Source organism: Flavobacterium sp. GL_143 (assembly GCF_057834355.1).
The window spans coordinates 4786735-4902077 of record NZ_CM174401.1 but is presented as its reverse complement, the minus strand read 5'-3'; the positions used below and the strand labels follow the sequence as shown (position 1 = coordinate 4902077).

Below are 115343 nucleotides of genomic sequence, written 5' to 3'. Positions count from 1 at the left end.
TATATCACACTCGAAGATGAAGAAAACAAAGTAGAAGAATTGATTAATATTACCAAAGGAGATACTAATCCTGCTATTCTTGAAGAAATAGAAAAACACCGCGATAATTTCAATTTCTTAAAACGTTCTATTATACCACTTAGAGATTCTTTATATGATATAAAAAGTATAAAAGACGACAATACATTTAATGGAATCGAAAAGGAAAATTTTAGTTTTTTTGCACGTTTACATCAAAAAAGCTTAGAACTTTTAGAGCAAATAGAGTCGGATATGAGTTCGTTAGAAAGTGCTTCTAATTTCTATTTTTCGGCGCAAAGCCGTAAAATGAATGAAATTATGAAGACATTGACCATAATTTCGGCAATATTTATACCACTTACTTTTATAGTTGGAGTGTATGGAATGAACTTTGAAAATATACCAGAACTTAAATATCAATACGGGTATTATTCTGTTATGATTGGAATGTTTTTATTGGTAATTGCGTTAATAATTTATTTTAAAAAAAGAAGGTGGTTTTAGAGTTAATAGCTGATAGTGAATTAACTGTCGTTCCTTAATTGGCCTGTAATTACGGATAAAATTAATAGTGGACAATATTGTCCTTGATATGACAAATGTCAGTTGTAGTAAGGGGCAATTTCTCTAATTTTGCTTCTTTTTAATTGAAAGGATTTATAACATGAATACCGATTTAATTAAAACTATTTTTAATAAATAAAATATAGGATCTAGACTATTTTTAGATGTTTTTTAAACAATGAAATTATGAGTAAAGCAGTATATATAGCAACAAGCGAGCAGAATAGTGGTAAGTCGATTATTACTTTAGGGTTAATGAGTATGTTGATGGGGAAAACTGCCAAAGTGGGCTATTTTAGACCCATTGTTGAGGATTTTATCGACGGAGAATTGGATAATCATATTGAAACTGTGATTACACATTTTAATCTAGACATTAAATTTGAAGATGCATTTGCTATCACAAAAAGTAAATTAATCAAGAAGAAGAATAAAGGCAAAATAGGAGAAGTATTAGACTTAATAATTGAAAAATACAAACGTCTCGAAGAGCGTTTTGATTTTGTATTAGTCGAAGGAACTAGCTTTACAGGAGAAGGAACAGTAATAGAACTGGATACAAATGTATTAATTGCTAAAAATTTAGGAATTCCAACTATTATCCTTGGTTCAGGAATTGGTAAAACATTAGATGAATTGGTAGATAACCTTTCTCTCGTATATAATTCTTTTAAAATAAAAGAGGTAGAAGTTCTAGCGGTTATTGCAAATAAAGTTCAAATTGAGAATGTTGAATTGGTAACTTCGGGATTGAAAAAAAGCCTTCCAGAAAGTGTTTTGGTTAATGCTATCCCGGTTATTTCGAGTTTGAATAATCCAACAGTTCAGGAAATTGTAAATGAACTAGATGCTAAGGTTTTATTTGGAGCAGCACATTTAAATAATCAAACGGGACATTTTAGTGTAGGAGCGATGCAATTGCATAATTATTTAATGCATTTAAAAGAAAATAGTTTAGTTATTACTCCTGGTGATCGTGCCGATATTATTTTAGGTGCTTTACAGGCTAATGAATCGGCCAATTATCCTACGATATCGGGGATTGTACTTACAGGAAATATTATTCCCGAAGAGAGTATTTTGAAGTTAATAGAAGGACTTTCGCCTATTGTTCCTATTATTTCAGTAGAAGGTGGAACGTATAATATTACGAACCAAATTGGTGCTGTTAAATCGAAAATTTATGCAAATAATGAGCATAAAATAGAAACTTCAATTAATACATTTGAAAAATATGTTGATTTAGATAGTTTATCTGAGAAACTAATCACTTTTGTGGCAGAAGGAATGACACCAAAAATGTTCCAGTATAACTTGGTAACCAGAGCCAAAAAGCATCGTAAACATATTATTTTGCCAGAAGGAAGCGATGAGCGTATTATTATTGCTGCATCGAGATTATTAGCGATGGATGTTGTTGATATTTCGATAATTGGAGATAAAAAACAAATAGAAAGTAAGGTGGCTGAATTAGGAATTACTTTTGACTTTTCGAAAATTAAAATTATAAATCCAATAGAATCTCCATTTTATGAAGACTACGCGAATACTTATTATGAGCTTAGAAAAAATAAGAATGTGACCATTACTATGGCAAGAGATTTAATGGAGGATGTTTCTTATTTTGGAACCATGATGGTTTATAAAGGGCATGCTGACGGAATGGTTTCTGGTGCTGCACATACAACCCAACATACAATATTACCCGCTTTACAGTTTATTAAAACCAAACCAAACTCATCTGTAGTTTCATCGGTATTTTTTATGTGTTTAGAAGACCGTGTTTCGGTGTTTGGAGATTGTGCTATAAATCCTAATCCTACTGCCGAACAATTGGCGGAAATCGCTATTTCATCAGCAGATTCCAGCGCGGCTTTTGGGATAGAACCAAAAATTGCAATGTTATCTTATTCTTCCGGAACTTCTGGTAAAGGAGATGAGGTTGAGAAAGTAAGAGCTGCTACTGAAATTGTTAAACAAAAACGTCCCGATTTAAAAATTGAAGGACCAATTCAATATGATGCAGCCGTAGATAGAAGTGTTGGAAAAAGTAAAATGCCAGATTCTGAAGTTGCAGGACAAGCAAGTGTACTTATTTTTCCTGATTTAAATACAGGAAACAATACCTATAAAGCAGTACAGCGAGAAACAGGAGCACTGGCAATTGGGCCAATGTTGCAAGGATTAAATAAGCCTGTAAATGATTTAAGTCGTGGTTGTACCGTAGATGATATTATAAATACAGTTGTTATTACTGCAATTCAGGCGCAAGGATTGTAATTAATTAAAAATCTGTAAAAAAACTAAGCTTATAAAAAAAAGGAACTGAGTAACTTTGAAACTTAGTGCCTTAGCACCTAAAAAAATAACAATGAAAATATTAATTTTAAATTCAGGAAGCTCTTCTATAAAATATCAATTAATGAAAATGCCAGCAAATGAAGTGATTTGTTCTGGTATGATTGACAGAATTGGTTTAGAAAGTTCGAATGTAACATATAAAACAAAAGATGTTTCTTTTGAAGAAATTTTGCCAATTGCAACACATAAAATAGGATTACAAAAGGTAGCCAGCTTACTTTTAAATGGAGAAACAGGCGTTATAAAAAGTACTTCAGAGATTAATGCTGTAGGACATCGTGTGGTTCATGGCGGAAGTGAATTTACCAAAACAGTTAAGATTGATGAAAAAATAAAAGCCAAAATCAAGCAACTTTTCGAATTAGCACCATTACACAATCCTGCAAATCTTGAAGGAATAAATGTTGCCGAAGAAATTTTTGATACAGCGGAACAAATTGCAGTTTTTGATACTGCTTTTCATCAAACAATACCAGTTGTAGCTCACAAATATGCTATTCCTGACAAGCTTTTAACAGAGAATAAAATACGTATGTATGGTTTTCATGGAACAAGTCATAAATATGTTTCGGAGAATGCTATTAAATACTTGAAGAAACATACTGATACAAAAGGTAAAAATATCATTACAATACATTTAGGTAACGGTTGTAGTATGACAGCGGTTAAAGATGGTAAGAGTATTGACCACACAATGGGATTTGCACCTGCAAATGGTTTAATAATGGGAACACGTGCTGGTGATATTGATCATTCGATAATTTTCTATATGAAAAATACCTTAAATTATTCATTAGAAGAGATTAATACAATACTCCAAAAACAAAGCGGAATGCTTGGTCTTACAGGTTTTAGCGACTTAAGAGATATTGAGGCTCAAGCAGAAAAAGGTAATAAAGAATGCCAATTGGCATTGGCAATGAATGCTTATCGAATAAAAAAATATATAGGTTCTTATACAGCTGTTTTAAATGGTTTAGATGCTATTGTTTTTACTGCAGGAATAGGGGAGAATTCATCTTATATGCGAAAATTAGTTTGTACCGATATGGAGTTTTTTGGAATTGAATTAGATAATGAGAAAAATGAAATTCGTTCTAAATCTAATCGCGAAATCAATACAGAAGCGTCTAGAACCAAAATTTTGGTAATCCCTACAGACGAAGAATTTGAAATTGCAAATCAAGTTCATCATTTGCTTAAAAACTAGATATAACACATTATTTTATAAAAAAAGCTTCTCATCGAGAGGCTTTTTTTATATGAAAATTTGAATAAATGTGATTATATTTGATGATAAATACCAATATTTTGAAATCAAATCTTCTTAAATCACTTTTCCTTATTTTTATAGCGTTACAGGTTCATGCTCAAGAGTTACTCCCTTTTGTAGAAAACTATAATAAATCTAATTACGAAGGTGATAATCAGATATGGAGTGTTGCGCAAGGAAATGATAATGCGATGTATTTTGCAAACAATCATTATTTGGTGCGTTATAATGGAGTAGTTTGGGAAAAATATACTTTGCCAAACAAGACTATCATTCGCTCGATAATGGTCGAAGGAGATAAGATTTATTCAGGTTCCTATAAAGAGTTTGGTTATTGGTATAGAGAAGATGGAAAAATGAAGTATGTTTCTATCTCTAAAAATAGGGGAGTATTTGATGAAAATGAAAATGAAGAAGTATGGAAGATTTTTAAATTTAATGATGTAATATACTTTCAATCATTTAATCAAGTTTTTGCTTATGATGGAAAAAGAATCAAGAAAACTAAACTACCGTTTTTAATATCCTATTGCTTTATTATCAATAATCAGTTGCTTGTAGCTTCTGTAGAGCATGGTGTTTATGTTCTAAAAGGGGATAAGTTAAGTCCGGTAAAAGGATGGAATGCCTTAAAAAATAATGTTATTCATGCAATAGAAAAGTATAAGAATAAGACATACATTTTTACACATAAAAACGGAATTTTTGTTGAAGATAAAGGAACTTTAATTGCCTGGAATAATCCATTAAATGGAATCCTAAAAAGTGCCAATATAAATGTTGCCCGATTTTTAAAAAATAACAAACTTATAATTGGTACCGCTGGAGACGGGATTTATATGTTTGACTTTAATGATAATTCTTTTAAAAACATCAATAGAAAAAATGTATTGATGAACAATTCTATCTTAAGTATAGGACTGGATAAAGAAAATGATTTATGGTTAGGTCTCGATAACGGAATAGCACATATTGAAGTTACTTCGCCAGTATCTATTTTTTATGATAATTCGGGAGTTTTAGGATCAGTATATTCAGTTGTAAACATCGAGAAGGGATATTTAATGGCATCTAACCACGGTGTTTTTAAATATGTAGATAAAAAGCTCTCATTGATTCCTAATAGTCAAGGTCAGGCTTGGAATATAAGTAAAATAGGTTCTAAATACTTTATTGGTCATAACGAAGGAACATTCTTGTATGAAAACGGACAATTTTCTAAATTAAATACAACAAATGGAGGTTGGAATTTGACTAAGAGTAGTATTGGTAATTCTTATTTTCAAGCAACATACAGCGGAGTTGTTGTGTATAAAGACATTAATAACTTAGATGAAAAAGTTATCTTAAACGGATTAAAGAAACCTATAAAATATGTAGCTCAAAACAAAAAAAATGAAGTTTGGGCAGCTGATAATTATAGAGGTTTATATAGAATTTTATATAACGACGATTACGAGACAAAAAAAGTAGAAAACGTTACGCAACACAGTAAAATTAAAAATGATTTTGGTGTAAAAATATTTGAGTTTAGAAAGGAAATACTCTTTTTAATAAATAAAACGTGGTACACTTATAATTCGATAGCGAATCAATTAGAGAAAAATGAACTTTTTAATTCGAATTTTAGTAATATTTCTGATGTAGCTGCTATTGACGAAAGTCATTTTATATTGCTACAAGACGGGTTTTTGTATCACATTTATGCAAATGGCAATAAATTTATCTGGAACAGTATTCAAGAGAAATATTATAAGGGTAAAATAATTAATGACAATCTGAATATTTTTAAAAATAACAATAACTATTTATTAAATCTGGATGATGGTTTTATTTCTTTTCAATTAAAAGACATCAATAAAGAAAAACTAAATTTAGAGGTTGAGGCGTTTAATAACGAAAACTTGATAGAGAATAATTCGAGTATAAATTATAATACCGAGTTAAAGATAAATGTAATCTCAGGAATATTTGGGGCATCAAAACCAAATTTGTCTTATAAAATTAATGGAGAAAATAAATTTATTCCCATAAAAGACGGTTTAATTGTTTTGAACAATTTAAATAGCGGTTCTCACGATGTCGAAATATTTAATCATGATGGTTTAAGTTATAGTAAGATTGCAAATTTTGAATTTGTAGTTGCAAAACCATGGTATCTTTCTGCTTGGATGCTTTTGTTGTATTTGTCTATTATAGGTGTTGTTTTGTATATCTATTATAAATGGAATAACATACGCTACTTACAAAAACTTGAATTAAGAGAAGAAGAGCTAAGACATCAAAAGAAAATTCTGGAAATGGAATTGAAAGCCGAGAATGATTTAAATAGTCAAGAGTACCAAAAACATATTCTTGAACTAGAGTTACAAACTAAATCATCAGAGGTAGCAGGTAAATCACTTTCTATTGCCAAGCAAAGCGAAATGATTGAAAAGATACAAGGCATTCTAGATTCTGAAGCAGATTTTAATAAACTCAAAAGTGAAATAAAGAAAGCGATTAAAATAAATGCTGTTAATAAACACGAGTGGGAAACTTTTGAAAATAACCTGAATCAGATACACAACGAGTTTATCACAACACTTTCTCAAAAATATCCTAACCTGACTTCAAAGGATATTAAGCTTTGCATTTACCTAAAAATGAATCTTTCTTCAAAAGAGATTGCACCTCTAATGAACATCTCATTTAGAGGGGTAGAACTACATCGTTATCGATTAAGGAAGAAATTGAACCTTGTACAGGACGAAAACCTTTCTAATTTTCTATTAAATATATAAAAACACCCTGTTTTTTTAGGGATAATATATTATTTAACTTTAAATTTTATCATATAACAATACATCATTACTACATCAACATGATGTGTGATGGTGTTTTTGTGTTTTTGTAATTTATTAAAAATCATTAACTTAATATGTTTTTTTGCTGTTTTGATGTAGTCATGTAGTATTTCTATTTAACGCACTATAACGTTGTAATTATCTAAGTTTGACAAACTAACTTTAACAATTTATTAATATATGAGAAATCTTATTTTTAGCTTATTAGCGCTCATTCTACTTCCAGCATATATGTCTGGTCAAGTAATTAAAGGTAAGGTTTTGGATTCACAGGGTATGGCAATTCCAGGAACAATGGTCGTTGCCACAGAATCTAGAACTTCAACAGACACAGATTTTGATGGTAATTTTGAAATTAAAGCCAAAGTAGGCGAGACATTAAAAATTAGCATGGTTGGTTTTGAAGCTTCGACTATTAAAGCAACTTCAACTCCTATGAGTATTGTTTTAAAAGAATCAGAAGATACAGCTTTAAAAGAAGTTGTTGTTATAGGATACGGAACAAGAAAGAAAATAGATAATACTTCGGCAGTAAACTCAATTAAGCCAGAAGAAATCACTAGAATGAAAGTAATGAACGCTTCTCAGGCAATACAAGGTAAAGCTGCAGGGGTTCAGGTATCATCTTCTGATGCTCCAGGAAGCACACCTTCTATAGTAATTAGAGGAGCTGGTACTGCATTAGGAGGAAGAAACCCATTATATGTGGTAGATGGTATGCCTACAGAGAATATCAATAACATTAATGCTAATGATATTACTTCGTATGAAATCTTGAAAGACGCTTCTGCACTTGCAATTTACGGAACAAGAGGTGCTAATGGTGTAATTATGATTACAACCAAATCAGGAAAAGGAAAACTTACTGTTGAATTGGAGAGTTTTACAGGTTTTAGAACTCCTTTGAAAAAAGTAAAAATGGCTAATAGTGATCAATACATTAGTTATAATAACTTAGCAGCTTTTGATGATTTCCCAAAAGGTAGATTTGCAGCTAATCAGCCATATAGTACAAATTGGATGGATGAAATAACAAGAACGGGAACTTATTCTCAAAACAATCTTGCTATTTCTGGGTCTACAGAAACTGTTAAATACTTTTTTAGTGTAGGTAATTATGAAGAAAAAGGAATTTTAAATGGATCGGATTACGGACGTACAACTATTAGAAATAATAATGAGTTTAAAATTTCGGATAGGCTTAAATTGTCTCAAAATTTAAGTGTAACTAGTATAAAAAATAGACCAATGCCTTTAGGTGCATTTTCTGCAGCTTATAGACAGTCTCCATTAGTTCCTGTACGTTTTGCTAATGGAAAATATGGAGTTCCATTTGTAGATGAAGCAACAGGAATCGTTTCAGAAAACGGAACAAAATCGTTTAACAATGTAGGAAATCCAGTAGCTCAGTTAGATTATACAGATGAACAACAACAAAGTGTGATTTTACAAGGAGGGTTAAAATTAGATTACGAGATTAGTAAATCATTAAAGTTTACCTCACAATTTAATGCAGAGTATTATACTTACAAACAGTATAACTATGTTGATAACGTTGCTCTTTGGTTAGCAGCAGATCCTACTCGTATACAGGGAGATTATCCTAAGGATTTAAATATAAATACATTAACAAGAGGTAGAGACGAATATTTTAACTGGAATTTATCTAACTACTTAACTTATAATAAAGTTTTTGGAGATATTCATGATATTGAAGTTACTGTAGGTATGGAGTCTAACGTAAATGGTACTAGACAAAAATTAACTATTGATAGAAAGAACGTATATCCAGATTCTAATTACTGGTCTTTAGAAAATGTTAATGTTGCTGGTTCAGTAACAGGTTATAAAGATGAAGCTCTTAATCAAAGAAGATTAGCATCTTATTTTGGTCGTTTCCAATATAAATTAATGGATAGATACTTACTTACAGGTACTGTAAGACGAGACGGTTCATCTCAATTTGCTAAAGATCAGCGTTGGGGAACATTTCCATCAGTTGGTTTAGGATGGATTGTAACAAAAGAAAGCTTCTTAGCGGATATTAAAGAGTTAGACTTATTAAAATTAAGAGGTTCTTGGGGTAGATTAGGAAATCAAAATGTACCACTTAACACTCAGATATTAACTTCAGGAGTAGATTACCCTGGTTTTGGTTCAGGTACAACAATCAATTCTCAAATTGACCCTAGTTTAGGTTGGGAGATTGTTGAGGAGCTTTCAGGAGGTTTTGATTTTGAATTATTGAACAATAGATTAAAAGGATCTTTTGATGCGTATAGCAAAAACACAACAAATACAATTTTGAATGTTAAGCCATATTCAGCTTCAGGAATTACAGTACCTACGCCTGCACACGTTGGGGAGGTATCTAATAAAGGATATGAAGTTGCATTACGTTGGGATGATAGAATAAACGACAATTTTAGCTACTGGGTAGGAGGGAATTATTCTTATAATAAAAATGAACTTACTAGCCTTAAAAATGTTCAATTATCTCCAGTAATTGGTGGTAGTTTATCAAATGGACAAAATGTTAAATTACTTGACAATAGAGCGATTGGACAACCTTTAGGTAGTTTTTATATGTACAAATATGCTGGTGTAGATCAAGATAGTGGAGAAATGTTGTACTACAAAGCAAATGGTACTAAAGTTGTTCAGGAAGGTTTAGATGAACTTAATGATAAAAAGTATGTAGGTTCACTTTTACCAACTTCTACTTATGGAATTACTTTAGGAGCAAACTACAAAAACTTCGATTTTTCTGTTGATGGTTACGGAACAGGAGGAGCAAAAGTGTACAATGGTAAAAAGGCACAACGTTTTGGAGGAGAAAATGTAGAAGCTTCTTTAGTTGGTAATTACGGAACAGCTTCAACTCCTTTACCTTTTAATAAAACTCCTGTTGCTTCCACTTTTTATTTAGAATCTGCAGATTTTTTCAGAATCAATAATATTACTGTAGGATACAAACTTCCTCTTAAAGAAGATCAGTTTATTAGCTTTTGTAGAATATATGTAAATGCAATTAATCCATTCATCACACAAAAATTCTCAGGATTTTCACCTGATATCACAGGTGATGGTAAGTTAGTTGAAGGTACTCAGGGAGTTGAGCTAGATGCTTACCCATCATTGAGATCATTTGTTATAGGTGCTAATTTAAAATTTTAATATTATGAAAAGATTATATATATCAATGTTTGTACTTTCTGGATTATTCTTTTCTGGATGTTCAAATGAGTTTTTAGATGTAGACCCAACTCAAGCTCTTCCAGCAGATCCAGCGTTGGTAAATAGTGATGCGGGAGCTTCAGGATTTGTAACTGCAATTTACAATCAGTTCTTAAACTGGGACATGTCTTCTTTTGGATGGAACGCAGTAACAAGTATTATTTCAGATGATGCCGATAAAGGTTCAGATCCTAGTGATGCTGGTACAGATAAAGACGTTATTGATGCTTTAACTTATAATGCATCAACTCCATCATTTCAATCTACTTGGGATGCTAATTATGCAGGAATAAACAGATGTAATCAGGCATTGGCAATGTTCCCTAGATTAGATAAAGTAACACCTAGTTTGAAAGTGAGATTAGAGGGAGAAGCTAAATTTATGAGAGCTTTTATGTACTTTACTTTAGTAAAAGGATACGGAGGAGTTCCTATTGTAGATCGTTTAGCTAATGTTCCAATTACAGAAGAGGACAGAAAAATGCAATTAACACGTAAATCTACTGCAGAAGTTTATGCTTTTATAGAACAAGATTTAAATGATGCAATAGCTAATTTACCTGAAAAATCTGCTTACTCAGGTGCTGATAGAATGAGAGTTTCTAAAGGATCTGCATATGCGTTGTTAGCAAAAGTTAATTTATATCAAAAAAATTGGCAAAAAGTAATTGACAATTGTGATAAAGTAACAGGATATGTTCTAGTTTCAGATTATGCTTCTATGTATAAATTAGACGGAGAATTTGGCCCAGAATCTATTTTTGAAATTAATGGAGTAGGTTCTACTTCTAGCCCTGGATTTGGAATTCCAAATTACACAGCTTCTCAAGCACCACGTGGAGCTGGAGGTTGGGGTTGGGGATTCAATACACCAACTGAAGGTTTAGCTAATGCTTATGAAGCTGGAGATGTTAGAAGAAGTGCTACTATTATTTTTAGAGGATCTACTTTATATGATGGAAGAGAAGTACCTTCTTCAGTAGCTAACGCAATGTATAATTATAAAGCATACTCATCTGCTTATTATAACCAAGAATTTACAGATACAAATCTTAGATATTTGAGGTATGCTGAAGTATTGTTAATGAAAGCAGAAGCTTTAAATGAATTAGGACAAACATCAGCAGCTATTCCTTTCTTAAATCAAGTTCGTAAAAGAGCTAAATTAGGAGATACACCCGCAGTAGGTCAAGATGATGTTAGAATAGCAATCTGGAAAGAAAGAAGAGTAGAGTTAGCTTTTGAGCATGACAGATGGTTTGACATCATCAGAACTGGTCAAGCTGAAGCAGCGATGAAAGCAGACGTAAGCCCTGCTTTCCCTAATGGAAAAACTTTTATTGTTGGTAGACACGAATTGTTTCCACTTCCAACAACTTTCATAAGAGAATCTGTAGGATACTCAGATCAAAACCCTGGTTACTAAAATACCAAATAATCACTTCCTCCAGAGTATGGAGGAAGTGATATTTATTAATTGCATAAATTTTTATAATGATTAGAATTTCAGTTTTATTGATGGCTTTTGTTTTTTTAGGTTGTGGATCAAAAATGGACAAATCTAAAGAGAGTACTGTAGCTCCCACAGTTGTAAAACTATCGGATGAAGAGCTTATGGATGTAGTGCAAAAACAAACTTTTAAGTATTTCTGGGACTATGCTGAACCAAACTCGGGATTGGCGAGAGAGCGCTATCATCCTGATGGGGTTTATCCCGAAAATGATGCTAATGTTGTTACGACCGGAGGTTCTGGTTTTGGGTTAATGGCAATTGTGTCTGGAATGTCAAGAGGTTACATTACAAAAAAAGAAGGTACAGAGAGACTTAATAAAATAGCTGATTTCTTGGCTAAAGCCGACCGTTTTCACGGAGCTTGGTCACATTGGATTGATGGAAATACAGGAAAAGTAAAACCATTTGGAACTAAAGATAATGGAGGAGATTTAGTAGAAACTTCATTTTTAGTTAGCGGAATGATTACTGTTCGTGAATACCTAAAAAATGGTTCGAGCGCTGAAAAAGCAGTCGCAGAAAAATACGATGCACTTTGGAAAGGGGTAGACTGGAAATGGTACACAAATAACAAGAATTTCTTGTATTGGCATTGGTCGCCTACTTACGATTGGCAAATGAATTTTCCTTTAGAGGGATATAACGAATGTTTAATTACTTACATATTGGCGGCAGCTTCGCCAACACACCCAATTACGCCGAAAGAATACCACGAAGGTTGGGCAAGAAATGGGGGAATAGTTACGGATAAAACCAAATATAATATTCCCCTAATTCTAAAACACAATGGAGCTGAAGAATTTGGAGGTCCTTTATTTTGGGCACATTATTCGTATGTTGGACTTGATCCAAACCAATTAACTGACAAATATGCAAACTATTGGGATCTTAATGTAAATCACGTAAAAATCGATTATGAGTATTGTGTAAAAAATCCTAAGAAATTTAAAGGATACGGTTCTGATTATTGGGGATTAACAGCATCTTATTCTAGAAACCCAGACGGAACTACAGGTTACAACGCACATATGCCTAGTAATGATGTAGGAGTTATTGCACCAACAGCAGCAATTAGCTCAATTGTTTATACACCAAAAGAATCTATTGCAGTGATGCGTAATTTATACGAAAATCATAAAAAAGATACTTGGGGAGTAGCAGGATTTTATGATGCTAGTAGTTTACAATACGGTTGGACTGCTCAACGCTATTTGGCGATAGACCAAGGTCCAGAAGTGGTTATGTTAGAGAACTATCGTTCTGGTTTATTATGGGAATTATTTATGAATGCTCCAGAAGTTAAACAAGGATTGATAGGATTAGGTTTTCACTCAGGTAAATACGGATTCTAGAAAACAGTTTTAATATGAAGTATAAATTAGCAGTAGTAGCTCTATTATTTTCGTTCATTTCTTTTGCTCAAACAACTGTAAATGGGAAGATTAAAACCGAAATCATTCAAAAACATGAACTAGGGTACGCATTGCATATTCCAGCGGATATAAAAGAGAAGAAACCATTGCTAATTTTTCTTCATGGTTCTGGCGAAAAAGGAACCGATATTGAGAAAGTAAAAATTCACGGTCCATTTAAGTATTTAAAAGATCACAAACTCGATGCTTATGTTCTTGCTCCACAATGTCCAGAAGGCGAAGAATGGGATGCAGAAGTTTTATACCGATTGATCTTAAAAATCCAGAAAGAAAACAATATAGATTCAGATAGAATTTATGTTACAGGATTAAGCCTGGGAGGTTGGGGAACATGGAATTTAGCTTTTGCGCATCCAGATATGTTTGCAGCAATAGTTCCTATTTCGGGATTTGTAGATTTAATTCAATTAGAGCAGACATGTAAAATAGCAAAGATTCCAACACGTATTTTCCATGGATTAATGGATGATGTCGTGAATATAGATTATGCGATTACAATTTATAAGGAATTAAAAAAATGTAATAGCAATGTAGAGTTGACCATTTTTGATGATGCAGGTCATGATAGTTGGTCAAGAGTATATGACAACCAGGAAATTTATGACTGGATGTTTAAACAAGTAAGAAATAAATAAAACCCATAGAATGAAAAACAAATTAGTAATACTCTTTTTAGGATGTGCTTTTTTGAGTTATGCTCAAAAAAAAGAAGCCAAAAAAACTGTAAAAATTAAGCCAAGATCAGAGTTCGTTTCAGAGTTGATGTCAAAAATGACAGTAGATGAAAAAATCGGACAGTTAAATTTACCAACTTCTGGAGATATAACAACTGGTCAGGCTAATAGTTCTAATGTTGCTAAAAATATTGAAGAAGGAAAAGTAGGTGGACTATTCAATATTAAATCAGTTCAAAAGATAAAAGAAGTACAAAAGATTGCAGTCGAAAAAAGCCGATTGAAAATTCCTTTGCTTTTTGGTATGGACGTTATTCATGGTTATGAAACTACATTCCCAATTCCGCTTGGATTATCTTGTATTTGGGATATGAAAGCAATTGAAAGAAGTGCTCAAATTGCAGCACAAGAAGCTAGTGCAGATGGTATTAACTGGACATTCTCACCAATGGTAGATATATCTCGTGATCCACGTTGGGGTAGAGTTTCTGAAGGTTCAGGAGAAGATCCGTATTTAGGTAGTGAAATTGCAAAAGCAATGGTTAACGGATACCAACAACATGATCTTTCTAAAAACAATACTATTTTATCATGTGTAAAACATTTTGCTTTATATGGTGCGCCAGAAGCAGGACGTGATTACAACACGGTAGATATGAGTAAAATAAGAATGTATAATGAATATTTTCCACCATATAAAGCTGCTATTGATGCAGGTGTAGGTTCGGTTATGGCATCTTTCAATGAAATTGACGGAATTCCAGCAACTGGAAATAAATGGTTAATGACCGATGTTTTAAGAAAAGAATGGGGTTTTAAAGGATTTGTAGTTACAGATTACACAGGAATTCCAGAAATGATTGATCACGGAATGGGAGATTTACAAACCGTATCAGCATTGGCATTAAACGCAGGTGTAGAGATGGATATGGTAGGAGAAGGATTCCTTACGACATTAAAAAAATCATTGGCAGAGAATAAAGTAAGTATAGAACAATTAGACAATGCAGTACGTCTTATTCTTGAGGCTAAATACGATTTAGGATTGTTTGAAGATCCTTATAAATACTGTGATCCAAAAAGAGCTAAAACAGAGATTTTTACAGCAAGCCATAGAGCCGAAGCTAGAAAAATATCTTCACAATCATTGGTTTTATTAAAAAACGAAAATCAATTATTGCCATTAAAAAAATCAGGAACAATTGCAGTAATTGGACCATTGGCTGATGCCAAAGAAAATATGCCAGGTACTTGGAGTGTTGCTACAAATATGAAAACTGCTATATCATTATTAGCAGGAATTAAAGATGTTGCAGGAAAATCAACAAACGTGCTTTATGCAAAAGGAAGTAACCTAGATTACGATGCTACATTTGAAGAGAAAGCAACAATGTTTGGTAAAACATTACACCGTGACAACAGAACTAAAGAAGAATTGCTTGCAGAAGCTTTAAAAGTAGCTTCACAATCAGATGTAATTGTTGCTGCAATCGGTGAGTCTGCTGAGATGAGCGGAGAAAGTAGTAGTAGAACTAACTTAGAAATTCCACAAGCACAAAAAGATTTATTACAAGCATTATTAAAAACAGGAAAACCAGTTGTTGTAGTTTTATTTGATGGTCGTCCGTTAGTAATAAAAGAAGAAAGCGAAACTGTTCCAGCAATTCTTAATGTTTGGTTTGCAGGAAGTGAAGCAGGGCATGCAATTGCAGATGTATTGTTTGGAGATGAAAATCCTTCAGGAAAATTAACATCTACATTCCCAAGAAACGTAGGACAAGTGCCTATTTATTATAACCAAAAAAATACAGGAAGACCACTTTTAAACAAAGAAGGAAAATTTGAAAAATTCAGATCTAACTTTATTGACGAAAGAAACGAGCCTTTATATGCTTTTGGTTACGGATTAAGTTATACAACTTTTGATTACTCAAACTTAAAAATTTCATCTGATAAAATGAACTTCACAGGAAAACTAAATGTTACTGTTGATGTTACAAATACAGGAAATTATGATGGTAAAGAAGTAGTTCAATTATACATAAGAGATTTAGTAGGATCTGTTACAAGACCAGTAAGAGAACTTAAAGGTTTCCAAAAGATAGACCTTAAAAAAGGAGAAAAAAGAACTGTGAATTTTGAAATTACTGTTGAAGACTTGAAATTTTACAATTCAGACTTAAAATTTATTGCAGAGCCAGGACAATTCGACATATTTGTTGGAACTGACTCAAATGCAGAGAAGAAAGTTAGTTTTGAGTTAATCAAGTAATTGGTTGGTTTGATTGATTCGTGTTTGGCCCTTCGTTATTGGTTTCGAAGGGCCTTTTTTTTAACTTAAAATGGCGTAGTTTTTAAGTAAACTCGCTACCTATTAACTATTTTAAACCTTAAAAAATTATACAATGAATGCTAGTAAAATATTAAGCGCATCTTTTATGCTAACAATATTTGTTTTCACTTCTTGTAATGTTACAAAAAACGGAATTGTTGCACATCGAGGAGCTTGGAAAAAAAATAATTTACCAGAAAACTCTATAGCCGCACTTAGGCATGCTATCGATTTAAAAGCGGTAGGGTCAGAATTTGATGTAGTCATGACAGTCGATGATTCTCTTGTTATAAATCACGATCCTCATTATAACAAACTAATTGTTGAAGAAACAAAATATGCCGACTTAATAAAGTTTAAACTCTCTAATGGAGAAAAGCTACCAACCTTACGAGAGTATATTCTGGAAGGACAAAAAAATAATAAACACACAACTTTAGTTTGCGAAATAAAACCTTCGGGAGTAAGCAAGGAAAGAGGGAAGAAAATTGCCTTAAAAGTGATGGAAACAGTAAAGAAGCTTAAAGCTGAAAAAATAACTACATATATCAGTTTTGATTACGAAATCCTGAAACAAATTAGAGAAGTAGATTCAAAAACTACATTGCAATATCTAGAAGGAAATAAATCTCCTAAAGAAGTAAAACTAGATAATATTACAGGTGTAGATTATCATTATTCAGTTTTTAAAAAACATCCAGATTGGATAAAAGAAGCAAAAGATAATAAGATAAGCCTAAATGTTTGGACTGTTAATGAAGTAGATGATATGGATTGGATTATTGAAAACAAATTTGACTACATCACAACCAACGAACCAGAATTATTAGCCGAAAGAGTAAAGACTAAAAAATAGATTTTTTGAGAGAATAAGATTCAGCCAGATTATGTGTAAAATATAAAAGATATGATGAAAATTAACTATAAACTATATTCATTAGCAGCACTTTTGTTGCTTTTGGTAGGATGTAAAATTCATACATCAGAACCTAAAACAAACCTTATTGGAAAAACGGAATGGTTTGATCCAAATAAACCAGCATCAACATATTGTAATCCAGTAAATATTGGATACAATTACACGACCGAAAACCATAACGGAATCCCCGAATCACGCCGTTCGAGCGCAGATCCTGTGATTATTACCTATAAAAACGAATACTATCTTTTTGGTACGAATCAGGCAGGATTCTTTTGGAGTAAAGATATGTCCAATTGGGAATTTGTTTACGGTAGTTTTCAGAGACGTCCCGCCGATGATGATCAATGTGCGCCAGCAGCTTGGGTTGTAAATGACACCTTATTTTATGTAGGTTCAACCTGGAAAAAAGACCATCCTATTTGGAAAACAGCTAATCCAAAATCGGGTAGATGGACAAGACATGTTGATACAGCTATGTTACCAACTTGGGATCCGGCAATTTTTCAGGACGATGATAAAAAAGTGTATATGTACTATGGTTCAAGCGGAAAATTGCCATTAGTTGGTACCGAAGTAGATTATAAAACATGGTTACCAGTAGGGAATCAGGCAGATTATGCCAAACTATACGCAGCAACCGAAGTAGAGGATATTCAGCATCCATACGGAGAGATAAAAGAAGTTGTAGGTTTAGATCCTGCAAACCATGGTTGGGAACGTTTTGGACCTAATAATGATATGGAACCTGCACCGTGGGGAAATTTTATAGAGGGAGCATGGATGACTAAGCACAACGGAAAATATTATATGCAATACGGAGCGCCGGCTACCGAGTTTAAAGGTTATGCCAATGGAGTACATGTAGGAGATAATCCGTTAGGGCCATTTGTTTACCAAAAACACAACCCAATGTCATATAAACCAGGAGGTTTTGTAATAGGAGCAGGACACGGAAATACCTTTGCTGATAATTATGGGAATTACTGGAATACAGGAACGTGTAAAATTTCAATAAAAGACCGTTTTGAGCGTCGTATCGATATGTTTCCGGCAGGATTTGATAAAGATGATGTAATGTACTCTATTACATCTTATGGTGATTTCCCGATTGTATTACCAACAAAACAACGTGATCAGACAAAAGGAGCTTCTGCAGGTTGGATGTTACTGTCGTATAAAAAACCAGTAACTGTTTCTTCTTCAGAAGAATGTATGGAAGTTCAAACACATAGAGTTGATAACGGAGGGAAAAAAGTATTTGAGAAATTTTGTTACGGAGCTAGTAATTTAACCGATGAAGATATTCAGACCTATTGGTCGGCAAAAACAAGTAATCCAGGCGAGTGGTTACAGCTTGATTTAGGTAGAAAGATGCAAATAAATGCACTGCAAATAAATTATGCCGATCATAAAGCGACTCAGTATAATAAGGCAATGGATATTTATTATCAGTATAAAATATTTATGTCTGATGATGCTGTAAATTGGACTTTGGTTGTAGATAAGTCCCGAAATGACAAAGATGTACCACATGATTATGTAGAGTTAACAAAACCAATCAAGGCGCGTTATATAAAAATGGTGAATATTCATAACGCTTCAGGATTATTTGCAGTTTCAGATTTTAGAGTTTTTGGAAACGGATTGTTAGAAAAACCAAAACCAGTTTCTGAATTTAAAGTAGACAGAAGCGCTACAGATTCTCGTAATGCAATGATTTCTTGGAAAAAGCAATCAGATGCAATAGGATATAATATTTATTACGGAATTGCTTCTGATAAATTATACAACAGTATAATGGTTTATGATGAAGGTTCATACGACTTTAGAGGCTTAGATAAAGGAACAAAGTATTACTTTACTATCGAAGCTTTTAATGAAAATGGTATTGCAGAAAAAAATCAGATTATAGAAGTAAAATAATTTAGATTTAATCTTCAGAAAAGGTTCTGGAAAATTTCACGGAGTTGTAAAGAATTTTGTTCCTTTGTGAAACTGATTTGAATAAAGTTAAAATCAGAATAATTAACCATACAAAATGCTATATAACCAATGAAAAAAACATCTTTATTAACTGTTTTTCTTTTAACAGGATTGGTGTCGTTTGCACAAACACCAGATGAACAAAATTTAAAATCAATTTACAAAGCAGCGCTAACCCAATCTAAATGTTATACTTGGTTAGAATATCTATCCAATGATATCGGAGGGCGACTATCTGGCACAAAAAATGCTGCGGATGCAGTACAATACACTAAAAATCAATTAGAGAGTATTGGACTAGACAGAGTATATCTTCAAGAAGTAATGGTGCCACATTGGGTTCGTGGAGAAAAAGAAACAGCTTATATTTTAGACAATAAAACAAAAACTGTAGTACCAATTACAGCTTTGGGAGGTTCTATAGCTACACCAAAAACTGGAATTACCGCAGAGGTAATCGAAGTAAAGGGAATTAAAGAGCTAAACGAACTAGGAGATAAAGTAAAAGGAAAAATCGTATTCTTTAACAGACCAATGGATCCTGAAAATGTGGAAACATTTAAATCATACGGAGGTTGTGTAGATCAAAGATATGCAGGAGCAAAAGAAGCTGCTAAATTTGGAGCAGTAGGAACAATTGTTCGATCTATGAATTTAAGATTAGATGATTTTCCTCATACAGGAGCACAAAGTTATGGCGATTTACCAAAATCAGAATACATACCAACGGCTGCAATTAGTACAAATGGAGCAGAATTATTGAGTAAATCTTTAAAGAAAAACCCAACTTTAAAATTTTACTTTAAGCAATCTTGTGAGCAACTACCAGATGTATTATCTCATAACGTAATTGGAGAAATAAAAGGAACAGAGCATCCGGAAAACATTATGATTGTAGGCGGACATCTTGATTCTTGGGATTTAGCTGATGGTTCTCATGACGATGGAGCAGGAGTAGTACAAAGTATGGAAGTAGTTCGTATCCTTAAAAACTTAGGATATAAACCTAAAAACACAATTCGTGTAGTATTGTTTATGAACGAGGAAAACGGAGGTAAAGGTGGCGCTATGTACGAAGAGATGGCACAAAAAAATAAAGAGAACCATATTTTTGCTTTAGAGAGTGATTCAGGAGGATTTAGTCCAAGAGGTTTCTCTTTTGAGACAGATGATGAGAATTTTGCGAAAATACAAAACTACAAAGGCTTATTTGAACCTTATTTAATACATAGTTTTGTAAAAGGACATAGTGGTTCAGATATCGGACATTTAACATCGGCTAAACCACTTGTAAAAGCAGGTTTAAAACCAGATTCACAACGTTACTTTGATTATCACCATGCAGCCAATGATAAATTTGATGCAATAAACAAAAGAGAACTAGAACTTGGAGCTGCGACAATGGCTTCATTAGTGTATCTAATTGATCAAAACGGAATCTTGACTAAATAGTCTCACTATTTATAAATAAAAGTAAGAGGCTGTCCGAAAAGTAATTTTTAGACAGCCTTTTTGTTGTTTTTTTAATTCTTAGATGATATGATAGATAATTGCTCCAGCGGAGCATCATATTTATAGTAAATTTAAAGAGGTTTGGGGAAAAGCTACAGCGTAGCGGTATTTTGGTTTTTCTTTATATTGCTATGCGTATTTCAATTAATTGTATACCAAATGGATATGTTGTGTAATTAATAAAATATCACCCCGATGGGGTTTCTTTTGGATACAATTAAAATTGCTATAAATATAACGTCCCGCTGGGACTTTCTTTATCAATAATTTTAAAAAAATTAGACATTATTTCAAAAAACAAATAGGTTGTCTGAAAATTACTTTTCGGACAACCTATTTGTTTTTTATATAGATTATATTATTTACCCCAATCTATTTTTCTTGAAAAGTACATTACGGCTGCAAGAATTAAAAATAAACCAACACTTCCCACCAATAATGCGTAATTTTCTAATTGGATAATAACATAAATAAAAGTGTATAATCCGGTGAGTGAAAACCCGATGAATATGGGGAATTTTTTATTCTTTAAAATCGAAAATGAATAAGCGGTAATAAGCGATATAACGGCTATTCCAGATAATATATACGCTTTGGTAAAATTACTATGTTCAGTTATCGAAATTAATAAAGTATAAAACATAATAAGAGCCAAACCAATCATTGAATATTGGAAAATATGAATACTAATTTTACTCATATTTTGAATTAAAAAGAAAATCAAGAATGTAAGTCCGATAACAAGAAAACCATATTTAGAGGCACGCTCATTTTGTTGGTATTGATCTACAGGAATCACAAAGTCAACCCCAAAACTATACATACTTAAATCAGGCAGAATATCAAAAGCTTGTTGAGAGAATGCTCTGTTAATATGTAAAATTTTCCAATTTGCTGTAAAGCCAGTTTCACTTATCTTTTTGGTTTTATCATCAGGGAGGAAATTACCAGTAAAACTAGGAGAAGCCCAATTAGATTTCATTCCAACATTGGTAGTTTTCCCAATCGGGACAATCTTAATTTGTTTACTACCATTGTAAGTAATACCAAAGCTATAATCGGTTTTAGGAGACGATAGTATTTTTGTTAAATCGATGTAACCTGTTTCAAGAGCTTCAGTAGTATCTGATTTAGACGAATTATATACAGGTTCAAAAACATAGTTAGTAGTTCCTATTTTAATTTTAACTTCCTCTTTTATACTTTTTAAATTTGTAGTTTTAATTAATATAGTTGCTTTGTCCCATTGAATGGTTTCTGGAGCAATATTTTTGCTACTAAAATCGGGTTGAACATAATTGCCATTAAATTGCATATTCGTTGTAAATACAGCCGATTCGTAATTGTTTCTATTTAGTATTTTCGTGTCAATACTCGAATTGATATTTAGTTCTTGAGGGAAAAAATAGGCATATCTTGTAGATGCCACTTTTTGCTTTACCGTTTCTTTCGTTTTTTCGTTTATAGTTACTGTTTCCTGATAAGAAGTATACGGAATCTTTAATATCGGTCCATAGATATAGACACTTTCTCCCCATTTATCATTGATTTCACTAATAACATCGTTTTGTCTGTAAGAGCGTTCCGAGATTAAATTTTTTACATATTCCAGAGGAATTAGTAAAAATAGAGTAAGCAAGCCTACCATAATCATTTTGGCAGTATTAGACTGAAAAATAGAGGCCGGTTTTGGAGTTTCGTTTGTTTCCATTGTAAAGTTGTTTTAAGGTTTTTATAATAAATTAAGTTTGATAATGATTGTATAGTACAAAAGCGCAATTGGGATGTTTGATAATAGAATTAAAATCTTACGACCTATATATTCCCTTTGATTTGGCAGAGAAATGAAACTCGCTACTAAATGAAATAACATTATGGCATTAAGAAATAAAGCGGCAACGGTAAAAAGAAAGCCAACAATCAAGATATAAGAGTTGTCTTCTACAAGTACAAACAGTGCAAAAAAGAGCGAACAAATTATAAGACTACCAATGGTGAGTTCAGTTGATGCTCTACATTCAAATTTTTCATGGTTAATTAAATCATCTTTCATCGTTTTAAATTTTAAAAGTTTTTTGAATGGATTGAATAGGAGTGAGTAACATTTTGGAGAAATCCAAATAATAAAAAGGCATTGCTTTTTTTCCTCTTTTATATTGGTCTAAGAAATAACCAAGTTGGGTAGGATAGAAGATAGTCCCTGATAGAATTACCATAAACAAATACAAGCTCTTTTTGCTATTACCCAAAAGATAATATTGCATCCCGATTTCGTCTATAACAGTAATTCCAGTATTGGTCAATACATGAATGATGTCATGATCTTCTAATTTGGCTTGAATATCAAAATTGTTTCTACGAAGAAAATCTCCCAAACCATATCCTAAACTTCCTTCGGGAAAGGCAAGTAATTCATCCTTATTAATTTCCCAAGGCGCATTTTTCTTCATGTATTTCTGATATGGTTTTCGGGACCATTCGTACATTTTTTCTATTAATATATCCTTCATATTTTTTTTTGGTTAGTTTTTTAAAAGTACTTTGTATTTCAAAGTTAATAGGTAAAAAAAAGGCTCACTTCTTCTGTATCAATTTTTCAAGGGCATCGATGTGTGCAACAAATGCAAGTTTTCCGTCTTTGGTTGCCCTATAACTAGTGTTGGGCTTTTTACCAATAAATTGTTTTTGTATCTCGATATAGTTTTCTAGTTCTAATGCTTTAGCATGACTCGCAAGATTACCATCCGTAACGCCCAAAAGCTCTTTCAGAGTACTAAAATCAGCCGATTCATTGACCATCAATACAGACATGATTCCAAGTCTAATTCGATGATCAAAGGCTTTATTTATATTTTGAATGATGCTTTTCAATTTTTAATAGGTATCAATTACGGTTTTTAATAATTTCGAATCCACAATGTTCGAAGGAGCAACAACATCTTCCTCAAGCGGGATATTATTACCATATCGTTCTTTTAATATTGCTTTAACTCTAGGATCTTCTAGGTTAAAGTCTTTTAATTTCTGTAGCGGACATAACTCAATACCAGCTCCATTTTTATAAATTTTCCAAATTAATTCAGAACAATAAATTTTAGCATCCGACCAACTAAAATGAGCATCATAATCTCTATTAAGGAAATTACGACTATATATCTCCATTTTTTCAATAGTAGTAGGAGTTAACGCAGTTGTATCTTTTAATCTCTTTACAAGATAACTTTGATTTTTACCATGCTCAATCCATTCGTCCAGAGGAGTTAGTTTTACGGGCTGTACAGCTTCAAAAACAAAACGTTTCCCGTCTAAAATATAAACGATTCCGCAATGTGAGAATTTAGATTTTGTAGCAATTCTTACCGCCTCACACTGACTAGATTCTGAAGTTTGAAAGATTAAATCACCTGCCTGGATTTTGTCTAACAAATTGACCTTTAACTTTGAATTTTCAGCTGTTGGTTTTGAAAAAGGATTGTTCGGGAAAAACTGCTTTGTAATGTATAAAGCAAAGCAAAAGCTGATTATCAAGGTAACCCCTGCGAAAATATATTTAAAATTTTTCATGTTTTACTTTTTAGAGTTATGACAAATAAAGATTATTTCCTGTCGTATTTAAAGTACATAACACTTCCGTATATAATATGGCAAACTCCAAAGCCTAATGCCCAAAATTCCAAAGCGTAACCAGAGAATTCAGTTGAAATTAATCCAAGGATAATTATGGTAATTCCTAGATAACGCACATCCCTCAAAGTATATTTACTTGCATTTACACAAGCTAATCCGTAAAATAGGAGAGTGACTGGACCGATTAAACCATAATAACCATTTCGAAGCAAAAGTAAGCCGAAAATACCACCAGTAACAAGCGGAATTAAAAAATTGATTAATACTCTTTTAGAAGTAGAATTCCATATTTTTTCACCCTGCTTTTTGGCTTTGCTAACAGTTAATATCGCAGCAGTTATAACAGAAAATAATAATACCAAAAAAGCAGTTAGTACAATTAACTTAAAAGTTTTACTTTCCAGAGTTACATAATAGCTCGAATGGCTCTCAATAAGACCATTGGCGATGTGAGCGCCAATAAGAGCATATATTCCTGCCATAATTCCTGATAAGCCACTTAATGAAATAAACTGGGAAGATTTATTCATCATGTTTTTTATTTCAGTAATATCCTGTAAATATTTATCTTCCATATAAAGTACTTTGAATTACAAAGTAAATAATAAAAAAAATAGTCACCAAATAAAATGATGACTATTTTTTATGAATTTGTAAATTATATTCTGAAGATACCTCCGAAAGCAATAATTCTCTGGAAAAAGAAAAAGTCTTGAGAAGCACTATCATCGCTACTTTGAGTAGTTCTGATGTCTTGCATATTAATATAGCCACCTTTTAACTCCCCTTGAATATAAAAGTGTTTAAAGAAAGTGATATTTAAACCAGCTTTAGCCGATAATCCATAACCTGAAACATGAAAATCATCGTGACGTTCTTTTCCTAGAAGGGTTGTATTTGTTTTAGGAAATAAAAGACCGACACCTAAACCTTCGGTTAAGTTAATTTGAACTTTATCTGTATTAGGAAGATTGAACAAAGACGAAATATCATCATGTCTTGAAACCTCTGTATTAACATAGTTCAAACCATCTGTGTGTTCGTACATTAAAAAAGGAGGAGGATTTTGAATAGTACCTTTATCTACACCACCTTCTTGAGCACCATACAAAGACATATCTACAGGAGTATTATTGTAAATACCGTTGTAAAAAGATCCAGCTTGATCTGCAGGTAAATCAATATATCCATTTACATTAGCTGTCTGATTTTGATTCATTACATATTTCATGTGGTCTACCCCAATCGTTACGCTATAATGGTCGCTAAAAAAATAACCCAAGCGTAAATTAGTTTGAGGAATGGTCATTCTTGCAGGATTAACATAATCCATGTGCCATCCTTTTGGTTTGTCATGAGCAGACATATCTTCTACTGTAAAGTTGTAACCTTTTCCTCTAAAGTTAACATCTGATTTGCTGTAACTTTCTCTGTTACCACCCCAGGAAACAAAGAACTTACCTTTATTATGTGCAGTGTATTTTTCTTGTAACGGCATTTCTTCTTGTGCAAATGTGTTTATTGAAAAACACAACAAGAAAAATAATATAAAATTAGTTTTCAAAGTATTAAGTATAAAAAATTAAAATTGATTAATAGTTTTTCTGATGGCAACTAGTTTGGTCATTAAATCTTCAAAATAGTCTAAATGTAACATGTTTGCACCATCACTTTTGGCGTTAGCCGGATCAAAATGAGTTTCGATAAAAATTCCATCAACACCTACAGCAATACCCGCTTTTGCAACAGTTTCGATCATATCAGGTCTTCCGCCAGTTACACCTACAGTTTGGTTAGGTTGCTGAAGCGAGTGTGTTACGTCAAGAACCGTAGTAGCATATTGTTGCATTGTTGGGATTCCTCTATAATCTACAATCATGTCTTGGTAACCAAACATAGTACCACGATCAGTAACCATTACGTTTTGGTTGTTACAATCTAATACCTTCTGTACGGCATGTTTCATGCTTTCAGGGCTCATAAATTGTCCTTTTTTCAAGTTTACCACTTTTCCAGTATTGGCTGCAGCCACAACAAGATCAGTTTGACGTACTAAGAATGCAGGAATTTGTAAAACATCTACATATTGAGCGGCCATATCTGCATCCTCATTAGTATGAATGTCAGTTACAGTAGGAACATGAAATGTTTCAGAAACTTTTCTTAAGATTTTTAATGCTTTTTCGTCACCTATTCCAGAGAAACTATCGATTCTAGAACGGTTAGCTTTTTTAAATGACCCCTTAAAAACATAAGGAATCTGAAGTTTGTCGGTAATACCGATTAATTTTTCAGCAATACGCATTGCCATTTCTTCACCTTCTATGGCGCAAGGCCCTGCAAGTAAAAAGAAGTTACCGCTATCTGTATGCTTAATTTGTGGAATATGTTGTATGTTCATAGTTTGTAATTTTTGAAAGTGCAAAGGTAGTTAGGATTTGCGATTTACAGATTAAGAATTAAGTTTTTTTTAAGAAGCCTCTTTGCACTATTCATGTACTATTTTTTGTTTAAAATGCTTTTTCATGGATTTTCAGGAGCTTCCATTGGTCGCTCTTTAAATTCATGAAAACCAGCTTTCTTAAAAAATGATTTCCACTTTTATCGGGGCAATATTAAGGCATTGAAATAAACTAATCAATGACATTTATCATATATAGCCTATCTGGTTCTTTATGTTTTTCTTTGGTGTATTTGTATGTCTAAAAGTTTTTGGTATTACTTGTTGCCAACAAGTAGTTTCTTCCTAAGTTTTATATAGAAAATCCCAAACAGAATTTGTGTAAGTAAAAAAAGAATATTTATAAGTGTTTAAATGCCAATTAGTATTTGAATTCTAGATGTAAAAAAATCAAAATAAAGATAATGGAAACCGAGTAGGTGGTATATTTTAACTTTAGTAAGCAAAACCCCTGGAATGGTTAGCAAAAGATGAAGTACGAATTTTTTGAAGTTTATTTCATCAGTAATTCTCGAAAGCTTCCAATAATAAAACGTTACTACAGATAAAACAATAAATTTAATCAATGCAGAAACAACTCTTGCAGAATCGATAGCAATTAAACCCGAAAGCAACGAAGACAAAAATCAGAATTTGGATAGAAAATATAATGCGGAAATACCAATTACTGATGAAGCTAAGAAAACTATGAAGGCAGTTTTTGTTTTAAACATAGTATCTTATTTAGCTTTTCTTTCTTTTAAAATTTTAATAAAAAACTGAAGAAGTATTATAATACATAGGACTATAATAAAAAAGATAATAGACATTAAAACTCCAAAAAAGGGCATTCCACATCTTGTTGAATTCGGATGCTCATCAAAATATTTTGAAAGATTATAATTGGCGACGTAAATAGCAGCAATAGAAAATATTATTTGCGAGATAAAGCTTATTAGGCTTATTTTTCCAAATTTAAGTTTAGTAGAATTTTTGAAGAATATAGTTTTCGAACCAACTATTAATTGAAATAGTATTGGTAAAATAACCAAAATTAAACATGCTATCCCGAACATTACTATTAGTTTAAATTATGTTTGTTTGCTTTCAGATTGTTCTATAAAATCTTTCCTCTTTTAGTCTTGCTTCTACAAACAAGTCTTTCTTCTATTTCTTTAAAGTCAATCCAAGCGGAACCATCAAAACTCCTTTTTCGTAGATATTAAGATATAAATTGATTGGTTTTTTTTGTCCTTCCCATTTTAATTCATAAACATCAAGAAAACCAGCTCCCATATCGCTTCTTTTGCTAGGAAAAGGGCAACAACTTTCAAGTTTGGTATAAGTTATCTTTTCTCCATTTGGTCCAGCCAGAGCATTTAAAAAGCGTTGTTGGTTAATTACTTCATCTTTAGATGTTCTGTAAAATATATTTATAGGGTAATCTTTGTCATAACCATATTTCTTGTCTTTGCTATATTCAGTGATTATAAAAGTATTGTCTTTGTTTAAAGTTAAGTTTGGCGCATTATCATCTACATTTTTTAAAGTAGATTTTGTACTCATACAAGATGTGGCTGTAATAAGTAAAATGATAAAAAGAGCTATTTTTTTCATGTTTTGACAGTTTTATGATGCAAATGTAAAAGGTTTTGATAAAATAAGCCACAGATTAAAAGTGATTAAAAGAAAATCTGCCAAATCTGCTAAATGTGCGTGCAAAAAAAGCTTAAATCTGTTTAATCTGCGTAATCAGTACTTTATTTTGTTTTTACTGAATTCAGTTTTAAAATACCAATTACAATCAGATATTGTGCCATAAGATAAGTTAGCATTATAAAAAAGGAATTTTTATAAATAGGTTCATAAAATTTATCCATTGCAAGGATACTATCCGAAAGCACAAAAATAATAGCACCAACAAAAATGTATGTGTTTGCAGGTTTTTTCCAAATTAAATATCCGCTAAAAGCGTACAAAAGCATGGTAGAAATAGTTAATGCATAAACAATAACAGGAAGTTGCAAGTCGCCAAGTTTTGGTAATAAAACGGTAAGCATTGTTGCTAAATAAACTAAAATAAATCCCAAGCCAATAAAGAAAACACCTTTGTTTTTAGGAACATCTGGCTTGTTTTGTTTATTAAATAGTATAATATAAATGACATGAGATATCAGGAAAGCGACCAAACCTAATATAAAATAGATTTCGGCCTTATCGGCAAATAATAAAATTACATCGCCAATCCATGAGAATAATAAAGCGCCAAGAAGTATTTTTTTTGAAGGAAAGTCTTCAGAAAGATAAACAGCAAGCCATAAAATAGGGATGAGTAATCCCTTTAAGTACCAAGCAATATTTTCAAGATTATAAAGAAGAATTAAGAGATAAAAAAAACTAAAACCAATATAGAATTTTAAAAGAAAGGGGCTTTTCATAATTTGTTTTTAAGAGTTTACCAGAACTGGTTTTATGTTTTTAAAATCGACTTTTACAAAATAAATCGTGACTAGTAAAGAGATAATATGATACCCGATAACAACGATGTTACCAAAGGGGAAAACAGAATTAAGCCCAAACCAATCTCCAAAATAAAGAATAATTGCAAGAACAGTTAGTAAACGTAGGCTTTCCCATAAAATAGCAAAACGGTTTTTATCCATTAGTTCAGTATAACTATAAATAGTTATGAAAATAAAAAAGCCATAATAAAAGATATTTGGGAAACCAATCTTGGCAATATTACTAAACAAGTAACTTACAAACAGCAATGTTATCATAACTTGGGTAATCGACCAAAAAATGAGTTTGTTAGAGTTATCGGTTCCGTACTTGGCGTAGTTATATACATCGGTGATTTTGTTGACAGGATATTTTTCTTCAAAATTTTCAGGACGCCAACCTGTTGGTTTAAACCAAATTGTGAATTTATCTTTCCAGTTTTCGGCACGCCAGGCATCACTAATCATTAGTGCCAAATGCTGAAAATTTATTCGGATAGGATTCCAGGTGTTTGCGGGTCTTGTAATACCAAAAACAGGCGGAACAGTATCTAGTTCTTCTTGAAAAGTGCCAAAAAGTTTATCCCAGAATATAAAAATCTGCGAATGGTTTTTGTCCAGATATTCAGGGTTTATAGCATGGTGAACTCTGTGATGAGAAGGTGTTACCAATATATGCTCCAAAACTCCCATTTTCTTGATATATTTAGTGTGATACCAAAACTGTAAAAACAAATGAAGAGGCAATGTTATAGCAATAACATTAGCGGGAATCCCAAGTAATGCTGCGGGAATAAGCAAGAATGTAAATAGATTTACAAAACTAGCAATAGGTTGTCTTAATGCACAAGCCAGATTAAATTCTTCACTACTATGATGAATGGCATGTTTGTTCCAGAGAAAATTAATTTGATGTGATAAACGATGACTCCAGTAGCCATAAAAATCTATTACAAAAAATCCGATAAGATAGGTGAGGACAGTAGTTTCGATATGATAAATGGCGATTTTAGAAACCAGCCATTCATAAGAAATAAAGGTAATTGTAAGCCCGAGAACGTCCTTAACCGAATTTGTAATTCCTGAACTTATGCTAGAGACACTATCGATTAAAGGAACGTGGTCTTGTTTTATATATAAACCATAAGATTTCTCGATTATAATTAATAATAAAAAAATCGGCATTGCAATAATTAGTATTTTCCCGTACTCTTCCATAAAAAAAATAGTGTAATTTATTCAAATATAGAATAAATTACACTATTTTTTAAATTTTTGGTAATTAAATTAAATAATCTCAGCGCTCAGTCCAGCTTCTAAAAGTTGGGTGCATTGTGGTTTTAATTTATCCATCGATCCCGTTTTTACAGTACATTTTCCGTTATAATGTACAATAAGGGAACATTGTTCTGCTTGTTCAGGTGTATGATTACATACGCGAATTAAAGTTTCGATTACATGATCAAAAGTATTTACATCATCGTTATACACAATAATTTCGTTGTTAAACGATATTGCTTCTTTTTCCCGAACTTTTTCTCTTACTTTTTCTTTAGTACTCATTTTTTCAGCTTTTTGTACTGTTGTAATTCATTAATTACAAATTTACATATTTTAAAGAAACCCAATTATTTCTTTGAAATTTTTTAACATATTCTAACCCTCTTTCAGTGCATGATGCATCGATGTAAGGGATGTCTTCTTCATAAAAACCACTTAATAATAAAGTCCCTTTTGGATTCAGACAGTCAACATAACTTTGCATATCATTTAGCAATATGTTACGGTTGATATTAGCAATAATCAAATCATATTTTTTACCTGCTAATAAAGCTGCATCACCTTCGTAAACGGTGATATGCTTGCAATTATTGCGTTCAGCGTTTTCTATAGAGTTTAAATAACACCAGTTATCGATATCAATAGCATCGATTGGTTGAGCGCCTTTCATTTCGGCAAGAATAGCAAGAATAGCAGTTCCACAACCCATATCAAGCGTTTTCATTCCGTTAACATCCATTTCTAATAAATGCTGAATCATCATGTGAGTTGTTTCGTGATGACCAGTTCCAAAACTCATTTTTGGTTCAATTAAAATATCAAACTCGGCATCAGTTTTTGGATGAAAAGGAGCACGCACATGGCAATTTCCATCAACATCGATAGGTTCAAAGTTTTTTTCCCACTCTTCGTTCCAGTTTACTTGCTCGATTTCTTCGAATGTATATTCAATTTTAAATTCATCCGATTGTAAAATATGAATATCTTCCAGGATAGCTTCGTCCCATAAATCCTTTTGAACAAATGCAGAAATCCCAGTTTCGGTTTCAGTAAAACTCTCAAATGCTTTCTCGCCTAATTCGGCAATTAGTATTTCTGATCCTAACTCTTTAGGTTCAATTGTAAAGTGATACCCGATATAAATGTTTGACATGTTTATTTTTTTTGCAAAGGTAGCAATCGAAACTTAAAATTGTTTAAAAAAAATAAAGAACCTTATTCTTTTATGCATTACTTTAGCTTTAAAATTGTAAGTATTATTAAAAAATGAAAAGCTTAATTATTATACTGTTGTTTGTGGTAATAAATAGCTCTGGATGCGATGAAAAGAAAGAAGTCGTTCGTTCTTTTTGTTATTGGAAAACAAGTGCTTATTTTGATAAAGAAGAAGATTCTATTTGTAAGAATTTAAATGTAAAACACATGTATGTTCGGTTTTTTGATGTGGATTGGAATCCATATACCAATGAACCTCTTCCTGTTGCAACGATAAGCCGAATAGATCTGAATGAAAGTAATCCAGAAATTACGCCAAGTGTTTTTATTACTAATGAAGTTGTTTTGAAGGCAAATAAAGTACAATTAGATAGTTTAGCCAGAAGAATCCAGAAAAGGATAACAGAAATTGGACTCAATTATAATAAAGAAAAGGCATATAAGAGAGCCAGTACTATTGTATATTCAGATTATGGGAAGCAAAATGGGCAGATTAAAAAAGCATTAGATTTAGATTCCATAAAAGCAATTGAATTAGCTAAGTTAAAACCCAATTTTGAAGAGATTTTAATTGATTGTGATTGGACAGAAAAATCCAAGGACAATTATTTTTATTTATTACAACAAGTTAAAAAAGAATTTAAAAGTTCCCAATTATCTGCAACCATAAGATTATGGCAATATAAATATTGTGAAAAAGCTGGAACTCCCCCTGTAGATCGTGGGTTATTAATGTGTTACAATTTATCAAGTCCTAATGATTATAAAACGAAGAACTCAATTGGTACAAGTGATGAATTAGAAAAATACATAACACATAGTGATTATGATCTGGATTTAGATATTGCATTACCTTTATATAGTTGGTCGGTTGTTTTTAGAGGAAATGAATTTAAAGGTATCGTTTCTGATTATGAAGAGTTTGTTAAAGATTCTACACGGTTTAAAAAAGTAGCAGACAATAAATATCAACTTCAAGATGATGTTTTGATAGGGCAGACGTATTTGCGAAATGGGGATGAGATAAGAATTGAAAAAATCTCAGATGAGGAGATAAATAAAATGATTTCGATTATAAAAAACAGAATACCATTTGATAATCATACAAAGGTTACTTTCTTTTCTTTTGATAAAAAATACATCCACGATTATGGCATCAAAAACATATCCGGGTATTATGCGCGTTTTCAGTAGTTTAGTTTTACTGTTTGTTTTTCAGGCTTCGTTTGCTTGCGGATGGTATGAATCGGCAGAAACGAGTCGTTTAGCCTTGTTTAAATCAGAAAGAGATGGGTTCTTAAAACTGCATTATTTTTGTTATTCAGCTAATAGTTATCATGAGGTTAGCCAGGTTTCTAATAAAGATCAGGAATTAAATTGTATTGAATGGCAGAAAAAAATAGGAGCAAACGTTTCTACATCAGATATTTATACAATTTTATACGAAACAGATTCTGATAAATTCCAAGCAGCTTATCAAACCAATACATTAAAGCGAGTTTTTGCAAAGAATACTTTTATCGCAACTTTATTGCGTTTAAAAAACAAACCCTTCTTAGACTATTTAGTATTAGCTAAAAAATTAGAATATAATAACGTTCCAAGTTCTAAATGGGAATCTTGGAGCGGAATAAACAGTTATCCGGAAAACGTAAACACTGTTGCAATAGGTGATTATAATAAAAAGATTTTGTCTGCCAAAGATCCTTTTTTAAAACAGCGCTACGCATTTCTTATTCTTAGAGATCGTTTTTATAGCTCAGACAAAGCCGAAGTAATCCGTTTATACGATACTTATTTTGCTAACAATAATAATACAATTTTAGCATCTTGGGCATTGTATTATAAAGCTTTATGTATTGATGATTTTCCTCTTCAAAATTATTTACTGAGTAAAGTTTTTGCTTCTTGCGATGATAAATCATTTGCGGTAATGCAGCATTACAATTTTAAGCAAACTGCCGCTACACTAAGATTGGCAAAGAATGATGATGAACGAAACATGATTTTGATTATCGAAAGTTTGCGTAATCCTGCTCCAGACTTAAATACTATAAAACAAATCTATAAATTCGATCCTAATAGCATTTATTTTAGTTTTTTAGTTCAAAGAGAGATAAACAAACTCGAAGATTGGATTTTTACTCCCAAATATTCCGTTAATAAAATTCCGGCAGTAAGTTTTGATAAAATGAGTTGGTATGATAATTATGAAAAAGCCAAAGCAGATAATTTTAATAAAGACATTTTTTATCTAAGAGAGTTAAAACAGTTTTTAATTGATGTTCATGACGAAGTTTCAGGAGAACAGAAAGATTTTATTGCGTCGGCAATTGCTCAATTGTGTTTTATAGATGATGAAATAGACTTGGGAAAAAAATATGTCAACATGATTTCTGTTAATGCTAATGTTTCAATCCAATTGCAAAAAAATATTCAGTTGGCTCTTGTGGCATTAAAACAAGATAATTTACAAGATAAAAACACCCAAAATAATCTCTTTAAATATTTTAATGTAATAGAGGATTTAGTTGAAGAGGATGTTAGTTTACTTAAAAACTTGTATAGTTTATATCGAATTGCAAGTGATGAGTTTTCTAAACAAGGAGATAAAGCGATAGCAGGTTTATTATTTTTAAAATCTAATCTTAAAAAAGAAGCATCTGATTCCTGGTATTATTATGCACCATCTTTTTATGAATATACTGGCTACTTTGAGCGATATGCAACTCTAGAGGATATGGATAACCTGATTGAATTGTATCAAAAAGAGGATAAAACACCGTTTGAGAAATACATTTGTGCAGGAACTACGGCACCAGATGTAAATTTTTATAGAGATGTAAAAGGAACGATTGCTTTCAGGAAAAATAATTTAGCAATAGCCTATCAGGTTTTTGCTAGTATGCCCGCTAATTTCTGGCAGAAAAACTACGAGTATAAAAATAATCTTAATGAAGATCCATTTGTTCCGAAGGTGTTGCAAAAAGCTAAGGAAAGAAAGTTTAGTTATCGTTTTAATAAAGCTGAATTTGTAGCTAGATTAATTGAGTTAAAAAAAGAGAATACTGCCACAAGCAATTTACTATTAGCGCATGCTTATTTTAATGTTTCCTATTGGGGTAATTCTTGGATGATGCTTGCTTATGACTGGTCTTCTAGAATTGGAGAAACGGATTCTGATTATATATATGGAGGAAATAATTATGATTCTGAGATGATGTATCAAAATTCAAATTATTATCGATGTACGCTGGCTAAAATGTATTATGAAAAGGCATTGAAATTGTCTAAAAATAAAGAAGAAAAGGCAGTGGCTAGTTTAATGATTTTCGAATGTAATTATTATGATTATTATCGAAATTCTGATATTTCATCCGCTAATCTTACAGCTTTTAAATCAGGAAAAGAAATTATCGATTTTTATTCTGTGTATAGTACAACAAAAACATTCAAGCAATATAATTGCCCACTTTTAAAAGCATTTATAAATTAGGATTTGGATATAAATTTAACCGCAAAGCACGCTAAGATTTACGCAAAGTTCGCAAAGAATACAAGGCTTTGCGAACTTTGCGGTTTTTCGACATTATGTAGAGAAACCTTAGCGCCCTTTGCGGTTAAACATTAAAATATAAAACAAAAAAAGAGCGATAAAATTAATTATCGCTCTTTTTATTTATAAACTTTTAATAGATTTAGTGGTTGTCTAAATTTCTTAATTGGTGTAACTTTTCTTTCCAAACATCAAGACTTTCTTTGTGAAGCGCAATGTTTTTGCGAACTTCCAGAACTATTGAGTTTTCTTTCTTGGCATTTTTAGTATTGGTAAAGAACTGAATGTTGTTTTCTAATTGGAAAATTTCATTTTGAACTTCTTCAATTTTGCGCATTAAGAAAATTTTCTCATTGTCTAATTTTCTAGTATCATTACTTTCTGATAAATTATCGATTCTATTAGCAAATCGAATCATTTCTGTTTCTTTTTTGCTTAAGCTTAATTTTTCAAAAAGCGCATCTAGTATCTTATTGAATTTACCTTCGATATGACGTCTAGGAAATGGTACTTTTCCGAAGTTTTTCCATGTCTCGATGTGTAATTTTATAGCATCAAGATCTGTTTTGTGATCACCAGTAAGTTGGAATTCACGAATAGTTTCTAAGTAGGCTTTTTTATTATCAAATGCAGCTACTTCATCACCATTTTCTTCGTTTTTGTGCTCTTTTAATTTATCAAAATAACTATTACAAGCATCTTTAAATTCTTTCCAGATTTTATCAGAGTATTTTCTAGGAACATGACCAATTTGTTTCCACTCTTCCTGAATCTTTTTCATTACAGGAGTAGTCGATTCATAATCGGTGCTTTCTTGTAATTCTTTGGCTTTGGCAACAAGAGCCATTTTTTTATTTAAATTGTCGTTTTGATCCTTCTTAATGTCTTTATAAAATGAATTTTTAAAAGTATTAAAGTTTCTAACAGCAGTTTTAAATGCAGTCCAGGTAGCTTCGTTTACATCCGAAGGAACTTTTCCTGCTGCGAAGAAAGCAGAGCGTAAAGCTTCTACTTTTTCTATTTGTAACAACCAAAGCGCGTGTGTATTTACCTTTTCGGTAGCAAGAACTTCGATTTGTGCAATAATATTTTTCTTAACTTCTAGATTTTCAAGTTCTGAACCTCTAATGTTCTCAAACAAAACTTCGCGTTTATCATGGATTTTTTTAGTTAATTCACTAAACTTATTCCATATCTCATCACGGTGTTCTTTAGAAACTGGACCGATATCTTCTTTCCAGATTCTATGTAAATCTTGTAATTCTCTAAACGCTTTGCTTACATCAGCTTCATTAACTAATTCTTCTACGCGAGCTACAATTTTTTGTTTTTGTTCAAGATTGTGTTTAAAATCTAAATCTCTGGCTTCACGATCTAAATGCAAATAATCATAAAAATTTTCTACATGAAAATGGTAGTTATTCCATACGTGATTGTACTTGTCTTTTGGGATAGAACCAGCGTTTTTCCATCTTTCTCTTAATTCATTAAAATGTTTAAGAGTATCTTTTATGTTTTCTTGCGGATTAATAAGCTCTTTTAATTCTTCAACAATAGCCAGTCTATTTTCTAAATTTGATTTTAGATTGGTTTGTAGATTTTTAAAATGTGCATTTCGATGATTTCTGAATATATTGTAATATTCATCGAACTTCGTTTTTAATGGAGAATGATATTGAAATTCCTCATTTGGGTCTTGATTCTCAGCATTAAATTCTTCTCTTTTTTCTTCGATAAGATGATTATACTGTAGTAAAAACGATTTCTTTATTTCTTCAATATGCTCTTTTACAGACATAACTTTGTCTGAAGAAACTAATTTTTTTAGTTCAGCAACAAGTTCGTCAAGCGAAAAAGTATTATAATCTTGCATCGGAAGGTCGTGACGCTCTTTTAGAGTTTCGTCTTCACTTTCTTCAGCATTAGAATTGGTTATTGCATCTAGTGCTGTCTGATTTTGAGTTTCAGCAACAGCTTCTGTATTCGATAATTCTTCCTCAGAAAGAGTTATTGTATTCTCAGATTCAGGTACAATGTTCTCTGCTTCATTTTCAATAATTTCAACCGAAGTTGTCTCACTGTTTTCAGCAGAATTTGCAGATCCATTTTCTAATTTTCCATCTGCATCTTGCAGGTTATCATTCTTTTCTTCTAACATCTTGTCAATGTATAAGGTTTTTACTTTAAATCTAGAGCGAAAGATAGTAAAGGTGTTCGGAACTACAAAATAAAACCTTTATTTATAGTGCATTTATGTTTAAAATTCTTACTAATGGGTTGTTTTTGAGGAGATAAAAGAGATTGAGATTAGTGTAGAATATTTAAAATATTTTGAATTTTTTTGTCTAAAGTTGGTTTTAGAGCTATTTTATGTTCGAAAAACGTTTTACAATTGTCTGATAAGTTTTGCCTCCATTTTTTAATTTTCTTTCTTGTGTTTCAAGATTTACCGTGTATAATCCAAATTTTTTGTCATATCCTAAACTCCATTCAAAATTATCGATTAGTGACCAGTAATAATATCCTCTTATATCATAGCCATCTTTTATAGCTTCGGATATGGCATATAATTCTCTTTCTATAAATAAACTTCTTCTGTTATCTTTGGCATCGGCAATACCTGTTTCGGTAATAATAATTGGCTTCCTAATGCGTGACATTCGTTTTATGGCTCTGTAAATTCCTTCGGGATAAACGGTATAATCCATGTCGGTCATTTCTTCGCCAGCTACTGGTGAAAACATTTTTTCATGTTCTATAAATTTGAAGGTTGTAGCATAATGTGAATAGTAATTAAGCCCCATAAAGTCGATTGTATTGGGAGCATCTTTATCAATGTAATTTACATTGGCTTCAAACGGAACGCCAAAATGATATTTCCCAGTTTCAAAAAAGTTCAATGATGAATTGTTAAAATTATCATTGGCAACTAAAGCTCCAATCCAATCGAGCAGATTCCACCTATTTTTAGGTTCAAAAAAGAAAATGTCTTTTACAATACCTATTTGTGATTCCTTGCCATTTGGTAAAGCTTTCAGCATTTTGTAAGCTTGCGTATGCGCAATTAGGATGTTTTTTAAAACTTGCCCGGCAATTTTAGAGTTCTTTTTGCCCGGAGGAAATATATCTGACATAAAAGCCAAATTGGTGTACACATTAATTTCATTAAATGTTGTCCAAAAAGTAACCCGATTACTGTATCTATTAAAAACAGTTTTTACAAATAATAAAAAATAACTGTTATTTTCTTCTTTTTCAAATCCTCCTTTATTCATAAACCAAAGCGGTTCTTCAAAATGGTGTAATGTGATGTTTGGGATGATTTTCTTGGCTAATAAGCTATCAATTACATCTGAATAATGCTGAATTGCTTTTTCGTCAAACTTGTCTTCTTCGGGGTTTATTTTGCTCCATGATAAGGAGAAACGATAGGAGTTAACGTCTAGTTCCTGCATGAGTTCGATATCTTTGGGGTATAAGTTCCAATGATCTGTGGCAAGTCCAGCTTTGTCACCATTATCTATGCGGGGTTTACCATCTTTATTTTTTTGATTTTCCCACCAAGACCAATTACTATTCGTGTGTCCACCTTCGACCTGATGAGCGGCTGTTGCCGTTCCCCAATGAAAATCTTTAGGGAAGTTTAAATCATTTGTATTTTTCTTAGTCCAATCCCAACTTATAACGGGGTATTTTATAGAAAGATAAATAATTATAAGAAGATATAGTATTGCTATTACAACGAGTACTTTTAAAAATATATTCATACTTTATTTATCTGTTTAACAGAAACAAAGCTAGAGTATTAAGGTTAAGTGATTATTTTATGGTGTTATGTTAGTATTAAAAAACGGCAATTAATGGTTGTGTTGTTATGTTTCGCTATAGTATAGAAAAAAGGAACGCGGATGACACGGATTTACAAAAGTAAAAACGCGGATAAAAACGGATTCTATTTGTTATTCTTTAGATCCGTTTTTATCGGCGTCTTCGCCTAAGCGAATCCGTGTCATCCGCTTTCAAAATCAGCGTTCAATTAAGCGAGAGGCTTCGGAATAGTCGTAAATAAAAAAGACTACAATCATGCAATTGTAGTCTTGATATTATTTTTTGAAGTATTTTATTTATTCCATATTTTCCAGGCTTTTTCGGCTTGAAAAATAAGCATATCGTATCCGTTTTTTATTACGGCTCCGTTTTCTTTTGCTTTTTTAAGAAATGTAGTTTCTTCAGGATTATAGATTAAATCGTAAGCGATGTGTTTTTTTGTAAAAAACTCGTACGGAATTGCTGGATAAGCTTCAATATTTGGGCTTGTACCAACGGGTGTACTATTGATTATAATTTGGTAATTATCAAAAGTTGTAGCGTTGATTAAATTATAATCTATAATGTTTTCTTTGGCTTCGCGAGAAACAAATGTGTATAAAATTCCTAATTCGTCTAATGCAAAAGCAACCCCTTTAGAAGCGCCACCTGTACCTAAAATTAATGCTTTTTTATGGTGTGGTTGTAATAAAGGTTTTAATGATTTTTTAAAACCATAATAATCGGTGTTGTATCCTTTTAATTTTCCATTTTTGGTAAATTTCACTGTATTTACAGCACCGATTAATGTGGCTTTTTTTGATAGTTTATCTAAAAAAGGTAGTATTTGTTCTTTGTAAGGAATCGTTACATTCAATCCTTTTAAATCGGGATTGTTTTTTATTAATGCTGTAAAAAAGTTAATTTCCGGAATATCAAAATTCTCATAACTACATCCTTTAAAATGTTCGTCGTTGAATTTTTCGGTAAAATAACCTTTTGAAAAAGAGTAACTAATATTTTTTCCTAATAAGCCAAAACGCCTTTTTAAAATATGAATCATTATTGTTTTTTATGTTTTGTAATATAATTTTGCACCGTTTTTTTAGTCCAAACCACTGGAAATAAGTCTTCGATTAAAATATAATTGTCAAAATTTAATCGTAATCCATTACTTAAGTGAAATTTGGCTTTAGTATTGTCTTGTATCATAAAATACAATCCTGCTAAACGGTATTCGACTTCGTTTTCTTCTGGGAAATATTCAGTTGCTTGCAATAATGTTTGAATTGCGCTTTCGAATTCGCCCAAAAACTGAAGGATATCTGTCCAGAACAACCAAGTATCTAGTGCATGATCACCAAATTCGACTGCTTTTCGGTAGCCAAATTCTGCTTCTTCAAAAAAGTTCATTTGTTTGTTTATCATCGCATAGCGTTTCCAATATAAACGGTTTTGATTGTCGATTGCTAATGCTTTATTAACAAAGAACAATGCTTTCTGGAAGTTTTTTTGGCGTACATAAAAGTCGGTTATGGCAATCCATCCTTTGTCTAAAAGTGGATCTTCATGTACAGTTTTATTGTAATATTTTAGCGCTAAAGCTTTATTGCCTAGTTTCTCGTAACATTTTCCTATTCTTAATAATGCATACGATGTTGCATCATCTAGCTCGATGGTACGGTTGTAGCTTTCTATAGCTTCGGCATATTGTTTTAAACGTTCGTAAGCTTTGGCTCTTTCCATGAATGCACCAAGAAACTCATCGTCGATTAAAGTTGCATAATCAAACGCACGGATGGCGCTTTCATATTCTTTTACGCCATAATGTAGGCGTCCTAGCTGATGCCAAGCGATTTCGCTATAAGGATTTTTGTTTATGTACTGGTTTAAATAGGTAATTGCTTCTTGATTTTGGTCTAAAAACTCAAAACAATACACTACGTTGTATAAGGCCGATTGGTCTTCTAAATCTTCTTCCAGACATTTGATAAAGCTATCTTTTGCCATTTCAAGATTGTCCATAAAAAGATATTCCATACCGATTAAATTGTACACGTCGGCAAAATCATCTGTGTATTCTAAAGCAATTTTAAGTAATTCGACTGCTTTTTCGTGTTGATCTCTTTTAGAATAGATGTTTGCTTTCTGGATGTAAATTTCTTCGTTGTTAGGTTCGATTGCGTACAACTCGTTCAAAAGCTTTTCGGCTATTTCGAGTTTGTCGTCATACACCAGCATCTCTACTTGTACTAATTTTAAGCCTGTAGATTTAGGATGTTGATCTAGTGCTAGTTTTAAGGCCTTTTTTGCTAAATTAGCCTTGCCTATGTCCAGATAATGAAGGATAATCTCTTCAAATTCTTCTGAATCAAAAAAGAGTACTTTGTTAGTTTTTAACATAGACTCAAATTTGGATAGGGATAGGTTATAATCTTCTTCTTCGTTGCTTAATTGCATACTTTATTTTTTTGATATTAGCCTATTATAAATTTAGGCAACATGTTTTTGTTATGTGGGGAAGGAGGGAATTGTTGTGAACAATTTAATTAACAATATTTGCAGTACCTGCAATCAGTTTCAAGGTGAGTTTTTTATAAAACTGAAAGTATTTTAATTTTTAACTGCTTTGTAATCAACGATATGTTTTAGCCCAGATAAAAGCGGTATCCTTTTGTTTTTTTCTTTAAAAAACAAAAGATATAAGCGGATAGCTGGAAATAGCTCCTAATTATTCTTTTTGCTTCATTATTTCATCCATTACATTTAGGATGATGGCGCAACCTTCTCTTATTTCTTCTTCAGAAATTGTTAACGGAGGTGTAATACGTATGGCACATCCTTCAAACAGCAACCAGAATAAAATAAGCCCTTTGTCCTGACAGGTTAAAATAACTTCGTTTGTTATTTCGGCACTTTCTGTCATGGCGGCAAGCATTAATCCTCTTCCTCTAACTTCCTTAATCAAAGGATGTACCAAAAGTGTTCTGATGAGTTTTTCTTTTTCTAATGTTTCGGGCATTAGGTTTGTCTCAGTAATTTCTTTCAAAGTTGCCAAACAGGCTGACGCAATGACAGGGTGGCCTCCAAAAGTGGTTATGTGTCCGAGTTTTGGATTTTCGGTAAGTAGATCCATTTTTTCTGCCGATGCTGTAAATGCGCCTACTGGCATTCCGCCTCCCATACCTTTTCCCATAACTACAATATCGGGAACGACATCGTAATTCTGAAAGCCAAATAGTTTTCCTGTTCGACCAAATCCTGGTTGAATCTCGTCGACTATCATCATGGCTCCAACTTCGTCGCAGCGTTTGCGTACTTTTTGAAGAAAGTTATTATGTGGCTCTATAAATCCTGCTCCTCCTTGTATTGTTTCGAGTATTATTCCGGCAGTTTTTGTGGTAATTTTTTGCAAATCTTCTTCGTTGTTAAACGTAATGAAGTCTACATCTGGAATTAAGGGTCTAAAAGCTTGTTTGCGCTCTTCGAATCCCATAACACTCATTGATCCCATTGTATTGCCATGATAGGCGTTATGACATGATATTAACTGGCTGCGTCCTGTTGTTCTTCGGGCTAGTTTTAGTGCGCCTTCAATTGCTTCGGTTCCTGAATTTACTAAATAGGTTTTATTTAGTGATTCTGGAAGGAGGGAAGCCATTAGTTTGCAATACTCTACTGCTGGACTTTGCGAATATTCTCCGTAGACCATTACATGCGAATATTTGTCTAACTGATCTTTTATTGCTTGATTTACTCTTGGATGCTGGTGACCTAATGTACAGGCTGAAACACCTGCTACGAAGTCTAAATATTTTTTATTATTGGTGTCGTATATGTAGGATCCTATGGCGTGCGAAACTTCCATTCCTAACGGATATGGTGATGTTTGTGCTTGGTATTTTATAAAATCTGGGTTCACGTTTATTTGTTTATTTGAGAATTTGTTGATTCGATTAAAATGGTTTTAAAACCTTGCTCTAATGGAATTAATATTTTATTTTTTAAGTCTATTTTATATCTGTATGTAAATAAACTATCTGTCTCTTGGATTAAATTATCTTTTTTAAGAGTTAGAATATTATCTTTAATTTCATAATTTCCTTTTTTATAGCATGACCATTCTGGTTGCTCAAGTTTTATTGTAAAACTTTTATTCTTATTAAGTGTAATTTGTTTCTCTCTAGAATTATTACTAATTGAGCCAATCATAAATGGCTTATTGCTGAAAGAAAAATTAATTATAGGTTTGAGTGTAAGATTTAGAATTATTGTTGTTAGAACGATTAAATATATCCTTGAGTCGTATTTGTTCTTAGCAATTAAAATAATAGTTGCAATTATAAAAATTAAACAAAATACAATCCATTGAATACCATCTGGCATTCCGCTACAATAATCACCAAAATGGATGTTTCTTTTTAATGTTAGAAATCCTAAAAAAATGAGTATTCCATATTTGATAGATTTATTCTTCATTATATTAGTAAGTTCATCATAAATTGAAGACTACAATTGAATGCTACTTCTTAGCTTTAGCTTTGGTTTGCTTTGCTGCTGGTTTCTTTTTGTCGTAATCGAGTGTTTCTTTCCTTACTTTCATAGGGACATTTTCCTTGGCATTTTCATCTTTTCCTTCTTGGACTAATTTGTCGTTTTCGTCATTTTCTTCTTTTGTGAAAATATCATCTTTAGACTTTATCTTTTCGTCTCCTCGCCAAACCATACCTCGAAGTTTTCGAGCATTTTCGGGTAATTCGGCTTCGGGGAATATATCTCCATCGACTTGATTGAAGAATGTAATGGTTTCGATAGCATTGTTTTCTAAAATAAGATTGATTTTGCTACTTACATTTTTATTGATTCCGATAAGTTCATTGGCATCATTCCGCATATAATAAATTACTTCGGTATTTTTTATGACATCAACATCGTGTAGTTTTCCGTCCCTAAATTTTCCGAATAAATTTAATCCCTTGACTTGATTATAGCCAGTTCCCAAGGTATCCTTAGAGATTATAAAGGTGTTATTGAGGACTTTGAGCGAGTCGAGTTTCTTGGTATTATTATCGCCAATAAGATGCATAATATCGCCTGTAATCTGACTTTCGCCGTTCCAAAGTATTGGGTTTCCTATTAGTTTTGTTAAGGCTGTTCTGCTATTAGAGTGTATCGAATCGCATTTTCCACTCATATCGGTTTTAAAAAAACGAACATTGTTAAAAGCACGAATGATTCGATCACCTTCTTTTCCAGTAATCATTAGCCTTTTTCCGTGTATGTAAACGGAATCGTTATCGACAAAGTTTATTGCAACGGCTCTCTTAGTAACAAACATGGAATCTTTTTGTTTGTATATTTCGGCATAATGTCCTTTTACTATTCCGCGATTTATGGAGTCGGTGATTTTTACATTTCTAGTAGCCGATGCAAAATCTTTATTTCGGTCGTAGTATAGACTATCACCTTCTATTAGGCGGGTATCATAGCGAATGTATGATTTCCGGAGAAAATGTGCCAGATTTTTTTTAGTATCATAAAAACCTTTTTCGGTATATATATAATCGGTTTTACTGGTAATTGTAGATGGTCCAAACAGATAGGAATGTCCAGAATTACTGTAATAATCTAAGTGGTTTGATTTTATAACACATTTAGGATTGGTAACCGTAACTGCGGTTAGGAATACAAACTTTTTTTGTTCGGCATAATATCTTCCTGATTTACTTTCTAAAGTATTGTCTTTGTTGATAATAGTTCCTTTAGAATTATAGAATACTTCCTGAACGTTTCTGTCAAAGTTTATCGTGTCTGTTTGTAATGTTGCATCTGGCGAACTCATAACTGCATTTCCAGTTGCAAATGCTTTTTTAGAGTTTCCGCTATATTCTGCGTATTTACTATTTAAGAATAAGGTATCACCTTGTACTATCTGTACATTTCCAAAGGCTTTTAGGTAATTTTCTCCTTGAAATAAATAAGCCTTATTACAGGTTAAAACCACACCATCGTGATTTACTTTTACGTTTCCGGTAAGTAAAATGGCGCCTGGCATTTCGATTTCATTCCTGTCGACAAAGTCAGAATGCTCGATGTTAATAATTTTTGGAGCTTGTGCCATTCCTAAATTAACACTTAAAATTAGCAAGCAGCTATATATGAAAAAGAGTGATTTCTTCAATTGATTAAATTTTTGTCAAATTTATGAAAAAGGAAACAACCTTAACAGATATTAGGATTTATTTATAACTGATATTATTTGATAAGGCTAAACTTTTTTTGCCAAGAATTGCACGAATTTACTCGAATTGGGTTGATTTTGTTTAATTCTTTAGTTTGTGGGGGAAAAGAACGCGGATAAAACAGATTCGCCTAAGCGAAAACGCGGATAAAAACGGATTTTTTAATCTGTGGCAGAAAAAGTTTAACCGCAAAGGGCGAAAAGATTTACGCAAGGTTCGCAAAGATTTGAATCTATTTAATCATTTAATCTGTGGGGGAAAGGAACGCGGATAAAACAGATTAGCTTAAGCGAAAACGCGGATAAAAACAGATTTTTTAATCTGTGGTATAAAAAGTTTAACCATTAAGGTATTAAGTTTTATAAAGGATTAAACTTAACTTTTCTTAATTTCTTAATGGTAAAAAAAGCTTTTAATCTGTTTAATCATTTTAATCTGTGGCAAAAATTAATAGCAAAATAATTGTTTACGCAATCCCGAAGCGTCGGGAGTAAAGTTTTAATCCTTTGAACTTTTGCAGCTATGAACTTTTGCGCCTTTAATAAAAAGTTTAAGTTATCAACAAATAAATATACTAACACGTTGTAGTGTTAGTAGTGAAACCCTTTTTTTAGTTAAAATTTATTCTGCCATTTTATGTCTTAAAAAATAGATTAAATTTAAAAATTGGTTAATACATTTTGGTATTAAAAATTAATAAAAGCACACTATATAAACATGATAAAAGCACGTATTCTTATAGCAGGTATTACCGCAATGGTATTATTTACTGCATGTAAAACAAAAGACATAAAATTAAATACGGACAAGAAGGAAGCAGTTTCAGGAAATAAAGTTGTTGTATATCAGGTTTTCACCCGTTTGTTCGGAAATACTAATACTACAAATAAACCTTGGGGAACTATTGAAGAGAATGGAGTAGGGAAGTTCAACGATTTTAGCGATAAAGCACTTCACGAAATTAAAGATTTAGGTGTTACTTATATTTGGTATACTGGTGTTCCTCATCACGCTTTGGTTCGCGATTATACTGCATTTGGAATTTCTAACGATGATCCCGAAGTGATAAAAGGTAGAGCAGGATCACCATATGCCGTAAAGGATTATTATGATGTAAATCCTGATTTGGCAGTTAATCCAGCCAATCGCTTACAAGAATTTGAAGCTTTGATTGCACGTACACATAAAGCGGGTTTAAAAGTAATTATAGATATTGTTCCGAATCATATTGCGAGAAAGTATGAAGGTAAAAACAATCCTGTAGGCGAAAAAGATTTTGGCGCCCATGATGATGTAACGGTTGAATACAAACGTGATAACAATTTTTATTATATACCAAATATTCCGTTTCAAATTCCTGATAATGATGTTCCGTTAAACGGAGAGAAAAATGCGCTTGTAGATGGGAAATTTGATGAAAATCCTGCAAAATGGACAGGAAATGGTTCGCGTAAAGCCAAACCTGATCAAAATGACTGGTATGAAACAGTTAAAGTAAATTACGGAATTCGCCCTGATGGTTCTAAAGATTTTCCTGAACTTCCTGCTGATTTTGATAAAAAATCATACCAAGAACATTATAATTTTTGGAATGATAAAGATGTTCCTGATTCTTGGAAAAAATTTAAATCAATCGCTTTGTATTGGACAGATAAAGGTGTTGATGGTTTCCGTTTTGATATGGCGGAAATGGTTCCGTACGAATTTTGGAGTTATATGAACTCAGCGATTAAGGTTAAGAACCCAAATGCTTTCTTATTAGCAGAGGTGTATAATCCTAAGGAATATCGTAATTATATTCACTTTGGTAAAATGGATTATTTATATGATAAAGTAGAAACGTATGATAAACTAAAAGATATTGTAAAAGGAAAATCTTCGCCTGATGAGCTTTCGGGTATTCAGCATAATATGGCAGATATTGAGCACAATATGCTTCATTTTCTAGATAATCATGATGAACAGCGTTTGGCAAGTTCTAAGTTTGCTGGAACTCCAGAAAAAGGAAAACCTTTGATGGTAGTTTCTACAACAATAAGCACTTCGCCAACGATGGTTTATTTTGGTCAGGAAGTAGGAGAAGCAGGAAATGAAAATGCTGGATTCGGAAAACCTACAAGAACTTCGATTTTTGATTATATCGGCGTGCCAAATCATCAGCGATGGATGAACAATGGCAAATTTGATGGGGGGCAACTTACGCAATCTGAAAAGGATTTGAGAGATTTTTATAAGCGATTACTAAATTTCTCGATAAAGAGTTCTGCATTAATGGGCAGTTTTCAAGAAATTCAAACTGTAAATAGAAAGAATACTTCAGGATATGATGCTGGTATTTATTCTTATTTGCGTTGGTCAAATAATCAAAAACTAATTATTGTAGTTAATTTTTCTGCGGATAAAACCAGTGAATTTGAATTGAAAGTTCCTGTGGATGTTATTGCTAAATGGAATTTGAAAGATGGAGAATATACGCTTACGGATCAATTGTATTTAAAAGGTAAAACTAGTTTGGTTGTGAAAAATGGCGAAGGAAAAGCTAAAGTTAAATTAGCGCCATCGGAGTCGTTCATTTATGAAGTAGATTAATATTTTTGTTAAAACCAAAAAAAGCTGATACATTTTGTATCAGCTTTTTTTTTTAGACTTTTCTAACCTTTGTTAGAGCTGTTTTATAATTTTCGTTTATCCTTTCCCAATTAATAATATTGAAAAAAGCATCGACATAACTATTTTTTCTGTTTTGGTAATCCAGATAATAAGCATGTTCCCATAAATCCAGAGCTAGAATTGGAGTTCCAGAGATTAATGCGTTTTTCATTAAAGGATTATCTTGATTTTGGGTTGTTGTAATTTGTAATTTCCCAGCTTTATCTACAACTAGCCAAACCCATCCTGATCCGAATTGTTTTGTTGCTTCAGCTTTAAATAAATTTTTAAAGTTATTATATGAGCCAAATTCTTTATTCATTGCACCAGCCAGTGTATCTGTAGCTTGTTCAGCTTCTGGTTTTGGAGTCATACATTTCCAATAAAGGGAATGGTTATAATATCCACCAGCATTATTACGAAGATTTGCATCATTTAAATCTAACTTGCCTAGAATTTGCTCAATCGTCATATTTACATAATCAGTATTGGCAATTGCTTTATTTAGGTTATTAGTATAAGTTAAATAATGTTTTGAGTAATGTGTCTCCAGAGTTAATGATCTAATATTTGGAGCTAATGCGTTATATGCATACGGAAGTTTTTCTAGTAGAAAAGCTCCTGGATTTGCTTTAACTTCATCTGGGCTCCCAATTATTATTTTTTCATCCTTTGATGGTAGAGGAACTTCAACGACTTCAGTTAGTTTATTGTTATCATTACAAGAGAGAATCGTAAGTGAAATCAAGATAAAAAACGAAAATTGAATACTATATTTTTTCATAAAATATCTATTTTGTTATTAGTGAATTAATGATTTCTATATAATTTTCTTTGGCTTCGTCTACACTTAAATGACTAATTTGAATCCACGCATTTGTTTTAAAAGCGTTTCTCAAGTCAAAATTTTCAGATTGGCTATATTTTGCAGTACCAAAAGTTGCTTGTTTATAAAAAGCATACAGCCTCAATTGCACATCTTGTGGCAGTGAGGCTTGTGTCATTTTGGAAGCAATTTCAACAGCCTCTAAAAATCGTGTATCTAAATCTTTTTCAGTCATTACCCTTTTGTAGCAATAATGGTTTTACCCCCAATTGCTTTTTGGTCTAATACAACATTAATAGGTGTGCCCAAAGGTAAGAAAATATCTACTCTTGAACCAAATTTAATAAAACCTGCATCTGTTCCTTGTACAACTTGCATTCCTTCTTGTGCATAATTCACAATTCGGCGTGCTAATGCACCTGCAATTTGTCTGTATAAAACTTCTCCGAAAGTTTTATTTTCGATTACAACAGTTGTTCTTTCATTTTCTTCACTTGCTTTTGGATGCCATGCAACCAAAAATTTACCTGGATGGTATTTACTAAATTTTACAATTCCGTCTAATGCATAACGAGTTACGTGTACATTAATAGGCGACATGAAAATTGAAATTTGTAGGCGTTTGTCTTTAAAATATTCACCTTCGTAAACTTCTTCAATTACAACAACTTTACCATCAACAGGAGCAAGAATCTGATTGATATCTTTGATAACTGTTCTTTTTGGATTTCTAAAAAATTGCAATATTATGATTAACAATAATAAAGCGCTAATCTGAATCAACATTTTAAGCCAATTGACATCAATAAAATGATCAGTTAATAAAAGTACAACACTAACGAATATAGTGCCTAATAAAATGGATTGGGTTCCTTCTTTATGAAACATAATTTAAAATTTGGTAAAATAAAAATACAATTGGTGCTACAAATATAACACTATCTAATCGATCTAGAACGCCTCCGTGTCCAGGCATTATTGTTCCGCTATCTTTAACTCCGGCTATTCTTTTAAATTTTGATTCAATTAAATCGCCGATAGTACCAAAAACACCAACGATTAAAGCGATGATTGTCCATATTAAAATAGACATATCACTAAAGTTAGCGTTAGGCTTGATATATAATTTTGAAATTAAATAACCTGCAAAACAGGCAAAAACAACTCCGCCAAGAAACCCTTCGATGGTTTTTTTTGGTGAAATACGTTCAAATAATTTATTTTTCCCAATAGATTTCCCTACCAAGTAGGCAAAGGTATCGTTTGTCCAGATAAGAATAAATAATCCAATAATGATTTTTGGATTATAATCTTTTATTCCAAACGAAATTTTGGTAATAAAAATAAAAGGCAATGTAATGTATCCTAATAAGTAAAGATATTTAGATGCTCGACTTATTGTTTGAGTATCATCAAATAAAAATACAATGCATTTTACCGATATCAATAAAGTGATTACTAATAATGCGGTGTTTAATTGATCTACATTAATGGTGAATTTAATATCTTCTTTTAAAAATTTATTGATGTAATTTTCAGTTTCGCTTTTATAAAAACTTAGGAGTGATATGGTTGAGTAAAACACAGAAACAAATAAAATTGAAAATATTTTATTAATGTGAGCCAGATTACAAAATTCGTAAGTTGCAATAATTAGAAAAACACCGAAAAGTAAAATAAAACTTTCCGTTGAATATAGGATAGACGTTAGTAGTAATACTATATAAACGGCACCAGATAGAGCTCTCTTGAGGGTTTCATTCATCTTACAGGTCTTCTAAGAGCAATAAATACAAGTTCTTCGCTACACTTCCGTATTGCGTAAAGTCTTCTTCTTTTGCTTTTTCGAAATATTTTATAGTGGTAATATTGGTAGGGTAATCTCTTTCGTACTTACGTTTTATGGCACTAAGACCATCACTTTTAGCAGTAAGAATTTGACTTGTAGTTGCAAGAATAACAATATTTATAGGCAACTCGTTAGGTTTGTTCTGTTTAATTTGTTTTGATGAAAACAATATAGAACCTTCTTCTGCAATTAGGTTTTCACAACTAGCTAGTAAGAATTTAGGATTAGTTGGACTTTGGTAAATTAATTTATTCTCTTCTAGTAAATGAAATAAGGCGGGCTCATAACATGCGGCTTCGCTTTCAAACCAATCATTTTCTTCTAGGATATTTTCAAACTGTTCAGTTACTTCCTGAATATTTTCGCAGTATAAAAATTTACCTCCATTTTTTTTAAAATTGAAAATGAATTGTTCATCTATAGAAAGAGGATTCTCAGAAAGTGAATTGCTATATTCACTTTGATTCTCTTCATCAGATGCGTCATGGCTTGAACCAAATAATTTTTTAAAAAAGCTCATTATTGTTGAAATGCTTTACGTGTTAATTGAAAACGTTCAAAGATAAAAAAATCTTAATTCAAAAGTGGCTTTTGAATTAAGATTTTAAAAATAATTAAATTATTTGAATAGTATTACGAAACTACTTCTTCTAGGTTTTTATCAAAAGTACGTTTTCCGAAAATTGCTTCTAGGTCATCTTTAAAAATAACCTCTTTTTCAATTAAGATTTCAGCAAGTTGATTTAACTTATCTTTGTTGTCTTCTAATATTTTTATTGCTCTTTGGTATTGACCTTCAATTAATTCTGAAATTTCACGGTCGATAACTTTTGCAGTTTCATCAGAATACGGTTTTGAAAAGTTGTATTCGCTTTGTCCTGTTGAATCGTAATATGTAACATTTCCGATTTTGTCATTCAGTCCGTAAATCGTTACCATAGCACGAGCTTGACGTGTAACTTTTTCTAAATCGCTTAATGCACCAGTCGAAATTCTGTCAAAAGTTACTTTTTCAGCGGCTCTTCCACCCATAGTAGCACACATTTCGTCTAACATTTGATCTGTTCTTACGATTTGTCTCTCTTCTGGTAAGTACCATGCAGCTCCTAAACTTTGTCCGCGAGGTACAATAGTTACCTTAATAAGTGGTGCAGCATGTTCCAGCATCCAGCTTACAGTTGCGTGTCCAGCTTCGTGAATTGCAATTGCTTTCTTCTCGTCTGGAGTAATAATTTTGTTTTTCTTTTCTAGACCACCTACAATTCTGTCTACAGCGTCAAGGAAATCTTGTCTATCTACAGCAGTTTTGTTGTTTCTTGCAGCAATTAATGCAGCTTCGTTACATACGTTAGCAATATCTGCTCCAGAGAATCCTGGAGTTTGTTTTGCAAGGAAATCTAAATCAAGACCTTCTACTTTTTTCAAAGGAGCTAAGTGTACTTGAAAAATTTCTGCTCTTTCACGAATGTCTGGTAAGTCTACAAAAATTTGTCTGTCAAAACGACCAGCACGCATTAAAGCTTTGTCAAGAACATCGGCTCTATTTGTTGCAGCTAATACAATTACGTTAGAGTTTGTTCCAAAACCGTCCATTTCTGTAAGTAATTGGTTCAATGTGTTTTCTCTTTCGTCATTACCGCCAGACATATTACTTTTTCCACGAGCTCTACCTACAGCATCAATTTCATCAATAAAAATGATAGCTGGAGATTTTTCTTTTGCTTGTTTAAACAAATCACGTACACGGGAAGCTCCAACACCTACAAACATTTCAACAAAATCAGAACCTGATAATGAGAAGAATGGTACTTGTGCTTCGCCAGCTACAGCTTTTGCTAATAATGTTTTACCAGTTCCAGGAGGTCCTACAAGTAAGGCACCTTTTGGTATCTTACCTCCTAAGTTGGTATATTTTTCAGGGTTTTTCAAGAATTCTACAATTTCTTGTATTTCTTCTTTAGCACCTTCTAAACCAGCTACATCTTTAAATGTAGTTTTGATATCAGTTTTCTCGTCAAAAAGTTTAGCTTTTGATTTTCCAATGTTGAAAATTTGTCCGCCACCGCCACCAGCGCCGCCTGACATTTTTCTCATAATGAAAATCCAAACGCCAATAATTATGATAATAGGAAGTAAACTAATTAATATGTCACTCCAGTTATTTTTTTGAAGGAAATTAAAATCTTTCAGTTTGCCTTCGCTAACTGCTTTTTCTAATTTAGTTTGAAAAATTTGATCGTTCCCAATTTCTAAAGTATAGTGAGGACCTTTGTTAGGTCTGTCAAAAATGTCTTTAGATACTTTTTTTTGCGCTGGATCCTTAAGTGCAGCAGCATTAAGATACACTTCAGCTTCAGCTTTATTGTATACAATTACTTTATCAATTTGTCCTTTTTCTAAAAAATCATTGAATTTAGAAGAGGTTAATTGGGCAGGCTCTTGTAAACTTGATCCTCCGGTTGCAAAACTGATAAATAAAAATATTAAAAGTATTGCGGTATAAATTAACCAAGGACTTATTTTAAATTTACTCGGGGTTGGATTATTATCTTTAGCCATTTGAAGAATGTTTCTTTAGTATTTGTTTTCGATTGTAGTTATTTTGGCATCTCCCCAAAGACTCTCGATATTATAATATTCTCGAATGTGTTTTTGAAATACGTGAACAACAATGTGCACATAATCCATAAGAACCCACTCTGCGTTATCGGTTCCTTCTATATGCCATGGTTTGTCTTTTAATTCTTTTGATACAGTTTTTTGTATTGAGCCTACGATGGCGTTAACTTGGGTATTCGAATTTCCGTTGCAAACGATAAAATAATCGCAAACTGCTGCGTCTATTTCCCTTAGGTCTAGGATACTAATATCATTTCCTTTTACTTCTTCGATTCCTTTGATTATGTTCGCTAACAGAACATCATTATTAACAGTCTTTTTCGCCATGAATTATTTTATATGAGTTTGTAAAGTTACCAATTTTTGTGATTATTTTTGAACCTTAACAAAATATTAAATTAAGTTATATAAATTATTTAGATGAAACTAATCAAACTCGATGCCATAGATTCAACAAATGAGTTCTTAAAATTATTAAGTAGCCAACAGGAGTCGGAGAATTTTACTGTTGTTACTGCCGAAAACCAAACAAAAGGGAAAGGACAAATGGGGGAGGTTTGGCGTTCTGACATAGGTAAGAATTTAATAATGAGTGTGTTGGTTAAGGATTTCTTGCTTGATAGTGAGCAGTTTTTTAATTTAAATATTATCTTTTCATTATCAGTAATAAAAGCTTTAGAAGAATTAAATATTCCTGATTTAAGTATAAAATGGCCAAACGACATTATGTCATATAATAAAAAGATTGGTGGTATTTTGATAGAAAATACGCTCAAAAGTGATGGCACTATCGTGTCAGTAGTTGGCTTAGGCTTAAATGTAAATCAGACAAATTTCGAAAATCTGCCAAAAGCATCTTCATTAGCAGTGATTTGTAACGCCCAATTTAACAAAGAAAATCTAGTTGTTTCGATTGTAGAGATAATGAAAGAGAATATTCTCCTTTGGAACAAACAATCTAGCTTCTTTTGGGGGGAATATTTTAATAAGTTATTTAGAAAAGGAGTTCCAATGCCCTTTAAAAATGTAAATAATAAAAATTTCATGGGAATTATTCAGGGAGTTTCTCCAATAGGAAAATTACAAGTTTTACTAGAAGATGATTCAGTTTCGGAATTTGAAATTAAAGAGATTAAGATGCTTTATTGAGGTTCTAAGGTTCTAAGTTGCAAAGGTTCAAAGGTTTTTCTGTAGAGGCGCACCGCAGTGCGTCTTTTTTGAGGTTCTAATCCCGAAGCTTCGGGACTAAGTTACAAAGGTTCTGAGGTTTTAAGGATTGTGTGAAACTTTGTAAAGACTTAAAATTTGATCTTTTCTTGGTGTTTTGGTCGCTTTTGGAGTAAATATAATCGGCTTAATCTGCCGAATCTGCGAGAAACTATTTAAAATATCACTTTAACTCTTTTAATCTGTGGATAAAAGAGATGCAAAGGCTTTAAATAGTAAGGATTAACAAGGTTCGTAGTTGTAAAGGGGGAGTGAAACATAAAGAATAAAGAAGTAAAGAAATGAAAGTTCTTATTACAGTTTCAAAACAAAAAGTCCGATTTAGCTTTGCTAAATCGGACTTTTGAATTTTATAATTATGAACTAACAATTATCCATTGTTAATTATAGTTTAGTCATATTATTGGCTAGAGTTTCAATAAATTTACCAATAGGTCCTTTTATCATCATTGCCATCATAGGGTTGAATTCTCCTTCAAAATCAAGCTTTACAGCACTAGAAGTGTCAGAAACAGTTTCGATGTTAGATACCAATGTAAATGGTAATTTGTCGCTTGCAGCACCCAAAACAATTTTGCTTGGAGCTGTTTTTTCTTTCATTTTTAATTTTATTTCCGGCATACCTTTTAATCCAAAAATAAAAGCATCTTCGCCAATTACTTCAAATTTAGCAATGTTATCTGGCATTAATTTTTCAAAATTTTTCACATCACTCAATAAATCAAATAATTCTTGAGCCGATTTCTGAACGGTAACTTTTGGACTTTCTAAGTTCATGTTTTATATTTTATTTAAATAATATCGTAAATTTTTGCAGCAAAGTACATAAGTTCTTTATGTTATTAAACTTTATAAAGTCCAGGTTTCAAAGCTGTGTCGGAACTAAATTTCTAAAATCTAGAATTTAAAATTATTCTTCTTGTCTCCAAACCGAAGGATTTACGCTCCATTCCTGCAAGGTAACCAAATCTTCTTCAGGAATATATTTTTTAGCGACAGCAAGGTTTAATAAATTCGAATAGTTACTTAGTGTGTATAAGTCGATTTTTGCATCCTGAAAGTTTTTCTCAGCAACATCAAAACCATAAGTAAATATAGCAGCCATACCCTTAATATTGGCTCCAGCATTACGTAAAGCCTCAACAGCAAGCAAACTACTATTTCCTGTGCTTATTAAATCTTCGACAACAACAACATTTTGTCCCTTTTGTAAAAAACCTTCAACTTGATTTTGTCTTCCGTGTTTTTTAGGTTCTGGTCTAACATATACAAATGGCAATCCTAAGCTTTCGGCAACAAGAATACCAATACCTATGGCTCCTGTAGCAACTCCAGCGATTACATCTGGCTTACCAAATTGTTTTTCAATGTTCTTAGCAAACTCATCTCTAACATAATTTCTGATGCTTGGAAATGAGAGAATTAGCCTGTTATCACAATAAATAGGTGATTTCCATCCCGAAGCCCATGTAAAAGGATTTCCTGGATTCAATTTAATTGCATTTATTTGCAAAAGCAATTCGGCTGTTTTTTCGGCAGTATCTTTATTAAAAATCATAGTACAAATGTATAAAGTTTTTGTGAACGACAAACCACTTTTTTTGACAAATGAAATCTCCAAAGAGACTAATTTTCAATTGTTCTTGTTAGAAAGTATTGACATAGAGCAAATTATAGTCAAAATGTTCCAAAATAAAATTCAAGCGGCGTATTTATATCATCCTGACGAAAAGGAAATTATGAAAACGTTAAAGTCAAAAATTCCTGTAAATAAAGCTGGAGGAGGACTAGTTTACAATAAAAAAGGAGAAGTGTTATTCATCTTCAGAAATGGAAAATGGGACTTACCAAAAGGGGGAATAGAAAAAGGAGAGGAGATCGAAGACACCGCCATGCGTGAGGTAGAAGAGGAAACAGGAGTTGGTAAATTAAGAATTACCAATAAATTACAAAAGACATATCACGTTTTTAAACGCAACGGAAAATACAAATTAAAAATAACGCATTGGTTCGAAATGCAATCCGATTTTAAAGGAACGCCACAAGGACAACAGGAAGAAGGAATCGAAAAAGTAGCCTGGTTAAGTCCCGTACAAATAAAAGAAGCACTTAAAAACTCCTACGAAAACATCAAATTACTATTCGAAGAAGAAAGTAAAATCGCTTAGAATAAACATTTGGGCGTGCCACCATATAAAAAAAGACCCAATGAGCCATAACGTTCATTGGGTCTTTTTTTATATGCTGTCGGGCTATACGCGCTACTTTGGTAGCTTGCTGCTATCACTCACGCGGGATTCTGTTTGTGGTTATTAGTTTTTAGTCTTAGTTACGTTTTCGATTTCTTCGCGAGCGCGAGCGTCCCGCTCGTGACTATCTTTTTAAGTTTAGTTATCTAATTGATTTTGATTACGTTCACGAGTGGGACACTCGCGCTAGCGGGGAGAATTAATTATAAAAGCCCACTATCTTCAATACAAATACCATTTTTCCAAACAGTTTCTCTTAATAGCTTACCATTAATATCCCATCTTTTAAAGATTCCATCTAATCTATTGAATTTGATATAAAATTCCTCTTCTTTTTGATTATTCTGAAAATATGTTCTTTGTACACCTCCTCGATGACCATCAGTAAATTCTTCTTCTCCAGCGATATTTCCATTTGGGAAATACTCTATTAATATGCCTGTAAAAGGTTTGTTTTGGTATTTATACATTTCGCCTCCTCCAGCATCAAAACCATCGGATTCTAATAAGTCTTCTGTTACAATTAAGCTCATAATAATGTTTTATTTTATAAAAGTAATTAAATAAAAACAATCTGCACATGTATGCATAATGAATCTATGTTCACTACCAAGGAAATTTCTATTGTATCCTTTGACTGTTTTAAGTCATTCATCAAAGATTCTAGGTTCAATAAAAACATTACCAAACTTTTATCGATAAGTCATTTAAAGTTCGACATTCGGCATGCATAGCCATATGGTCTCCAGTATAAACAATATCAGTAGGGTCTTTTGGATTATACAAATCTCCTGCTCTCCGAAGTGTTCCCATAATCATTGTCGCTTTGCAAAGTCTCCCGACTTCGTACCCACTCCAATGATCCGCAAAGAGAATGAAAAAAAATGGAACAGAATGTAGCAACGGGTACGAAGTCGGGAGACTTCACACAGCAATTGCGAACACTTCGTGGAGCGGGAATAAAATTTAAACAATTGTCACCTTATATGTTGTATTTTGACTTATGACATCATTAAAAAAATCTTTTAATTGAGTATATACATCTATAAAATATTTAACAGTATAACCATCTTGCTCTACATCATCAATATTAAAATAATTAAAAAAGCTACCTTGATTCATTAAAAAAGCTTCGAAGCTATTTCCTATGTTCCATGTGGTTGCTAAATCGAGATTTAGAGGTAACAATTGTAAAGAAGGGATAACTTTATTATTTAAAAATGCAGTTAGTTGAGGTAAATCATTTATTGAGATATAGACATTACTATCTGTTTCAGTTAGTCCTTCCAAAGGCATACCGGTTTCTAATTTGTAATAATATTCACTTACCATAGCTTTGTATAACTGTAATGCTAAATTTTGATTTAAAGTATATGTATAATACAGTATCGCACCATAATCATCAAAATTCAATAAGATTTTCAAGCTATTATCAATGCGAAATTCTATTCTTCTAGACATAGGTTTTATATTTTTATTAATAAATTTGTTAGCCCCGCTTCAATAATCTGCAAAGAGAATCAAAAAAATAAATTTGGAACGTCATTTTGGGATGGGTACGAAGTCGGGAGACTTCGCACAGCAATTGTGAACACTTCGTGGAGCGGAGTTGATATTTTAATATGGTGGTTTTAATTTTTGTTCCATTTCTAAACTCGTCAAATATATCTTGTCAATATTTGGCCAAGCTATATAATAAGTCCAGTTTTTTCCATCTCTTGTACAAGCAATCAAATATTCACCGTTTTCTATTTCTTTTACGTGATATTCGCCACAACCTTTAATGTTGTTCTTTATCATTAACTTACTAATTGTGAGGAGTTCTTTATTTGTTGGTTGTCTCCAGTTCGTTTCATAGGTTCTTCTATCGTTTATAGCAGTATTGCTTTCTTCACTGTATTTGCCTAATATCCAAAAGAAACCAATTACTATTAATATTATCCATAAAAGTTTTTTCATAATTTAATTAGCTTAAAGTTTGTAAGATTATTTCTGTTTTGTATATTTTTAAGAAAATATCAGTCCAAATATAAAAGCTTATAATATTGTAATATTATGGTTAACCATAAAAGCTGTTGATTTTTAAATCTCAGTTTTACCTTTGTCAAAGTTGAAAAACTTTGACAAAGGATTAGCGAAACAGCTTTGCGACCTTAGCATTTTACAAGAGAATCAATATAAAAAGCTTTGCTCCCGATCCCGAAGCTTCGGGACGGGATTGCGGTTAAATTCACAAAACACGATATATTGGATATTGCATATGCGCCTTTTCATAATATGCAGAATGTTTGTAAACCCAATCCAGTTGTGCTTCGGGATCTTTGGCAAGTTTCGGATCGTTGAGTTTTGCTTGTTCCAATTCAGCTTTTAATTTTGGGTTGTCTTTTAGCAGTTTAGCCGCTGTATCTTCAAAAACATACTCAGAATATCCTTCTTTTTGTTGTAACATAGTATCGAAGAAATTCCAGTTAAAGAAAGAATCAACGCCTTCGGGTTCTAATGTTTCTAATAAGTATTTAATTGCTTTTTGTTGAGTGGAGAATACATAATCGCCTTTGTAAAAAGGTACTTTTGTTAACTGAGAAGTTACCTTGGTATTTCGATGTAAATAATGCCCTTCGTAAGCAGAATTCGTCGTTTTAAAATCGGCAATTCGGTAGCTCTCAACTTCTATAATTGTATCTTTTTTTAGTTGTGTATAAGTTACGCCATTGCTTTTTAGTAAATCGACAACATTCCAAAATCCTTTTGGAATAATATACGCCGTAGGAACAGTAATATCCTTAACCGATTTGAATTCTTTTATATAAGGAATGTCTTTTTTGTATGGTTTTGTTCTGTCATAAAATAATCTATTACCAGTTGTAACTTCACTCTTCTTATGAGTTGCTTCATATCCTAAAAATGAAAAGGTTGTCGTTTTTGTGCTATCAATTTCCCACTTAATGGTATAAGGTTTTTTAGGTGCATATTGCGCTTCGTTTTTTAAACGCATTTCCTTTATTTTCTTATAATTCGCATCTGTAAAATCAATTGTAGAAGTCATGTATTCGTAAGTCGCTTTTACACGGTCGGCATACTTTTTAAGCATATGTGTTTCGACCACAAAACCGATGGTATTAAAAAGAGAAGTATAGCCAGTTGTGTAACGCGGACTGTCTGAAAATTGTATAAAACCATTATCAGGAGTTTCTTCAAATGCATTGACATAAGGTGTTGTTTCCAGATTTTTTTTCTGCAAATCTTTTACTAATGCCGGCATCATCTCCTGATTTAGATAATCTCCTAAAACAGTTCCTAGCTTATTATGTTGTGTCATAATATAAGTCAGCTTATATTGATAATCAGATCCATTGCTTACGTGATTATCGATAAAAACATCAGGGTTTGTTTTATGGAATATCTCCACAAAGCTTTTCGTATTGCGAGTGTCCGATTTAATTAAATCACGGTTTAGGTCATAGTTTCTTGCATTTCCGCGAAAGCCATATTCTTCCGGTCCATCCTGATTGGCTCTTGTTGTGGAGTTTCGGTTTAAAGCACCGCCAATATTATAAACAGGGATTGTTACTATAACCGTATTTTTTGGAGCTTTTATCTTTCCTAAAGCCAAATCTCTAAACAATTGCATAGTTGCGTCAATTCCGTCAGGTTCACCAGCATGGATACCATTATTAAGAAGTATTACTGCTTTATTCTTTTTGATTGTTTCAAAATCAAATTGTTTGTCAGGATTAAAAGTAATCATGTGTAGAGGATATCCACTATCTGTCAGTCCCATTTCTTCCATTTTGATAGTCGAAAAATCATGTGCAAGAAGCGTGTAGTATTTTATGGTTTCTTGATAATTAGCGGATTGGTTTCCGTTTCCTTTTTCGAAATAAGTCTCGTATTTATTGTTTTTCTGAGCAAATATTGAACACGTTAGGAATAAAAAGCATAAAGTAAAAATTCTCATGGTTTGGTTTTTTAATAGAAATCAAATATAATTATTTTCTTTTAAGGCACTATCCCGAAGCTTCGGGACTAAGTTGCAAAGGTTGCTTGATTGTCTAATATTATGCGACGATTAACTATAAAGAATATAAAGTTTTGTTTTGACTATAGTAAAGATTAACCGCAAAAGAGGCACGGTTTTACGCAAAGAGTGCAAGGTAGATAAAAGTGCCAAGAAGCTTTGCGAACTTTATGGTAAAATAACTTGGCGTTAAAATAAAGCCATCATTTTGAAACTTATAATCATATAACTTTTCTCATAAATTATATAACTTTTTTTATTTTATAATTATGACTTTCGTTATGTTTTAATTATAAAACCCCAAAACTATGAGAAATATTAACCAAATTGCTATTGTTTCGAGTATGCTAATAAGTTTATTAAGCTGCTCTAGTGATAAAGATGTCGATGTAAATCCAGGTACAATAACAAATCCTGTAGAAGGAAATGCTGCCAATACAACTTACAAACCAGCATTTGAAGGACAGACCCGAATTAGTGGTGTGCAAACCAATACACCTTATGAGGGAGTTGTTATTGCTACAACATTAACAAGCCCATGGGGAATTACAAGTCTTCCTGATGGTAGATTATTAATCACCGAAAAAACAGGAACGATGCGTATCGCTACGACTACAGGAGTTGTAAATAGTACAATTACAGGTATTCCTGCCGTTAATTCTGCCGGACAGGGTGGTTTATTAGGACTATGTATTGACCCTGAATTTGCAACTAATCGTATGATTTACTGGGTTTTTGCAGAAGCTACAACTGGTGGAAACAATACAGCAGTAGCCAAAGGGAAATTATCAGTTGATGAAAAAACAATCGAAGGCGCAACCGTTATTTACAGAGCTAAACCAGCCAATGCAAGTACACTTCATTATGGCGGACGTATTCTTTTCGATAAAACAGGTTTTCTTGTTGTAACTACCGGAGAAAGATCTGTGCTTGAAACCAGACCATTAGCACAATCAGTTGCAACAGGTTTGGGTAAAGTAGTTAGAATAACAAAAGAAGGGCAACCCGCAACTGGAAATCCTACTTTTGCGCAAACTGGAGCTTTGCCTGAATTATATAGTATTGGTCATAGAAATCCACAGGGTTTAGCACTTAATCCTGTTACTAATGAAATTTGGGTTGCTGAGCACGGACCACGCGGAGGAGATGAAATCAATCGTATAAAGGCAGGTGCAAATTACGGATGGCCAACCATTACATACGGAATAGAATACAGCGGAGAAAAAATTGGAGCGGGAATTCAGCAACAAGATGGTTTGGAGCAACCGGTTTACTATTGGGATCCAGTGGTTTCACCAAGCGGAATGACTTTCTATACAGGAAATCGTGTTCCAGAATGGCAAAATAATCTTTTCATAGGGGCTTTAAGCGGAATGCATATCGTACGTCTTGCTATAAAAGACAATAAAGTTGTTGGGGAAGAAAGACTTTTGGCTTCAGAAAACCAACGTTTTAGAGATGTCACTCAAGGAAAAGACGGAGCGTTATACGCTATTACTGATGGAGGAAGACTTTATAAGATTGACAAAAAATAACAATTAATTTCTTTGTATATCCTATTTTTAGAATTCTAATATCCTGTGGGTATTAACCGTAAAGAGAGTAAAGATTTTCACAAAGTTCGCAAAGCTATATTCAAATAGCTTTGCGAAGTTTGCGTTTGTCAATACATTCAATATAAAAAAAATTGCGCTCTTTGTGGTTAAATAAACACACACACACACAGTATTAACTTGAAACCTGAAACAAATTACTCATTACAAATGTTTCGCCAATTCTATAATTCCTTCTTCGATTTGTTGTTCGGTTAAGGAGGCATAACCAAGTCTGAATCCTGATATGGGTTTATCGAAACTAAACTTTTCGGGAGTCATAATTTTTATCCCTTTTAAAAGGAGTTTATCTGCAATTTCAGAGATGTTTACGGGTGAATTTGGTACAATCCAAAATGCTAAGCCTCCTTCAGGTTTTACGAATGTTGTTTTGTCTTTTAGGTATTTGTTGCAAATGGTTTCAAAGTAATCTCTTTTGGCTTTGTAAATGATAGTTGTTCGTTTGATATGTCTTTTTATTTCTCCTTCATTTATCAGTTGTAAAACTGCTTCTTCCATAATATTATCGCCTTGCACATCGATTATTTTCCTGTGTTTGGCTACTTTTTCTATGGTTTCTATATTGGTTACCAAGTAGCCAATTCTTAATGCTGGCGCGACTATTTTACTTAATGTGCCTATGTAAATCGTGTTTTTGGCATTGCTATAGCTTGAAATTGGCAGGATTGGTCTTTGTCCAAAATGGAATTCATTGTCATAATCATCTTCAATAATTGTAAAACCGTAAGTATTGGATAATTCTACGAGCTTTAATCTTCTTTTTAAACTCAGTGTTACTGTAGTTGGGAATTGATGGTGAGGTGTAACGTAAATAGCTTTAATATTCTCGTATTTCTTTACGTATTCCTCAACCTCATCAACTACTAATCCGTCTTTATCAACAGATATTGGGAGTAATTGAGCTCCGGTATTTTCAAATGTTTCCCAAGCGGGTTTATATCCGGGATTTTCGACCATTATATAATCTCCTTTGGTAAATAAGCAATGCGAGGCTAGGTACATTGCCATTTGGCTGCCTCGGGTAATGCATATTTCATCTGGAGTAATATTCATTCCTCTTTTAAAATTCAGCATTTGAACAATGGCTTTTCTAAATTCTAAATTTCCAAGTCCGTTGCTATAACCCATAATTTGCCAGCGCGATTTCCGATTAAAAATCTGTCTGTAAGCCCTTGCGAGTTCATTCATTGGGGCAATGCGACTATCGGGAATACCATCATCAAAAACTAAAAGTGGCTTTACTTCTTTAGTTGTAGATTCAGTTTTTCTTTTATGGTTTGTGGTTTCTGTAGCAATAGGTAAAATATCGGCAACAAAAGTTCCTTTTCGTTCCATTGTAATAAGCCAACCCTCGGCTATGAGTACATCTAGCGCTTCAATAACTGTATTTCTGTTCACTTTAAGTAGTCCCGCAAGTTGCCTGCTTCCAGGTAAAGCGTTTCCACTATTAAGAATTCCTATTTTAATGGCTTCAATAATGGCATCGGCAATTTGTAGATAAATTGCTTTATCGGAATTGTTATTTATCTGAATCTCTAATTGCCAAGGTCTTAACATCTGGACTAGGTGTTTGTGTTTAAACTGTGTTATATGGGTAGTCCAAAGTTACGGTAATTTTGTAACGCAATAATGCAAAAACAAATAAATTATATGATTATGGAAACTAAGAAACAATTTTCATCAAAAGACTTTCACGAAACATTTGCGCGACCAACTTTTGTGATGCCAGAAAAATTAATACACAGAGATGTTGAACAAGCCGGAGTTCACAATCAATTTTCTACTGAAAGAAAGCATCCTGTTTTCTTTATTGATCTTCCGAGTAAAAACGTGAGTATGACTATTGGTGGATTATTACCTGACCAAATGACAAACAGACACAGACATACTTATGAAACAGTATTGTACGTAATCGAAGGACACGGATATACTGAAGTTGAAGATGTAAAAGTAGAGTGGAAGGCAGGCGATGCTGTCTATATACCGAGTTGGGCTTGGCACAGACACAAGAATTTAAGTAATGTGGTTTCGGCTAAATATATAGCTTGTGAAAATGCACCTCAGCTACAAAATTTAGGTGTTGCATTGCGTGAAGAAGAAGGAAGAGATCTTTAATTAAAAAAGAAAAGTAAATGAAAAACACATTGTTTAAAGGTATAATTGCCTATCCGATTACTCCGTTTGACAAAGACGAAAAAGTAGATATTGTATTGTATAAAAAGTTATTAGAAAGATTGATTGTTTCTGGTTCTCATGGTGTTGCTCCGTTAGGAAGTACGGGTGTTATGCCGTATTTGACTGATGAAGAAAAAGAAGCAATTACCGAAGCTACAATAGAACAAGTTAATGGTAGAGTTCCAGTTTTGGTAGGTGTATCAAATTTAACAACCGAAAAAACAATTTACCACGCGAAGTTTGCTGAAAAAGCGGGCGCAGATGCAGTCATGATTATTCCGATGAGCTATTGGAAACTTACTGATGATGAAATTGTACAACATTATGATGCTGTTGCTAAGCAAATTTCGATACCAATAATGGCGTATAATAATCCTGCAACGGGTGGAGTAGATATGTCGCCAGCATTGCTAAAGAGGCTTTTGGAGATTCCGAATGTTACTATGATTAAGGAAAGTAGTGGAGATGTACAAAGAATGCATTATTTGAAAAGAGAACTTGGTGATGATGTTGCATTTTTTAATGGATCAAATCCGTTGGCATTGGCAGCATTTTCTGCAGGAGCAACAGGCTGGTGTACGGCTGCGCCAAACTTAATTCCCGAACTAAATGTTGAATTATACAATGCTATTCAGAAAAATGATTTGCAGGAAGCTCAAAAAGTGTTTTACAAGCAATTAAATCTTTTAAAATTTATTGTAAACAAAGGTTTGCCAAGAACTATTAAAGCTGGTTTGAAAATTAAGGGAATAGATGGAGGTTTTTTAAGAAGTCCGTTGAAACCATTAACTGAAGATGAAATAGCTGAATTGGAGTTGATTTTTAAAGAATTAGAACAGTAGGGTATTGAGTCTTTTAAGTTTTTAACCGCAAGGAGCGCAAAGATTTTCGCAAAGTTCGCAAGGTTTATAAAACATGTAGCTTTGCGAACTTTACGATTTTAATAAATCCGGCTTATTAAAAACTTTGCGTGCTTTGCGGTTAAATTTCATGTATTTCTGTTCTCATTTCAAGCCTGAAACTTTAAACAAACAGTATTTTGACTACTTTTGCAAAATGAATAAGAAACACCATTCGAATAATATACTTTTGAATTTAGGCATCGAAAGCCTAAACGAAATGCAAGAAGTTGCTCAGGACGCTATCCTGAATGATAATAATGTTTTACTACTTTCTCCAACCGGATCAGGAAAAACACTAGCTTTTTTACTACCTGTTTTAGAATTATTACAACCCGAAATCCTTTCTGTACAATGTTTAATCCTTGTTCCTTCGAGAGAATTAGGATTGCAAATAGAACAGGTTTGGAAAAAAATGGGAACCGATTACAAAGTTAATATTTGTTACGGAGGCCATTCTATCGATACCGAGATTAAGAATCTAAGTAATCCGCCAGCAGTTTTAATAGGAACTCCGGGAAGAATTGCTGATCATATCGACAGAGGTACTTTCCGTTTGGATAAAGTTCAGACTTTAATCCTGGATGAATTTGATAAATCATTGCAATTAGGCTTCCATGAGCAAATGTCTTTTATCATTGGTAAATTACCAAAATTGAATAAACGTGTGTTGGTTTCGGCTACATCGGATATTGAGATTCCAAAATATACCAGAGTAATTAATCCAACTATTTTGGATTTTATTCCTGAGGAGGAAGATAAATCGAATCTTTCGATGAAAATGGTGGTTTCTCCATCTAAGGATAAAATAGGAAGCTTATTTAATCTTATTTGTTCTTTAAAATCACAATCGGCTATTATTTTCTGTAACCATCGTGATGCTGCTGAACGTATTAGTGATACGCTTAATGAAAAAGGGATTTACGCAACTTATTATCACGGAGGAATGGATCAGGATGAGCGTGAACGTGCTTTGATTCAGTTTAGAAACGGAAGTGTGAGTTATTTAATCACAACGGATCTTGCTGCTCGTGGTCTTGATATTCCTGAGATGAATCATGTTATTCATTATCATTTACCATCTAAAGAAGATGAGTTTACGCACCGTAACGGACGTACTGCTCGTATGCTTGCATCGGGAACGGCTTATATCCTAGTTCATGAAAGTGAAAAGAAACTGGATTATATTAATTATGATATGGATGTTTTAAAGGTCGATAATGCTACGACTTTGCCTAAGCCTCCAGAATTTCAGACTATATATATTAGTGGTGGAAAGAAGAACAAACTTAATAAAATTGATATCGTAGGGTTCTTTTCTCAAAAAGGAAAACTAGAAAAAGGTGACTTGGGATTAATTGAGGTGAAAGATTTTATTTCGTTTGCTGCAGTAAAATTCAATAAAGTAAAAGATTTGCTTCAAAACATCAAAGAAGAGAAGATGAAAGGCAAAAAATTTAAAATAGAAGTAGCTAGAAAAGTAATTAAGAAAGAAGAGGAGTAATTTATTTATACACAATTAGTTACTGTGTTATTGTTTGTGGTGGCAAGTAATTATAAACAATAAATTATATTTAATGTCAATAAATTAACTGTCTAAGAAAGGAGTTAATTTTTTTTATTATTATGTTTGCCCCATAAAATAAATAAACCCCAAAGAATATTATGAAAAAAATTATTACTATTGCTGTTTTGTTTTTAAGTTTTGCATCTTTTGCTCAAATTAAAGTTATTGAAACTGTGCCAGTTGAGAAATTAGGTAAAGTGAATAATAATTATATCCAAAAAATTGGAGACGAATACACTGTATTTTATAACTGTATTCAAAGTGATGATGAAAACAATACTTTAAGAAAATTCACTTTCAAGAATATTGATAACGATTACCTAAATCTTTACAATATTATCGTAAACGGATTTACAGCAACTCCTTTGTATGATATCAAACTAGAATTACCTAACAATTATGTTTGGTTGCATTATACAGCAAGTGTTGATAAACCTACTGTTCAATTTATGGTTTCGAACAAAGAAGGTAATGCAAACAATGTTTCTGAGGCTTTAACAAAAGACCAAGTAAGTAAATTGTTTCAAAAATAATTAGATTATCTACTATAAAAAAGGAGGCTATTCAATATTGAATAGCCTCCTTTTTTAGTTTTCAGTCTCAGTCTCAGTCTCAGTCTCAGTCTCAGTCTCAGTCTCAGTCTCAGTTTCAGTTTCAGTATTGAATACTGTGACTGAAAACTGAGACTAAAAAACTATATTTTCTTCACGTATTGTGTGATAATTACAATTTGCTGACCATCTACTTTTCCTTCGATGTATTCGGCGTTTTCATGGTCTAAACGAATGTTACGCACAGCAGTTCCTTGTTTAGCTACCATACTAGATCCTTTTACTTTTAAATCTTTAATTAAAACTACAGAATCTCCGTGTTCTAAGATTACGCCATTACTATCGCGGTGGATGATTTTGTTTTCGTCTTCTTCACCTTCTCCAGTTGCTTGTGCCCATGCTAGTGTATCTTCGTCTAGGTACATCATGTCTAGCAATTCTTGTGGCCATCCTGCAGCACGCATTCTGCTCAACATTCTCCAGGCAACAACTTGTACGGCAACATTCTCGTTCCACATACTGTCGTTTAAACATCTCCAATGATTTAAATCTACGTTATCTGGGTTTTCTATCTGATCTACACATGTGTTACAAGCCATTACGCTTTCATCAATTCCGCCTTTTTGAGTAGGTAAAACTTGATATACTTTTAGGTTTTCGGTTGCGCCACAAAGTTCACATTTAGATCCGCTACGTTTGTTTAATTCTCTTTCTATGCTCATTTTTTAATTGTTTATTTGAAAATGCGAATTTACTTATAATTTAGGAGGGGGACAAATTTATATTTTTGTTCGTTTTTTGCCACAGATTAAAAGGATTAAAAAGGATTTTTTCGTTTTGTCTTTGCGAGGAACGAAGCAATCTCATTTAGTATGTCCGTTCCAGTAATTTATCATTTTAGTGTGTTTGCTTCGTTCCTCGCAATGACTTACGCAAAATATTTACTTCTTCACCCTAACCGCGTCTGGAACCAGCATTTCGTATTCTCCGCCATTTCGTAATACATCACGAACGATGCTTGAACTTATATATGATGTTCTTGCTGCTGTTAATAAAAATACAGTTTCGATTTTGGATAAACGTCTGTTGGTATGTGCGATTGCTTTTTCGAATTCAAAATCGGCTGGGTTGCGCAATCCTCTTAATATAAAATGTGCCTTTAATTTATGACATAAATCTATCGTAAGACCTTCATAGGTTATTACGGTTACTTTGGGTTCGTCTTTGAAAGTTTCTTCGATAAATCGCTTTCTTTCTTCGAGTGAAAACATGTATTTTTTTTCGGCATTTACACCAATTGCAATTACGATTTCATCAAATAGTGAAATTCCTCGTTTGATGATATCTTCGTGTCCAAGTGTAATTGGATCAAAGGATCCTGGGAATATGGCTTTTCTCATTTCTTTTTTAAGGTACTAAGGTTCTGAGTGACTGAGTTTCTGAGTTTCTGAGTTTTTTGAGTTTTAAAAATTAAGGTGCTAAAATCTTAGAATCTTAGCACCTTAGTTTCTTAGCATCTTTATGAAAGAGCTAACTCAATTGAATTTGTAAACAAATCTTCTAGTGAAATTCCTGCTGCTTTTGCTTGTTGTGGAATCAAACTTTCGGTTGTTAAGCCCGGGATTGTGTTCATTTCGAGCATATATGGTTCGTTGTCTACAATGATGAATTCGCTTCTTGAGAATCCTTTCATTTTTAAGACTTCGTAAGCACGTTTTGCAACTTCGCTTACTTTTTGAGTCATTTCATCAGTTATTCTCGCTGGTGTGATTTCTTGTGATTTTCCTTCATATTTTGCTTCGTAATCGAAGAAATCATTATCGGAAACAATTTCAGTAATCGGTAATACGATAATTTTTCCTTGGTAATTGATTACACCAACAGAAACTTCGGTTCCGTCAAGGAAGCTTTCGATGATGATTTCGTTATCTTCTTTATAAGCAACTTCTATTGCAATAGGAAGTTCGGCTGCAGTTTTTACTTTTGAGATTCCGAAGCTTGAACCTGCTTTATTCGGTTTTACGAAACATGGCAATCCTACTTTTTTTACAATTTCGTCGGTATTGATAATGTCTCCTTTGTTTAGATAATATGAAATAGCCGTTTTTATTCCGTATGGTTTTAGAACTGAAAGTAAATCACGTTTGTTGAAGGTAAGTGCTGCTTGGTAATAATCGCATGAGGTTTGCGGTATGTGCAATAATTCAAAATAGGCTTGCATTAATCCGTCTTCACCCGGAGTTCCGTGAATGGCATTGAACACGCAATCAAAAGTGATTTTTGTTCCATCTACGGTTACTGAAAAATCATTTTTATCTATCGGGAATTCGGCATCTTTTTCATCTACATAAACCCATTTCTCTTTAAAAATATGGATTCGAAAACCATTGTATTTGGTTTTATCAAGGTATTGGTATACTACATTTCCGCTGATTAGTGATATTTGATATTCGCTAGAATATCCTCCCATGATGATGGCAATGTTTTTCATTTTAAATTTTAGTTTAAAGTTTTAAATATTTTAGTTTAAAGTTTTTCTGGTTTAAAGTTTTTCCCAGAGAACTTATTTTTTTAATTATGTTATTATGAAAACGTTTTGTGTTTCTAGCCCCGATAGTAGCGGTATCCTTTTTTCATGCTTTTTTTGCATGGAAAAAGATATAGCGTATAGCGGGAAATAGCTCCTAAATCTTTGGCTTGGCTCTGGGTGAGGAAATGTATGATTTACTGATCTAATAACGCTCTTACTCTCTGCTCAGGGCTACTATAAAGCTGCTTTCTTGTATTAAACAAAATTATCATTTTTTTTGGAACGAAATCTTTATCTTTGCCACAAATAAAAATAAATTTATGAGTTTACGTAAGTATCTAACTAGCCGAGTATTTTTTACGCAAATACTAATTGCTGTTGCAATTATTGCAGTTTTAGGTTATTTGTTTATGCATTGGTTAACATTTACAACTGATCACGGACATGAAATCGAAGTACCAGATTTAAGGAAATTGACCGAAGAGCAAGTGGAGGCAAAACTGGACGGACTGGATCTGGATTACGTACTCTTGGATAGTGTGGATTATAGAAGTGGATTCCCGAAATTTAGCGTTGTTGAGCAAGATCCTTTGCCAGGGACGAAGGTAAAAGTGGGTAGAAAGATTTATATTAAGATAAATGCATCTGGTTTTTCATCAGTTCGTATTCCGGATTTGATTGAGAAAACGTATCGTGAGGCTATACCAACATTAAAGGCTTTAGGGCTTGAGGAAGGGACAATTACGTATATTCCGAATCTTGGAAAAGACATGGTTTTGGAGATGCGCTTAAAAGGAAGAAACTTAAAAGTGGGAGATCGCGTACTGAAATCATCAAAAATTGATTTGGTTTTGGGCGATGGAAAAGCAAGTTATTTAGACGAAAGTCAACCAGCAGATTCTCTAGCAGTGCCAGGAGACGAAAAAACAGCAAATGAACAATAATAATACCGATAGTTTAGATTTAGAAGAAGAGTTATATGAGCATTTTAGATTTGAAGTTCCTAAGGGTCAAGCACCTTTAAGAATCGACAAATACTTAATGGGCTTAATACAGAATGCTACAAGAAATAAGATTCAGAATGCTGCAACAGAGGGTAATATCTTTGTAAACGACGTTATTGTAAAGTCAAATTACAAAGTAAAAGCGTTTGATGTTGTTACGGTGATGTTATCCCATCCTCCGTATGAAAATCATATTATTCCAGAAGATATTCCGTTGAACATTGTTTACGAAGATGACGCTTTATTGTTGATCAATAAGGAGCCAGGAATGGTTGTGCATCCGGGTCATGGTAATTATACAGGAACACTTGTTCATGCTTTGGCACATCATTTTGATAATTTGCCAATGAATAGTAGCGAGCGTCCGGGATTGGTTCATAGAATCGATAAGGATACTTCAGGACTTTTGGTTATTGCCAAAACAGAAGCTGCTATGACACATCTTGCCAAACAATTTGAAGCAAAAACTTCTGAAAGAGAATATATTGCTCTTGTTTGGGGAAATGTTGTTGAGGAGCAAGGAACTATTGAAGGAAATTTAGCAAGACACTTAAAAGACAGAATGCAAATGGCTGTTTTTGCTGATCCAGAAATAGGAAAACCTGCTGTAACGCATTATAAAGTTTTGGAACGGTTTGGTTATGTTACTTTGATTTCTTGCCAGCTTGAAACAGGTAGAACACACCAGATTCGTGCTCACATGAAACATATTGGTCATCCGCTTTTTAATGATGAACGTTATGGTGGTCACTTGATTTTAAAGGGAACTACGTTTACAAAATACAAACAGTTTATAGATAATTGTTTTAAAGCTTTGCCAAGACAAGCTTTGCACGCTAAAACATTAGGTTTTGTTCATCCTACAACGGGTGAAATGATGCGTTTTGATACTGAACTTCCGCAGGATTTTCTTGATTGTATCGATAAATGGCGCAATTATTCGAAATCGCATAATACTGACGAAGAAGAAAGTTAAAAATATAAAGCCCCAATTTGGGGCTTTTTTTATGCTTTATCTGGAATAAAATTTTGATTTTTTTTACCATTAAGAGATTAAGATTAATTAAGGTTTTACTTTTTTTGCTGTTAGATTGTCTATAAAAGAACGCGGATGATACGGATTCGCTAAGGCGAAAACACGGATTAAACGGATTTCCTCTCAAGCCTTTTTCTTAATCTTTCTTAATCTCTTAATGGTAAAAAAACTTTATTGTAAGCCAGAATCTAGCTTTTCTTCTTTTGCAGCTTGAGGTTCTTCTTTTTTGGAAGTAATCATTACACCAAACATCATCAAGAAGGCACAGATTAAGATTACTTGAATAATAAGGGATTCGTTTACTAAGCCGATTTGATTTTCGACAGTTATACCAATGAATAATAATATGGTTATTAGTCCGCGTGGTGCTACGAAAAGTAAGGGTAATAAGGGAACTTTAGATAAGTGTAATTGAATCGTTCTAATTATAAAAATAAGTATTACAATTCCAATTGCCCAAAAGATAGTGTCTGGGTTAAGTATTTCGGCTCTTCTGAGTGAATAGCCAAATAATAGAAAAAATAATGCTCTTACTATAAAAGCACCTTCGGCGGTGAGTTCTTTAAATTTCTGTACCTCTTTAGCTAGTGACTCTGAGCGAAGGCGTTCACTCCATTTATAGTTTTTTAACTGATTAAAATTATTAATTGAGAGACCAAATATCAAGATGAAAAGTAGTGATGGTAAATGGTGTTTTTTTGAAATTTCATAAATTAAAATCATTAATAAAATAATAGGTACAAACTTAATATGATGTTCAATTCTATTAAGGAGTAATGATAATAGCATGGTTGCTAAAAAGGAGATTACTATCATAATTAAAATCTGCAGAAAAAAGTAGCTAAAAGTTGAGAATCCAAAAGTGGTATTATAATATATGAAATTGAAAAATACTACGCCAAAGATATCCGATAAGCTACTCTCGTAAGTTACAAATTCTCGTTGGCTCAGGTTTAGATTTTGAACACTTGGAATTGCAATGGCACTACTAATTACACAAAATGGTATTGCATTTATTAAGCAGGCTTGAAGTGGGTATCCTCCATAATAATGGAATAAATATGCCAGTACAAAAGCAAATGCTATAAAGGAAAGAAATGCACCTATTGCTGATTTTTTTATTAATGGCAATTTGGTTTTGTCAAGTTCCAGTTCTAGTGCTCCCTCGAGTACAATTAATATAAGTCCTATGGTTCCTAAAATAGGGAGTAGATGGGTGAATTTAGGAAGCTCGATATCAAGGAATTTGGTTATTTGCCTTACTGTCCAGCCCAAAAGGAGTAATAATATTACGGATGGAATTCTTGTTTTCGATGAGGTTAAATCGAATAAGTAGGCGATAAGCAATAAGACACAAAATGTAATTATTATTGTCATTTTTGATTCTTTTTTAATTACTCTTAGCTATTGTTATTATACGGAACGGAAGGAAATATTGATGTAATTTACCAAATATCGCTAATAAATCATAGATTTTGTTAAAGAAATAATGGCTTTTATCTCATTTGTAAAGTTGGATTTGTAACGATATACGCTGTAAAATAGTTACTTTTGTTGCGCTTATAAAAAAGTTATTTTGCTATTGTTGAAATATTAATAGTAGGAAAAAACTGTTTTTTATTTGTTCTCATCTTTTCAGATTTATATTTAAATAATGAAGCAATATTTTAACTTATTTGATTTTACACAAAAAGTAGATTATAAAACCGAAATTCTTGCAGGTTTTACGGTGGCTATGACTATGATTCCCGAATCGCTTTCGTTTGCCATTCTTGCTGGTTTTCCGCCTTTAGTTGGTTTATATGCTGCATTTATCATGGGATTAATTACGGCTGTTTTTGGTGGTCGCCCAGGTATGGTTTCGGGTGGAGCAGGAGCAACGGTAATTGTATTGATTGCTTTAATGAAATCGCACGGTTTAGAATATGTTTTTGCTGCTGTGGCTTTGGCTGGTGTGTTGCAAATTCTGGTAGGTTTGTTTAAATGGGGTAAATTCATTCGATTAGTTCCTCAACCTGTAATGTTTGGTTTTGTAAATGGTTTGGCAGTTGTGATTTTTATGTCGCAATTAAAGCAATTTAAAACGCTTGTTAATGGCGAGTTAGTTTGGTTATCGGGAAATCCTATGTTTATTATGTTAGGCTTGGTTGCTTTAACAATAGCAATAGTAATTTTGTTTCCTAAAATTACCAAAGCAATTCCGGCATCGTTAGTAGCGATTATTGTTGTTTTTGGTTTGGTTCTTGGTTTAGGTATTCAGACAAAAACTGTTGCCGATATCGCCTCAATAAGTGGTGGTTTTCCTCCTTTTCATTTGCCTAATATTAATTGGAATTTGGAAACGTTACAATTAATTTTCCCATATTCTTTAATTATGGCTTCTGTAGGGTTAACGGAAGGTTTGCTAACATTAAACTTGGTCGATGAACTTACAGGAACTAAAGGAAACGGAAATCGGGAATGTATTGCTCAGGGAAGTGCCAATATTGTAAATGGGTTTTTCTTCGGGATGGGTGGTTGCCCAATGATTGCCCAAACGCTGGTAAATATCTCGGCTGGTTCCAGAGCTCGTTTATCGGGTATTATTGCATCACTAACTATTCTTGTTATTATCTTGTTTGGAGCACCAGTAATCGAGAAATTACCAATGGCAGCTTTGGTTGGCGTTATGTTTATGGTTGCAATAGGAACGTTTGAATGGGCTAGTTTCAGGATTATTAATAAAATGCCTAAACACGATATTTTTGTTGGAATTATCGTTGCGGTGATTACTGTTTTTATGCATAATCTGGCTTTGGCAGTTTTAATAGGTGTTATTATTTCGGCTTTGGTTTTTGCTTGGGAAAGTGCCAAACGTATTCGTGCCAGAAAATATATTGATGATAATGGAGTAAAGCATTACGAGATATTTGGACCGCTCTTTTTTGGTTCTACAATGGGGTTTATGGAGAAATTTGATGTTCAGGATGATCCGAAAGAAATAATAATCGATTTTAAAGAAAGTAAAATTGTAGATATGAGTGCTATTGATGCTGTAAATAAAATTACAGAACGGTATGCAAAAATCAATAAAACGGTTCGGTTATATCATTTAAGTGACGATTGCCGATTATTACTTAAAAATGCTAATATTATTGTAGATATTCTCGAAGATCCTACTTATAAAGTTACTGCTGATTAAGAATATAAAAAGAGCCTGAAATTATTTTCAGGCTCTTTTTAATTATAGGGAACCCGTTGTTGGGTGCAATTAATTTTAACACATAGAAACATAGGTCTTGTACGCAAAAAAAAGGCGTTTCACTTGTTTTAAATGCACATAGCTCTAGCTATGTGAAAGAAATGTATTTCTTTTTATTCTCTTTTTTATACATAAAATCTATGTTTCTATGTGTTAAATAATTTTTTTTCTGAATTGCACACAATGGGTTATAGGGATTGTGATTTGATATTTCCAATTGACCCAGTTTCTGATGGAATTAATTCGAATATAGATGTAGGTGTAAGACCTGGTTCTATGCGATGAGAAACGTATAAGATTGTCATACTAGTTTCTTTGACCAAAAGATTAACTAGTTCAATAACTAAAGCTACATTTTCATCATCCAGACCTTCTACAGGTTCGTCTAAAATTACTAAAGGCGGATGTTTTAATACGGCTCTAACTATTAATGCAACTCTTTGCTGCCCAATAGAAAGTTGTGTAAATGTTTTATTCTTTAAATGGCTCATTTTAATTACATCAAGCCATTGCGATACGATTTGTCTTTGTAAGGATGTTGGTTCCGTATATAATCCAATTGAATCAAAAAAACCAGATAAAATCATGTGTTCTAAGCTGTGCTTTTTCTGAAATAAATCGGTCATGGAAGTCGAAAAATACCCAATTCTCTTTTTGATATCCCAAACACTTTCTCCGCTGCCTTTCTTCTTTCCAAAAAGGAATAAATCTTGTCCGTAGCCTTTTGGATTGTCACCAGAAATTAAGGATAGGATTGTACTTTTTCCAGAACCGTTAGGTCCGATAAGTTGCCAAAATTCATTCTTTTTAATTGTCCACGTAATAGCGTCAACGATTTTTCTTTCGTCGTAACTTACAGAAACGGCATTCATGTGTATCAATACTTCTTCATCGTAATCTGTAGGTTCTGCAGGTTTAGGAATGGAGACTTTTACTGAATTTGAACTATTTTCGGTAGTTTTTATTTCGTTTAAAACAAAAGAATTATCTGTAATTTGGGCTTTATTCTGAATAAAAGGAAACAAATCGGCAGCACGATTTACCAATTGAATTATCCGAACTGATTTCGCCAATTGTTCCAGAGAATTTGCCAATGTAATACGTGAGGCATGATCCAAATGATCTAGCGGATTATCAAAAATAATATAATCTGGATTTTGCTTTACGCAATAGTTTAAGAACTCTTTTTTACGTTCGCCAGAGGAGAATGTTCGTAGTTTTCTGTTTGATTCTGCAGCGGCTTCAATCAGATCATATTGGTATTCTTTTTCTATAAATTTATCAATTGCAATGTCCGAAAATAGAATTCCGTTTAGGGAATTAAAAGCCGCTAATTCTCCTTCGGCATTTCCGTCAAGTACCGTTTCGATAAAAGCTTTTTTATTAACTGTATTGGATAAAAGGATGTCCCAATGTTCTATAGTGTTCATTTGCGCAATTTAAGAATTCTATTTTGTTTCGGCAGTAATCATTGGGCGATTATTTCTTGACCATTCACTCCAGGAACCAACATAAAGTTTAGGAATTGGTAATCCGGCATAATCCATTGCAAGTAGCGTATGACATGCTGTTACGCCCGAACCGCAATGTACAATTACGTTTTCGGGTTTTGTATTGCCTATTATACCTTGATATTTAGCTTTTAAAACTTCTGGAGATAAATAGGTACCATCTTCATTTAGATTGCTGGTAAAAGGAACATTTGTCGCTCCGGGAATATGTCCTGCAATTAAATCGATAGGTTCTGTTAAGCCGTCAAAACGGTCTTTATCCCGAACATCAATGATTATGGTATCTTGGTTTTTGCTTGCTTTGTCAATTTCGGTAATATCTGCCTGAGATAATTCCCAGTTAGAGATTGGATATAATGCAGCTTCCGCAAAAGTTTCAATTCCAGAACTTACAGGAAAACCTGCTTGTATAGCTGCTTGTAAACCACCATTTATAACCTGTACTTTTTTGTGTCCAATTGCTCTAAGCATCCACCAGAAACGTGCTGCAGCATTCGAACTATTTTTATCATCATATATAATTACATGACTTGATGGTGATATTCCGAGTTTTGATAACACTTCGGAAAATTTTGACAATGAAGGTAATGGATGTCTGCCACCATTTGCAGCATCTGTAGGAACAGTTGCCAAATCGAGATTTAAATCAACATAGCGAGCATTTTGTAAATGAGATGCTGTATAGTTTTCTTTGGCATTGATTCCTGCTCTGGCATCAACAATTACAATATCTGATTTTTGTAAAGCTATTAAATCTTCTGTATTTATGATGGGTGATACTTGTTCTGACATTTTTTTATGAATTAAAAATTAAAGTTTTCCTGTATTGCTTTTTAGCCACAATAACGTGTTTATAACCAGCTGACTTTGTGGTTCGTTTTCGAATGTGTACGAAAGTGTTTTATTGGTGTTATTCTCATAATCGATATCATTATGTCCCATATTAAAATAGACCATTTTATACTTCTTATTTGTCCAAACGACAGGATAATAACCACTATGCCATATCTCGCTTGGTTTTGGTCCAGTACCTAAAGGAAAACTAGTATCATCTATTGCTAAGAGTATATTGATATCAGGATTATCCCTAAGGTCATTTTGCCATCTGTACCATTCGTTTGGCGATGATTTAAATGTTTGAGGAATATCTTTGGTTATAATAAATTTGCTTTCAAGTCGTAGTATTGCCGATGTAGGTTTCCATGTATTGCTTCCGTATTCGCCAGATCCTAAAAATTGATTGTGGTACCAATCCCAGTTTTGTGGGTATTGAGAATCGTTTAAGGCAAATGCAGCGAAGTGAAAACCAATCCAGGCGCCACCATTTTCCATATACTTTTTAAACGCTTCTCGTTGCTTGGTTTCTTCGGGTCGTGTATCTAAGAATATAACGACCTGATATTTTGCTAAGAACTTAGCATTTAGATTATCCCAATTATTGGTTGAATCATATTCAAAATTATATTTCTCTGCCATCTTAGGAAACCATTTATTGGCTTCATGCACAAAACTGATATGTGCTTGGTCATTTTTGGCAGTATAAAATGCAATTACCTTAAATTTTGAATTGCTTTTACTATTTTGAGAAAATCCTGAAAAAGCAGTTATAAAAAGTAATAACAACATACTTTTTTGGGCAATCGAATAGATTTTTTGACCAGAAAATTGCATTGAATAAATTTTGAATTGATGATTTTATTTAATTAATCAGGAATCTTTTCTATTAATATTTCATTTCCAGATCTATCGTAGTACGTACAAGTCATTTCGATAATATCTACTCTCCATTTAGCAATACCGCATTCTCCTGCTTGTTTGCAAAATGTTATATAATCTGTTTGTCCGTCTTGGTGTTGTAATAAGAATTCTAGAAAACGTTCTTTATTAACATTTGATGTTACTTTAATTTCATCGTATTTATCATCAGTGGCAACTCTATAATTGTTTACACCATAATATTCTACAGTACCATCATTTACATTGGTGTCATATCCTTTTACTCCTAAGATTATTAAATCTTGAATATAATTAGGAAAATCAGCTCCAGTTTTCACTTTTGAGTGTGCTTCTTTAATTTGCTCTATTGTAAACATATTAATTTGTATTGATGTTAGAATTATTTATTGTTTCAAAAATACGATTAATGGCAATACGTTTTCTTTTTATGAAAACAAAAAATTGCATAGCAGATGTGCAGAGATAATTGTTTTATAATTTATGGTTAAGATGTTACTTTAAGGATATCCTCGTTTTGAGAATATGTAAGTATGTGTTTGATTGTTAATATTTTGTAAGATATAATTGTAAAAATATTGCATTTTGACGAATAATGATGCACTTCATAGGACTTCTTTTATTAACAAGAAAAATATATGTAAATTAGATATGTAATGTTGTAAGCTAAAACTGGAATTATGAAAATAACTATACTTTTACTCTTATTTGTTATCCCCACATTTGCTCAAGAAGTCAATACATTTGATTTTGCAGTTATAAACTCGACTTTAATATCGCCAAATATCGATCTTGATAAAGGACGAAGCGTTGTTGCGGGGAATAACAACGAATATTCAACCTATTTTCAATATGCTTTTGGAATACGTTCGGATGATATCATTCTTGGAGCTGGAATTGATAAATCAGAAATTGACAGAACTTACATAGGCTATGTTGGTAAAATATTTGAGAATTTCAGAGCAACAATTGGTGTTGGTTACGTAGAATCGCGCAGTGGTTATGATGGAACATTTACTGGGCTTAATATTTCGTGGCATCCAAAAAATAATACTTTTATTGGTGGAAGTTTAGAAAATTTGCATTCTACAAGTGTTGACTATGAAACAGATGAAAGTTTTGATTATTATCAAAAAATGGCCCCAAAAGTATTTGCGAGCTACGAAATTGTTCCTAGAATAATAGTCTTCGGTCAATTGAGCAGTCGGGTTAATGATATTGCATTAAAATATCAGATTGACCGTTTTTCTTTAGGTGGATTTTACTCGGGTCATGGAGTTGAGGGTATTTTTGGAACCTTAAATATTGGGAGATTTGCTCTTTCATGCAGTACTACATTTGATAAAGTAAATTTCGGATTGAAGTTTCAGTAATAGCTAGAGTTCTTTTTTTAGTGTAACGACTTGTTGTGGGAATGGAATTTCTATTTTATCGGCATCAAAACGATTTTTTATACTGTGTAATAAATCACAATACATAACAAAACCATCGGTCGCATCTTTGGCCCAAGCCCAAACTTTTAAGTTTACGCTCGAATCGTTAAGCGCCACAACTCTTGCTACAACTAGTGGAGTATTATTCTTTTTGTTTGCAGCAGTTCGTGTATCTATAAAAAGAGGATGCTTAGCAACTTCATCTTTCATTATTGCTAAGGCTTTATCAATATCTGAGTCGTAACCTATTCCTATTTCGATTATTTTGCAGCATTTAGAATCATTCATATTTGTGTTTAGGATAATCTGATTACTTATAACGGAATTTGGAATAATAATACGGTTATTTTCCATGTCTTTTAAAACCACTTGTCTTAAATTAATATCTTCGACTACGCCGCTAAAATTATTGATTGTTATTTTATCGTTTATCTTGAAAGGTTTAAAAATCACCAGGAATATCCCACTCATAATATTGCTTAAAGCTTGTTGCGAAGCAAGTCCTGCAATAACCGAAAGTACTCCTGCACCAGCAAGTAATGAATGTCCTATGAGTTTAAATTCTGGAATTTGTATTAATGCAAATGCAATCCCTAGTATATAAACTATGGTGATTACTAAATGTTTCAAGAATTTATATCCTGTACTATCAAAATCGTTAACGCCTAATCGGCGGCGAATAAAACGAATAAAAAGCTTATCGATAATAGTAGCCAATAGGATTGTTATAATCAGTATTATTACTATAGCAACAATTAATCTAAAGTCTTTTAAAAGGTTTATCATTGGTTGATTTTTTTACCATTAAGGAATTAAGTGTCATTAAGTAGTAAAAGCTTAATTTTCTTGATATCTGAATGGCTAAAGTTTTTGTTGTATGTTTCTAATGGAAACACAAATTTAATTAAATTCAGAGAAATTGGAAGCTTTTAATTCGCTCCAATCTTCTTTAATAATGCTATAATAAACATCGTCTTTGCTTTTTCCGCCGGCATCGATATAATTATTTCGAAAAACACCTTCTTTTTTATGTTTGATAGCGTGTTTGGACGCGGATTATACGGATTCGCTAAAGCGAAGACGCGGATAAAAACGGATTTATTTTTATAGCGAGTTTGGACGCGGATTATGCGGATTCGCTAAAGCGAAGACACGGAAAAGAACGGATTTATTTTGTTTAAGTTTTTATTGTATTGGAGGCTGATTATATAGATTTTATAAAGCATAGATGCGATCTTGAAGTGTCGGGACAGATTTTATTGTTTTGCTTTTCTGGTATTTTCGAAAATTTTTCTTTTAAATTCAGGTTTTTTTCCAAAATTTAAAAGTAATCCTACCTCGCAGTTTGTGCCTCTTAAATAATTTAGAACTTGATTTTCAAAACCTTTTACTAAATAATCAGCAGCTTTTAGTTCTAATATAATTAAATCTTCTACAATTAAGTCAGCATAATATTCTCCAACTTCTATTCCTTTGTAATAAACACTAATTTTCTTCTGAGCTTCAACTTTAAATCCTTTGTTTTTTAATTCTAAATACAAAGAATTTTGATAAACTTTCTCCAAAAAGCCATGTCCCAATTCATTATAAACTTCATAAAAAGTTTTAATTATGGAATCTGTTAACTGTTGATGCAGTAATTTCATGTTTTAATAAATTTGTTATTATTTGAATGAAATATAGTACAAATTTATTAATTGTAAGATTTGAAAATGAAATTTTTAAAAAGAGATTATGTTAGTTTTATATAACAATCATATTCATATAAAATCTGTTTTTATCCGCGTTTTTGCTTCAGCAAATCCGCATCATCCGCGTTACTTTTTTTAGGCAATCTTTATTCTTGATCTTCGAAGTTGTCGTAGTACGTGAAATCCTTGGTTATTAATCCGTTTTCGATGGTAAAGATGGTACAAATTGGTAATTCGAAAGTCGAATCATCTTCAGCTGTTCCGCTAGAAACAAATTCTACAATTACGTGTTTTTCTCCTGATGGATATACTTGTATTACTTTATCTTTTAAGTCTGGAAAAATCTGGTTTAACTCGCTGTATTTTTTTTCTATCTCGGCACGAGTTTGTTTTACAATTCCAGGTCCTAAAGACGGGTCTTTAAACTCGGCGGTTGGAATATACATTTCGGACATTTTTTTCCAATCGTGATTGTTGAAATGGGTAAAATACTGTTTGACTAATTCGGTGTTTTTAGAATCCATATTTTGTGGGTTTTGGTTGTTACATGATATTAATGATACAATTGTTATTAGAACTACGATTACTTTTTTCATAATTATATTATTTTAAATTGTTATTATTTTACAAAGAACCTTATAATAATTCCACACAAAATATGGACTTACCTATGCGTATTGATGAGGTATTACTAGGGAGTTTAAAGCCCTACAAAGTCTTCACTTTTTGGGAAGATACTCAATGCTTCTATTGCGATTGATGGAGTAGGAGAAGCTAGTTTTCTTAGTTTGGTGTCCATCCATGCACCATCGACAGTAATGGTTGCACAAAGTTTCCCTTCTTCATTGATAAATTCATGTATAATTGACCAGCGTGATCCATCAGGTTTCATCTTTGATGTTTTGGTATGGATGAATATTTTATCCGAAAGTTTTATTTCTTTTCTAAAAATACATTCTTCTCTAAAAAGCACAGGACCAAAGCTTTGTTGTTGCATTACTTTTAAAGTCAAGCCTAATTGTTCTAAAATTTCGATACGGTGTTGTGCTCCAAAATCATAATAAGCACTATGGCGTAAGTGAAAATTAGGGTCTAGATCAGACCAACGGAAAGACAATTCTTTGCTAAATGAAACCATTTTAATTCTATTTTATAGTTATTTTCGATGTATTGCTAATAATCAATCGATTATTTGAAGAAATACAATTTTTTTTGAGAATCGAAAATACGAATAAAAATTGAATAGCTATTGCTATGGTAGTTAAAGTATAATTAATGGAAAATGATTTTGTGATATTATTTTTAAAGCTGTTTATTGCTAATACTAAACAGTTTTTTGTTACAAATTGTACGAATTTCTACGAATTAATTTTATTAATGTAGTATTCTGTTTTTAGTAAAATTCGGTAGTAAATGGTTTGAAATCCTGTAATTTTGGCAATGGTCGTATTAGGATTTTCTTTTGGCTTTTGGTAGGTTTTTCATTGCTATCATCGTAACGCTCGCTTGTGCTTACTCGTATTCCGGTTGATAAATTAAAATCGACCATTCCCATTGTTCCTTGTCCATCTGAATATACTTCTGAAAAACCGATTAACTCGAAATTAGTATTCTGATAGCGAAATTTATGTTCGAAATTGCCTCTTGTTAGCTCGTTTTTAATAGTTAAGATTCCTTTTTCGATAGTGATATCATAAAAAGAATTCCCATTGTAATATCCGTTTTTGCCTTCTGGATATTGTGGGTCAATGGCTTTTATTGTTGAAACTATTAACTTAAAAGTACCGTTGGGTTGAGCAAAGAATATGCTTAGTTTATAAGGAGCTTTTGGGTTTATGGTATCTTGAGTTACAACAACTAAATCGGCTAGATTGTCTTTGTTTAAATCTCCTTTTACTTTTTTTATTTGAACAACATAGTTATCTTTTTGACTCCTTTTTTGAGCTATCAATGATGATGAAATGAAAATAAAAAGAAGTAATACTATTTTGTTCATAGTGTTTTTGTAGAATGATTTTATTGTAATAACCTGTTGGTTGAGATTAATTTAAACAAATAGAAACATAAATATTTAGCTATGTTTCTATTTGTAAATGTCATTTTTGCGAGTTATACTCAACGGTTTATAGTAAAAATGTTCTTGAATTATTTATGGTTCGTCACACTCTGAAGTTACTTTTATAAACAGTTTGGCAAATTCTTTTGCCATAGTACCATCATCATTTATCTTGAATGTTGCGGCATTAGCGCAATTCCACCAGCCATAGGTCATTAATTCTATTTTAGCATTTAAAACTCTGTCTTTAGAATTGTATTTCTCCAGATGTCTTTTCATAAAATCTTCTGGACTACCATTATTCTTTTTTTGCTTTTCAGCCAAATTATTCCAGGTTTTCAGCATTAAAATGGAATCATTAGAAGTTAATGCTTTTGTATATTCTGTACAATTTTTAGAGAATCGGTTGTTAAGTAAGACTGAAGGATTGGAATAGGCCTCGATAGCTATTTTTGTTAGTTCGTATGTGTCCTTTAATTCATGTAACTTCTCCGCTTTTATTTTTTCCCAATACGGTGATGAAATCATTTTTTTGTTATAAAAAGCTTTTTTCTCATTGTATTCTGCGGTTAAATCAGAAAGGCTTAGTTTATCGATTTCGGCTTGAGAACTCGGGCTTGAATTGGTACTTAAACTGCCGCCTGAATTAGAAAACCATAAATCGTAGGTGTTCTTTAATTCTTCTTCGGTGTATTTTTCTGAGTCATACGTTCCTGTATTGGCACATAGTTCGGTATCCCATTTAAAAACGGCAGTTTTACCGCTAGTGGTACTGTTTTCTGTAGTAGAGGTTGTGGTTTCTTGTTCTGTTTCTTCTGTTTGTTTTTTTTGCTTATCGGAGCAAGATAATAAGAGTATTGAACTTAAAAATACTAATAGGGTTTGTTTCATTGGGTAATAATTAAATATAAAACTTGGCTTTTAATAATTCGAATTTAATACTATTTTTAATATCCTTTATCATTATAGATATTGAATTTTTCAAACGAAATTTCTCCAAAGTCTTTTACTGTTTTTAGTTTCTCATAATCAACAACTAAGGCTTCGGCATTTTTATCATTACCGTCATTAAGTTTGTAGTTTATATAATGGTCTTTGTACAGAAACCAATTGTTTTTGACTTTATTATATTTAAATGTAGTAACATTTTCCCAATGATGTCCTCCTGAAACGCCATGTTCTATAGAGAAATAACCATTTTTTATTGTTATTCCTGTAAATGGATCTCCAAAAAGTCCGCCGCAATCTATGCAATACACGGCATTATCATTTTGATACGCTAGTTTGTAAGTACCGTCTTTTTGACCTAACAAGATAAGTAATGGTCTTTTGTCGGGTTTGTTTTCGGCATAGTTAGAGGTTGATGCTTCGCTGGTTTTGCGTAAGACTAAGATAGCATCGGTATATGGGTCAAGATTAAGATTTCCTGATTCTATGCTTATAACACTATATTCTTTTGGCACAAAAGCTTTTAAATCTTGATCTAAACTATCAATGGAGTCATTAAAAGTTTGATGCTTTTCTATCGAATCAGATTTAATTTCTTCTTTTTGAATAGAGTCGGTGTTATTCTCTAACTTATCGATTGTTTTTTCTTTTGTGGCATGATTGCAAGAGAAAAGTAATATTGATGCTAGTAGGAGGTATGCGGTATTTTTCATTGTTTTATCAATTTCTATAATTCTAAGAAAAGTTTAAGAGGTTGTCTAAATTATGCCAGTCATGATAACAATTATTTTGGCAATATGTATTTCTTCTTTCGGTATCTACGATTTTAAATACCGAAATTAATGTAATAAAAGTTTTTTTTATTTCATAATCTGGAAGTAATTCAATCTTATCCAAAGCAACTTTTAGGTTTTTAAAAGTTTTTAAAAGTACAATAGCAGTTGCTGTTGGTTTTAAAGGTATTAATTGAATTGCTTTATTGAATGTTTCTTCGGTAGGATGAGATTGTATTAAACATTGACCTGTCCATCTAATAATTTTTTTTTGAGTTTGAATTTCAAGATTGCCAAACCAATCCAAAATTTGCTCAAGATTGATTTTTTCTTGAGCAAACTTATTTATCATTACGTCTCTTACTGTAAGCAATTTTATTATTTTAAGAATATTGTTTTATTTTTTCTTGATTTCTTGGGCTATTTTAAGAATGTCCCACCATTTTTTCTCAGAGCTTGGTTTTGGATTGTCTAAAATAGTTTCTCCGTTAAAGTCTAAAATGTATTCATTTGATTCGAAGTCGAATAAATGAATTTGATTATTTTCTATACTAAATTCTGTTTTTCCTTCTTGATTTACCCAGATATTTCTCCCTCCAAAACTCCATATTATTTCTCCACTCTTGCTTATTCTTTTGATGTCGAGTTCTCCGTGGATAATAAAATCATCTTCGACTTTATGAATTGAAAAATTGGTTATAAAATCTATTTCTTTGCGCCATATTAAATCTAATGTTGGAATTTCAAGACAATATACTTTGTTGCAAACGCAAATCCAGATTTTGTCTTCTTCGATTACAAATGATTTTTCGGTTATTGCTGTTGCTCCACCGCTTTCGCAAATTATGGCACTTGCAATTTCATTATCGGATTCTTTAATAATAATTCCGCATTTACTTGTTGGGTAAAACCGATCTTCATTATTTTTTCCAGGAAAGAAAACTGTATCGTAAACTTTTAAATTATCAGCCGAGTTTATCGTGTAATTGCTGTCGTTTATGACTTCGATTTGATAATTTTTATAGTTAAGTTTTACCATTTATTATTTTATTGCTAAGGTAGTTGTTTACAAATTTAAATGCTTTATCTAAATTAATTAAAATATATAAGCTGTCACAAAATTCTTAGCCCTGATAATAGCGACATCCTTTTTCTGGCTTTTTTAGACAGGAAAAGATATAGTGTCTCGAAGTTTCGGGAGCAGGATTAGCTCCTGAAAATAATTATTCCTTTTTTGGATTAAGTTTTTTAACTATCCACGGTAATGTAAGTCCTTGTCCGATGAGAGTTAGTAATACAACTGCAACGGATATGAATATTATTGCGCTTCGTTGGGGAAATGGACTTCCGTCTTCGAGTGTTTTGGGTAATCCCATGGCAATGGCTAGCGAAACAATACCGCGCATTCCGGACCAACTTATTATGAAACTATTCTTGGAATCCAGAAGTGTGTGTTCACTAACTTTTCTTTTTTTCGTGTCATTTTTTTTGAATGCTTTCTGAAGCTTTATTTTCTGAAGAAATACCCTTGTCATTCGTATCAATAATGCTACAATTGTTATTATTACTGCATAGCCGATATAAGGTAGTATAAGGCTGTTGTCGATATTTTTTAGGATATAAGGAAAATTGAGTCCGATTAGGATAAAGATTAATCCGTTTAGGAGGAAGATAATAATATCCCATAATCCTTTGGATTGGTTCTTTAAACTTTCGGGGAAAATTTTGTTGCTAAAACGTGCTATTGCTAGTCCTAATATTACTACGGCGATAACTCCTGAAACATGCAGGTGTTCGGCAACCAAATAGGTTACAAAGGGCATAAGGAGCATAAAACTTATTGTGACTATTGGGTTTTTATTTACTCTCTGGAGTACAAACGCTAAAATTTTCCCCATTGTAAAACCTACCAGGAATCCGCCTCCTAATAATAGTACAAATTGTAGTGTTGCTTCCCATATTACAAATGAATATCCTAATGCTGCTGCAACTGCAAAGCGGTATGCTACTAATGCCGAAGCATCGTTAATAAGACTTTCGCCCTCTAGGATTGTTATGGTTTTGTGCGATAGTCCTAATCCTTTGGTAATGCTCATGGCAGCAACAGCATCGGTTGCAGAGAGTATGGAGCCTAATACAAATGCTAGTGGCCATGTCATTCCTGGTATCATATAACGCGCTACTACGGCTATCCAAAACGTGGTAAGAAATACTAAGGGTATTGCTAGTGTGCCTATTGTACTAAGATTGGTCTTAAAATCTTTTGGGGAAATATTAAATGAGGCGTCGTATAATAATGGTGGCAGGAAGAGTAGGAAGATTATCTCGGGATTAATTTCTATCTCAGGAATTCCGGGAATAAATCCTATGGCTATACCTACGATTACTAATAAAATGGGGTAGGGCAATTTTATTTGTTCGGCAAGTACAGAAAGTCCTATTACTATTGCGAGTATAAAGATGATGATGCTGTAGTTTTCCATTTATGTAATTTTGAAAAATGCTAATGTAATATTGCTGTGTTTGTTTTTTTTTGATTATTTTAACTTGTTGGAAAACACTCTATTAGTAAAGTGTTTCCATTCTTCCATTTTATCCATCCTGATTTTATTTCACTTTTTACGTCATCACATTCAGATGTGAAAATCTCTATCCAATCGCCTTTCATCGATTTAACCTGAAAACACTCTTCTCCTAAATATTTAATTGTTCCGGAATTTGTATTTGGCAATTTATAAATTTTGTCAGCTTTCGATTTTCTTGAAATTCTAAACATATCCTGAAGGTACTTTTCCCAATCTCTAAATTCGGTATTTTTACTTTTCTTAATCCAGAGCGATTTTCCGGACTCATTGTCTACAATTATCTTAAACCAGTCTTTTTCTTGTTTCTCGCAGCGGAAAACAAAGAAGTTATAATCTAGCCATAGTATTTCTGGTTTTAACCATTTTTGCTGATTTTTAAGATCTTTAATGCTCCAACTATTAATTGTTTCATCATTAAAAAAACGAATTGTTTTTATAGGTTGTTTATCATTTATTGAAGAATATAAGGGTAAAACTGTTTTGTCATTAAATTTAATGGCAATTAAGCCAATCCCTAAATTGGTTTGTGCAAATGCCGAAATAGACAAAGTCAAAAAGAGTAAAGTTAGTTTTAGTTTCATTTTTTAGTTTGGGTTAATATTCTGAACCTACTTGTTGGCAACAGTATTTTTAAAATCGAGTATAATCTTTTGTTTTTGTTAACTCTGACCATCTTGCAGATAAAAACTTAGCATAATTTGTTGGGCTTATTCCATAAGTTCCCAACGAATGTCCATCATTTATTTCGACTAATTTCATAGTGTCATTTTCATCTATACCAAAATCTAAAGCGTATGAAGCTGGAGCACTTTTAAAATCTTTAACAGCATTTTCAATTATAGACAAGTCGAGTTTAGAATCCCAAGCACCTTTATACTGCCTAATATCTAAAATTTGACCGTATCTTATAAAACATCTCCATTCTGTCTTAAAATTTACTATTTCAGAACACCAAATTTGCGTTGGATTGTCGTTGTCAACAATTCCAATAAAGTCTTTATAATCCTTAACGACTTTTCCTGCAAACTTTTTGGTGTCTTTTTTTGGTTTTATAAAAACATTCCAATTTTGTTCGTCTGCAAATATTTCTTCAATTGTAGAAACCCAAACCTTTCTGCCTAAATATTTTTCTAATTCTTGAGGATAGTCTATTTCATTTGAAGGTCGCTCTATTCCAAATTTTTCCAATCGTTTTCTCACGTTTCCAATGCCTCCAACAACTAAACTTTCGGGGTTGTTGTCTGTGATGTCATCTATTAAAAAGTATTTTTTTGTTTCCCAACCTAAAGATTGAAAGCCTTCGTTGGCAACATAAGCGTTTACATTGTAGTAGTTTCCGGATTTGTCTGTTTGAATGTATGCTTTCATTGAATGTTCTTATCTGTTACTATTTTGGAAAGTATTTTTAATATAGAACAGCAGTTGTTCATCAATTCTATTTGTTTTGTTGCTGTTCTTGTGAATGTAAGTAATTTAAAAATGGTGCTAATGTAGCTATTTCCTTAAAATTATTTAAATCCTGTAGGGTATTATGCTATTAGATTATGCTAATTTTTTTTTGATAATAAAGTTAAGATTAAGTTTCGTATCGGTTATGCTTTTTTATCGTGACCTTAAAATTCATTGTCTTTTGGATATTTATGTTTAAATTTATGTTTTTAATAACTTTTTGAAATATAGTATTTTATATAAGATTTGTAATTTTATATTTTTGGGAAGTATTAAAATAGGGTAGCGTAATGGTTGTTCTAGCCCTGATGGAAACGGCATCCTTTTTCTGGCTTCTTTAGACAGAAAAAGATATAGTGTACAGCAGGAATAGCTCCTGATAATGACACTGTATATTGGGTTGTGACGTAAATGTCAGTAGGAAAAAATGTCATGTTGTCATATAATATTTGGTGTGCCAGTATGGAAAACTGACAATTTATATGGTTTTTTTGTATTGGCACAAAGATTGACTTAAGCACCATGAGTTGTTAAAATAAGTATACATCAAAATTAAATATATAAAAAAATGGGTAAAATAATCGGAATTGATTTAGGGACTACGAACTCTTGTGTTTCTGTAATGGAAGGTAACGAAGCAGTTGTTATTCCTAACGCAGAAGGAAAAAGAACAACGCCATCTATCATCGCTTTTGTTGAAGGTGGAGAAATTAAAGTGGGTGATCCTGCAAAAAGACAAGCGGTAACGAATCCTACAAAAACGATTGCTTCTATTAAACGTTTTATGGGACACACTTTTGCTGAGACTACAAACGAAGCAAAAAGAGTATCTTACAAAGTAGTAAAAGGTGACAACAATACTCCACGTGTGGATATTGATGGTCGTTTATATACTGCTCAAGAATTGTCTGCAATGACTCTTCAAAAAATGAAAAAAACTGCTGAAGACTATTTAGGTCAAACTGTAACTGAAGCGGTTATTACTGTTCCTGCTTACTTTAATGATGCACAACGTCAAGCTACGAAAGAAGCTGGTGAAATTGCAGGTCTTAAAGTTATGCGTATCATCAATGAGCCTACAGCAGCAGCTTTGGCTTACGGATTAGATAAAAAAGGAACTGATCAAAAAATTGCTGTTTACGATTTAGGTGGAGGTACATTTGATATCTCTGTTCTTGAATTAGGAGACGGAGTTTTTGAAGTATTATCTACAAACGGTGATACTCACTTAGGTGGAGATGATTTTGACCACGAAATTATTGACTGGTTAGCTGACGAATTTAAAGCTGAAGAAGGTATTGACTTACGTCTTGACCCAATGTCATTACAGCGTTTGAAAGAAGCTGCTGAGAAAGCAAAAATTGAATTGTCTTCTTCTTCTGAAACTGAAATCAACTTGCCATACGTAACTGCTACGGCTTCTGGACCAAAACACTTAGTGAAAAAATTGTCTAGAGCTCAGTTCGAAAAATTAACTGATTCATTAGTTAAACGTTCTATGGAGCCAGTTGCTAAAGCATTAAAAGATGCAGGTTTAACTACTGCTGATATTGACGAAGTTATTCTTGTAGGAGGTTCTACTCGTATGCCAAGAATCGCTGACGAAGTTGAAAAATTCTTTGGTAAAAAAGCATCTAAAGGTGTTAACCCTGATGAGGTTGTTGCAATTGGAGCAGCTATTCAAGGTGGAGTTTTATCTGGAGATGTAAAAGATGTATTGTTACTTGACGTTACACCTTTATCTTTAGGTATCGAAACTATGGGTGGTGTATTGACTAAATTAATTGAGTCTAATACTACTATTCCAACTAAAAAATCTCAAGTTTTCTCTACTGCTGCTGATTCTCAACCATCTGTTGAAATTCACGTATTGCAAGGAGAAAGAGCGATGGCTGCTGATAACAAAACTATCGGTCGTTTTCACTTAGATGGTATTCCACCAGCACCAAGAGGAGTTCCTCAAATCGAGGTTACTTTTGATATCGATGCTAATGGTATCATCAAAGTTTCTGCAACTGATAAAGGAACAGGAAAATCTCATGATATCCGTATCGAAGCTTCTTCTGGATTAACAGCTGAAGAAATCGAAAAAATGAAAAAAGATGCTGAAGCTAACGCTGACGCTGATAAAATAGCAAAAGAAAGAGCTGAGAAATTAAACGAAGCTGACAGCATGATTTTCCAAACTGAAACTCAATTAAAAGAGTTAGGAAGCAAATTAGCTGACGATCATAAAGTTGCTGTTGAGTACGCTTTAACTGAATTGAGAATGGCTCACCAATCTCAAGACATTCCAGCTATTCAAACTGCTCTTGACAACATTAATGCAGCTTGGAAAACAGCTACAGAAGCAATGTACGCTCAAGGAGAACAAGGTCAACAAGCTGCTCCACAACAAGAGCAAGCTCAAGGAGACAATGTTGAAGACGTTGAATTTGAAGAAGTCAAATAAGCACTGATTAATATCAGTTAATAATAAGTGTTAAACCGCTGTAAACGAAATGTTTACAGCGGTTTTTCTTTTTTATTCTTTTTTATTTCTGCTGTTTTTTAATCATTTTTTGCCATATATTTGTACCATATTTGTACCGGCACTTAAAAGGCGATAATGTGACACTTATGTATACTTATGGCACTTAAATTGGGGATAAAGGCGATGAAAAGAATAAATAAACAATGTCTTGTCTGTGGGGAAGTGTTTCTGCCCAAGACCGTAACTTCTGTCTACTGCTCACAAAAATGCAGTAAAAAAGCATACAAGCAGAAGATGAAGTAGCTTAAAAATGAAGCAGAAATCAAAGCGATGATAGAGAAAATACCGCAGGACAGGGCATTTCTTTCCGTCTCTGAGGCTGGCATGCTTTTTGGCATTGCCAAAAGAACCCTCTATAGGCTTGTCGGCCAGGGAAAAGTTCCGTCAGTTAATCTTGGAACCCGCCTTGTAAGGATAGACCGCAGCGACATGGAAGGGATGTTCGGCCCTGCCCGCAGCCTGCCGCTGGCTGAGAGTATACCGAAGAAAAAATTATACAGCCTTGAAAAAGAAGACTGCTATTCGATCGGTGAAATAGCTCAGAGATTTCAGATATCAGAAGGTTCTGTTTACAGCCATATCAGGAAATATTCAATCCCAACCAGACAGATCGGAAAGCATGTATATGCCCCCAAAACGGAAATTGATAATTTGTATAATGGAAATGATTTTATATGAAACAATTAGCAAAAACCAAGGTGACTGTGCGTCTTCGAAAAGCAGAAGACCGAAAGGAATGGTATGTCTACATAGAATGCTATCCTGTTGAGGTTTGTGGAAAGAAAGCGCCCCAGAGAATCCGTGAATATTTAAACAGATCCGTAACAACAGTGGAATGGGACAAGAAAAGAACTGCCCGCACAGATGCAGAGGGTATAAAATCCTATAAACCCAGACGCAGCGATAACGGAATAATAATCTGCAGCAACGAAAGCGACCGTGAGATAATGCTATATGCAGACGCAGTGCGTAATATCCGGCAGAAAGAATACGATAAAACAGATCTGTACAGTGATGCTGAGAACCTATTGGCTGAACAGAAAGAAAAAGCAAAAGAGGATTTTATTAAATACATTGCTGCGGTGGCGGCTAAAAGGCACGCCCGAAGTTCAAAATCCATTCAGATCACTTGGGAGCGCACCAGAGAATTTTTAAAAAGCTATTCAGCCGGCAACCTAATGTTTTCCCAAATTGACAGCAGAATGGCGGAAGATTTTAAACTTTTTTTATTATCAGCTCCGCGCGGAGGAGGTAAAAAAGGAATCCTTTCCCGCAACACTGCGGGAACGTATTTTTCGATATTTAAAGCCGCTTTGAAACAGGCTTTTATTGATGGATATTTAACTGTTGATTTATCTTCAAAAATAAAAGGCATCCCTGAGCAGGAGTCAAGACGTGAATATCTCACTATTGAAGAATTGAATGTATTGGCCGAAACGCCCTGCGAAAAAGACGTCCTTAAAAGAGCGGCGCTTTTCTCAGCGCTTACAGGTCTGAGGCATTCCGACATTCAGAAGCTCCGCTGGAAAGAGATAAGTCTGGAAGACCGCAGGGCTAAGCTGCATTTTACGCAGAAAAAGACAAAGGGTGTCGAATACATGCCTATTTCCCAGCAGGCTTTAGATCTCTGCGGAGAACCTAGGCTTCCCGGACAGCTTGTTTTCGAGGATCTGCCAGACCCATCGTGGATTTCACGCCCTCTGAAAAAATGGGTTGAATCGGCAGGGATTAAAAAAAATATTACCTTCCACTGCTTCCGCCATACATTTGCAACATTGCAGCTGTCGAGCGGGACAGACATTTATACGGTCAGCAAAATGCTGGGGCATACCAACGTAAAAACTACTGAAATCTACGCCAAAGTAATAGATGAGAAGAAAAACAGAGCTTCGCAGGCAATACAATTGGAATTTTTAAAGAAGTAAGCACAATGAAAATTAAATACTTTGAATATATCACAGTTTACCTGTCTGTTTTTTTAGTATGCGTCTTTGTCGGTGTAATCGGAAGACTGGTGCTGCTGGAAAAAGGTGCCGATGAATATACGGCCGGCGTTTTCTTTTGGATCAGCACTGGATTTGGAGTTTTAATGTTTGCAATTCTAAGTTTATTTCTAAACGATTTGGCTGAGAGATTGGTGAATCGTTTTTTAAAAGCTGAAAAAAATGAATCGCCTGAAAGCCGCATTCCAAATGAAAACCTTGAAAAAACAGAAGAGGAGTTGCAGGATGCTTTAATTAAGCCCGAAAAACCCGAAAATAAAAATTCAGCCACCGATATTCGACAGTTAAGGGAACAGCAGCAAAATGCAGTCACAAATCAAAAGCAGGCCAGAATTGATACTGCCATCCGTTATGCACAGCAAGAGTTTGCGCTTTACGTGTCGGATGATGATATGGAACAATTGGGCAGGAATATAATCATATATGCTGAAGGCATAAATTTTGAAAAGATTAAACCGGTAAAAGTTAAAGATCTGTCCAATCTCGATCTGTATCATTTTGGCTGGAATATCTGGAATTGTTTTAAAGTCAGCAGACAGGACGGAGCCGCACAATTTTTAAAGCTGACTTTTGCTGACGCTTTAAAAGATGTTGAGCAGAACAGCATTAAAACGCATCTTAAAGATGATGAACAGAAAGGTCTTATAAAGATTATGGAAGATTTTACAGATTTCTAAATACCAATAGGTATAAAGCACTGTGTTTTTTAAGTGTTTTTGCTGTGAAGAAAGACACAGCAAAAACACTTTTTTTATTTGCACCATAACTATTAAAAACGATAGCTATGGACATAAACGAAATCTCTTTTGAGAACCTACCCAAAGCAGTAGCACACTTAGTGAAAGAAATTGCTGAGATTAAACTTATGATTCAGAATGTGCAGGTATATGAATCTAAAGAAAAAAGTATTCCTATTGGTGTGGAAGAAGCAAGCCGGTTAATAGGAAAAGCAAAGCCTACAATTTACGCTCTTGTAAGACAGAGAAAAATTCCGTGCTATAAATATGGTAAAAAGCTGTATTTTTTTGAAGAAGAACTTTTAGAATGGATTTCTAGAGGGAAAAAGAAAACAATACAGGAAATAGAATCAGAAGTATTGAAGTATAATCATAATCGAAATAAGTAGAGGGATAACAGCCAGCAGGAATACTTATATCATTCTAGTAGATCATCAAAAGGCATTTAATACAAAGTGATATGTTATCTGTAAATGAATTTGAACAAAAAAAAATCCTGAAAAATCTAAATTTTTCAGGATTTTACTTTTTATAGTGACCACTACGATACAAATTCCAAACCATTTGCTGCAGGATTTGAAGAAAATAGTAGGCTTTAAAACAAATTATATTAAATAAATTTTAGATGAAGAAGATTTGATGTCAAAAGAAATTTTATTGTAACTTGAGCTAAAGTTAAAGAAATACTTTTAGAAAATTAATGTCGAAATTTAGTAAGGAATACATTTTTCTGAAAGTTAATTTCCGATGCAGAAATTAGTAGTCCAGTCTTTACTGGGATTTTTAGATGCCGAGGTACAAAAAAGGTACTGATCTGAACATAATAATACGTAATAATAACAAACAAACTTTATCCATTATTTAAATAGATTGGATGCCATTTGATAAATTGTAATACATTTTTTCGAAGAACACATTAACCAGTGGTTGTAGCAAATGTATAGAATATATTTGACAAAGAAAGGTGGTTCATTTCCTGTTTGGGGAAGTATAGCATTTTCACGAATGTTGTAGGTTTTGTCCGAAGTAAAATATTGTCCTGCCATATATTTTAATTTTTTCCCCAGAAACTTTACTACAGACAAATGTATAATCCGTTGATAAATGATAGATCAATATTCTTTTTGTACTCAACATTTAAATTAAGTTTGTCTATTTGAAGTATGCGCATATAAATGAATTTTTATAAAAGGATATTATTTTCTAAAAAAGCGCAAAATCAATAATAACATCAACACTGCCAGACCTAGCGAAAAGCAAAGCCCAATTCTTAACCCATAAGCATCGGCAATGAACCCGATGGTAGGAGGACCCACAAAAAAACCAAAATAGCCAATGCTCGATGTTGTAGAAATCCCTACATTGGTATCAACTCCTTCAATATTACCCGCTGTAGTGAATATAATGGGAATAATAGTTGAAACCCCAAGCCCTGCTAAAAAGAAACCTATTAAAGTGGTAAATACAGTAGGGAAAATCAATGCTAAACTTAATCCAAATAGTGCCACTAAAGCATCAATTAGCAATAATTTGATTACACCTATTTTCTTTGTAAAAAAATCACCAAAAAGCCTGCCTATTGTCATTCCTGCTGAGAAAACACCGAAAGTAAAGGCGGAGACTATCATGCTTTCTCCAATGACTTTGTTCATGTAAATAGCCGACCAATCAACCAACGAGCCTTCGACAATCATACAACAAAAAGCAATTATTCCTAGAGGTAGGATCAACAAAATGGGTAGCTTATGCTTTACCTTAACAATGGTTCCTGTTGCAATTACTGGTTTTATTAAGTGTTTTGAAGTTAAAATAATAGCTCCCATACCAATTATTGACATCATGATTAAATGTTGACTTAGTGCTACTTGAAAATGAGAAAACAGGGCGCCAATACCCGCACCTATTGCCATTCCAATGCTGAAACAAGCATGAAATGAGGACATAATTGGTTTTTTTATTACCCGTTCCACATACACTGCCTGCCCATTCATTGCCACATCCATTGAACCTGTCCCCACACCTAATGCTAAAAAACTTAATCCAACCATCCATAAAGAACTCGAAATAGGAATCAAGGGAATGCAAAGGCAAAATATGATCGCTGCAATTTTTGTGATTTTAGCAGAACCATATCGCATTGTAAGCCATCCTGTAACTGGCATTGCAATTAAGGCACCAATCGACATGGCAAATAGTAATGTACCTAATACACTGTTTGAAATATCTAAATCCTTTTTAAGTTCGGGTAGCCGAGCCATTAGATTGGCATGCAAAAAACCGTTTACAAAGAAAAAAAACAATACTGAAGTTCTATTTTTATTTATTATCATTTTCATAATCTAATTTAGATGCTATCATTTATCAAAAAACATGTTTGGTATTATATATTGTTTTTTCTACTATCTCGTGCCGCCTCCCAATGAGCGATAGAGCTTAATAATTGATTGCCATTTCAATAACATATCATTAGTGAGTTGTATTTGAGCATTTAAGTAAGCTTGCTCTGAGGCTAATACATCGGTATAATTCGTTGAGGAGTGATAGACCAGCAACTTTTTTGTGTAGTCAACAGCTAAACTAAGTTTATCTATTTGTAGCATGCGTTTTTGTTCTTGCTCAGTTGCAGATTCATAACCATACAGAGCGTCTGAAACCTCTTGGCCTGCAATAAGTAATGTTTTTTGAAAATGATATAATTTTTCTTGATAATTAGCTTTAGAAATTTCTAAACGAGTCTTGTTTAGTCTTTTATTGAAAACGGGTTGAATCAATCCTACAGCTACATTGGCAAAAAGACCAGTAGAAGTGAACCAGTTTTTAAACTCATAAGTAGAGAAACCGCCTGATGCAGTGATTGTCAACGATGGATAAAAAGCTCGCTTAGCTACATTAACCTCCTCAAAATAAGAAGCTACTTCAAGTTCAGCCGAGCGTACATCAGGTCTATTTGCCAATAATTGTGACGGCAGACCTACACTTAAGTTATGATTTGTTTGCTGATGGTCCAACGTGCCACGTGTTATTGGTTGGGCTGCTTGTCCTAACAATACATTTATAGCATTTTCTACTTCTCTTATTTGTCTTTTGACACGAGGCAGATCAGCTTGAGCGTCATAATAGTTTGCTTCACTCTGTACCACAGCAGCACCAGTTACCACATTTGATTCTTTTAGACGCTTCATAGTTTTTACGTCCAGCGCTCTATTTTCAATTGTTTGTTCTAAGATAGATTGCTGTTTGTCTAAGGTTAAAAGTTGATAGTAGTAATCTGCTATTTGAGCTATTATTCGTGTCTGTACCACTCGCTGTGTAGATTCTGACTGCATTAGTTTGTAGAAAGAAGCACGTTTACTACTAGCTAGTTTGCCCCATAGGTCTATTTCCCAAGAGGTATTGGCATGTACGTCGTATAAAGCTGCATTCTTAATTGCACCGAGATCTTGTGGATAAGACATTTTTGATTGCTTGACTTGACCGACAAGATTTAAATCGGGCAAAAATGCTGCCTTGGACTGTTTTAACATCTCCTGAGCAATACCAATGCGTTGTATGCCTATTTTTAAATCTAAATTATTTTGTAAGCCAAATTGAATCAATTTTTTTAAATCGGTATCTGAGAAGAATTCTTGCCAGTTAGTTTGAGCTATATTAGCTGTATCTGTAGCATTTACTTCTCTGTATAGAGATTGAGTAACTTCTTTTTTAAAGTGATAGGTCTTATTCGAGCCACAAGAGACTAGCACCCCTGCAATACACAAGGACGTTAATATTTTAAAATGTAGTTTCATTTTCTGAGGATAAAATGTCTCAAAGAAATGACATTATCATTCCTTTGAGATGTTGAATTTAATTTATTGGATCGAGTACTTCATCTGAAGTTAATTCAGGCTTTCCTAAGATTCTTTCATGGAGGGACTGGAATACAACAAACAAAGTTGGTATAGCTAATACACCAACGAGTGTACCTATTAACATGCCACCTACTGCTGCTGTTCCTATAGATTTATTACTCAAAGCACCAGCTCCGGAAGCTAACATAAGAGGTAATAGGCCAAAGATAAAAGCGAAAGATGTCATCAGGATAGGTCTTAGTCTAATATGAGCTCCCGCAATAGCAGCTTCTTTTATAGATTCACCCTGAAGTCTTCGTTGCAAAGCAAATTCAATAATTAGGATAGCATTCTTTGCCAAGAGGCCAATGAGCATAATTAAACTAATCTGTAAAAAAATGTTATTGTCTACAGCAAATAGTTTTGCAAAGATAAATGCACCAGCTAACCCAATAGGTAATGAGAACAATACTGCCAATGGAAGTATGTAACTCTTAAACTGTGCACTTAATAAAAAATATACAAATACTATTGATAAAATAAAGATAATAGTTGTTTGGCTACCACTCGTGCTTTCTTCTCTTGTAAGTCCTGAGTATTCAAATCCATAGCCTTTAGGAAGTGTTTTTAAAGCTACCTCTTCAATTGCCTTGATTGCATCTCCGGAACTATATCCTGCTTTAGGAGCCCCACTAACCATAGCGGAATTAAACAAATTAAATCGAGTTAGAAACTCAGGACTATAGACCTTCTTAAGATTTATAAAAGCAGTAATAGGAGTCATCATACCTTCGCTATTTTTTACATATAGCCCATTAATTGCGTCTTTATTTTCTCTGAAATTTGGACCTGCCTGAATCATTACTTTATACTGTTTTCCGAATCGGTTAAAATTGGTTGCATAGATACCTCCTAAATACCCTTGTAAAGTAGACAATAGCTCTGTAACACTCACACCGGCTTGCTTTGCTTTAACAACGTTTACAGAAACTTCATATTGAGGAAAGTTGGTGTTAAAGGAAGTTGTGGCAAACATAACTTCAGGACGCTGATTTAGGTTATTTATGAAAGTTTGCAACACTGCTTCAAACTTCTTATAATCACCTCCTGTTTTATCCTGCATTTGTAATTCAAAACCGGAATTATTACCAAATCCTTGCAAGGTCGGTGCGGCAAAAAATACAATATTGGCTCCTTTTATATGAGCTGTTTTTTCAAAAAGCTCCTGAACGATACTTTGTGAGTCTTCTCCTTTTTCCTTGCGTTCATCCCAATGTTTTAACTTGACATATTGAACTGCATAAGAGCTCCCTTTTCCACTAAAAAAATCACTTCCAACCCAACGTGCTCTCATTCCTAGTTTTGGTACACTTGCAGCTATACTATCAATTTGATTTGCTATACGAACTGTTTCTGCTAAGGAGGTAGAGGGGGGCATAATCACATTTCCATATATAAATCCACTATCTTCATTTGGTACAAATCCAGTTGGAGTTGTTTTACTTAAGTAAATAAATATCCCCGAAAAGACTACTACACTTGCAAGCGCTATCCACAATCGTTTATTAAGGAACTTTAGAATTCCCACATAACGATTGGTCATTTGATCAAAACTACTATTAAAGGCTATTTTCATTCGATTCGAAATACTTCTCTTTTCATCATCAATTCCTGAGTCGGGTTTCAATAAGATAGCACAAAGAGCTGGACTCAATGTTAAGGCATTGATAGCCGAAATTAAAATAGCTACTGCGAGAGTAATACCAAATTCCTTGTAAAATACCCCAACCGAACCTTGAATGAATGTAACAGGCACAAACACTGCTGACATTACTAAAGTGATAGCTATAATTGCTGTAGACAATTCATTCATCGCACTAATAGTGGCTTTTTTTGCCGTTTGTGCTCCTTCATGTAACTTAGCGTGTACAGCCTCTACTACAATAATAGCATCATCGACTACTATTCCGATAGATAGTATTAATGCAAATAAGGTTAATAAATTTATGGTAAACCCAAAGAGGTTTAAGAAAAAGAATGTTCCTATAATTGCCACAGGTACAGCAATAGCAGGTATCAATGTAGAGCGCCAATCTTGTAAGAATATAAAAACAACTATAAAAACCAGTATAAAGGCTTCAATAAGTGTATAAACAAGTTTATTGATAGAAGCTAGTAAAAAATCATTTGAGTTGGTGTAAATTATGGATTTAACGCCAGGTGGGAAGTTTTTTTCAGCCTCTTTTAATTTTTCTTCACAGGCTTTGATTATATCATAGGCGTTAGACCCTGCTGTTTGGTTAACGGCTACATATGTACCCAGATAGCCAAATGCAGTTTGTGTTGTTTCATATGAAAAAGCTCCTAAATCTATTTCAGCGACATCTTTTAGATAAAGTATTTTTCCATTGGCCAAAGAACGGATAACTATATTCCTAAATTCTTTTGGAGTTTCTAAACGTCCTGTGTATTTTAAAGTGTATTGAAAACTTTGATTGCTATTCTCACCAACTTTTCCAGGTGCAGCTTCTACGTTTTGTTCTTGTAATGCTTTAATAATATCTGTAGGGACTAAACGGTACGCAGCCATAACATTTGGTTTTAACCAAATACGCATACTATATTCACTATTACCGACATTGGCTACATCACCAACACCATTTATCCGTTTTAATTGAGGAATAAGATTTATACGTGTATAATTTTCTAAAAACATTTCATCATACTCTGGAACTTCACTATAAAGCATAAAGCTAAATACCTCACTTGCTAGTTGTTTTGTTGTCTTAATGCCTTGTTTTACCACTTCTTCAGGGAGCTGGCTCATGGCTTGATTAACACGATTTTGCACATTTACTGCAGCCATAGCAGGATCAGCTCCCTGGTTAAAGGTAATTGTGATTTCGGCAGAACCATCATTACTTGCTTTTGAGTTCATAAATGCCATTTGTTCCACTCCATTAATTTGTTCTTCTAATGGGGTAATCACACTTTTCATTACCGCAGCTGCATTAGCCCCTTGGTAATTAGCAATTACTTTTACGGTAGGCGGGGCAATATCAGGGTATTGTGTCATTGGTAGAGTAGTTAGCCCTAATAATCCCAAAATCACTATAATAATTGATATTACAGTTGACAATACTGGGTTTTCTATAAATTTCCTTAACATAATCTATGCGCTGTTTATTTCAATTTAATTTTTACTCCATCTCTCAAACTCCCAACAGTTGCGCTGACTATTTTATCTCCTACATGGATCCCTGATGTAACAATATAATATTGACTATTAGGTTCTTTTTCCATAATTTGAATTTCCTTACTCTTTACTTTGGCATCATTTCCCACTATAAAAACAAATCGTTTCCCTTGCAGATCAAATGTTGAATTTTGCAGAATCAGCATGACATTCTTGATATTCTCATATACACGTATAACGGCACTGTTACCGCTACGGAGCAAACCGTTTTTATTGTTAAAGACAGCTCTGAAATTAATACTTCCTGTTAATGGATCGAACTGTCCGCTGACGGTAGTAATCTTTCCTTTTATGTGATTATTATTTTCGTTAGCTAGGATTAAACTAACTTCAGGTAATAAAGCTATCCGTTCTTTTATATTTCCTTTAGTTCCTTTTTGCATGAAATCAAAAAATTGCTTCTCATTCATGGACAAATAAGCATGAATAGATGAAATATCGGATATGACAGTTAAGGGGTCTATTGAATTACTGCTCACTAAGGCACCCTCTTTGTAAGGAATTAAGCCTATTACTCCATCAAAGGGAGCTACAATCTGTGTGTATCTCACATTTGCTCCGGCATTGCTCAACTTTGCTTTTGCCTCTGCCAGTAATGCTATCTTACTCTTTACATTGTATTGAGCAGATTCTAATTCATAATTACTAATAATATTCTCTTCTACCAGTGGCTTTGCTTTTTTTACTTTCATGCTGGCATCTTTTAATTCTGCTTCAGCACGATTTAAACTTGCCATAGCCGCGGCATTCTCTTCTTTAAATTGGGGGGCGTAAATGCGAAACAATACTTGCCCTTTTTTAACTTCTTGCCCTTCATCAACTAATATTGCTTCAATAAAACCATCAATTTTAGGTCTTAACTCAACATCTTTTTTCCCTTGAAGAACTACAGGATAGTCACTATATACAACCGCATCCTCTTTTACAATAGACATAATTGGATAGTTTTCTACTGCTTCTTTTGTTGTGTCCTGTTCTTTGTCCTTGCACGCCCAAAGAAAAATCAACGTGGAGAGAACTAACAACTTCTTTATTATATTCATTTTTTTATTTTTATTAAATAGGCATATAAAATTAATAAGGCAATCCTATTAGAAATCTTCTGCTTAATAAACTTGTCGAGCAAAACTATGGTAATAAGACAAAGCAGAAGGTGGACAAAACGTAGATAAAATGTTCTTAATTACAGTTTTATTTATAAAACAGGTTTGGATTATTCTTCTAATAATTTCAGCCTAGGGTGATATATTTTTAGGGGTTAATGATCGCTTCTGATGGTATATGGAGATTCATTACTATCTTTTGTTATGCACTATATTGTTTTAAGAGAGTTTTGTTTCAATTAGGTCTATAGTTTTTTGATGTGCTATATCTATATTTAAGTTGTATTCTTCTTGATTATTTGCCTCTCCATCGATATTTATTACATGAATGTCAGAGATTCCAATTACATTGAAGACCCACTTTAAATAATTAGTTTGAAAATCTATATGTTGATTATAACCACCTTTTTCATAACCTTGAGATCCTCTTGTTAGTAATAAAACAACTTTTTTATTTTCTAAAAGTCCTATATATGGATTTTGAACATCATTGGGATTATATTTCCAAGTTTCGTTTACACGCACTACCTGATCGATATACGCTTTTAAACTGCTTGGTATGGACCAATTATACATTGGTGAGGCAACAACTATTACATCAGCATCTTTTAGTTCCTTAATATATTCATCGCTACTTTTTAAAGAATTAAATTCTTCCAGAGTTCTATTTTCTAAAGGCTTGAATGCTGCACTAATCCATTGTTCAGTTATATGAGGTATGATTTGATTCCCTAGTTCCCGAATTTGTATTTTAGCATTTAAATGTTTTTCTTTCCAATGATTTATAAAGGTTTCTGCTAGTTTTCTACTTTTAGAGCCTATACTTCTTGCACTTGAATTAATGACTAGTACGTTTTGCAGTTTCTTATTTTGTGAATTCATATTTAAAATTTTCGACAAAAATAGAAGGATATTGGATTATATTTGTGTACCAATTAATATAAAACATACAGCCCAGATGTTGCCTTATAAAACTTTAATTAAAATTGACAGAGCGTCTTCCTTACCCTTATATATTCAAGTATGTAATCATTTTATAGCATTAATTACAAATGGTACATTGCAGCCCTCTGACATCCTACCAAGCACACGTAATCTGGCTTTATTGATTGGAATCAATAGAAATACAATTAAACTAGCTTATGAAGAATTAATTAGTCAGGGTTGGACGGAATCTATAGAACGAAAAGGAGTGTACGTTTTATCTAGTTTACCAGTACTTGCACAAAAGGGCATTAGTGATGTAAAAAGTAAAGAAATAAAGCAAGAGGCATTTATATGGACAAACAAGTTTAATACTTCAATCCTTAGTAAGAATTTTCAAAAAACAGGATTAGCAATAGATGATGGATTTCCTGATGTTCGACTAGCTCCTGTAGATGAACTTATGCGTGAGTATAGAAGTATATCAAGAAAATTTTATGGTCGTAATTTCTTAAAATATGGCGATGGAAAAGGTTCCGAACATTTAAGAGCATCGTTATGCACTCATCTTTCTACTACCAGAGGATTAAATGTTGATATTAATGATTTGTTGATTACAAAAGGAAGTCAGATGGGAATTTATCTAGCGGCTCAATTGCTTCTTGAACCAGGAGATACTATTGCAGTAGGAGTATCGAACTATACTACTGCCGATGAAATTTTTAGACAAACAGGAGCAAAATTATTAAGAATTCCAATAGATGAATATGGAATGGATGCTGATTATCTCGAAGATGCCCTTAAAAAAAAGAAGATAAATGCAGTGTATTTAATTCCTCATCACCATAGCCCAACTACAGTTACTTTGAGTATGGAGCGTAGATTGAAATTTTTGAAATTGGCTAAAATGTATAAGTTTGCAATTATTGAAGATGATTATGACTTTGATTTTCATTATGCCAATAAACCTTTTCTACCTTTAGCAAGTATAGATCATAATGAAAATGTTATATATTTAGGATCGGTTACTAAAACTTTTGCTCCCGCTCTCCGAATAGGATTTATGACTGGACCTTCCAGTTTTATCCATGCGGCCACTGCCTTAAGAGAACTTATAGACAGGCAAGGGGACACTACCTTAGAAGAAGCTTTTGCTTTGTTATTTAATCAAGGGGAAATGAATAGATATTATAGAAAAGCGCTGAAGATTTATAAAGAACGTAGAGACATTTTTTGCGAACTATTAAAGGTTCATTTTTCTAATGAAATTGTATTTAAAGTTCCACAGGGAGGGCTGGCTGTATGGACTGTTTTTGATACTGATATTGATTTAGTGAAATTATCGGATAATGCCTTAAAAAATGGACTTTATATTGATAATGGACTGTTTTATAAAAATGAGCTATTTTCGACAAATGGACTTAGAATGGGATTTGCTTCATTAGATGAAAAAGAGATGTTGAAGGCATTCTCTATCTTGAAAAAAGTGATTTCTTAACTGCTACTGGGCTATCTATTATTAGTAAACTGGTATGTGTATTTTTTTTGGCTGTGTTTTAATTTTGCTAAAAAAATAGTAGAATATGGAAAATACATTTGAAGTCAAATCTATTGAATCTGATTTAGAAATTGAGCAATGCCTAGATGTAGCACTAGTATTTAGGCCTCATTTAAAAAAGGAAAGTTGGGGTAGTACTATCCGTGAAATGGTTGCTAATGAAAAGTACACCCTCAAAGGAATTTATGATAAGGGAAATATCGTTTCATTTGTAGGATATCGTATTATGACTACATTACATAGTGGTAATATGATATACATTGATGATTTATGCACTTTAGAAAGCCATAGAGGCAGAGGTTTTGGAAGTATGTTATTATCACATGTTAAAACAGTGGCAGAATTAAAGAAGATGGATGCAGTTGTTTTAGATACAGGTTTTGATAATCATACTGCACAAAATTTATACTTTAAGAAAGGATTTGTGCTCTCTGCAGTGCATTTACATGCTTATTTAAAATGATGTTTTTTTGAATAAAAATTGTATTTTACAGGGCTAACGAATTATATAAATTTAAAATAAAAAAAATGAAAAAACGTATTGATTTATCAAGTGTATCCTCTAGTATCTATAAAAGAATTTTAGCATTAGATAGTGCCGTTCAAAATTCAGGATTAAAGAAAACTTACATTGAACTTATAAAAATTAGAGCTTCCCAAATAAATGGATGTGCTTATTGTCTTAATCTACATACTCGCGATGCAATTAATCAAGGAGAAAGTACTCAACGAATTTTTTTGTTAAATGCCTGGAGAGAAACTGATTTATTCTCAGAAGAAGAACGTACTATTTTAGCCATGACAGAAGAAATCACTATGATTAATGCCAATGGGTTATCTGACGAAACGTATGATATGGCAGTTAAGTTGTTTGACCAGGAATATGTTGGTCTGATTATAATGGCAATTATTACAATTAATGCCTGGAATAGAGTTGCCATTAGCACACATAAACCTTTAGATTAGACTTTTTTATTTATTTTAGATTTAAAAGCAACATTTTGTGCTGTGCTACAAATATCATAGTAACATTTGTAATGCACATTTTTAGGGGGTGTTACCTGTTGGACTGATGTCTTAAAGCGTAAGACTAGCTGACCAGCGTGTAATGAAATTTTTAAAGAAAGTAATCTTTGCTAAATGGCTGATTGAAAAAATATAATTAAAAAAAATAAATACACCTATGAATAAATTTGACCATCAAAAAGGGCAACATTTCAATATTGATGATGTAAAGATTTACTATGAAGAAATGGGCAATCCAGACAAACCTGTTCTAGTTTTTCTTCATGGAGGTTTAGGAAATATAGAAGATTTTAATGCTGTGGTTCCACTTTTGGGAGACGATTTTAGGATTATTGGCATAGATAGTAGAGGACAAGGAAAATCTTCCCTTGGAGCAGAAGATCTAACTTATAAACGTATCCAGCTTGATGTTGAGGCTTTGTTAGAGTCGCTAAATGTCAATGATATAACGATTATTGGATTTAGCGACGGAGGAACTATTTCTTATAGAATGGCAATTGAAAGTACTATAAGAATTAAAAAAGTTGTCACGATTGGTGCGACTTGGAACATCATGGATTCATTATCGACCGAAGAAATATTTTTAAATATAACGGCTGATAGTTGGAAAGAAAAGTTTCCGGAAAGTTTCGATAGTTATCAGAGATTGAATCCTGAACCTGATTTTGAGAAATTAATAAAATCAATGATTGGGTTATGGCTTGACAAAACAACAACAGGATTTCCAAATGAGAATGTAAGTAAAATAAATTGTCCAACACTTATTGTAAGAGGGGATCAAGATCATTTATTTTCCAGAGAAAGTGTTTGCCAAGTTGCAGATCTTATAGATAATGCTGCATTTTTAAATATTCCTTTTGCAGGACATTTGGCGCATGAAGATCAATCGAAAATATTTTTTAATACTTTGAAACAGTTTTTAGACAAGTACTAATAACTAAAACTTACTCGCAAGAGATCTTGAGTAATTTGTTACATGAAAATTAGTTTTGTGCTTAAGCAAATCCGAAGACAGTTTCATTGTACTTCAATTTTTATAAACCAGCGTATTTTATATGATAGAACGTGAAGTAAAGTATCGTGAAGGCAAAGAGAATTTTAGGATAGATACACCTGTGAAAAATGATTATTACACTGTTTTAATTTGTTATACTGGTTCATCCTCCATCAAAGTCGGTTTTCACCAATTTGAATTAAGTCCCAATACAATAGCTATTATTCCTCCTGACGTAATATTTTCTATTAACAGCGTTTCTAATAACTTAGATATAAGACAGATTTTCTTTTTAAAGACCTTCTTGAAAAAGATGTTTTTAAAGGAAGGAATTATTGATGAGTTATTATTACTTAACAGCAACTATCCTCCTCTATACCAACTCAATGAAAGGTTTTTAATCGTAGCGGATAAATTTACATCTGTAAAAAGAGAAATCGAGTCACAATATGCTTATCATTTAGATATCGTTCGATTAGTCCTGATGGAAATTTTATATGAATATAACCGGGCTTGTGAATACTGTTTATTAGGTTTTGAAAAAAGCATGAACAGGAATTATCAGTTGACCTATGAATTTAAAAGACTGGTTGAGCAATATTTTTCTACCTGGAGTTCTATTGGACAGTACGCTTCACACCTTGGAATTTCTGCCAAGCATTTAACAGAAGTTGTAAAAGAAGAAACAGGATACACCGCATTACAAATTATTCATGAGAGAATATTACTTGAGAGTCAATATTTACTAAAACATTCTACCATATCCATAAAAGAATGTGCCAGTGTACTTGGTTTTGAAACAGCCTCCTACTTCTCACGATTTTTTAAAAGTCATATGACAATTTCACCTAATGACTATAGAAAAAAAATGTAGAATACCGTATTGATAATTTTTCTAATCAGCCCTGTAGATTACTTTTTTGAAAAGAATAAAGTGATTTAATCCACCAATTTGATGATAAATCCGAAAAATTTGAACTTTATTCCGAAGATAGGATATTGTTAGTGACTTCATTCTTTTTGAACTTTGCAAAGTAATTTTAATACTCTGCAAATGGATGATATAGATACCGCTATACATAATGGAAAAGAAGCATCATGGTCAGATCTTTTTTCAAAAGGGAATTCCTTAAAGGCAATTGTACTTGCTCTAGGAGTCATGTTACATGCTACCAATGTGTATTTGGCAACAACTATAATGCCTTCAATCATAAAAGAAATTGGAGGACTTGAGTACTATGCCTGGAATACAACCATCTTTGTAGTAGCATCTGTAATAGGTTCTGTGATTTCAGCAAATCAAATGGCTAAATCGGGGCCAAGAAAAGCCTATCAAATTGGAATTTTACTTTTTAGTATAGGAACATTACTTTGTACAATAGCACCAGCTATGACCCTTTTATTAGTTGGTCGCTTTATTCAAGGATATGGGGGAGGGTTGCTTTTTGCATTATCCTATGCTATGATTAGATTAGTTTTTACTGAAAACTTATGGGCAAGAGCTATGGCTTTAGTATCAGGAATGTGGGGTGTCGCAGCTTTTTCAGGACCTTTCCTTGGAGGTATATTTGCAGAGCACGGACATTGGAGATGGTCATTTGGAGTATTGTTGCTATTTTGCGTTTTCATTCTTATAACAGCCTCTATAATATTGCCAAAAGAAAGAAACAATAAGGCAATAAAACCAATACCATATTTAAAACTTTCACTACTTAGTTTGGCTGTATTAGCTGTATCCGTTGGAAGTCTACAAAAAGGCGTATTGGAAAATATATTGGGAGTTATAATTGCCTTGTTATTTTTACTACTACTTATATTGGCTGAAAAAAAGAACAAAACCCGATTACTGCCTACCGGTGCATATAAAATCTCATCTGCTCTTGGCTCAACCTATATTGTTATGGCTCTACTGACCATTGCTACTTCTATTGAAATCTATGTTCCTTACTTTGCACAAGTGATCTACAAATTCACCCCATTAAAGGCGGGATATCTTACCGTTTTAATAGCGATTGGATGGACTTTATCCTCTATACTGTTTTCCGGCTATAAAGGGCGTTCAGTGCAAAAAGTCATAATTTCAGGGACGTTTTTAATGTTCATTGGTTTAATAGGCTTGAGTTATATAGCCATGACAAACACATTATCTCCGGATTGGACTCTTGTTTTAAACTGTATATTCCTTCTAGCCATCGGATCAGGAATAGGAATGGGATGGCCTCATTTGTTAACCAAAGTTTTTTCTTCAGCTCCTTCAGGAGAAGAGGACCTAACATCTTCTTCAGTGACCACTGTTCAACTTATAGCGACTTCTTTCGGTGCTGCTCTGGCAGGTTTGGTGACTAACTTAGGCGGGATCACAGACTCCCACAATATAATAGGAATTACTAAGGCTTCCATATATTTGTACAGCAGCTTTGCAATGGCTCCATTAGTAGTAATTATGATCCTCATTTTATTAAAAGATGATGGTAGATAAACAGATGATATCAAATAGTTTTTATTAAATTTTAGAAAGAAATTGACGTGTTCCCTAAAACTTTTCTGTTTTGTAAATAAGCAAATCACTATAAGATAGTTTTTCTACTTGTTCTTGCTGAATATCAAAATAATCATAGTAGTAGTCACATTGTTTTTTCAATTCATTTAGTTTCAATTCATTTAGTTTCAATTCACCTGTTTCATCTATAGCTTCTACTTCGATAAACGTTCCAAGCTTATCCACAATATCAAAATGAAACTTTATATTATCAATTCTGTATATTTTTCTTTTTTTAACCACTATTACTTTTACACCCATTTGATTGGTAAGTATTTGTTTTAAAGATTCATTTGGGTCATGCTTGTATAGAAAAATATCGGATTTTTTACTTCCTTGTATATTTTCACGGTTATAATCTATCAGCTTACTTTCTTTGCCTAAAATTTCCCGAAGTTTTAGCCTTCCCTTTGCTGTGTTAAAGTAGGTATCGATATGATGTTCTGTCACAAGATCAACAGGATTTAATTTAAGAAGGATATTTTCATATTTTTCAAGCTGATCTACTTTCGCTTTAAATTCAAAGTTTTTTATTTTCATATATTTAATGGATTAATGTATTTTGTTTAAAAACAGCGTCCTGAATATCAACATTCCACAATACAAATAAATTCAGCTTAAGCTTTTTAGCAAGGATAAGAGATGAAAGGTTGTCAGATTGACAACGGTATTGTGGTTGAAACCCTTCCAATAAAGCCGATTGACTAATCGCTAGTACTAACTTTTTTGCTAATCCCTGTCTTCGATACTTAGGTAAGGTAATCACTCCGATATCGGCAATTTTTAGACTTTCACTCCAAGGGTACATACTTGCTACAGCCACCAATTTTTCTTCTTCGAAAACCCCGTAAACTTTCCAGTGATCTAACGCCACAAATGCACAATCTAAATCCTGTGCTGTAGCCGAAGCTTCAAATTCAGAAAAATAATCGGCGTCTTCTGATGTCAGGCTACGGATATTTTCCGGAATTATTAGGTTCTTAATGTGCTCTTTTTCTCCTTTTGAATAGTAGAATATATTATCTACACCGTGTAGGAAGATTCCATGATCCTGTAATCTTCTGATGAATCCTTCAAAATTGAGTACTTGCAAATCTTCCTTTCTGAGAAGTTCAAAAAGCTCTGGACGTATGATGATCCAGATGTGTTTTTCGGGAAATTCCAATGTCATAACCTGATATTCCTTGTCTAATTTTTCATTCACGAACACTGTAAAAAGCTTGTTTTTAATGACAATCTTTGTTCCGGATTGCGCTTGCCAATAGTCGGTTACTATTTTTGAAAATTGATTTTTGCTGTACATACTAATGCATATGGTTTTTCCGAAACTGCGAAGGTGTTAGTCCGGTTTGTTTTTTAAAAAAGCGGTTAAAATACGAATCATCCGTAAAATTGAGTTCGGAGGCAATCATAGAAACGGTGTCGTTGGTTTGCAGCAGGCGTGATTTAGCTTCCTGTACCAATTGTTTGTGTATAAAATGACTTGCCGCAACGCCTGTTACTTCTTTCACCAGATCGTTAAGGTAGTTTGGGTGCACATGCAACATTTCGGCATAATCACTTACTTGTCTTTTCTTTACAAAATGCTGGTTAACGATTAGTTGAAATTGTGATACCATTTGATCTTTCCTGGACAATGAGAAACTTCCCTGTACTATCTGTCTGTTGTAAATTCGTTCAGCTTCTAGCAATATTACATTAAGAAACATACGTGTAAGAAGGTCATCATTAAAGGTGGTTTTTTGACATTTTTCACTGTTTAGCTTCCAAAACAGGTGTTGCATCATATCCATTTCTCTTTCTGATAAATTTACATAAGGTGCCTTATCCAACTGAAAAAATGGAAATTGATTGAGTTTGATCTGGTGTTTTAGGCAAAGTAAAAAATAATCTGCATCAAACATACAGAGGATTCCTTTTAGGTCCTCGCTCCAACATTCAATGGAATGAAGCTGATTTTCAGGTACAAAATACATGCTTTGCGGACCAAAATGATACTTCTGATGCCCAATAACTTCATCAACTTCTCCAGCAGTCAAAAGAATAATACTGTAAAACTTTCTACGTGCCTGATGACCAATATGCCGGCTATACATTTTCTGTAAATCCTCCAAAGGAATGATTTCCAGAAAACCTGCTCCCTTGGAGTATTCTAGATGATTACATTCCGTACAATAGGAATATTGAGCATCCTGAAGGTAAAACTCTTTGAATTCCTGTGCTGTATTTATTTCTTTAATCTTAGAAGAAGTACTCATTTTTGTAGAATTAGATCATATAGATTTTATAGATGAAAGTTTTATAAGGTTCTTCCTAGTTCAAAATTAACCTCAATAGTTGCTCCTAAATTTTCTTTTGACAGTTGACTGATCACTTTATTAAGCCTTGTTATCGCATAGGTTCTTATATTTTTCGAAGAATACACGGTGGTTATAAATATTCTGTTTCATTGCTATAATTGATTATACCATTTTACAGCTTTTTGCTCTACTGTTTTTATAAATGGGTCCTTTGCTTCATTATATTCGTTTCCATCTTTCCATTCCTGCAGACTTAATTCTTCTTTCAGTTGCTGATATTCGATCATGACATCAGGATGAGTACGAAGGTAATCACGGAATGCTATATGACGTATCCAGTGTTCGGAATTCAATGGCAATATATGGACATGTGCTAAACGCAGGGTATGATTATGTAGTTCTTCAGGAATAATAGCTCCCGGTGTGATATGCACAGGTAAGGATAAACTTTTAGGGAAATCCTTTAGTTTTACAAAAAACCTGCGGTATGGCATATCCAGATTGTAATTTTCATAATAGACGTAATCATTATCCATCAGCAAAGGCGGACATAGATCGAGATCAGTAGCGCTGTTAAGACCGATCATGATGTCTATGACTGGCTTAGAGGATAAACCATTTACCGAGGTACTCCCAATATGCTCAATCCGGGGGTTCAGAGAACTAAATGCTTTTACCAGTTCTATTTCGAGGTCCCTAAAGAATTGTAACCATAATGGGTTATATTTTTCAAATGTGATTTTCATATTAAAGTTTTTTTGGTATCCAAAGCTAATCCAAAAGGTAATGATTCAGTGTTTTAAGCATCCTGCTCACCCGTCGGATCCCAATCTTCTGGGCAGTACCATGACTAAGAGTCTTAGAAGTAATTTCAAGAAACCTATGTTTTTATATGCGTTAATTGCCTGCTTATTGTCAACAGAAACATCCAGTTGTGAATGTGTTAACCCATATACAAAAGCCTCCTTTATTTGATTTGTCAAATCTTCCAAATACAAAACCAACTTCTATTAAGCCAATCTCCAAATACTTTGTAGTAGTTATTACCGGTAGGTTTTCTTCTTCTCAGTAAGTTGGAAAATGATTTTTTGTTTTGCAGTGTCCCACTCATCATCTAAAATACTATAATAAGCAGCATTTCTTGTTGTGCCATCACTTTGAATTTTGTCTTTACGTAAAATGCCTTCAAATGCACCACCAATTTTTTCTATTGCTCTTCTGGAACGAATATTTGTGTCTTTGGTTTTTAGTTGTACCCGGTTTGCTTTAAGTATCTCAAAACAGAATGTCAGTAATAACAATTTGCATTCTAAATTTATTTCTGTCCCCCAAAACTCTTTTGTAATCCAAGTCCATCCAATTTCTAATTTCTTGTCATTGGGAAATATTTCAAAAAGGCGTGTTGACCCAATAAGTTTATTTGTTGCTTTGTGAAGTATTACAAAACAATACTGTTTTCCTTTTTCTCTTTCGGTCAAAGCCAAATTATATGTTTCATAAAATATTTCTTTTTCTGAACAGTCCGTTGGTATAAATTTCCAAAGTTCTTTTTCAGATGCAGAAATAAATAAGTCTTTAAAATGTTCCTTCTCTAAAGGAATTAAGTCAAGAGTTGTTCCTGTCAAAATAGTTGGGTGAGTTATCCATTGTTGTGTCATAGTTGTGATATTTGTTAAGCTTACCGCTAACTTATAGCTATACCTACCAGCTCGTTTTATCTGAAACAACAGCGATCACCTGCTCTTTATTGATTATCGAGGGCATCATTTGTTATATTGCTGATTTAGATCCAAAGAAATTACGGAATTTACCTTCAAAAGCATCTGAAAAGAGTTCGCTAGCCTCTATTATAAATTCAGCTGGCAGGGTTCTATAAATATTCATACATATAAATTATTTGATCCGTTTTATAAGTCAAGTACCTCGATATTCACTCTCACGTCCTCCAAAATATAAATATTCAGATTTGATAAACAATCGCACAGAATTACAATTTTAAAAAACAAAATCTTGATTCGATAAAAAAATGTGGGTTGTCTTAACGCCCATCATACAAATCTGCATGATGAGTTTAAGGTCTGTCTTAGTTGCTCTTCTATATTCATTTCTTCGTCTTTTAAACTAAAACACACTTTTTCAAACGCATTTTTTTTCCATTCCATTCTGTAGTCTTTTGCTCCTGTATTTTCATCCAGCATTTCTTCAACCACTCGAAAACCATGTTTCTTATAAAAATGAACTGCTTGCTGATTTAAAGCATACACATTCAAGGTTAGAAAATGATATTTTGTCTTAAGAAATTGCATGAGTTGAGAGCCAAAACCTTTCGACTGATATACAGAAGCTAAAAAAAATGCTGCAATATGATTATCAACCATTGAAACAAAACCTATTACATTGGTTTCATCTTCTAATATCCATGTTTCGCTGGAAGGCAAATAAATATTTTTCATTTCATGCGTTTGATTTATCCAGTAAGTTGGGGCGATAAAATCATGCGCGCTAATAGATGCTTCCAGCCAAATGGCAATTAATTTTTCATAATCTTCAAACTTAGCAATACGTATCATTTTTATATATTTTTTACCATTTCAAATTGGTTGATATCGTTGGTTAAACCATGTTTCTCGAGGAATAGTTCCAGGTTTTCAGCGACTTCATCCATGTTGTTGATCTGTACTTTTTCGTTGGATAGTTGCTTTTGTGCTTCTGCAAGCAATTGTGTCCCAATGCCTTTTCTCCTGTGTTGTGGTGCTACTGCTACCTGGTAGATGCGCTTATTAAGCGGATTAAAAAGTAGGTATCCCACCAGTTTAACGTCAATAAAGGCTCCCAATGCGGCGGGTTTTACCACATCCATGCTTGGAATGGCACTCTGCCAGCTGGGCAAAATATCCCAAAACGATTGAAAATCTTCCCATAAAAACTCTTGTAAAGGTTCAATAGAAGTCGTTGTACTTAAATGAG

The 115343-nt window shown here is 33.0% G+C and carries 104 protein-coding genes (2 of these 104 only partly in view); 37 read left to right on the top strand and 67 right to left on the bottom strand.

The window, feature by feature from the left end:
• The 12 genes from corA to AC3IPI_RS20605 all read left to right on the top strand — a co-directional run.
• Positions 1–525, top strand: the 3' portion of a protein-coding gene (gene corA, locus AC3IPI_RS20660) for a magnesium/cobalt transporter CorA (protein WP_039118308.1). It extends 546 nt beyond the left edge of the window; the window shows 525 of its 1071 coding nt (coding positions 547–1071); its start codon lies off the left edge, out of view; its stop codon occupies positions 523–525.
• Positions 526–771: 246 nt separating this feature from the next.
• Positions 772–2865 (top strand): phosphate acetyltransferase, encoded by a 2094-nt coding sequence (gene pta / locus AC3IPI_RS20655; RefSeq protein WP_039113024.1) that lies wholly within the window; start codon positions 772–774, stop codon positions 2863–2865.
• Between the two features lie 91 nt (positions 2866–2956).
• Positions 2957–4156, top strand: coding sequence for an acetate/propionate family kinase (locus tag AC3IPI_RS20650; RefSeq protein ID WP_039113023.1), 1200 nt, complete (start codon positions 2957–2959; stop codon positions 4154–4156).
• 101 nt (positions 4157–4257) lie between these two features.
• On the top strand, positions 4258–7002 hold the full coding sequence (locus AC3IPI_RS20645) for a helix-turn-helix and ligand-binding sensor domain-containing protein (protein ID WP_489155404.1): 2745 nt from the start codon (positions 4258–4260) through the stop codon (positions 7000–7002).
• Between the two features lie 243 nt (positions 7003–7245).
• Positions 7246–10242, top strand: coding sequence for a SusC/RagA family TonB-linked outer membrane protein (locus AC3IPI_RS20640; protein WP_489155402.1), 2997 nt, complete (start codon positions 7246–7248; stop codon positions 10240–10242).
• A gap of 4 nt (positions 10243–10246) precedes the next feature.
• Positions 10247–11728, top strand: a complete 1482-nt coding sequence (locus AC3IPI_RS20635; protein ID WP_489155400.1) for a RagB/SusD family nutrient uptake outer membrane protein — start codon at positions 10247–10249, stop codon at positions 11726–11728.
• A gap of 68 nt (positions 11729–11796) precedes the next feature.
• Positions 11797–13167 carry a glucoamylase family protein gene (locus tag AC3IPI_RS20630; protein ID WP_489155398.1) on the top strand — a complete coding sequence of 457 codons (1371 nt, stop codon included), beginning with the start codon at positions 11797–11799 and terminating at the stop codon, positions 13165–13167.
• A gap of 14 nt (positions 13168–13181) precedes the next feature.
• The gene (locus AC3IPI_RS20625) at positions 13182–13883 is read left to right on the top strand and encodes a carboxylesterase family protein (protein WP_489155396.1); all 702 of its coding nucleotides are present in this window, start codon (positions 13182–13184) and stop codon (positions 13881–13883) included.
• A gap of 10 nt (positions 13884–13893) precedes the next feature.
• The gene (gene bglX, locus AC3IPI_RS20620) at positions 13894–16194 is read left to right on the top strand and encodes a beta-glucosidase BglX (RefSeq protein WP_489155394.1); all 2301 of its coding nucleotides are present in this window, start codon (positions 13894–13896) and stop codon (positions 16192–16194) included.
• A 133-nt stretch (positions 16195–16327) separates the two neighbouring features.
• Positions 16328–17110 carry a glycerophosphodiester phosphodiesterase family protein gene (locus tag AC3IPI_RS20615; RefSeq protein WP_489155392.1) on the top strand — a complete coding sequence of 261 codons (783 nt, stop codon included), beginning with the start codon at positions 16328–16330 and terminating at the stop codon, positions 17108–17110.
• A 51-nt stretch (positions 17111–17161) separates the two neighbouring features.
• Positions 17162–19099 (top strand): discoidin domain-containing protein, encoded by a 1938-nt coding sequence (locus AC3IPI_RS20610; protein ID WP_489155390.1) that lies wholly within the window; start codon positions 17162–17164, stop codon positions 19097–19099.
• A 129-nt stretch (positions 19100–19228) separates the two neighbouring features.
• Entirely contained in the window at positions 19229–20611 is a 1383-nt protein-coding gene (locus tag AC3IPI_RS20605; protein ID WP_489155388.1) for a M20/M25/M40 family metallo-hydrolase, read from the top strand.
• A 418-nt stretch (positions 20612–21029) separates the two neighbouring features.
• On the opposite strand, the gene creD is transcribed toward AC3IPI_RS20605, so the two are convergent.
• From creD to prmA, 13 genes are all read right to left on the bottom strand, one after another.
• Entirely contained in the window at positions 21030–22382 is a 1353-nt protein-coding gene (creD, locus tag AC3IPI_RS20600; RefSeq protein WP_489155386.1) for a cell envelope integrity protein CreD, read from the bottom strand.
• A 21-nt stretch (positions 22383–22403) separates the two neighbouring features.
• Positions 22404–22724 (bottom strand): hypothetical protein, encoded by a 321-nt coding sequence (locus AC3IPI_RS20595; RefSeq protein WP_489155384.1) that lies wholly within the window; start codon positions 22722–22724, stop codon positions 22404–22406.
• A 4-nt stretch (positions 22725–22728) separates the two neighbouring features.
• Positions 22729–23181: a hypothetical protein gene (locus AC3IPI_RS20590; RefSeq protein WP_489155382.1), complete on the bottom strand. Its 453-nt coding sequence runs from the start codon at positions 23179–23181 to the stop codon at positions 22729–22731.
• Positions 23182–23245: 64 nt separating this feature from the next.
• Positions 23246–23542: a winged helix-turn-helix domain-containing protein gene (locus AC3IPI_RS20585; RefSeq protein WP_039113012.1), complete on the bottom strand. Its 297-nt coding sequence runs from the start codon at positions 23540–23542 to the stop codon at positions 23246–23248.
• A gap of 3 nt (positions 23543–23545) precedes the next feature.
• Positions 23546–24235 carry a YiiX family permuted papain-like enzyme gene (locus tag AC3IPI_RS20580; RefSeq protein ID WP_489155380.1) on the bottom strand — a complete coding sequence of 230 codons (690 nt, stop codon included), beginning with the start codon at positions 24233–24235 and terminating at the stop codon, positions 23546–23548.
• A gap of 32 nt (positions 24236–24267) precedes the next feature.
• Positions 24268–24873, bottom strand: coding sequence for a hypothetical protein (locus AC3IPI_RS20575; protein ID WP_039113010.1), 606 nt, complete (start codon positions 24871–24873; stop codon positions 24268–24270).
• Positions 24874–24956: 83 nt separating this feature from the next.
• On the bottom strand, positions 24957–25796 hold the full coding sequence (locus tag AC3IPI_RS20570; protein ID WP_489155378.1) for a hypothetical protein: 840 nt from the start codon (positions 25794–25796) through the stop codon (positions 24957–24959).
• Between the two features lie 84 nt (positions 25797–25880).
• The gene (kdsA, locus tag AC3IPI_RS20565; RefSeq protein WP_039113008.1) at positions 25881–26699 is read right to left on the bottom strand and encodes a 3-deoxy-8-phosphooctulonate synthase; all 819 of its coding nucleotides are present in this window, start codon (positions 26697–26699) and stop codon (positions 25881–25883) included.
• A 1206-nt stretch (positions 26700–27905) separates the two neighbouring features.
• Positions 27906–28355 (bottom strand): 2-dehydro-3-deoxyphosphooctonate aldolase, encoded by a 450-nt coding sequence (locus AC3IPI_RS20560; protein WP_489155375.1) that lies wholly within the window; start codon positions 28353–28355, stop codon positions 27906–27908.
• A gap of 143 nt (positions 28356–28498) precedes the next feature.
• Positions 28499–29176, bottom strand: a complete 678-nt coding sequence (locus AC3IPI_RS20555) for a lysoplasmalogenase (RefSeq protein WP_489155373.1) — start codon at positions 29174–29176, stop codon at positions 28499–28501.
• Between the two features lie 9 nt (positions 29177–29185).
• Entirely contained in the window at positions 29186–30457 is a 1272-nt protein-coding gene (locus AC3IPI_RS20550; RefSeq protein WP_086894323.1) for a sterol desaturase family protein, read from the bottom strand.
• 69 nt (positions 30458–30526) lie between these two features.
• Positions 30527–30802 (bottom strand): ATP-dependent Clp protease adaptor ClpS, encoded by a 276-nt coding sequence (locus AC3IPI_RS20545; protein ID WP_035625878.1) that lies wholly within the window; start codon positions 30800–30802, stop codon positions 30527–30529.
• 34 nt (positions 30803–30836) lie between these two features.
• Positions 30837–31673 carry a 50S ribosomal protein L11 methyltransferase gene (gene prmA, locus AC3IPI_RS20540; RefSeq protein ID WP_489155372.1) on the bottom strand — a complete coding sequence of 279 codons (837 nt, stop codon included), beginning with the start codon at positions 31671–31673 and terminating at the stop codon, positions 30837–30839.
• Positions 31674–31786: 113 nt separating this feature from the next.
• Between prmA and AC3IPI_RS20535 the strand changes: the two genes are divergently transcribed.
• Together AC3IPI_RS20535 and AC3IPI_RS20530 are read left to right on the top strand one after the other, a co-directional pair.
• Entirely contained in the window at positions 31787–32929 is a 1143-nt protein-coding gene (locus AC3IPI_RS20535; RefSeq protein ID WP_039118324.1) for a hypothetical protein, read from the top strand.
• A complete protein-coding gene (locus tag AC3IPI_RS20530; protein ID WP_489155370.1) occupies positions 32886–35231 on the top strand; it encodes a hypothetical protein in 2346 nt (781 codons plus the stop codon). Before AC3IPI_RS20535 ends, AC3IPI_RS20530 begins: the two co-directional genes overlap by 44 nt.
• Before the next feature lie 202 nt (positions 35232–35433).
• Here the strand turns inward: AC3IPI_RS20530 and AC3IPI_RS20525 are convergent, their stop codons facing one another.
• The 7 genes from AC3IPI_RS20525 to AC3IPI_RS20495 all read right to left on the bottom strand — a co-directional run bounded on the left by AC3IPI_RS20525 (position 35434) and on the right by AC3IPI_RS20495 (position 45219).
• Complete coding sequence (locus AC3IPI_RS20525; RefSeq protein WP_039112999.1) at positions 35434–37449, bottom strand: DUF349 domain-containing protein; 2016 nt, start codon at positions 37447–37449, stop codon at positions 35434–35436.
• A gap of 205 nt (positions 37450–37654) precedes the next feature.
• Positions 37655–39058, bottom strand: coding sequence for a glycoside hydrolase family 1 protein (locus AC3IPI_RS20520; protein WP_489155368.1), 1404 nt, complete (start codon positions 39056–39058; stop codon positions 37655–37657).
• Between the two features lie 353 nt (positions 39059–39411).
• Positions 39412–40161 (bottom strand): shikimate dehydrogenase family protein, encoded by a 750-nt coding sequence (locus AC3IPI_RS20515; protein WP_086895932.1) that lies wholly within the window; start codon positions 40159–40161, stop codon positions 39412–39414.
• On the bottom strand, positions 40161–41558 hold the full coding sequence (locus AC3IPI_RS20510; protein ID WP_039118327.1) for a tetratricopeptide repeat protein: 1398 nt from the start codon (positions 41556–41558) through the stop codon (positions 40161–40163). Before AC3IPI_RS20510 ends, AC3IPI_RS20515 begins: the two co-directional genes overlap by 1 nt.
• A 271-nt stretch (positions 41559–41829) precedes the next feature.
• Positions 41830–43020, bottom strand: a complete 1191-nt coding sequence (locus tag AC3IPI_RS20505) for an aspartate aminotransferase family protein (protein WP_489155365.1) — start codon at positions 43018–43020, stop codon at positions 41830–41832.
• Between the two features lie 2 nt (positions 43021–43022).
• Positions 43023–43577 (bottom strand): hypothetical protein, encoded by a 555-nt coding sequence (locus tag AC3IPI_RS20500; protein ID WP_489155363.1) that lies wholly within the window; start codon positions 43575–43577, stop codon positions 43023–43025.
• Positions 43578–43620: 43 nt separating this feature from the next.
• Positions 43621–45219, bottom strand: coding sequence for an OstA-like protein (locus AC3IPI_RS20495; RefSeq protein WP_489159246.1), 1599 nt, complete (start codon positions 45217–45219; stop codon positions 43621–43623).
• 838 nt (positions 45220–46057) lie between these two features.
• On the opposite strand from AC3IPI_RS20495, the gene AC3IPI_RS20490 reads away from it, so the two are divergent.
• Positions 46058–47929 (top strand): alpha-amylase family glycosyl hydrolase, encoded by a 1872-nt coding sequence (locus tag AC3IPI_RS20490; protein ID WP_489155361.1) that lies wholly within the window; start codon positions 46058–46060, stop codon positions 47927–47929.
• Positions 47930–47981: 52 nt separating this feature from the next.
• On the opposite strand, the gene AC3IPI_RS20485 is transcribed toward AC3IPI_RS20490, so the two are convergent.
• The 7 genes from AC3IPI_RS20485 to rsfS form a co-directional block, all read right to left on the bottom strand.
• Positions 47982–48773, bottom strand: coding sequence for a superoxide dismutase (locus AC3IPI_RS20485; protein WP_039118331.1), 792 nt, complete (start codon positions 48771–48773; stop codon positions 47982–47984).
• A 7-nt stretch (positions 48774–48780) separates the two neighbouring features.
• On the bottom strand, positions 48781–49050 hold the full coding sequence (locus AC3IPI_RS20480) for an acyl-CoA-binding protein (protein ID WP_039112992.1): 270 nt from the start codon (positions 49048–49050) through the stop codon (positions 48781–48783).
• Complete coding sequence (locus tag AC3IPI_RS20475) at positions 49050–49703, bottom strand: phosphatidylserine decarboxylase family protein (protein ID WP_489155358.1); 654 nt, start codon at positions 49701–49703, stop codon at positions 49050–49052. Before AC3IPI_RS20475 ends, AC3IPI_RS20480 begins: the two co-directional genes overlap by 1 nt.
• On the bottom strand, positions 49693–50580 hold the full coding sequence (locus tag AC3IPI_RS20470; RefSeq protein WP_039118333.1) for a phosphatidate cytidylyltransferase: 888 nt from the start codon (positions 50578–50580) through the stop codon (positions 49693–49695). Before AC3IPI_RS20470 ends, AC3IPI_RS20475 begins: the two co-directional genes overlap by 11 nt.
• A gap of 1 nt (position 50581) precedes the next feature.
• Positions 50582–51184, bottom strand: coding sequence for a lactate utilization protein B/C (locus AC3IPI_RS20465; RefSeq protein ID WP_039118334.1), 603 nt, complete (start codon positions 51182–51184; stop codon positions 50582–50584).
• A gap of 113 nt (positions 51185–51297) precedes the next feature.
• Positions 51298–53223: an ATP-dependent zinc metalloprotease FtsH gene (gene ftsH / locus AC3IPI_RS20460; RefSeq protein ID WP_039112988.1), complete on the bottom strand. Its 1926-nt coding sequence runs from the start codon at positions 53221–53223 to the stop codon at positions 51298–51300.
• 15 nt (positions 53224–53238) lie between these two features.
• Positions 53239–53610 (bottom strand): ribosome silencing factor, encoded by a 372-nt coding sequence (gene rsfS, locus AC3IPI_RS20455; RefSeq protein WP_039112987.1) that lies wholly within the window; start codon positions 53608–53610, stop codon positions 53239–53241.
• A 93-nt stretch (positions 53611–53703) separates the two neighbouring features.
• Here rsfS and AC3IPI_RS20450 point away from each other — a divergent pair, with 93 nt between their 5' ends.
• A complete protein-coding gene (locus AC3IPI_RS20450) occupies positions 53704–54432 on the top strand; it encodes a biotin--[acetyl-CoA-carboxylase] ligase (RefSeq protein ID WP_039112986.1) in 729 nt (242 codons plus the stop codon).
• Positions 54433–54894: 462 nt separating this feature from the next.
• Here the strand turns inward: AC3IPI_RS20450 and AC3IPI_RS20445 are convergent, their stop codons facing one another.
• Both AC3IPI_RS20445 and pyrE read right to left on the bottom strand, forming a co-directional pair.
• On the bottom strand, positions 54895–55287 hold the full coding sequence (locus tag AC3IPI_RS20445; protein ID WP_039112984.1) for an SRPBCC family protein: 393 nt from the start codon (positions 55285–55287) through the stop codon (positions 54895–54897).
• 133 nt (positions 55288–55420) lie between these two features.
• A complete protein-coding gene (gene pyrE / locus AC3IPI_RS20440) occupies positions 55421–56068 on the bottom strand; it encodes an orotate phosphoribosyltransferase (protein ID WP_039112983.1) in 648 nt (215 codons plus the stop codon).
• Positions 56069–56075: 7 nt separating this feature from the next.
• Between pyrE and AC3IPI_RS20435 the strand changes: the two genes are divergently transcribed.
• On the top strand, positions 56076–56678 hold the full coding sequence (locus tag AC3IPI_RS20435; protein ID WP_409416872.1) for an NUDIX hydrolase: 603 nt from the start codon (positions 56076–56078) through the stop codon (positions 56676–56678).
• A gap of 284 nt (positions 56679–56962) precedes the next feature.
• On the opposite strand, the gene AC3IPI_RS20430 is transcribed toward AC3IPI_RS20435, so the two are convergent.
• The 5 genes from AC3IPI_RS20430 to AC3IPI_RS20410 all read right to left on the bottom strand — a co-directional run bounded on the left by AC3IPI_RS20430 (position 56963) and on the right by AC3IPI_RS20410 (position 60717).
• Positions 56963–57292, bottom strand: coding sequence for a toxin-antitoxin system YwqK family antitoxin (locus tag AC3IPI_RS20430; RefSeq protein ID WP_489155353.1), 330 nt, complete (start codon positions 57290–57292; stop codon positions 56963–56965).
• A 148-nt stretch (positions 57293–57440) separates the two neighbouring features.
• Positions 57441–57572 carry a hypothetical protein gene (locus AC3IPI_RS20425; RefSeq protein WP_489155351.1) on the bottom strand — a complete coding sequence of 44 codons (132 nt, stop codon included), beginning with the start codon at positions 57570–57572 and terminating at the stop codon, positions 57441–57443.
• Positions 57573–57725: 153 nt separating this feature from the next.
• Positions 57726–58220: a hypothetical protein gene (locus AC3IPI_RS20420; RefSeq protein WP_489155349.1), complete on the bottom strand. Its 495-nt coding sequence runs from the start codon at positions 58218–58220 to the stop codon at positions 57726–57728.
• Between the two features lie 156 nt (positions 58221–58376).
• Entirely contained in the window at positions 58377–58718 is a 342-nt protein-coding gene (locus AC3IPI_RS20415) for a hypothetical protein (protein ID WP_489155347.1), read from the bottom strand.
• A gap of 271 nt (positions 58719–58989) precedes the next feature.
• Positions 58990–60717: a M14 family metallopeptidase gene (locus tag AC3IPI_RS20410; RefSeq protein WP_489155345.1), complete on the bottom strand. Its 1728-nt coding sequence runs from the start codon at positions 60715–60717 to the stop codon at positions 58990–58992.
• Between the two features lie 368 nt (positions 60718–61085).
• Between AC3IPI_RS20410 and AC3IPI_RS20405 the strand changes: the two genes are divergently transcribed.
• Positions 61086–62312: a PQQ-dependent sugar dehydrogenase gene (locus AC3IPI_RS20405; RefSeq protein WP_489155343.1), complete on the top strand. Its 1227-nt coding sequence runs from the start codon at positions 61086–61088 to the stop codon at positions 62310–62312.
• 222 nt (positions 62313–62534) lie between these two features.
• Here AC3IPI_RS20405 and pdxR read toward each other — a convergent pair whose 3' ends face one another.
• Positions 62535–63947, bottom strand: coding sequence for a MocR-like pyridoxine biosynthesis transcription factor PdxR (gene pdxR, locus AC3IPI_RS20400; protein WP_489155341.1), 1413 nt, complete (start codon positions 63945–63947; stop codon positions 62535–62537).
• A 93-nt stretch (positions 63948–64040) separates the two neighbouring features.
• Here pdxR and AC3IPI_RS20395 point away from each other — a divergent pair, with 93 nt between their 5' ends.
• The 4 genes from AC3IPI_RS20395 to AC3IPI_RS20380 all read left to right on the top strand — a co-directional run bounded on the left by AC3IPI_RS20395 (position 64041) and on the right by AC3IPI_RS20380 (position 67564).
• Positions 64041–64505 (top strand): cupin domain-containing protein, encoded by a 465-nt coding sequence (locus AC3IPI_RS20395; protein ID WP_205625777.1) that lies wholly within the window; start codon positions 64041–64043, stop codon positions 64503–64505.
• Between the two features lie 17 nt (positions 64506–64522).
• Entirely contained in the window at positions 64523–65407 is an 885-nt protein-coding gene (locus tag AC3IPI_RS20390) for a dihydrodipicolinate synthase family protein (protein WP_039118345.1), read from the top strand.
• Positions 65408–65621: 214 nt separating this feature from the next.
• Positions 65622–66968 carry a DEAD/DEAH box helicase gene (locus AC3IPI_RS20385; protein WP_039113086.1) on the top strand — a complete coding sequence of 449 codons (1347 nt, stop codon included), beginning with the start codon at positions 65622–65624 and terminating at the stop codon, positions 66966–66968.
• 161 nt (positions 66969–67129) lie between these two features.
• Positions 67130–67564 (top strand): hypothetical protein, encoded by a 435-nt coding sequence (locus AC3IPI_RS20380; RefSeq protein WP_039112974.1) that lies wholly within the window; start codon positions 67130–67132, stop codon positions 67562–67564.
• A 161-nt stretch (positions 67565–67725) separates the two neighbouring features.
• Here AC3IPI_RS20380 and AC3IPI_RS20375 read toward each other — a convergent pair whose 3' ends face one another.
• The 3 genes from AC3IPI_RS20375 to AC3IPI_RS20365 all read right to left on the bottom strand — a co-directional run bounded on the left by AC3IPI_RS20375 (position 67726) and on the right by AC3IPI_RS20365 (position 70073).
• The gene (locus AC3IPI_RS20375) at positions 67726–68304 is read right to left on the bottom strand and encodes a PhnA domain-containing protein (RefSeq protein ID WP_409416865.1); all 579 of its coding nucleotides are present in this window, start codon (positions 68302–68304) and stop codon (positions 67726–67728) included.
• A gap of 219 nt (positions 68305–68523) precedes the next feature.
• Positions 68524–68982: a pantetheine-phosphate adenylyltransferase gene (gene coaD / locus AC3IPI_RS20370; RefSeq protein ID WP_035622952.1), complete on the bottom strand. Its 459-nt coding sequence runs from the start codon at positions 68980–68982 to the stop codon at positions 68524–68526.
• 119 nt (positions 68983–69101) lie between these two features.
• The gene (locus AC3IPI_RS20365; RefSeq protein ID WP_489155337.1) at positions 69102–70073 is read right to left on the bottom strand and encodes a D-alanine--D-alanine ligase; all 972 of its coding nucleotides are present in this window, start codon (positions 70071–70073) and stop codon (positions 69102–69104) included.
• Between the two features lie 359 nt (positions 70074–70432).
• Between AC3IPI_RS20365 and AC3IPI_RS20360 the strand changes: the two genes are divergently transcribed.
• Positions 70433–71056: a PASTA domain-containing protein gene (locus AC3IPI_RS20360; RefSeq protein ID WP_039112971.1), complete on the top strand. Its 624-nt coding sequence runs from the start codon at positions 70433–70435 to the stop codon at positions 71054–71056.
• On the top strand, positions 71046–72092 hold the full coding sequence (locus tag AC3IPI_RS20355; protein WP_039112970.1) for an RluA family pseudouridine synthase: 1047 nt from the start codon (positions 71046–71048) through the stop codon (positions 72090–72092). The genes AC3IPI_RS20360 and AC3IPI_RS20355 overlap by 11 nt, the downstream gene beginning before the upstream one ends.
• 231 nt (positions 72093–72323) lie before the next feature.
• On the opposite strand, the gene AC3IPI_RS20350 is transcribed toward AC3IPI_RS20355, so the two are convergent.
• On the bottom strand, positions 72324–73529 hold the full coding sequence (locus tag AC3IPI_RS20350) for a cation:proton antiporter (protein WP_489155334.1): 1206 nt from the start codon (positions 73527–73529) through the stop codon (positions 72324–72326).
• A gap of 277 nt (positions 73530–73806) precedes the next feature.
• On the opposite strand from AC3IPI_RS20350, the gene AC3IPI_RS20345 reads away from it, so the two are divergent.
• Positions 73807–75333 carry a SulP family inorganic anion transporter gene (locus AC3IPI_RS20345; protein WP_489155332.1) on the top strand — a complete coding sequence of 509 codons (1527 nt, stop codon included), beginning with the start codon at positions 73807–73809 and terminating at the stop codon, positions 75331–75333.
• Between the two features lie 248 nt (positions 75334–75581).
• On the opposite strand, the gene AC3IPI_RS20340 is transcribed toward AC3IPI_RS20345, so the two are convergent.
• The 4 genes from AC3IPI_RS20340 to AC3IPI_RS20325 are packed head-to-tail and all read right to left on the bottom strand — an operon-like array spanning position 75582 to position 78997.
• Positions 75582–76823 carry an ABC transporter ATP-binding protein gene (locus tag AC3IPI_RS20340; RefSeq protein ID WP_489155330.1) on the bottom strand — a complete coding sequence of 414 codons (1242 nt, stop codon included), beginning with the start codon at positions 76821–76823 and terminating at the stop codon, positions 75582–75584.
• A gap of 18 nt (positions 76824–76841) precedes the next feature.
• Entirely contained in the window at positions 76842–77696 is an 855-nt protein-coding gene (locus AC3IPI_RS20335) for a sulfurtransferase (RefSeq protein WP_489155328.1), read from the bottom strand.
• Positions 77697–77714: 18 nt separating this feature from the next.
• Positions 77715–78575, bottom strand: coding sequence for a ThuA domain-containing protein (locus tag AC3IPI_RS20330; protein ID WP_489155326.1), 861 nt, complete (start codon positions 78573–78575; stop codon positions 77715–77717).
• Between the two features lie 32 nt (positions 78576–78607).
• Entirely contained in the window at positions 78608–78997 is a 390-nt protein-coding gene (locus AC3IPI_RS20325) for a DUF1398 domain-containing protein (RefSeq protein WP_039118348.1), read from the bottom strand.
• A 321-nt stretch (positions 78998–79318) separates the two neighbouring features.
• Here AC3IPI_RS20325 and AC3IPI_RS20320 point away from each other — a divergent pair, with 321 nt between their 5' ends.
• Positions 79319–80011 carry a hypothetical protein gene (locus AC3IPI_RS20320; RefSeq protein WP_489155324.1) on the top strand — a complete coding sequence of 231 codons (693 nt, stop codon included), beginning with the start codon at positions 79319–79321 and terminating at the stop codon, positions 80009–80011.
• 3 nt (positions 80012–80014) lie between these two features.
• Here the strand turns inward: AC3IPI_RS20320 and AC3IPI_RS20315 are convergent, their stop codons facing one another.
• From AC3IPI_RS20315 to AC3IPI_RS20260, 12 genes are all read right to left on the bottom strand, one after another.
• Positions 80015–80857: a mechanosensitive ion channel family protein gene (locus tag AC3IPI_RS20315; RefSeq protein ID WP_489155322.1), complete on the bottom strand. Its 843-nt coding sequence runs from the start codon at positions 80855–80857 to the stop codon at positions 80015–80017.
• 470 nt (positions 80858–81327) lie between these two features.
• The gene (locus AC3IPI_RS20310; RefSeq protein ID WP_489155320.1) at positions 81328–81717 is read right to left on the bottom strand and encodes a GxxExxY protein; all 390 of its coding nucleotides are present in this window, start codon (positions 81715–81717) and stop codon (positions 81328–81330) included.
• Between the two features lie 191 nt (positions 81718–81908).
• Entirely contained in the window at positions 81909–82358 is a 450-nt protein-coding gene (locus tag AC3IPI_RS20305; RefSeq protein ID WP_489155318.1) for a nuclear transport factor 2 family protein, read from the bottom strand.
• Between the two features lie 104 nt (positions 82359–82462).
• Positions 82463–82900 (bottom strand): acyl-CoA thioesterase, encoded by a 438-nt coding sequence (locus AC3IPI_RS20300; RefSeq protein ID WP_039112961.1) that lies wholly within the window; start codon positions 82898–82900, stop codon positions 82463–82465.
• Between the two features lie 255 nt (positions 82901–83155).
• Positions 83156–83758, bottom strand: a complete 603-nt coding sequence (locus AC3IPI_RS20295) for a hypothetical protein (RefSeq protein WP_489155316.1) — start codon at positions 83756–83758, stop codon at positions 83156–83158.
• Positions 83759–83911: 153 nt separating this feature from the next.
• Positions 83912–84709, bottom strand: coding sequence for a hypothetical protein (locus AC3IPI_RS20290; protein ID WP_489155314.1), 798 nt, complete (start codon positions 84707–84709; stop codon positions 83912–83914).
• A gap of 56 nt (positions 84710–84765) precedes the next feature.
• Entirely contained in the window at positions 84766–85479 is a 714-nt protein-coding gene (locus AC3IPI_RS20285; protein WP_086896357.1) for a hypothetical protein, read from the bottom strand.
• Positions 85480–85501: 22 nt separating this feature from the next.
• Entirely contained in the window at positions 85502–85912 is a 411-nt protein-coding gene (locus AC3IPI_RS20280; RefSeq protein ID WP_489155312.1) for a DUF5958 family protein, read from the bottom strand.
• Between the two features lie 24 nt (positions 85913–85936).
• Positions 85937–86578: a hypothetical protein gene (locus AC3IPI_RS20275; protein WP_489155310.1), complete on the bottom strand. Its 642-nt coding sequence runs from the start codon at positions 86576–86578 to the stop codon at positions 85937–85939.
• A 184-nt stretch (positions 86579–86762) separates the two neighbouring features.
• Positions 86763–88022 (bottom strand): Na+/H+ antiporter, encoded by a 1260-nt coding sequence (locus AC3IPI_RS20270; RefSeq protein WP_489155308.1) that lies wholly within the window; start codon positions 88020–88022, stop codon positions 86763–86765.
• Positions 88023–88081: 59 nt separating this feature from the next.
• Positions 88082–88705, bottom strand: coding sequence for a hypothetical protein (locus AC3IPI_RS20265; RefSeq protein WP_489155306.1), 624 nt, complete (start codon positions 88703–88705; stop codon positions 88082–88084).
• Positions 88706–88754: 49 nt separating this feature from the next.
• Positions 88755–89492, bottom strand: a complete 738-nt coding sequence (locus AC3IPI_RS20260; RefSeq protein ID WP_489155304.1) for an ATP-grasp domain-containing protein — start codon at positions 89490–89492, stop codon at positions 88755–88757.
• Between the two features lie 649 nt (positions 89493–90141).
• Here AC3IPI_RS20260 and dnaK point away from each other — a divergent pair.
• The 5 genes from dnaK (at position 90142) to AC3IPI_RS20235 (ending at position 95235) form a co-directional block, all read left to right on the top strand.
• Positions 90142–92025: a molecular chaperone DnaK gene (gene dnaK, locus AC3IPI_RS20255; RefSeq protein ID WP_039112954.1), complete on the top strand. Its 1884-nt coding sequence runs from the start codon at positions 90142–90144 to the stop codon at positions 92023–92025.
• Between the two features lie 351 nt (positions 92026–92376).
• Entirely contained in the window at positions 92377–92784 is a 408-nt protein-coding gene (locus AC3IPI_RS20250) for a helix-turn-helix domain-containing protein (protein WP_489155302.1), read from the top strand.
• Positions 92781–94031: a tyrosine-type recombinase/integrase gene (locus AC3IPI_RS20245; protein ID WP_489155300.1), complete on the top strand. Its 1251-nt coding sequence runs from the start codon at positions 92781–92783 to the stop codon at positions 94029–94031. The genes AC3IPI_RS20250 and AC3IPI_RS20245 overlap by 4 nt, the downstream gene beginning before the upstream one ends.
• Positions 94032–94036: 5 nt before the next feature.
• The gene (locus AC3IPI_RS20240; RefSeq protein WP_489155298.1) at positions 94037–94786 is read left to right on the top strand and encodes a hypothetical protein; all 750 of its coding nucleotides are present in this window, start codon (positions 94037–94039) and stop codon (positions 94784–94786) included.
• Between the two features lie 107 nt (positions 94787–94893).
• A complete protein-coding gene (locus AC3IPI_RS20235; RefSeq protein ID WP_489155296.1) occupies positions 94894–95235 on the top strand; it encodes a helix-turn-helix domain-containing protein in 342 nt (113 codons plus the stop codon).
• A gap of 807 nt (positions 95236–96042) precedes the next feature.
• On the opposite strand, the gene AC3IPI_RS20230 is transcribed toward AC3IPI_RS20235, so the two are convergent.
• The 5 genes from AC3IPI_RS20230 to AC3IPI_RS20210 all read right to left on the bottom strand — a co-directional run bounded on the left by AC3IPI_RS20230 (position 96043) and on the right by AC3IPI_RS20210 (position 103917).
• Complete coding sequence (locus tag AC3IPI_RS20230) at positions 96043–97182, bottom strand: MFS transporter (RefSeq protein ID WP_489155294.1); 1140 nt, start codon at positions 97180–97182, stop codon at positions 96043–96045.
• Between the two features lie 63 nt (positions 97183–97245).
• Complete coding sequence (locus AC3IPI_RS20225; RefSeq protein WP_489155292.1) at positions 97246–98634, bottom strand: TolC family protein; 1389 nt, start codon at positions 98632–98634, stop codon at positions 97246–97248.
• Between the two features lie 58 nt (positions 98635–98692).
• Positions 98693–101845 carry an efflux RND transporter permease subunit gene (locus AC3IPI_RS20220; protein ID WP_489155290.1) on the bottom strand — a complete coding sequence of 1051 codons (3153 nt, stop codon included), beginning with the start codon at positions 101843–101845 and terminating at the stop codon, positions 98693–98695.
• Positions 101846–101859: 14 nt separating this feature from the next.
• Positions 101860–102975, bottom strand: a complete 1116-nt coding sequence (locus AC3IPI_RS20215; protein WP_489155288.1) for an efflux RND transporter periplasmic adaptor subunit — start codon at positions 102973–102975, stop codon at positions 101860–101862.
• A gap of 279 nt (positions 102976–103254) precedes the next feature.
• On the bottom strand, positions 103255–103917 hold the full coding sequence (locus AC3IPI_RS20210) for an FMN-dependent NADH-azoreductase (protein WP_489155286.1): 663 nt from the start codon (positions 103915–103917) through the stop codon (positions 103255–103257).
• A 31-nt stretch (positions 103918–103948) separates the two neighbouring features.
• Here AC3IPI_RS20210 and AC3IPI_RS20205 point away from each other — a divergent pair, with 31 nt between their 5' ends.
• From AC3IPI_RS20205 to AC3IPI_RS20180, 6 genes are all read left to right on the top strand, one after another.
• Positions 103949–105457, top strand: a complete 1509-nt coding sequence (locus tag AC3IPI_RS20205) for an aminotransferase-like domain-containing protein (protein WP_489155284.1) — start codon at positions 103949–103951, stop codon at positions 105455–105457.
• Between the two features lie 85 nt (positions 105458–105542).
• Positions 105543–105980 carry a GNAT family N-acetyltransferase gene (locus AC3IPI_RS20200; protein ID WP_489155282.1) on the top strand — a complete coding sequence of 146 codons (438 nt, stop codon included), beginning with the start codon at positions 105543–105545 and terminating at the stop codon, positions 105978–105980.
• Positions 105981–106045: 65 nt separating this feature from the next.
• Complete coding sequence (locus tag AC3IPI_RS20195) at positions 106046–106483, top strand: carboxymuconolactone decarboxylase family protein (protein ID WP_489155280.1); 438 nt, start codon at positions 106046–106048, stop codon at positions 106481–106483.
• Positions 106484–106700: 217 nt separating this feature from the next.
• Positions 106701–107477 (top strand): alpha/beta fold hydrolase, encoded by a 777-nt coding sequence (locus tag AC3IPI_RS20190; protein ID WP_489155278.1) that lies wholly within the window; start codon positions 106701–106703, stop codon positions 107475–107477.
• A 121-nt stretch (positions 107478–107598) separates the two neighbouring features.
• A complete protein-coding gene (locus AC3IPI_RS20185) occupies positions 107599–108411 on the top strand; it encodes an AraC family transcriptional regulator (protein WP_489155276.1) in 813 nt (270 codons plus the stop codon).
• 180 nt (positions 108412–108591) lie between these two features.
• Complete coding sequence (locus AC3IPI_RS20180; RefSeq protein WP_489155274.1) at positions 108592–110016, top strand: MFS transporter; 1425 nt, start codon at positions 108592–108594, stop codon at positions 110014–110016.
• 54 nt (positions 110017–110070) lie between these two features.
• On the opposite strand, the gene AC3IPI_RS20175 is transcribed toward AC3IPI_RS20180, so the two are convergent.
• From AC3IPI_RS20175 to AC3IPI_RS20145, 7 genes are all read right to left on the bottom strand, one after another.
• The gene (locus AC3IPI_RS20175; protein WP_489155272.1) at positions 110071–110616 is read right to left on the bottom strand and encodes a CYTH domain-containing protein; all 546 of its coding nucleotides are present in this window, start codon (positions 110614–110616) and stop codon (positions 110071–110073) included.
• Positions 110617–110620: 4 nt separating this feature from the next.
• A complete protein-coding gene (locus AC3IPI_RS20170) occupies positions 110621–111379 on the bottom strand; it encodes a GNAT family N-acetyltransferase (RefSeq protein WP_489155270.1) in 759 nt (252 codons plus the stop codon).
• Between the two features lies 1 nt (position 111380).
• Positions 111381–112334 (bottom strand): helix-turn-helix domain-containing protein, encoded by a 954-nt coding sequence (locus AC3IPI_RS20165; RefSeq protein WP_489155268.1) that lies wholly within the window; start codon positions 112332–112334, stop codon positions 111381–111383.
• Positions 112335–112528: 194 nt separating this feature from the next.
• Positions 112529–113122: a GrpB family protein gene (locus AC3IPI_RS20160; RefSeq protein WP_489155266.1), complete on the bottom strand. Its 594-nt coding sequence runs from the start codon at positions 113120–113122 to the stop codon at positions 112529–112531.
• Between the two features lie 297 nt (positions 113123–113419).
• The gene (locus AC3IPI_RS20155) at positions 113420–114034 is read right to left on the bottom strand and encodes a GNAT family N-acetyltransferase (protein ID WP_489155264.1); all 615 of its coding nucleotides are present in this window, start codon (positions 114032–114034) and stop codon (positions 113420–113422) included.
• 390 nt (positions 114035–114424) lie between these two features.
• Positions 114425–114946, bottom strand: a complete 522-nt coding sequence (locus AC3IPI_RS20150; protein ID WP_489155262.1) for an N-acetyltransferase — start codon at positions 114944–114946, stop codon at positions 114425–114427.
• 2 nt (positions 114947–114948) lie between these two features.
• On the bottom strand, positions 114949–115343 hold the 3' portion of the coding sequence (locus tag AC3IPI_RS20145; RefSeq protein WP_489155260.1) for a GNAT family N-acetyltransferase. It continues 445 nt past the right edge of the window; 395 of the gene's 840 nt are visible here — the last part of the coding sequence; its start codon lies off the right edge, out of view; its stop codon occupies positions 114949–114951.

Excerpts from the sequence above, each read along its gene's own strand:
- pta (WP_039113024.1), top strand. The coding sequence starts at position 772 with ATGAGTAAAGCAGTATATATAGCAACAAGCGAGCAGAATAGTGGTAAG.
- AC3IPI_RS20650 (WP_039113023.1), top strand. The coding sequence starts at position 2,957 with ATGAAAATATTAATTTTAAATTCAGGAAGCTCTTCTATAAAATATCAA.
- AC3IPI_RS20640 (WP_489155402.1), top strand. The coding sequence starts at position 7,246 with ATGAGAAATCTTATTTTTAGCTTATTAGCGCTCATTCTACTTCCAGCA.
- AC3IPI_RS20635 (WP_489155400.1), top strand. The coding sequence starts at position 10,247 with ATGAAAAGATTATATATATCAATGTTTGTACTTTCTGGATTATTCTTT.
- AC3IPI_RS20630 (WP_489155398.1), top strand. The coding sequence starts at position 11,797 with ATGATTAGAATTTCAGTTTTATTGATGGCTTTTGTTTTTTTAGGTTGT.
- AC3IPI_RS20625 (WP_489155396.1), top strand. The coding sequence starts at position 13,182 with ATGAAGTATAAATTAGCAGTAGTAGCTCTATTATTTTCGTTCATTTCT.
- bglX (WP_489155394.1), top strand. The coding sequence starts at position 13,894 with ATGAAAAACAAATTAGTAATACTCTTTTTAGGATGTGCTTTTTTGAGT.
- AC3IPI_RS20615 (WP_489155392.1), top strand. The coding sequence starts at position 16,328 with ATGAATGCTAGTAAAATATTAAGCGCATCTTTTATGCTAACAATATTT.
- AC3IPI_RS20610 (WP_489155390.1), top strand. The coding sequence starts at position 17,162 with ATGATGAAAATTAACTATAAACTATATTCATTAGCAGCACTTTTGTTG.
- AC3IPI_RS20605 (WP_489155388.1), top strand. The coding sequence starts at position 19,229 with ATGAAAAAAACATCTTTATTAACTGTTTTTCTTTTAACAGGATTGGTG.
- creD (WP_489155386.1), bottom strand. The coding sequence starts at position 22,382 with ATGGAAACAAACGAAACTCCAAAACCGGCCTCTATTTTTCAGTCTAAT.
- AC3IPI_RS20595 (WP_489155384.1), bottom strand. The coding sequence starts at position 22,724 with ATGAAAGATGATTTAATTAACCATGAAAAATTTGAATGTAGAGCATCA.
- AC3IPI_RS20590 (WP_489155382.1), bottom strand. The coding sequence starts at position 23,181 with ATGAAGGATATATTAATAGAAAAAATGTACGAATGGTCCCGAAAACCA.
- AC3IPI_RS20580 (WP_489155380.1), bottom strand. The coding sequence starts at position 24,235 with ATGAAAAATTTTAAATATATTTTCGCAGGGGTTACCTTGATAATCAGC.
- AC3IPI_RS20575 (WP_039113010.1), bottom strand. The coding sequence starts at position 24,873 with ATGGAAGATAAATATTTACAGGATATTACTGAAATAAAAAACATGATG.
- AC3IPI_RS20570 (WP_489155378.1), bottom strand. The coding sequence starts at position 25,796 with ATGCCGTTACAAGAAAAATACACTGCACATAATAAAGGTAAGTTCTTT.
- kdsA (WP_039113008.1), bottom strand. The coding sequence starts at position 26,699 with ATGAACATACAACATATTCCACAAATTAAGCATACAGATAGCGGTAAC.
- AC3IPI_RS20560 (WP_489155375.1), bottom strand. The coding sequence starts at position 28,355 with ATGAAAAAAATAGCTCTTTTTATCATTTTACTTATTACAGCCACATCT.
- AC3IPI_RS20555 (WP_489155373.1), bottom strand. The coding sequence starts at position 29,176 with ATGAAAAGCCCCTTTCTTTTAAAATTCTATATTGGTTTTAGTTTTTTT.
- AC3IPI_RS20550 (WP_086894323.1), bottom strand. The coding sequence starts at position 30,457 with ATGGAAGAGTACGGGAAAATACTAATTATTGCAATGCCGATTTTTTTA.
- AC3IPI_RS20545 (WP_035625878.1), bottom strand. The coding sequence starts at position 30,802 with ATGAGTACTAAAGAAAAAGTAAGAGAAAAAGTTCGGGAAAAAGAAGCA.
- prmA (WP_489155372.1), bottom strand. The coding sequence starts at position 31,673 with ATGTCAAACATTTATATCGGGTATCACTTTACAATTGAACCTAAAGAG.
- AC3IPI_RS20535 (WP_039118324.1), top strand. The coding sequence starts at position 31,787 with ATGAAAAGCTTAATTATTATACTGTTGTTTGTGGTAATAAATAGCTCT.
- AC3IPI_RS20530 (WP_489155370.1), top strand. The coding sequence starts at position 32,886 with ATGGCATCAAAAACATATCCGGGTATTATGCGCGTTTTCAGTAGTTTA.
- AC3IPI_RS20525 (WP_039112999.1), bottom strand. The coding sequence starts at position 37,449 with ATGTTAGAAGAAAAGAATGATAACCTGCAAGATGCAGATGGAAAATTA.
- AC3IPI_RS20520 (WP_489155368.1), bottom strand. The coding sequence starts at position 39,058 with ATGAATATATTTTTAAAAGTACTCGTTGTAATAGCAATACTATATCTT.
- AC3IPI_RS20515 (WP_086895932.1), bottom strand. The coding sequence starts at position 40,161 with ATGATTCATATTTTAAAAAGGCGTTTTGGCTTATTAGGAAAAAATATT.
- AC3IPI_RS20510 (WP_039118327.1), bottom strand. The coding sequence starts at position 41,558 with ATGCAATTAAGCAACGAAGAAGAAGATTATAACCTATCCCTATCCAAA.
- AC3IPI_RS20500 (WP_489155363.1), bottom strand. The coding sequence starts at position 43,577 with ATGAAGAATAAATCTATCAAATATGGAATACTCATTTTTTTAGGATTT.
- AC3IPI_RS20495 (WP_489159246.1), bottom strand. The coding sequence starts at position 45,219 with ATGGCACAAGCTCCAAAAATTATTAACATCGAGCATTCTGACTTTGTC.
- AC3IPI_RS20490 (WP_489155361.1), top strand. The coding sequence starts at position 46,058 with ATGATAAAAGCACGTATTCTTATAGCAGGTATTACCGCAATGGTATTA.
- AC3IPI_RS20485 (WP_039118331.1), bottom strand. The coding sequence starts at position 48,773 with ATGAAAAAATATAGTATTCAATTTTCGTTTTTTATCTTGATTTCACTT.
- AC3IPI_RS20480 (WP_039112992.1), bottom strand. The coding sequence starts at position 49,050 with ATGACTGAAAAAGATTTAGATACACGATTTTTAGAGGCTGTTGAAATT.
- AC3IPI_RS20475 (WP_489155358.1), bottom strand. The coding sequence starts at position 49,703 with ATGTTTCATAAAGAAGGAACCCAATCCATTTTATTAGGCACTATATTC.
- AC3IPI_RS20470 (WP_039118333.1), bottom strand. The coding sequence starts at position 50,580 with ATGAATGAAACCCTCAAGAGAGCTCTATCTGGTGCCGTTTATATAGTA.
- AC3IPI_RS20465 (WP_039118334.1), bottom strand. The coding sequence starts at position 51,184 with ATGAGCTTTTTTAAAAAATTATTTGGTTCAAGCCATGACGCATCTGAT.
- ftsH (WP_039112988.1), bottom strand. The coding sequence starts at position 53,223 with ATGGCTAAAGATAATAATCCAACCCCGAGTAAATTTAAAATAAGTCCT.
- rsfS (WP_039112987.1), bottom strand. The coding sequence starts at position 53,610 with ATGGCGAAAAAGACTGTTAATAATGATGTTCTGTTAGCGAACATAATC.
- AC3IPI_RS20450 (WP_039112986.1), top strand. The coding sequence starts at position 53,704 with ATGAAACTAATCAAACTCGATGCCATAGATTCAACAAATGAGTTCTTA.
- AC3IPI_RS20445 (WP_039112984.1), bottom strand. The coding sequence starts at position 55,287 with ATGAACTTAGAAAGTCCAAAAGTTACCGTTCAGAAATCGGCTCAAGAA.
- pyrE (WP_039112983.1), bottom strand. The coding sequence starts at position 56,068 with ATGATTTTTAATAAAGATACTGCCGAAAAAACAGCCGAATTGCTTTTG.
- AC3IPI_RS20435 (WP_409416872.1), top strand. The coding sequence starts at position 56,076 with ATGTATAAAGTTTTTGTGAACGACAAACCACTTTTTTTGACAAATGAA.
- AC3IPI_RS20430 (WP_489155353.1), bottom strand. The coding sequence starts at position 57,292 with ATGAGCTTAATTGTAACAGAAGACTTATTAGAATCCGATGGTTTTGAT.
- AC3IPI_RS20425 (WP_489155351.1), bottom strand. The coding sequence starts at position 57,572 with ATGGGAACACTTCGGAGAGCAGGAGATTTGTATAATCCAAAAGACCCT.
- AC3IPI_RS20420 (WP_489155349.1), bottom strand. The coding sequence starts at position 58,220 with ATGTCTAGAAGAATAGAATTTCGCATTGATAATAGCTTGAAAATCTTA.
- AC3IPI_RS20415 (WP_489155347.1), bottom strand. The coding sequence starts at position 58,718 with ATGAAAAAACTTTTATGGATAATATTAATAGTAATTGGTTTCTTTTGG.
- AC3IPI_RS20410 (WP_489155345.1), bottom strand. The coding sequence starts at position 60,717 with ATGAGAATTTTTACTTTATGCTTTTTATTCCTAACGTGTTCAATATTT.
- AC3IPI_RS20405 (WP_489155343.1), top strand. The coding sequence starts at position 61,086 with ATGAGAAATATTAACCAAATTGCTATTGTTTCGAGTATGCTAATAAGT.
- pdxR (WP_489155341.1), bottom strand. The coding sequence starts at position 63,947 with ATGTTAAGACCTTGGCAATTAGAGATTCAGATAAATAACAATTCCGAT.
- AC3IPI_RS20395 (WP_205625777.1), top strand. The coding sequence starts at position 64,041 with ATGATTATGGAAACTAAGAAACAATTTTCATCAAAAGACTTTCACGAA.
- AC3IPI_RS20390 (WP_039118345.1), top strand. The coding sequence starts at position 64,523 with ATGAAAAACACATTGTTTAAAGGTATAATTGCCTATCCGATTACTCCG.
- AC3IPI_RS20385 (WP_039113086.1), top strand. The coding sequence starts at position 65,622 with ATGAATAAGAAACACCATTCGAATAATATACTTTTGAATTTAGGCATC.
- AC3IPI_RS20380 (WP_039112974.1), top strand. The coding sequence starts at position 67,130 with ATGAAAAAAATTATTACTATTGCTGTTTTGTTTTTAAGTTTTGCATCT.
- AC3IPI_RS20375 (WP_409416865.1), bottom strand. The coding sequence starts at position 68,304 with ATGAGCATAGAAAGAGAATTAAACAAACGTAGCGGATCTAAATGTGAA.
- coaD (WP_035622952.1), bottom strand. The coding sequence starts at position 68,982 with ATGAGAAAAGCCATATTCCCAGGATCCTTTGATCCAATTACACTTGGA.
- AC3IPI_RS20365 (WP_489155337.1), bottom strand. The coding sequence starts at position 70,073 with ATGAAAAACATTGCCATCATCATGGGAGGATATTCTAGCGAATATCAA.
- AC3IPI_RS20360 (WP_039112971.1), top strand. The coding sequence starts at position 70,433 with ATGAGTTTACGTAAGTATCTAACTAGCCGAGTATTTTTTACGCAAATA.
- AC3IPI_RS20355 (WP_039112970.1), top strand. The coding sequence starts at position 71,046 with ATGAACAATAATAATACCGATAGTTTAGATTTAGAAGAAGAGTTATAT.
- AC3IPI_RS20350 (WP_489155334.1), bottom strand. The coding sequence starts at position 73,529 with ATGACAATAATAATTACATTTTGTGTCTTATTGCTTATCGCCTACTTA.
- AC3IPI_RS20345 (WP_489155332.1), top strand. The coding sequence starts at position 73,807 with ATGAAGCAATATTTTAACTTATTTGATTTTACACAAAAAGTAGATTAT.
- AC3IPI_RS20340 (WP_489155330.1), bottom strand. The coding sequence starts at position 76,823 with ATGAACACTATAGAACATTGGGACATCCTTTTATCCAATACAGTTAAT.
- AC3IPI_RS20335 (WP_489155328.1), bottom strand. The coding sequence starts at position 77,696 with ATGTCAGAACAAGTATCACCCATCATAAATACAGAAGATTTAATAGCT.
- AC3IPI_RS20330 (WP_489155326.1), bottom strand. The coding sequence starts at position 78,575 with ATGCAATTTTCTGGTCAAAAAATCTATTCGATTGCCCAAAAAAGTATG.
- AC3IPI_RS20325 (WP_039118348.1), bottom strand. The coding sequence starts at position 78,997 with ATGTTTACAATAGAGCAAATTAAAGAAGCACACTCAAAAGTGAAAACT.
- AC3IPI_RS20320 (WP_489155324.1), top strand. The coding sequence starts at position 79,319 with ATGAAAATAACTATACTTTTACTCTTATTTGTTATCCCCACATTTGCT.
- AC3IPI_RS20315 (WP_489155322.1), bottom strand. The coding sequence starts at position 80,857 with ATGATAAACCTTTTAAAAGACTTTAGATTAATTGTTGCTATAGTAATA.
- AC3IPI_RS20310 (WP_489155320.1), bottom strand. The coding sequence starts at position 81,717 with ATGAAATTACTGCATCAACAGTTAACAGATTCCATAATTAAAACTTTT.
- AC3IPI_RS20305 (WP_489155318.1), bottom strand. The coding sequence starts at position 82,358 with ATGAAAAAAGTAATCGTAGTTCTAATAACAATTGTATCATTAATATCA.
- AC3IPI_RS20300 (WP_039112961.1), bottom strand. The coding sequence starts at position 82,900 with ATGGTTTCATTTAGCAAAGAATTGTCTTTCCGTTGGTCTGATCTAGAC.
- AC3IPI_RS20295 (WP_489155316.1), bottom strand. The coding sequence starts at position 83,758 with ATGAACAAAATAGTATTACTTCTTTTTATTTTCATTTCATCATCATTG.
- AC3IPI_RS20290 (WP_489155314.1), bottom strand. The coding sequence starts at position 84,709 with ATGAAACAAACCCTATTAGTATTTTTAAGTTCAATACTCTTATTATCT.
- AC3IPI_RS20285 (WP_086896357.1), bottom strand. The coding sequence starts at position 85,479 with ATGAAAAATACCGCATACCTCCTACTAGCATCAATATTACTTTTCTCT.
- AC3IPI_RS20275 (WP_489155310.1), bottom strand. The coding sequence starts at position 86,578 with ATGGTAAAACTTAACTATAAAAATTATCAAATCGAAGTCATAAACGAC.
- AC3IPI_RS20270 (WP_489155308.1), bottom strand. The coding sequence starts at position 88,022 with ATGGAAAACTACAGCATCATCATCTTTATACTCGCAATAGTAATAGGA.
- AC3IPI_RS20265 (WP_489155306.1), bottom strand. The coding sequence starts at position 88,705 with ATGAAACTAAAACTAACTTTACTCTTTTTGACTTTGTCTATTTCGGCA.
- AC3IPI_RS20260 (WP_489155304.1), bottom strand. The coding sequence starts at position 89,492 with ATGAAAGCATACATTCAAACAGACAAATCCGGAAACTACTACAATGTA.
- dnaK (WP_039112954.1), top strand. The coding sequence starts at position 90,142 with ATGGGTAAAATAATCGGAATTGATTTAGGGACTACGAACTCTTGTGTT.
- AC3IPI_RS20250 (WP_489155302.1), top strand. The coding sequence starts at position 92,377 with ATGATAGAGAAAATACCGCAGGACAGGGCATTTCTTTCCGTCTCTGAG.
- AC3IPI_RS20245 (WP_489155300.1), top strand. The coding sequence starts at position 92,781 with ATGAAACAATTAGCAAAAACCAAGGTGACTGTGCGTCTTCGAAAAGCA.
- AC3IPI_RS20240 (WP_489155298.1), top strand. The coding sequence starts at position 94,037 with ATGAAAATTAAATACTTTGAATATATCACAGTTTACCTGTCTGTTTTT.
- AC3IPI_RS20235 (WP_489155296.1), top strand. The coding sequence starts at position 94,894 with ATGGACATAAACGAAATCTCTTTTGAGAACCTACCCAAAGCAGTAGCA.
- AC3IPI_RS20230 (WP_489155294.1), bottom strand. The coding sequence starts at position 97,182 with ATGAAAATGATAATAAATAAAAATAGAACTTCAGTATTGTTTTTTTTC.
- AC3IPI_RS20225 (WP_489155292.1), bottom strand. The coding sequence starts at position 98,634 with ATGAAACTACATTTTAAAATATTAACGTCCTTGTGTATTGCAGGGGTG.
- AC3IPI_RS20220 (WP_489155290.1), bottom strand. The coding sequence starts at position 101,845 with ATGTTAAGGAAATTTATAGAAAACCCAGTATTGTCAACTGTAATATCA.
- AC3IPI_RS20215 (WP_489155288.1), bottom strand. The coding sequence starts at position 102,975 with ATGAATATAATAAAGAAGTTGTTAGTTCTCTCCACGTTGATTTTTCTT.
- AC3IPI_RS20210 (WP_489155286.1), bottom strand. The coding sequence starts at position 103,917 with ATGAATTCACAAAATAAGAAACTGCAAAACGTACTAGTCATTAATTCA.
- AC3IPI_RS20200 (WP_489155282.1), top strand. The coding sequence starts at position 105,543 with ATGGAAAATACATTTGAAGTCAAATCTATTGAATCTGATTTAGAAATT.
- AC3IPI_RS20195 (WP_489155280.1), top strand. The coding sequence starts at position 106,046 with ATGAAAAAACGTATTGATTTATCAAGTGTATCCTCTAGTATCTATAAA.
- AC3IPI_RS20190 (WP_489155278.1), top strand. The coding sequence starts at position 106,701 with ATGAATAAATTTGACCATCAAAAAGGGCAACATTTCAATATTGATGAT.
- AC3IPI_RS20185 (WP_489155276.1), top strand. The coding sequence starts at position 107,599 with ATGATAGAACGTGAAGTAAAGTATCGTGAAGGCAAAGAGAATTTTAGG.
- AC3IPI_RS20180 (WP_489155274.1), top strand. The coding sequence starts at position 108,592 with ATGGATGATATAGATACCGCTATACATAATGGAAAAGAAGCATCATGG.
- AC3IPI_RS20175 (WP_489155272.1), bottom strand. The coding sequence starts at position 110,616 with ATGAAAATAAAAAACTTTGAATTTAAAGCGAAAGTAGATCAGCTTGAA.
- AC3IPI_RS20170 (WP_489155270.1), bottom strand. The coding sequence starts at position 111,379 with ATGTACAGCAAAAATCAATTTTCAAAAATAGTAACCGACTATTGGCAA.
- AC3IPI_RS20165 (WP_489155268.1), bottom strand. The coding sequence starts at position 112,334 with ATGAGTACTTCTTCTAAGATTAAAGAAATAAATACAGCACAGGAATTC.
- AC3IPI_RS20160 (WP_489155266.1), bottom strand. The coding sequence starts at position 113,122 with ATGAAAATCACATTTGAAAAATATAACCCATTATGGTTACAATTCTTT.
- AC3IPI_RS20155 (WP_489155264.1), bottom strand. The coding sequence starts at position 114,034 with ATGACACAACAATGGATAACTCACCCAACTATTTTGACAGGAACAACT.
- AC3IPI_RS20150 (WP_489155262.1), bottom strand. The coding sequence starts at position 114,946 with ATGATACGTATTGCTAAGTTTGAAGATTATGAAAAATTAATTGCCATT.